This window comes from Albidovulum salinarum (assembly GCF_025673475.1).
GTDB classification, from domain to species: domain Bacteria; phylum Pseudomonadota; class Alphaproteobacteria; order Rhodobacterales; family Rhodobacteraceae; genus Albidovulum; species Albidovulum salinarum.
On sequence record NZ_JAOVQO010000009.1, the window covers coordinates 1 to 109372 of the forward strand.

General features: G+C 68.3%; 115 protein-coding genes (1 of these 115 cut by a window edge). 55 read left to right on the top strand and 60 right to left on the bottom strand.

The window, feature by feature from the left end:
- Both OEZ60_RS10535 and OEZ60_RS10540 read right to left on the bottom strand, forming a co-directional pair.
- Positions 1-127: GTP-binding protein (locus OEZ60_RS10535; protein ID WP_232825566.1), on the bottom strand; the 127-nt coding region annotated here is incomplete at its 3' end.
- A gap of 92 nt (positions 128-219) precedes the next feature.
- On the bottom strand, positions 220-816 hold the full coding sequence (locus OEZ60_RS10540; protein ID WP_263335775.1) for a hypothetical protein: 597 nt from the start codon (positions 814-816) through the stop codon (positions 220-222).
- Between the two features lie 117 nt (positions 817-933).
- Here OEZ60_RS10540 and OEZ60_RS10545 point away from each other — a divergent pair, with 117 nt between their 5' ends.
- From OEZ60_RS10545 to OEZ60_RS10555, 3 genes are all read left to right on the top strand, one after another.
- On the top strand, positions 934-2298 hold the full coding sequence (locus OEZ60_RS10545) for a cytochrome P450 (RefSeq protein ID WP_263335777.1): 1365 nt from the start codon (positions 934-936) through the stop codon (positions 2296-2298).
- A 93-nt stretch (positions 2299-2391) separates the two neighbouring features.
- Positions 2392-2694 carry a hypothetical protein gene (locus tag OEZ60_RS10550; protein WP_263335780.1) on the top strand — a complete coding sequence of 101 codons (303 nt, stop codon included), beginning with the start codon at positions 2392-2394 and terminating at the stop codon, positions 2692-2694.
- Positions 2695-2841: 147 nt separating this feature from the next.
- Complete coding sequence (locus tag OEZ60_RS10555) at positions 2842-3210, top strand: hypothetical protein (RefSeq protein ID WP_263335782.1); 369 nt, start codon at positions 2842-2844, stop codon at positions 3208-3210.
- A gap of 40 nt (positions 3211-3250) precedes the next feature.
- Here the strand turns inward: OEZ60_RS10555 and OEZ60_RS10560 are convergent, their stop codons facing one another.
- From OEZ60_RS10560 to OEZ60_RS10570, 3 genes are read right to left on the bottom strand one after another with little or no spacing between them, the layout of a single operon-like run.
- On the bottom strand, positions 3251-4378 hold the full coding sequence (locus OEZ60_RS10560; RefSeq protein ID WP_263335785.1) for a M48 family metallopeptidase: 1128 nt from the start codon (positions 4376-4378) through the stop codon (positions 3251-3253).
- Entirely contained in the window at positions 4375-5580 is a 1206-nt protein-coding gene (locus OEZ60_RS10565) for a YjgN family protein (RefSeq protein WP_263335787.1), read from the bottom strand. Before OEZ60_RS10565 ends, OEZ60_RS10560 begins: the two co-directional genes overlap by 4 nt.
- Before the next feature lie 23 nt (positions 5581-5603).
- On the bottom strand, positions 5604-7949 hold the full coding sequence (locus OEZ60_RS10570; protein ID WP_263335789.1) for a DNA topoisomerase IV subunit A: 2346 nt from the start codon (positions 7947-7949) through the stop codon (positions 5604-5606).
- A gap of 169 nt (positions 7950-8118) precedes the next feature.
- Between OEZ60_RS10570 and OEZ60_RS10575 the strand changes: the two genes are divergently transcribed.
- The 4 genes from OEZ60_RS10575 (at position 8119) to OEZ60_RS10590 (ending at position 10366) form a co-directional block, all read left to right on the top strand.
- Positions 8119-8601 (top strand): SH3 domain-containing protein, encoded by a 483-nt coding sequence (locus OEZ60_RS10575; protein WP_263335792.1) that lies wholly within the window; start codon positions 8119-8121, stop codon positions 8599-8601.
- 68 nt (positions 8602-8669) lie between these two features.
- Positions 8670-9497, top strand: a complete 828-nt coding sequence (locus tag OEZ60_RS10580) for an SDR family NAD(P)-dependent oxidoreductase (RefSeq protein WP_263335794.1) — start codon at positions 8670-8672, stop codon at positions 9495-9497.
- An 87-nt stretch (positions 9498-9584) separates the two neighbouring features.
- A complete protein-coding gene (locus OEZ60_RS10585) occupies positions 9585-9794 on the top strand; it encodes a twin transmembrane helix small protein (RefSeq protein WP_263335797.1) in 210 nt (69 codons plus the stop codon).
- Positions 9794-10366 carry a cob(I)yrinic acid a,c-diamide adenosyltransferase gene (locus tag OEZ60_RS10590; protein WP_263335800.1) on the top strand — a complete coding sequence of 191 codons (573 nt, stop codon included), beginning with the start codon at positions 9794-9796 and terminating at the stop codon, positions 10364-10366. The genes OEZ60_RS10585 and OEZ60_RS10590 overlap by 1 nt, the downstream gene beginning before the upstream one ends.
- 88 nt (positions 10367-10454) lie before the next feature.
- On the opposite strand, the gene OEZ60_RS10595 is transcribed toward OEZ60_RS10590, so the two are convergent.
- The gene (locus tag OEZ60_RS10595; RefSeq protein WP_263335803.1) at positions 10455-10814 is read right to left on the bottom strand and encodes a VOC family protein; all 360 of its coding nucleotides are present in this window, start codon (positions 10812-10814) and stop codon (positions 10455-10457) included.
- A gap of 191 nt (positions 10815-11005) precedes the next feature.
- Between OEZ60_RS10595 and OEZ60_RS10600 the strand changes: the two genes are divergently transcribed.
- Together OEZ60_RS10600 and OEZ60_RS10605 are read left to right on the top strand one after the other, a co-directional pair.
- A complete protein-coding gene (locus OEZ60_RS10600) occupies positions 11006-11767 on the top strand; it encodes an electron transfer flavoprotein subunit beta/FixA family protein (RefSeq protein ID WP_263335805.1) in 762 nt (253 codons plus the stop codon).
- Positions 11767-12693 (top strand): electron transfer flavoprotein subunit alpha/FixB family protein, encoded by a 927-nt coding sequence (locus OEZ60_RS10605; protein WP_263335806.1) that lies wholly within the window; start codon positions 11767-11769, stop codon positions 12691-12693. The genes OEZ60_RS10600 and OEZ60_RS10605 overlap by 1 nt, the downstream gene beginning before the upstream one ends.
- 56 nt (positions 12694-12749) lie before the next feature.
- On the opposite strand, the gene OEZ60_RS10610 is transcribed toward OEZ60_RS10605, so the two are convergent.
- The 3 genes from OEZ60_RS10610 to OEZ60_RS10620 all read right to left on the bottom strand — a co-directional run bounded on the left by OEZ60_RS10610 (position 12750) and on the right by OEZ60_RS10620 (position 15508).
- Positions 12750-13271: a c-type cytochrome gene (locus tag OEZ60_RS10610; protein ID WP_263335809.1), complete on the bottom strand. Its 522-nt coding sequence runs from the start codon at positions 13269-13271 to the stop codon at positions 12750-12752.
- Positions 13258-14550, bottom strand: coding sequence for a sulfite dehydrogenase (gene soxC, locus OEZ60_RS10615; RefSeq protein ID WP_263335811.1), 1293 nt, complete (start codon positions 14548-14550; stop codon positions 13258-13260). Before soxC ends, OEZ60_RS10610 begins: the two co-directional genes overlap by 14 nt.
- Positions 14551-14710: 160 nt before the next feature.
- Complete coding sequence (locus tag OEZ60_RS10620; protein WP_263335813.1) at positions 14711-15508, bottom strand: DUF6473 family protein; 798 nt, start codon at positions 15506-15508, stop codon at positions 14711-14713.
- Positions 15509-15670: 162 nt separating this feature from the next.
- Here OEZ60_RS10620 and OEZ60_RS10625 point away from each other — a divergent pair, with 162 nt between their 5' ends.
- Complete coding sequence (locus OEZ60_RS10625; protein WP_263335815.1) at positions 15671-16546, top strand: 3-hydroxybutyryl-CoA dehydrogenase; 876 nt, start codon at positions 15671-15673, stop codon at positions 16544-16546.
- A gap of 13 nt (positions 16547-16559) precedes the next feature.
- On the opposite strand, the gene OEZ60_RS10630 is transcribed toward OEZ60_RS10625, so the two are convergent.
- The 7 genes from OEZ60_RS10630 to OEZ60_RS10660 form a co-directional block, all read right to left on the bottom strand.
- Positions 16560-17366 (bottom strand): lysophospholipid acyltransferase family protein, encoded by an 807-nt coding sequence (locus OEZ60_RS10630; RefSeq protein WP_263336146.1) that lies wholly within the window; start codon positions 17364-17366, stop codon positions 16560-16562.
- A gap of 85 nt (positions 17367-17451) precedes the next feature.
- A complete protein-coding gene (locus OEZ60_RS10635; protein ID WP_263335817.1) occupies positions 17452-17736 on the bottom strand; it encodes an HPr family phosphocarrier protein in 285 nt (94 codons plus the stop codon).
- Positions 17733-18134, bottom strand: a complete 402-nt coding sequence (locus OEZ60_RS10640; protein ID WP_263335819.1) for a PTS sugar transporter subunit IIA — start codon at positions 18132-18134, stop codon at positions 17733-17735. Before OEZ60_RS10640 ends, OEZ60_RS10635 begins: the two co-directional genes overlap by 4 nt.
- The gene (gene rapZ / locus OEZ60_RS10645; protein ID WP_263335821.1) at positions 18131-19051 is read right to left on the bottom strand and encodes an RNase adapter RapZ; all 921 of its coding nucleotides are present in this window, start codon (positions 19049-19051) and stop codon (positions 18131-18133) included. Before rapZ ends, OEZ60_RS10640 begins: the two co-directional genes overlap by 4 nt.
- A gap of 11 nt (positions 19052-19062) precedes the next feature.
- Complete coding sequence (locus OEZ60_RS10650; protein WP_263335822.1) at positions 19063-19497, bottom strand: HPr kinase/phosphorylase; 435 nt, start codon at positions 19495-19497, stop codon at positions 19063-19065.
- Positions 19494-21224 (bottom strand): sensor histidine kinase, encoded by a 1731-nt coding sequence (locus OEZ60_RS10655; protein ID WP_263335824.1) that lies wholly within the window; start codon positions 21222-21224, stop codon positions 19494-19496. Before OEZ60_RS10655 ends, OEZ60_RS10650 begins: the two co-directional genes overlap by 4 nt.
- Positions 21221-21922, bottom strand: a complete 702-nt coding sequence (locus OEZ60_RS10660) for a response regulator transcription factor (protein WP_263335826.1) — start codon at positions 21920-21922, stop codon at positions 21221-21223. The genes OEZ60_RS10655 and OEZ60_RS10660 overlap by 4 nt, the downstream gene beginning before the upstream one ends.
- Positions 21923-22296: 374 nt before the next feature.
- Here OEZ60_RS10660 and OEZ60_RS10665 point away from each other — a divergent pair, with 374 nt between their 5' ends.
- Positions 22297-23895, top strand: a complete 1599-nt coding sequence (locus OEZ60_RS10665) for a phosphoenolpyruvate carboxykinase (RefSeq protein ID WP_263335827.1) — start codon at positions 22297-22299, stop codon at positions 23893-23895.
- Between the two features lie 96 nt (positions 23896-23991).
- Here OEZ60_RS10665 and OEZ60_RS10670 read toward each other — a convergent pair whose 3' ends face one another.
- Positions 23992-24750 carry a sulfite exporter TauE/SafE family protein gene (locus tag OEZ60_RS10670; protein ID WP_263335829.1) on the bottom strand — a complete coding sequence of 253 codons (759 nt, stop codon included), beginning with the start codon at positions 24748-24750 and terminating at the stop codon, positions 23992-23994.
- Positions 24751-24914: 164 nt separating this feature from the next.
- Between OEZ60_RS10670 and OEZ60_RS10675 the strand changes: the two genes are divergently transcribed.
- Entirely contained in the window at positions 24915-26579 is a 1665-nt protein-coding gene (locus OEZ60_RS10675; protein ID WP_263335831.1) for an acyl-CoA dehydrogenase family protein, read from the top strand.
- Positions 26580-26593: 14 nt separating this feature from the next.
- Here OEZ60_RS10675 and OEZ60_RS10680 read toward each other — a convergent pair whose 3' ends face one another.
- Positions 26594-27820, bottom strand: a complete 1227-nt coding sequence (locus OEZ60_RS10680) for an MFS transporter (protein ID WP_263335833.1) — start codon at positions 27818-27820, stop codon at positions 26594-26596.
- 133 nt (positions 27821-27953) lie between these two features.
- On the opposite strand from OEZ60_RS10680, the gene OEZ60_RS10685 reads away from it, so the two are divergent.
- A complete protein-coding gene (locus OEZ60_RS10685; protein ID WP_263335834.1) occupies positions 27954-28352 on the top strand; it encodes an META domain-containing protein in 399 nt (132 codons plus the stop codon).
- Here OEZ60_RS10685 and recO read toward each other — a convergent pair.
- The 12 genes from recO to folK form a co-directional block, all read right to left on the bottom strand.
- Positions 28343-29065 carry a DNA repair protein RecO gene (recO, locus tag OEZ60_RS10690; protein ID WP_263335837.1) on the bottom strand — a complete coding sequence of 241 codons (723 nt, stop codon included), beginning with the start codon at positions 29063-29065 and terminating at the stop codon, positions 28343-28345. The genes OEZ60_RS10685 and recO overlap by 10 nt on opposite strands.
- Before the next feature lie 135 nt (positions 29066-29200).
- On the bottom strand, positions 29201-29542 hold the full coding sequence (locus tag OEZ60_RS10695) for a DUF1491 family protein (RefSeq protein WP_263335838.1): 342 nt from the start codon (positions 29540-29542) through the stop codon (positions 29201-29203).
- Positions 29532-30455, bottom strand: a complete 924-nt coding sequence (era, locus tag OEZ60_RS10700) for a GTPase Era (protein WP_263335840.1) — start codon at positions 30453-30455, stop codon at positions 29532-29534. Before era ends, OEZ60_RS10695 begins: the two co-directional genes overlap by 11 nt.
- Positions 30448-31137, bottom strand: coding sequence for a ribonuclease III (rnc, locus tag OEZ60_RS10705; RefSeq protein ID WP_263335843.1), 690 nt, complete (start codon positions 31135-31137; stop codon positions 30448-30450). The genes era and rnc overlap by 8 nt, the downstream gene beginning before the upstream one ends.
- Entirely contained in the window at positions 31134-31916 is a 783-nt protein-coding gene (gene lepB, locus OEZ60_RS10710) for a signal peptidase I (RefSeq protein WP_263335845.1), read from the bottom strand. Before lepB ends, rnc begins: the two co-directional genes overlap by 4 nt.
- 56 nt (positions 31917-31972) lie before the next feature.
- Positions 31973-32383: a holo-ACP synthase gene (gene acpS / locus OEZ60_RS10715; RefSeq protein WP_263335847.1), complete on the bottom strand. Its 411-nt coding sequence runs from the start codon at positions 32381-32383 to the stop codon at positions 31973-31975.
- Positions 32380-33363: an NADPH:quinone reductase gene (locus OEZ60_RS10720; protein WP_263335849.1), complete on the bottom strand. Its 984-nt coding sequence runs from the start codon at positions 33361-33363 to the stop codon at positions 32380-32382. Before OEZ60_RS10720 ends, acpS begins: the two co-directional genes overlap by 4 nt.
- Positions 33360-34106: a pyridoxine 5'-phosphate synthase gene (locus OEZ60_RS10725; protein ID WP_263335851.1), complete on the bottom strand. Its 747-nt coding sequence runs from the start codon at positions 34104-34106 to the stop codon at positions 33360-33362. Before OEZ60_RS10725 ends, OEZ60_RS10720 begins: the two co-directional genes overlap by 4 nt.
- Positions 34107-34184: 78 nt before the next feature.
- Entirely contained in the window at positions 34185-34853 is a 669-nt protein-coding gene (locus OEZ60_RS10730) for a DUF2062 domain-containing protein (protein WP_263335853.1), read from the bottom strand.
- Positions 34854-34874: 21 nt separating this feature from the next.
- Complete coding sequence (locus tag OEZ60_RS10735) at positions 34875-36995, bottom strand: RelA/SpoT family protein (RefSeq protein ID WP_263335855.1); 2121 nt, start codon at positions 36993-36995, stop codon at positions 34875-34877.
- A gap of 30 nt (positions 36996-37025) precedes the next feature.
- Positions 37026-37379, bottom strand: a complete 354-nt coding sequence (rpoZ, locus tag OEZ60_RS10740) for a DNA-directed RNA polymerase subunit omega (RefSeq protein ID WP_263335858.1) — start codon at positions 37377-37379, stop codon at positions 37026-37028.
- 80 nt (positions 37380-37459) lie between these two features.
- Entirely contained in the window at positions 37460-38035 is a 576-nt protein-coding gene (gene folK / locus OEZ60_RS10745) for a 2-amino-4-hydroxy-6-hydroxymethyldihydropteridine diphosphokinase (protein WP_263335861.1), read from the bottom strand.
- A 115-nt stretch (positions 38036-38150) separates the two neighbouring features.
- On the opposite strand from folK, the gene OEZ60_RS10750 reads away from it, so the two are divergent.
- The 5 genes from OEZ60_RS10750 to OEZ60_RS10770 all read left to right on the top strand — a co-directional run bounded on the left by OEZ60_RS10750 (position 38151) and on the right by OEZ60_RS10770 (position 41444).
- Entirely contained in the window at positions 38151-38723 is a 573-nt protein-coding gene (locus OEZ60_RS10750; protein WP_263335864.1) for a LabA-like NYN domain-containing protein, read from the top strand.
- A 104-nt stretch (positions 38724-38827) separates the two neighbouring features.
- Entirely contained in the window at positions 38828-39775 is a 948-nt protein-coding gene (gene ispH, locus OEZ60_RS10755; RefSeq protein ID WP_263335866.1) for a 4-hydroxy-3-methylbut-2-enyl diphosphate reductase, read from the top strand.
- A complete protein-coding gene (locus OEZ60_RS10760; RefSeq protein ID WP_263335869.1) occupies positions 39772-40365 on the top strand; it encodes a class I SAM-dependent DNA methyltransferase in 594 nt (197 codons plus the stop codon). The genes ispH and OEZ60_RS10760 overlap by 4 nt, the downstream gene beginning before the upstream one ends.
- Complete coding sequence (gene rnhA / locus OEZ60_RS10765; protein ID WP_263335872.1) at positions 40358-40837, top strand: ribonuclease HI; 480 nt, start codon at positions 40358-40360, stop codon at positions 40835-40837. The genes OEZ60_RS10760 and rnhA overlap by 8 nt, the downstream gene beginning before the upstream one ends.
- Complete coding sequence (locus OEZ60_RS10770) at positions 40824-41444, top strand: trimeric intracellular cation channel family protein (protein WP_263335874.1); 621 nt, start codon at positions 40824-40826, stop codon at positions 41442-41444. Before rnhA ends, OEZ60_RS10770 begins: the two co-directional genes overlap by 14 nt.
- Here the strand turns inward: OEZ60_RS10770 and OEZ60_RS10775 are convergent.
- The 5 genes from OEZ60_RS10775 to def (OEZ60_RS10795) form a co-directional block, all read right to left on the bottom strand.
- Entirely contained in the window at positions 41441-41683 is a 243-nt protein-coding gene (locus OEZ60_RS10775; protein WP_263335876.1) for a GlsB/YeaQ/YmgE family stress response membrane protein, read from the bottom strand. The two genes, OEZ60_RS10770 and OEZ60_RS10775, sit on opposite strands and share 4 nt — an antisense overlap.
- A 75-nt stretch (positions 41684-41758) precedes the next feature.
- Entirely contained in the window at positions 41759-42208 is a 450-nt protein-coding gene (locus OEZ60_RS10780; RefSeq protein WP_263335879.1) for a YybH family protein, read from the bottom strand.
- Positions 42209-42313: 105 nt separating this feature from the next.
- A complete protein-coding gene (fmt, locus tag OEZ60_RS10785) occupies positions 42314-43210 on the bottom strand; it encodes a methionyl-tRNA formyltransferase (RefSeq protein ID WP_263335882.1) in 897 nt (298 codons plus the stop codon).
- Positions 43211-43277: 67 nt separating this feature from the next.
- Positions 43278-43781 (bottom strand): peptide deformylase, encoded by a 504-nt coding sequence (def, locus tag OEZ60_RS10790; RefSeq protein ID WP_263335883.1) that lies wholly within the window; start codon positions 43779-43781, stop codon positions 43278-43280.
- Positions 43778-44299: a peptide deformylase gene (gene def / locus OEZ60_RS10795; RefSeq protein WP_263335885.1), complete on the bottom strand. Its 522-nt coding sequence runs from the start codon at positions 44297-44299 to the stop codon at positions 43778-43780. The genes def (OEZ60_RS10790) and def (OEZ60_RS10795) overlap by 4 nt, the downstream gene beginning before the upstream one ends.
- 98 nt (positions 44300-44397) lie before the next feature.
- On the opposite strand from def (OEZ60_RS10795), the gene OEZ60_RS10800 reads away from it, so the two are divergent.
- Together OEZ60_RS10800 and OEZ60_RS10805 are read left to right on the top strand one after the other, a co-directional pair.
- On the top strand, positions 44398-45570 hold the full coding sequence (locus OEZ60_RS10800) for a MalY/PatB family protein (protein WP_263335887.1): 1173 nt from the start codon (positions 44398-44400) through the stop codon (positions 45568-45570).
- Positions 45567-46115, top strand: a complete 549-nt coding sequence (locus OEZ60_RS10805; RefSeq protein ID WP_263335889.1) for a L,D-transpeptidase family protein — start codon at positions 45567-45569, stop codon at positions 46113-46115. Before OEZ60_RS10800 ends, OEZ60_RS10805 begins: the two co-directional genes overlap by 4 nt.
- 68 nt (positions 46116-46183) lie before the next feature.
- Here the strand turns inward: OEZ60_RS10805 and OEZ60_RS10810 are convergent, their stop codons facing one another.
- Positions 46184-46534: a hypothetical protein gene (locus OEZ60_RS10810; protein ID WP_263335892.1), complete on the bottom strand. Its 351-nt coding sequence runs from the start codon at positions 46532-46534 to the stop codon at positions 46184-46186.
- 220 nt (positions 46535-46754) lie between these two features.
- Between OEZ60_RS10810 and OEZ60_RS10815 the strand changes: the two genes are divergently transcribed.
- Positions 46755-47726: a glutathione S-transferase family protein gene (locus OEZ60_RS10815; RefSeq protein WP_263335894.1), complete on the top strand. Its 972-nt coding sequence runs from the start codon at positions 46755-46757 to the stop codon at positions 47724-47726.
- A 6-nt stretch (positions 47727-47732) separates the two neighbouring features.
- On the opposite strand, the gene OEZ60_RS10820 is transcribed toward OEZ60_RS10815, so the two are convergent.
- Positions 47733-48095 (bottom strand): response regulator transcription factor, encoded by a 363-nt coding sequence (locus OEZ60_RS10820; protein WP_263335897.1) that lies wholly within the window; start codon positions 48093-48095, stop codon positions 47733-47735.
- A 159-nt stretch (positions 48096-48254) separates the two neighbouring features.
- Here OEZ60_RS10820 and OEZ60_RS10825 point away from each other — a divergent pair, with 159 nt between their 5' ends.
- Complete coding sequence (locus OEZ60_RS10825; protein WP_263335898.1) at positions 48255-49418, top strand: lytic murein transglycosylase; 1164 nt, start codon at positions 48255-48257, stop codon at positions 49416-49418.
- 66 nt (positions 49419-49484) lie between these two features.
- Here the strand turns inward: OEZ60_RS10825 and OEZ60_RS10830 are convergent, their stop codons facing one another.
- Both OEZ60_RS10830 and smc read right to left on the bottom strand, forming a co-directional pair.
- Entirely contained in the window at positions 49485-50555 is a 1071-nt protein-coding gene (locus OEZ60_RS10830) for a Hint domain-containing protein (RefSeq protein WP_263335901.1), read from the bottom strand.
- A gap of 235 nt (positions 50556-50790) precedes the next feature.
- The gene (smc, locus tag OEZ60_RS10835; protein ID WP_263335903.1) at positions 50791-54246 is read right to left on the bottom strand and encodes a chromosome segregation protein SMC; all 3456 of its coding nucleotides are present in this window, start codon (positions 54244-54246) and stop codon (positions 50791-50793) included.
- 192 nt (positions 54247-54438) lie between these two features.
- Between smc and OEZ60_RS22270 the strand changes: the two genes are divergently transcribed.
- Together OEZ60_RS22270 and OEZ60_RS10850 are read left to right on the top strand one after the other, a co-directional pair.
- On the top strand, positions 54439-55287 hold the full coding sequence (locus OEZ60_RS22270) for a GNAT family N-acetyltransferase (RefSeq protein WP_411709799.1): 849 nt from the start codon (positions 54439-54441) through the stop codon (positions 55285-55287).
- 83 nt (positions 55288-55370) lie between these two features.
- Positions 55371-55916, top strand: coding sequence for an NADPH-dependent FMN reductase (locus OEZ60_RS10850; protein ID WP_263335905.1), 546 nt, complete (start codon positions 55371-55373; stop codon positions 55914-55916).
- On the opposite strand, the gene OEZ60_RS10855 is transcribed toward OEZ60_RS10850, so the two are convergent.
- Entirely contained in the window at positions 55913-56953 is a 1041-nt protein-coding gene (locus tag OEZ60_RS10855; RefSeq protein WP_263335908.1) for an NAD(P)/FAD-dependent oxidoreductase, read from the bottom strand. The genes OEZ60_RS10850 and OEZ60_RS10855 overlap by 4 nt on opposite strands.
- Positions 56954-56997: 44 nt before the next feature.
- On the opposite strand from OEZ60_RS10855, the gene mnmD reads away from it, so the two are divergent.
- Positions 56998-57684, top strand: a complete 687-nt coding sequence (gene mnmD, locus OEZ60_RS10860) for a tRNA (5-methylaminomethyl-2-thiouridine)(34)-methyltransferase MnmD (protein WP_263335910.1) — start codon at positions 56998-57000, stop codon at positions 57682-57684.
- On the top strand, positions 57681-58553 hold the full coding sequence (locus OEZ60_RS10865) for a DMT family transporter (RefSeq protein ID WP_263335912.1): 873 nt from the start codon (positions 57681-57683) through the stop codon (positions 58551-58553). The genes mnmD and OEZ60_RS10865 overlap by 4 nt, the downstream gene beginning before the upstream one ends.
- A 2-nt stretch (positions 58554-58555) precedes the next feature.
- On the opposite strand, the gene OEZ60_RS10870 is transcribed toward OEZ60_RS10865, so the two are convergent.
- Complete coding sequence (locus OEZ60_RS10870; RefSeq protein WP_263335914.1) at positions 58556-59524, bottom strand: DMT family transporter; 969 nt, start codon at positions 59522-59524, stop codon at positions 58556-58558.
- 98 nt (positions 59525-59622) lie between these two features.
- Complete coding sequence (locus tag OEZ60_RS10875; protein WP_263335917.1) at positions 59623-61569, bottom strand: lytic transglycosylase domain-containing protein; 1947 nt, start codon at positions 61567-61569, stop codon at positions 59623-59625.
- 146 nt (positions 61570-61715) lie between these two features.
- On the opposite strand from OEZ60_RS10875, the gene dapA reads away from it, so the two are divergent.
- Positions 61716-62591, top strand: coding sequence for a 4-hydroxy-tetrahydrodipicolinate synthase (gene dapA, locus OEZ60_RS10880; protein WP_263335920.1), 876 nt, complete (start codon positions 61716-61718; stop codon positions 62589-62591).
- A 63-nt stretch (positions 62592-62654) separates the two neighbouring features.
- Here dapA and OEZ60_RS10885 read toward each other — a convergent pair whose 3' ends face one another.
- A complete protein-coding gene (locus tag OEZ60_RS10885; protein ID WP_263335923.1) occupies positions 62655-63368 on the bottom strand; it encodes a hypothetical protein in 714 nt (237 codons plus the stop codon).
- A 174-nt stretch (positions 63369-63542) separates the two neighbouring features.
- On the opposite strand from OEZ60_RS10885, the gene OEZ60_RS10890 reads away from it, so the two are divergent.
- From OEZ60_RS10890 to OEZ60_RS10900, 3 genes are all read left to right on the top strand, one after another.
- Positions 63543-63959, top strand: coding sequence for a RidA family protein (locus OEZ60_RS10890; protein ID WP_263335926.1), 417 nt, complete (start codon positions 63543-63545; stop codon positions 63957-63959).
- 69 nt (positions 63960-64028) lie between these two features.
- Positions 64029-65582 (top strand): AMP-binding protein, encoded by a 1554-nt coding sequence (locus OEZ60_RS10895; RefSeq protein ID WP_263335927.1) that lies wholly within the window; start codon positions 64029-64031, stop codon positions 65580-65582.
- Positions 65583-65673: 91 nt separating this feature from the next.
- Positions 65674-67332 carry an amidohydrolase gene (locus OEZ60_RS10900; RefSeq protein ID WP_263335929.1) on the top strand — a complete coding sequence of 553 codons (1659 nt, stop codon included), beginning with the start codon at positions 65674-65676 and terminating at the stop codon, positions 67330-67332.
- 6 nt (positions 67333-67338) lie between these two features.
- Here the strand turns inward: OEZ60_RS10900 and OEZ60_RS10905 are convergent, their stop codons facing one another.
- The 4 genes from OEZ60_RS10905 to rbfA all read right to left on the bottom strand — a co-directional run bounded on the left by OEZ60_RS10905 (position 67339) and on the right by rbfA (position 70116).
- Entirely contained in the window at positions 67339-67782 is a 444-nt protein-coding gene (locus tag OEZ60_RS10905; protein ID WP_263335931.1) for an ion channel, read from the bottom strand.
- A 223-nt stretch (positions 67783-68005) separates the two neighbouring features.
- Positions 68006-68908 carry a tRNA pseudouridine(55) synthase TruB gene (gene truB / locus OEZ60_RS10910; RefSeq protein ID WP_263335933.1) on the bottom strand — a complete coding sequence of 301 codons (903 nt, stop codon included), beginning with the start codon at positions 68906-68908 and terminating at the stop codon, positions 68006-68008.
- A gap of 52 nt (positions 68909-68960) precedes the next feature.
- The gene (locus OEZ60_RS10915; RefSeq protein WP_263335935.1) at positions 68961-69707 is read right to left on the bottom strand and encodes a phosphodiester glycosidase family protein; all 747 of its coding nucleotides are present in this window, start codon (positions 69705-69707) and stop codon (positions 68961-68963) included.
- Complete coding sequence (gene rbfA, locus OEZ60_RS10920; RefSeq protein ID WP_263335938.1) at positions 69685-70116, bottom strand: 30S ribosome-binding factor RbfA; 432 nt, start codon at positions 70114-70116, stop codon at positions 69685-69687. Before rbfA ends, OEZ60_RS10915 begins: the two co-directional genes overlap by 23 nt.
- Positions 70117-70212: 96 nt before the next feature.
- On the opposite strand from rbfA, the gene dapB reads away from it, so the two are divergent.
- Positions 70213-71031, top strand: a complete 819-nt coding sequence (gene dapB, locus OEZ60_RS10925) for a 4-hydroxy-tetrahydrodipicolinate reductase (RefSeq protein ID WP_263335941.1) — start codon at positions 70213-70215, stop codon at positions 71029-71031.
- 102 nt (positions 71032-71133) lie between these two features.
- Here dapB and OEZ60_RS10930 read toward each other — a convergent pair whose 3' ends face one another.
- A complete protein-coding gene (locus OEZ60_RS10930; protein ID WP_263335944.1) occupies positions 71134-71313 on the bottom strand; it encodes a DUF1674 domain-containing protein in 180 nt (59 codons plus the stop codon).
- Between the two features lie 68 nt (positions 71314-71381).
- On the opposite strand from OEZ60_RS10930, the gene OEZ60_RS10935 reads away from it, so the two are divergent.
- The 9 genes from OEZ60_RS10935 (at position 71382) to OEZ60_RS10975 (ending at position 83043) form a co-directional block, all read left to right on the top strand.
- Positions 71382-72662 carry an RsmB/NOP family class I SAM-dependent RNA methyltransferase gene (locus tag OEZ60_RS10935; protein WP_263335946.1) on the top strand — a complete coding sequence of 427 codons (1281 nt, stop codon included), beginning with the start codon at positions 71382-71384 and terminating at the stop codon, positions 72660-72662.
- A 111-nt stretch (positions 72663-72773) separates the two neighbouring features.
- On the top strand, positions 72774-74519 hold the full coding sequence (locus tag OEZ60_RS10940) for a heparinase II/III family protein (protein ID WP_263335948.1): 1746 nt from the start codon (positions 72774-72776) through the stop codon (positions 74517-74519).
- 15 nt (positions 74520-74534) lie between these two features.
- On the top strand, positions 74535-76136 hold the full coding sequence (purH, locus tag OEZ60_RS10945; protein ID WP_263335950.1) for a bifunctional phosphoribosylaminoimidazolecarboxamide formyltransferase/IMP cyclohydrolase: 1602 nt from the start codon (positions 74535-74537) through the stop codon (positions 76134-76136).
- 6 nt (positions 76137-76142) lie between these two features.
- Positions 76143-76613, top strand: a complete 471-nt coding sequence (lspA, locus tag OEZ60_RS10950; protein WP_263335952.1) for a signal peptidase II — start codon at positions 76143-76145, stop codon at positions 76611-76613.
- Positions 76614-76665: 52 nt separating this feature from the next.
- Positions 76666-77262: a DUF3035 domain-containing protein gene (locus OEZ60_RS10955; protein ID WP_263335954.1), complete on the top strand. Its 597-nt coding sequence runs from the start codon at positions 76666-76668 to the stop codon at positions 77260-77262.
- Between the two features lie 49 nt (positions 77263-77311).
- Positions 77312-78652 (top strand): M16 family metallopeptidase, encoded by a 1341-nt coding sequence (locus OEZ60_RS10960; RefSeq protein WP_263335956.1) that lies wholly within the window; start codon positions 77312-77314, stop codon positions 78650-78652.
- On the top strand, positions 78649-79959 hold the full coding sequence (locus OEZ60_RS10965; protein WP_263335957.1) for a M16 family metallopeptidase: 1311 nt from the start codon (positions 78649-78651) through the stop codon (positions 79957-79959). Before OEZ60_RS10960 ends, OEZ60_RS10965 begins: the two co-directional genes overlap by 4 nt.
- A gap of 67 nt (positions 79960-80026) precedes the next feature.
- Complete coding sequence (gene mutL, locus OEZ60_RS10970; RefSeq protein ID WP_263335959.1) at positions 80027-81868, top strand: DNA mismatch repair endonuclease MutL; 1842 nt, start codon at positions 80027-80029, stop codon at positions 81866-81868.
- On the top strand, positions 81865-83043 hold the full coding sequence (locus tag OEZ60_RS10975) for a DNA recombination protein RmuC (protein WP_263335960.1): 1179 nt from the start codon (positions 81865-81867) through the stop codon (positions 83041-83043). The genes mutL and OEZ60_RS10975 overlap by 4 nt, the downstream gene beginning before the upstream one ends.
- Positions 83044-83058: 15 nt before the next feature.
- Here the strand turns inward: OEZ60_RS10975 and OEZ60_RS10980 are convergent, their stop codons facing one another.
- A complete protein-coding gene (locus OEZ60_RS10980) occupies positions 83059-83658 on the bottom strand; it encodes a hypothetical protein (RefSeq protein WP_263335962.1) in 600 nt (199 codons plus the stop codon).
- A 183-nt stretch (positions 83659-83841) separates the two neighbouring features.
- Between OEZ60_RS10980 and OEZ60_RS10985 the strand changes: the two genes are divergently transcribed.
- Positions 83842-84234, top strand: a complete 393-nt coding sequence (locus OEZ60_RS10985) for a DUF3775 domain-containing protein (RefSeq protein WP_263335964.1) — start codon at positions 83842-83844, stop codon at positions 84232-84234.
- A 3-nt stretch (positions 84235-84237) separates the two neighbouring features.
- On the opposite strand, the gene OEZ60_RS10990 is transcribed toward OEZ60_RS10985, so the two are convergent.
- The 6 genes from OEZ60_RS10990 to OEZ60_RS11015 are packed head-to-tail and all read right to left on the bottom strand — an operon-like array spanning position 84238 to position 92368.
- Complete coding sequence (locus tag OEZ60_RS10990; protein ID WP_263335967.1) at positions 84238-85512, bottom strand: aspartate aminotransferase family protein; 1275 nt, start codon at positions 85510-85512, stop codon at positions 84238-84240.
- A gap of 10 nt (positions 85513-85522) precedes the next feature.
- Positions 85523-86626, bottom strand: a complete 1104-nt coding sequence (locus OEZ60_RS10995; RefSeq protein WP_263335969.1) for a mandelate racemase/muconate lactonizing enzyme family protein — start codon at positions 86624-86626, stop codon at positions 85523-85525.
- A 3-nt stretch (positions 86627-86629) separates the two neighbouring features.
- Positions 86630-87739, bottom strand: a complete 1110-nt coding sequence (locus OEZ60_RS11000) for a mandelate racemase/muconate lactonizing enzyme family protein (protein WP_263335970.1) — start codon at positions 87737-87739, stop codon at positions 86630-86632.
- Complete coding sequence (locus OEZ60_RS11005) at positions 87736-88842, bottom strand: mandelate racemase/muconate lactonizing enzyme family protein (RefSeq protein WP_263335972.1); 1107 nt, start codon at positions 88840-88842, stop codon at positions 87736-87738. Before OEZ60_RS11005 ends, OEZ60_RS11000 begins: the two co-directional genes overlap by 4 nt.
- Positions 88839-89903 (bottom strand): alcohol dehydrogenase family protein, encoded by a 1065-nt coding sequence (locus tag OEZ60_RS11010; protein WP_263336151.1) that lies wholly within the window; start codon positions 89901-89903, stop codon positions 88839-88841. Before OEZ60_RS11010 ends, OEZ60_RS11005 begins: the two co-directional genes overlap by 4 nt.
- 5 nt (positions 89904-89908) lie before the next feature.
- The gene (locus tag OEZ60_RS11015) at positions 89909-92368 is read right to left on the bottom strand and encodes an FAD-dependent oxidoreductase (RefSeq protein ID WP_263335973.1); all 2460 of its coding nucleotides are present in this window, start codon (positions 92366-92368) and stop codon (positions 89909-89911) included.
- 69 nt (positions 92369-92437) lie between these two features.
- On the opposite strand from OEZ60_RS11015, the gene OEZ60_RS11020 reads away from it, so the two are divergent.
- From OEZ60_RS11020 to OEZ60_RS11040, 5 genes are read left to right on the top strand one after another with little or no spacing between them, the layout of a single operon-like run.
- A complete protein-coding gene (locus tag OEZ60_RS11020; RefSeq protein ID WP_263335976.1) occupies positions 92438-93325 on the top strand; it encodes a MurR/RpiR family transcriptional regulator in 888 nt (295 codons plus the stop codon).
- Entirely contained in the window at positions 93322-94410 is a 1089-nt protein-coding gene (locus tag OEZ60_RS11025) for an aromatic ring-hydroxylating oxygenase subunit alpha (RefSeq protein ID WP_263335978.1), read from the top strand. Before OEZ60_RS11020 ends, OEZ60_RS11025 begins: the two co-directional genes overlap by 4 nt.
- Positions 94403-95851 (top strand): aldehyde dehydrogenase family protein, encoded by a 1449-nt coding sequence (locus OEZ60_RS11030; RefSeq protein WP_263335981.1) that lies wholly within the window; start codon positions 94403-94405, stop codon positions 95849-95851. Before OEZ60_RS11025 ends, OEZ60_RS11030 begins: the two co-directional genes overlap by 8 nt.
- Before the next feature lie 15 nt (positions 95852-95866).
- Positions 95867-96583 (top strand): glutathione S-transferase, encoded by a 717-nt coding sequence (locus OEZ60_RS11035; protein ID WP_263335984.1) that lies wholly within the window; start codon positions 95867-95869, stop codon positions 96581-96583.
- Between the two features lie 7 nt (positions 96584-96590).
- Positions 96591-96980, top strand: a complete 390-nt coding sequence (locus OEZ60_RS11040; RefSeq protein ID WP_263335986.1) for a carboxymuconolactone decarboxylase family protein — start codon at positions 96591-96593, stop codon at positions 96978-96980.
- A gap of 22 nt (positions 96981-97002) precedes the next feature.
- Here OEZ60_RS11040 and cuyA read toward each other — a convergent pair whose 3' ends face one another.
- A complete protein-coding gene (gene cuyA / locus OEZ60_RS11045) occupies positions 97003-98022 on the bottom strand; it encodes a D-cysteate sulfo-lyase (RefSeq protein ID WP_263335988.1) in 1020 nt (339 codons plus the stop codon).
- A gap of 125 nt (positions 98023-98147) precedes the next feature.
- Between cuyA and OEZ60_RS11050 the strand changes: the two genes are divergently transcribed.
- From OEZ60_RS11050 to uvrC, 5 genes are all read left to right on the top strand, one after another.
- Positions 98148-99032, top strand: coding sequence for a LysR family transcriptional regulator (locus tag OEZ60_RS11050; protein WP_263335990.1), 885 nt, complete (start codon positions 98148-98150; stop codon positions 99030-99032).
- Positions 99033-99158: 126 nt separating this feature from the next.
- Entirely contained in the window at positions 99159-99962 is an 804-nt protein-coding gene (locus OEZ60_RS11055) for a S49 family peptidase (protein ID WP_263335992.1), read from the top strand.
- Between the two features lies 1 nt (position 99963).
- The gene (locus tag OEZ60_RS11060; protein ID WP_263335994.1) at positions 99964-100128 is read left to right on the top strand and encodes a hypothetical protein; all 165 of its coding nucleotides are present in this window, start codon (positions 99964-99966) and stop codon (positions 100126-100128) included.
- Complete coding sequence (locus OEZ60_RS11065; protein ID WP_263335996.1) at positions 100125-100904, top strand: SDR family oxidoreductase; 780 nt, start codon at positions 100125-100127, stop codon at positions 100902-100904. Before OEZ60_RS11060 ends, OEZ60_RS11065 begins: the two co-directional genes overlap by 4 nt.
- Before the next feature lie 323 nt (positions 100905-101227).
- Entirely contained in the window at positions 101228-103093 is a 1866-nt protein-coding gene (gene uvrC / locus OEZ60_RS11070) for an excinuclease ABC subunit UvrC (RefSeq protein WP_263335998.1), read from the top strand.
- Between the two features lie 44 nt (positions 103094-103137).
- Here the strand turns inward: uvrC and OEZ60_RS11075 are convergent, their stop codons facing one another.
- Positions 103138-103722: a hypothetical protein gene (locus OEZ60_RS11075; protein ID WP_263336002.1), complete on the bottom strand. Its 585-nt coding sequence runs from the start codon at positions 103720-103722 to the stop codon at positions 103138-103140.
- A gap of 350 nt (positions 103723-104072) precedes the next feature.
- Here OEZ60_RS11075 and pgsA point away from each other — a divergent pair, with 350 nt between their 5' ends.
- The 3 genes from pgsA to OEZ60_RS11090 are packed head-to-tail and all read left to right on the top strand — an operon-like array spanning position 104073 to position 105426.
- Complete coding sequence (gene pgsA / locus OEZ60_RS11080) at positions 104073-104738, top strand: CDP-diacylglycerol--glycerol-3-phosphate 3-phosphatidyltransferase (protein ID WP_263336003.1); 666 nt, start codon at positions 104073-104075, stop codon at positions 104736-104738.
- Positions 104735-104983 (top strand): molybdopterin converting factor subunit 1, encoded by a 249-nt coding sequence (gene moaD / locus OEZ60_RS11085; RefSeq protein ID WP_263336005.1) that lies wholly within the window; start codon positions 104735-104737, stop codon positions 104981-104983. The genes pgsA and moaD overlap by 4 nt, the downstream gene beginning before the upstream one ends.
- 2 nt (positions 104984-104985) lie before the next feature.
- Positions 104986-105426, top strand: coding sequence for a molybdenum cofactor biosynthesis protein MoaE (locus OEZ60_RS11090; RefSeq protein ID WP_263336007.1), 441 nt, complete (start codon positions 104986-104988; stop codon positions 105424-105426).
- 25 nt (positions 105427-105451) lie between these two features.
- On the opposite strand, the gene OEZ60_RS11095 is transcribed toward OEZ60_RS11090, so the two are convergent.
- The 3 genes from OEZ60_RS11095 to ubiA form a co-directional block, all read right to left on the bottom strand.
- Positions 105452-105778, bottom strand: a complete 327-nt coding sequence (locus tag OEZ60_RS11095; RefSeq protein WP_263336008.1) for a hypothetical protein — start codon at positions 105776-105778, stop codon at positions 105452-105454.
- Positions 105779-105826: 48 nt separating this feature from the next.
- The gene (locus tag OEZ60_RS11100; protein WP_263336012.1) at positions 105827-107770 is read right to left on the bottom strand and encodes an OmpA family protein; all 1944 of its coding nucleotides are present in this window, start codon (positions 107768-107770) and stop codon (positions 105827-105829) included.
- A gap of 80 nt (positions 107771-107850) precedes the next feature.
- Positions 107851-108816: a 4-hydroxybenzoate octaprenyltransferase gene (gene ubiA, locus OEZ60_RS11105; RefSeq protein WP_263336013.1), complete on the bottom strand. Its 966-nt coding sequence runs from the start codon at positions 108814-108816 to the stop codon at positions 107851-107853.
- Positions 108817-108828: 12 nt separating this feature from the next.
- Here ubiA and OEZ60_RS11110 point away from each other — a divergent pair, with 12 nt between their 5' ends.
- Positions 108829-109372 carry the 5' portion of a 16S rRNA (uracil(1498)-N(3))-methyltransferase gene (locus tag OEZ60_RS11110; RefSeq protein WP_263336016.1) on the top strand. 182 nt of this gene lie beyond the right edge of the window, so 544 of the gene's 726 nt are visible here — the first part of the coding sequence; its start codon is at positions 108829-108831; the stop codon falls past the right edge of the window.

Here is a 109372-nt window from a genome sequence, read left to right on the forward strand (position 1 = left end):
CATAGGCCTTGAAGTCGCCGAAATACTTCGTGATCGCCGCCGTCAGCGTCGTCTTGCCGTGGTCAACGTGACCGATGGTCCCGATGTTCACGTGCGGTTTCGTCCGTTCGAATTTTGCCTTTGCCATATCGCGGGCGCCTCATGATCTGGGGGGGCCCGGTCGGGACCCCGTGTCAACATCGCCGGCTGCGTATCGGCTGGAGTTGGAAAAATCAAGCGTCAGTTGGTCGTCGCGGGGGGCTTCGGCGCGGTGCCCTCGGCTGCGGCGAGCGCGGCGCGTGCGGCCACCGCCTCGGGCGTGAACCAGGCCTTGTTCCGCAGGAGCCAGTCATTGATGTCGTCGGCCGCGTTGGCCGCGAGATCCTCCATCTGCTCCTTCCGGTTCTGGGTCAGGCCGGAGCCGATCACGGTCTCGCCCGAGAGGCTCTGGAACACGGTCAGCTGCTCCGGCTCGGCGTTGATCTTGCGACCGGCGGTGTCGTCCCAGACGTTGACGTTGATCGCGAGCACCGATTTCGGGTTGAGCACCACCGGCACGCCCGGAATCGCCAGCGCATAGGCGTCGACCGTGACGCCGATATGGTAGAGCTTGTCGCCGTCGTAGCGGCCGAAATGCTTGTCGAGCGCCGTCTTCAGCACATGTTCCCATTCCCTGGCCGTGGCCTGGCGCGACGGCCCCACGGACTGGGCGTTCTTGGCCACGACGATCGTATACCCGACCGCGAAATCGCCGAGCGGTTCCGGCGGCCGGCTCAGATCCTCGGCCGCGCAGGCGGTGAGGAGGAGGACCGAAAGGGCGGCAAAGAAACGGCGCATGGGCGGGGTATTCTCCTCTGGCATCTGCTCCTGCCTTATCCGAGCCGGCCCGCGCGGGCAATCCGCCGCGCTTGGCGCGGCGCCGGTGTGGTCTATATTGGCAACGGGAGGAGCGCGATGGATCAGGTGGCGCAGACCGAAGGGATACCGGTGCAGGTGCCGCTCGCGACGCGGCCGCTCGGGGTCTGGGCGAGCATGAAGACCGGCCAGCGCAACCTCCTCGAACTGATCCCCGAGATCGCGACCCGGCAGCCGATGGTCTCGGGCCGCACGGTCAAGCGCTGGCACATGGTGATGGATCCCGGCGCCAACCGGCGGATCCTCAAGGACGCGGTGGAGGATTACCCGAAATCCGACGTGACCAAGCTGATCCTCGGCCCGGCGATCGGCGAGAGCCTGTTCATCGCCGAGGGCGCGCACTGGCTCTGGCAGCGCCGCGCCGCCGCGCCGGCCTTCTCGGCACGGCATGTCCAGGCGCTGGCCCCGGTGATGACCGCTGCCGCCGAACGCTCGGCGGCGCGAGTCGCGGCGCAGGCGGGGCGCGCGGCCAACCTCTTCACCGAGACGATCGCGGCGACCTTCGAGGTCATCACCGATGTCACGCTCTCGGGCGGCCGGGCCTTCGACCGCAACGCGATCCATGCCGCCTTCGACGCCTATATCGCCTCGGCGGCACGGATCACGCTCCTCGACGTGATCGGCGCGCCGATGTGGGTGCCGCGGCCCTCGCGGCTCTTCTCCGCCCCGGCGATGCGTGAGATGAAGGCGATGGCCGACCGTGTGATCGACAAGCGGCGCGCGGAAGGCGCGCATGATGTGCCCGATCTTCTCGACCTTCTCCTCGACGGCGCCGATCCCGAGACCGGCCGCAAGATGAACACGGCGGAGCTGCGCGACAACCTTCTCACCTTCATCGTCGCCGGCCACGAGACGACGGCGCTGACGCTCGCCTGGGCGCTCTATCTCTGTGCCTTCGACCTGGCCGTGCAGGACCGCGCGCGGGCCGAGGCGAAAGCCGCGCTCGGCAATCGCGCCGCAACGGTGGCGGACCTCGCCGCTCTGCCCTACTGCCGCCAGATCGTCGACGAGGCACTCAGGCTCTATCCGCCGGCGGCCTTCCTGTCGCGCACCGCGCGCGCCCATGACACGCTTTGCGGCCGCGAGATCCGGCCCGGCGACACGGTGATGCTGCCGATCTACGCTCTCCACCGCAACCACGCGCTCTGGCCCGATCCGCACCGCTTCGACCCCGACCGCTTCGCCGATCCGAAGGCGATCGACCGCTTCGCGTATCTGCCCTTCGGCGGCGGGCCGCGGATCTGCATCGGCGCCTCGTTCGCGCTGCAGGAGGCGGTGATCATTCTGGCAACGCTCCTTGCCCGGTTCCGCTTTGCTCCGGTTCCGGGGCGCGACCCGAAACCGGTTCTGATCCTGACGCTGCGGCCAGATGGCGGGGTTTGGTTGAACGTCGAGGAAGCCTGAACCGGCTGCTCCAAAGATTCGGAGAACTATTCCGACAACAACAGTCGGAATACTCTTGGCCGAGCCGCGCCAAGGCCGCCAATCCCGGCGCGAATGACGGAGCAACTGGAGACGAACATGGTCGATTCTTCCCATTCCCCGCGCCGCGTCGCGCCCCGCAAATGGCCGGCACTGACGGCAGGCGCCGCGCAAGCGGCTGGCACGCAGGGCGTCGACACCACGGGGCCGGAGAAGCTCTGGCTCGCCCAGAGCCAGGGCGGTGAGTCCGGCCACGCCGACGAGACTGGCATGGCGGTGGAAATCCTCACCGATCTCGGCCTCGTCGAGGGCCATCTGCGCGCCGATGTCGCGCTCTATCAGGCCGGATTCGCCGATCAGGCCGCGCGCCACATGTAGCATCCTCAGGACGAGATCTATGCCGATCTCGCCGCACATCTCGAAGATGCCGGGATCGCGGGCTTCGCCGACGAGCTGACCGCGCTCGCCACGGCGGTTGAGGGCGGCGCGGAAGCGGACGACGTCGAAGCCGCTTTTGCCGCGGTGATGACGAAGGTCGAGGAGGCGCGCGGCGCGGCCCATGCCGGCACCGCGGGCGAGGCGCAGGCGCTCCTGACGCTCGTCCGGACGGCGGCCGAGCAATACCATGAAGGCGTCGCCGGTGGCGCGGTGACGGAGCTGCACGAATACCAGGATGCCTGGGGCTTCGCTCAGGTCGGCCGCGCGATGGCCGACCACATGGCGGCCGAATCCGACGACAGTGAGAAGGCGTTCGGCAAGAAGGCACTTGCCGCGCTCGACGAGATCGCAGCGGCCCTGCTCGGCGTCTCGCCCAAGGGCCAGAGCCTCGGCGATGCCGGCATGGTACTCGCCGCGGCGGCGAAGATCGAGCTTGCCGCCTACAGGCTCAAGTAAGCGATGCTCATTGCGACCGAAGGGGGGCTCCGCCGCCCCTTCAGTCCTTGCAGATACCGCGCAGCGCCTGCCACTCGGCGGCGTTGAGAACCGGCGCCGTCGCCGTCTGGGCGGCGGCATTCACCCGCGCGGCCTCGGCGCGGCCGGCACTCAGGGGGTGGGACGACAGGTACTCCGGCAGGAGATCCGTCATCTTCGCGATCCGGTCGAAGAAGCCCGCCATCGGCTCGCTGCTGATACCGGCCTCGTTCAAGAGCCTGTAGGCAAAGGCATCCGCCGCCGTCTCCGCCTCGCGGGTGTAGGAGGTCTGCAGCACATGCTCGCCCGCTGCCGCGATCACCGTGCCGCCGGTGACGTCGCCGAGGATCAGCGACAGGATCCCCGCCGAGCCTGCCGCCCGGAGCGTGAGCCGGATCGGGTCGCGCGCCACGACATGGCCGATCTCGTGGCCGAGGACCGCGGCGACCTCCTCGGCGCTTTCGGCCTCGTCGATCAGCCCGCGGAAGATCACGACCTGGCCGCCCGGCGCGGCGAAGGCATTGACCATCTCGTGGTCGAAGACCCTGAGTTCGATCTCGTAGCCAAGGTCTCGCTCGCCGACGAGCCGCGCCTTCATCGCATCAAGCGCGGCCAGCCCCTCGGCATCGGTGCAGGCAAGGTCGGCGCCGGACTCGTCGCTCACGATCCATTCGACCTGGCGCATCACCGAGCGGCCGAAGGCGACCTCGGTCTCGCGCGGCAGGCGCTCGGCGAGGTAGTCGGCGAGCCCCGGCAGGATGACGTAGAGCATCATCACGACCGCCGCCACCGCGCCGCCGAGCCAGAGTGCCACCTTGCGGAAGGTGCCCGCGCGCAGGTCGCGGCGCATCAGCCCCGGCCGCGTGCGCAGGAGCCAGGCGACGGCGGCCGGATCGGTGACGACGAGCCGCGCGGGATCGCGCGGCGCCTCGTCCTCGGTCTCGGCCAGCACCGTCAGCGTCAGCCGCGTTGCGTCGGACTGGTCGGCGAGCGCGCGGAGCCGGTCGAACCGCCAGCTAAGGGGTGCGGCGCCCTCACGCAGGATGACGAGCGAGAGCCCGTCCCGCGCCGGGGCGATCCGCGCGGCCCAGCGCCTCGCGGTCATCCCGTCGAAGAAGGCGGCCTCGACCGGCCCCTCGGGTCCCGTCACACCGCCGCACCGAGGTCAAGCGCGTCGGCAAAGCCCTCGGCATCGGCGCCCGCGTCATGGGCGCGCTGACGCACGGCGTCGAGCGCGGCGGGGTTGAGGACGGTCATCGTCTCGGTGAAATGGGCGATGACGGGCTGGATGATGAAGACCAGCGCCAGCGCGCCGAGCATCGCCAGCGCCACGAGATAGAGCGCGGCAATGATGACGATGGAACCCGCTCCGAGCGTTGCACCGTTCTCCGCCGCAGCCACGCTCACAGCGAAAACGCCGCCGATGACGCCGAAGATGACGGAAACGATGAGGCCGACGACCAGCGCGCCGACGATGTAGATGCCGAGAACCCGTCCGGTGCGCGGCAGGGCGAGAAAGCCGACCGCGCCGGCGAGCGTCTTCTGTGCCGTCAGGTAGCGGAAGCTGTGAACCCGGTAGTAGACAAAGCCAAACCCAAACACGGCCAAGAGTCCGAGAGGCAAAAACTGGGCGACAGCGATCCGATCGGCTGAACCCAGCCTCGACATGGCTATGTAAACGATGCTCGCGACGAGAAGAGCAAACCCAAGGAAATAGCCCCTCATCGCCGGATAGAGCGCCGTCCACCTGCCGCCCTGCGAAAAGCGCGTGTCGCCGTAATGGCTGCGGTCGGTCTTGTATTTCTCGAGCCAGAAGGTCTGGCGCGGCAGCAGCAGGCCGAGGCTCAGGACCGTCAGGATCCCGTGCCCGATCGCGCGCCAGACATAGCCCCAGGCGGCCTTGTCCATGCCGAAGCGGATGCCCCGGAACCGGGTCCGCGCCAGCATGTAGCGCCGCGCCCGGTAGCGCGCGAAGAGCATCAGCGGCACCAGCGCGAAGAACGAGAGGTAGAAGACCGACATCTGCATGAGGATCTCGGCCTCGGTCTGCGGCTCCATCACGAAATGCAGGCCGAAATAGAAAAGGACGAGCTGCACGAGGCCGAGATAGACCGCGAGCACCACCACCGCGACGAGGAAGCCGAGGAACTTCTCAAGCCCGGTGCCGGTATATTCCAGCGTGTCGCCCCCGAGCCGGATCGAGGACCAGATGTATTTGCGGATCCGCGTCTTGGCCCAGAACCGGTAGATGCCGAGGGTGAGAAGGGTCAGGAGGGCGGTCCTGAAGGCGAGGCCGAACAAGGGTCCCCGGCCGCCCGAATAACTTGCCGTCAATCGGTCGTTGAAACTCATCAAATGGTCCTTCTGGTTACGGGTCAGGTAAACCGGTTGTCGCGCGGAAAGCCGTGCGGCGGGGTCTTGCCGACCCCGGCGCGGCGGCCGATCCACTCGGAAATTCCCATCTCGCGCCGGGTCTGGCCGTTCGGCGTCGACCAGGTCAGCCCCTCGGCCAGCGTGAAGGTGGTGACGTCGGAAAGCCCGCCGTCAAGCTCCAGCACTCCCTGTCGGCCGCGCGCCATGTTGTACTTCTGGAGCCGCACACCCTTGCCGCGGGTCATCTCCGGCAGCTCGTCGAGCGGGAAGACCAGCAGCTTGCGGTTCTTCGAGACCACGGCGACATGATCGCCCGCGACCCGCTTGCAGACCGCCATCCGGTTGCCCTCGGAAAGGTTCATCACCTGCTTGCCCGCCCGGGTCTGCGCCACGACCTCGTCGGCCGGCACGGTGAAGCCTTCACCAGCCGTCGAGGCGACGATCAGCTTCTCGCCCGGCCGGTGGATCAGGAGATCGACGATCTCGGCCTCGTTCGGCAGGTCGACCATGAGGCGAACGGGTTCGCCCATGCCGCGCCCGCCGGGCAGGTTGGCGCCGAGAAGCGTGTAGAAGCGGCCATTGGCGGCGACGAGCAGGATCTTGTCGGTGGTCTCGGCGTGGAAAACGAAGCGGCCCTCGTCGCCATCCTTGAACTTGACCTCGGCATCCAAGGGCTGATGCCCCTTCATCGCCCGGATCCAGCCCATCTTCGAGCAGATGACCGTGATCGGCTCGCGCTCGATCATAGCCTCGAGCGGCACCTCCTCGACTTCCGCAGCATCGGCGAAGGTGGTGCGCCTCGCGCCGCCCGGCGCGCCCTGGCCGAAGGCCTTGCGGGTCTCGCGCAGCTCCTCGGCGATCCGCGCCCATTGCAGCGCCTCGGAGGCCAGAAGATCCTCGAGCCCGGCGCGTTCGAGCATCAGCGCGTCGCGCTCCTTGAGAAGCTCCATCTCCTCGAGCTTGCGCAGGCTCCTGAGGCGCATGTTGAGAATTGCCTCGACCTGCACCTCGCTGAGACCGTCCGCGGCATGCGGCAGCGTGAGCGGCGAGACGTAGTCCTGCTCGGTCGCGGCACGGCCCCGCTTCAGGCTCCAGTCCTCGGCCATCAGCGCGGCCTTGGGATCGGCATCATATCGGATGATGTCGATGACGCGGTCGAGGTTCAGGAAGGCGGTGATGAAGCCCTCGAGGACTTCCAGCCGGTGGTCGATCTTGTCCATCCGGTGCCGCGAGCGGCGGATGAGCACGTCGCGCCTGTGGTCGAGGAAGGCGCGCAGCACCTCCTTCAGCGAGCAGACCTTCGGCGTGCGGCCGTCGATCAGCACGTTCATGTTGAGCGAGAACCGAGTCTCGAGGTCGGAGTTGCGGAACAACATCCCCATCAGCATCTCGGGATCGACGTTCTTCGAACGCGGCTCCAGCACGATGCGGATGTCGTCGGCGCTCTCGTCGCGCACGTCCGCCAGGAGCGGCACCTTCTTGGTCTGGATCAGCTCGGCCAGGCGCTCGATCAGCTTCGACTTCTGCACCTGGTAGGGAATCTCGGTCACGACGATCTGCCAGGTGCCGCGGCCCTGGTCCTCGATCTCCCAGCGCGCGCGGAGCCGGAACGAGCCGCGACCCGTCCGGTAGGCGTCGAGGATCGACTCGCGCGGCTCGACGATCACGCCGCCGGTCGGGAAATCCGGGCCGGGGATCATGTTCACCAGCGTCTCGTCGCGCGCCTCCGGCGTCTTGATCAGGTGCAGGCAGGCCTCGATCAGCTCATGGAGGTTGTGCGGCGGGATGTTCGTCGCCATGCCGACCGCGATGCCCGAGGCGCCGTTCGCCAGAAGGTTCGGGAAGGCCGAGGGCAGCACCACCGGCTCTTCCAGCGTGCCGTCGTAGTTCGGGCGGAAGTCGACCGCGTTCTCGGCAAGGCCCTCCATCAGCGCCTCGGCCGCCGCGGTCAGCCGCGCCTCGGTGTAGCGCGAGGCCGCCGGGTTGTCGCCGTCGATGTTGCCGAAGTTGCCCTGCCCGTCGACAAGAGGATAACGGACGTTGAAATCCTGCGCGAGCCGCGCCATCGCGTCGTAGATCGCGGCATCGCCGTGCGGGTGATAATTCCCCATCACGTCGCCCGAGATCTTCGCCGACTTGCGGAACCCGCCGGTCGAGGAGAGCTTCAGCTCCCGCATCGCGTAGAGGATGCGGCGGTGGACCGGCTTCAGCCCGTCGCGCGCATCCGGCAGCGCCCGGTGCATGATCGTCGAGAGCGCATAGGTCAGGTAACGCTCGCCGATCGCACGGCTGAGCGGTTCGGACAGGGTTGCGGGCAGGATGTTGCGGTCGTCGGTATCGTCACTCATGTATGTGGTGTAAATCGCGGGCGCCATCCGGTCCAGCCGGAATTTCCCCGAAGCAAGCCCGCGACGCGCGAATCGCGTCCACTTTTCACCCGTTCCGGTGTAGACTGATTGTCATTGATTTGCGGGGGGAAGGCACATGCTCCGTTGGAGCCTATGCCTCTGCGCCGCCATGTATTTGACGATGCTAATTGGCGGCCAGAGAATGGACGCGGTGCGGGTTACTACACCGGCGGACCTTGACGAAACACCCGTTCCCGACGCCCCGGCCCCGGCCAATCTGGTCGTGCCGGTCGCGGTCGAAACCGGCGCGCCCGAGCCCGCGCCAGCCGACTCGCGCCCGGAGCCTGTCGAGCAGATCACGGTTACGGACACCTCCGCGACGCTGCCTGCCGCGCCCGGGCCGAGCGCCGCCACGCTCGAGGCGAGTCCGGTCGATCTGCCGACACTCTGGCGCGTTACCGCGCGGCGGCTCAACATCCGCGCGGGCCCGTCGGCCCGCCATCCCGTGTTCGGGGCGCTCGCGGGCGGCGACACGGTCTGGGTGCACGGCCCCACGGACGGCGCCTGGCTCGAAGTCCGGCTCGGCATCGGCGGGCGCACCGGCTTCGTCTCGCGCCGTTACATGGAGCCGGTCGAGATCGCCGCGAACTGATCTCCGACGATCGCGAATTGCCAGCGCCGCCGAAACCGCCTAGCCAGAGGCGGCGGCAGGGGACAGGCATGACCAGAAGCATTCTCATCACCGGCTGTTCCTCCGGGATCGGCTACGACGCGGCGCACGGGATGAAGCGCGCGGGCTGGCGAGTATTCGCGACCTGCCGCAAGGAGGCGGATTGCGAGCGGCTCCGCGCCGAGGGGCTGGAAAGCTTCCGGCTCGACTACACCGACGAGGCGAGCATCGGCGCGGCGGTGGACGAGGTTCTGGAGCGCACCGGCGGCACGCTCGACGCGGTCTTCAACAACGGCGCCTACGGCTGCCCCGGCGCGGTCGAGGACCTGCCCACGGGCGCCCTGCGCGAGATTTTCGAGACCAACCTCTTCGGCTATCACGAGCTGACCCGGCGCATCGTGCCGGTGATGCGCAAGCAGGGCCACGGGCGGATCGTCAACTGCTCCTCGGTGCTCGGCCTCGTTCCGATGCGCTGGCGCGGCGCCTATGTCGCGACCAAGTTCGCGATGGAAGGCCTGACCGAGACCTTCCGGATCGAGATGGCCGATACGCCGATCAAGGTGATCCTGATCCAGCCCGGTCCGATCACCAGCCGGATCCGCGTCAACTCGATCCCGCATTTCGAACGCTGGATCGACTGGGAGCACTCGCCCAGGGCCGAACAGTACCGGACGACGTTGCTCAAACGGCTCTACGAGGGCCGCGGCTCCGACAGGTTCGAGCTTCCGGCCGCGGCGGTGACGGCGAAGCTCCGGCAGGCGGTCGAGGCGCGCAATCCCGCGCCGCGCTATTTCGTGACGACACCGACCTACCTGATGAACGCGGCGCGCCGGCTCCTGCCGACGCGCGCGCTGCACTGGCTTATCGGCCGCGGCTGATCACGAGAAGATGCGCGCGGCCAGCCTGCGCGGCGCTGGCGTGCGCCGCGCGCCCGCGCTAGAACACTTTCGACCCAGGGAGGCAGCATGACCAAGGACCCGCTCTTTCTCATCGCGGCATTCGCCTGCCTCGCCGTGCTCGTCATCCTGATGATCGGGATCGGCGGCTTCGCGAAGGGCGGCGAGTTCAACCGCAAGCACGCCAACCGGATCATGCGCTACCGGATCATCGCCCAGGCGATCGCAGTCGCGCTGATCCTCGCCTTTGTCATCTTCGGCGGACGGGGAGGTCTTTGATGGTCGTTCTCAACAAGATCTACACCAGGACCGGCGACAAGGGCGAAACCGCCCTCGGTGACGGCAGCCGGGTCGCCAAGCATTCGGCCCGCGTGACCGCCTACGGCACCGTGGACGAGGTGAACTCGGTCCTCGGCCTCGCGCGGCTGCACGCGACGGGCGAAATGGACGCGGCACTTGCCCGGATCCAGAACGACCTCTTCGACCTCGGCGCCGATCTCTGCCGGCCCGAGATGGAGAAGGACGGCGAGGCGGGCTATCCGGTGCTGCGCATGGTCGACGCGCAGGTCGCCCGGCTCGAATCCGAGATCGACGCGATGAACGCGAAGCTCTCGCCGCTCAGGAGCTTCATCCTGCCCGGCGGCTCGGCCCTTGCCGCGCATCTGCACCTTGCGCGCACGGTGTCGCGCCGGGCCGAGCGGATGGCGGTGGAACTGGCGGGCGCGGAATCGGTGAACCCGGCGGCGGTGAAATACCTCAACCGCCTTTCGGACTGGTTCTTCGTTGCCGCGCGTATCGCCAATGACGACGGCCGCGCCGACGTGCTCTGGGTTCCGGGCGCGAACCGGTAGCGATGCGGACGGCGGGGCCGCCAGTGGCGGCACCGGCGCCCGGAAAGGCTGAGCCCCGGCCCGGAGGGCGGGCGCGAACCGGTAGCCGTCAGGCCGGCTCCCACAACTCGATCGGATTGTCCTCGGGGTCGTGGATGCGGGCGAACCTGCCGATTCCATCCATCGTCATCTCGTTGCTGACGGCGATTCCCGCCTGGCGGAGCTGCACCAGCATCGTGGCGAGGTCGGCGACGCGGAAATTCAGCATGAATGCACGGTCGGGCGGGAAATAGTCCGTGTCTTTCGGGAAGGGTGCGAAAACGACGACACCCTCGGAGCTTCGCCAAGGCGGCGCCTCCATGTCCGTCGGCGCGGGGGCGATCCCGAGGTAGGTCTCGTACCACGCCGCGAGCGCCGCCGGATCCTCGGCCCGAAAGAAGAAGCCGCCGAAGCCCAGAACCTTTTCCATCGTGCAGACCCTCCGCTTGCTGCCCCGAGACTACGACATTTCGCCGCGCCAAGGTATATCGTGGCGTCCCCGCGACCGTTCGTGTCGATTTTGCACTGTTTTCCTTGTCGCAGAATCGCTAAGGGGTCCTCCGAGAGCTTGTCTTGCCGCTCCCGACGGGGGCGGTGTCCGGTTAAGGGAGATTGCTGGCCATGAAGGTGCTCGTGCCTGTGAAGCGGGTGATCGATTACAACGTGAAGGTTCGCGTGAAAGCGGACGGATCGGGTGTCGATCTCGCCAACGTCAAGATGTCGATGAACCCGTTCGACGAGATCGCCGTGGAAGAGGCGATCCGCATCAAGGAACGCGGTGAGGCCGAAGAGATCGTCGTGGTCTCGATCGGAGTGAAGCAGGCGCAGGAAACGCTGCGCACCGCGCTCGCCATGGGTGCAGACCGCGCGATCCTGATCGAGGCGGCCGACGACGTCCACACCGACATCGAGCCGCTCGCGGTCGCGAAGCTCCTCAAGGCCGTCGTCGAAGCCGAAGGCCCGGGTCTGGTGATCTGCGGCAAGCAGGCGATCGACAACGACATGAACGCCACCGGCCAGATGCTGTCGGCGCTCCTCGGCTGGAGCCAGGCGGCCTTCGCTTCCGAGCTCAAGCTCGAGGGCGGCAATGCCGTCGTCACCCGCGAGGTCGATGGCGGCCTGCAGACGATCAAGGTCAAGATGCCCGCCATCGTGACCGTCGACCTGCGCCTCAACGAGCCGCGCTACGCCTCGCTGCCGAACATCATGAAGGCGAAGAAGAAGCCGCTCGAGGAAAAGACCGCCGCCGATTACGGCGTCGACGTCTCGCCGCGCCTCACCGTCGTCAAGACGGCGGAACCGGCCGGCCGCAAGGCGGGCGTGAAGGTGGGCTCGGTCGACGAGCTGATCGCGAAACTCAAAGACGAAGCGGGGGTGCTCTGATGGCTGTTCTTCTTCTGGGCGAAGTGACCGACGGCCAGCTCTCGGTCGATGCCACCGCGAAGGCGCTGACCGCGGCCAAGATGCTCGGCGACGTGACCGTGCTCTGCGCCGGCGCGAAGGCCGCCGATGCGGCCGCCGAGGCAGCGAAGCTCGACGGCGTGAAGAAGGTGCTCTGCGCCGAGGACCCGTCGCTCGGCCACCGTCTCGCCGAGCCAACCGCGGCGCTGATCGTCTCGCTCGCCGGTGACTACTCGCACATCGTCGCCCCGGCGACGACGGACGCGAAGAACGTGCTGCCGCGCGTGGCCGCGCTGCTCGACGTGATGGTGATTTCGGACGTCTCCGGCGTCGTCGACGCCGACACGTTCGAGCGCCCGATCTATGCCGGCAACGCGATCCAGACCGTGAAGTCCTCGGACGGCAAGAAAGTCGTCTCGATCCGCACCTCGACCTTCGATCCGGCCGCCGCTGGCGGTTCGGCTTCGGTCGAGACCATCTCGGCGGCCGCCAATCCGGGCCTCTCGGAATGGGTCGAGGACAAGGTCGCCGCGTCTGACCGTCCGGAGCTGACCTCGGCCGGCATCGTCGTCTCGGGCGGCCGCGGCGTCGGCTCTCAGGCCGACTTCGCGCTGATCGAGAAACTCGCCGACAAGCTCGGCGCGGCCGTGGGCGCGTCCCGCGCGGCGGTCGACTCGGGCTACGCCCCGAACGACTGGCAGGTCGGCCAGACCGGTAAGGTCGTGGCGCCGCAGCTTTATGTCGCCGTCGGCATCTCCGGCGCGATCCAGCACCTCGCCGGCATGAAGGACTCCAAAGTCATCGTCGCGATCAACAAGGACGAAGAGGCGCCGATCTTCCAGGTCGCCGATTACGGCCTCGTCGCCGACCTCTTCACCGCCGTGCCGGAACTGACCGAGAAGCTCTGAGCCCTCGGCCGCGCAGGCAAATGTTGGAAAGGCCCGCCCTCCGGCGGGCCTTTTCGTCACCAGGGCGTCGCGCCCTGCTTGGCCCAAACGTCGAGGAAGTTGTCGCGATTGGGCATCTCGACCTTCGGCAGGCTCTCTGCGTCCATCGTGTCGCCCTCGCCAATCACGCCATTGGCGGCAAGGATGAACGCCGCGAGCGCATAGGCCTCGTCGTCGCTCAAGGATTTCGGCGCGTCGAGCGGCATGGCCCGGCGGATATAATCGAACAGCGTCGTCGCATAGGGCCAGTAGCGCCCGGCCGGCTTGGCCCAGATATCGTTCGGACCGACCGGCGGCATGACCGGCCCCTCGATCCCCGTCGCGCCGTGGCAGGTGGCGCATTTCTCGGCATAGATCGCGGAGCCCGTCGCGGCGGTGCCGCCGCCTTCGGGCAGGCCGCGGCCGTCGGGCATGACATAGCGCGCGTAGAACGGGATCTCCTCGTCCGAAAGCGGCTGGCCGAGGCCGGGCCCCTCGGCGGAGGCGGCACCGGACATGACGGCGAGAAGGGCGGCAGCAAGGAGATTACGCGTAGACATTCTGCACCTCCCCGTTCGCTGTGATCTGCCAGGCCTGAATGGCGTTGTAGTGGAGGAAATTCGACGCATCGTAGCGCGCCTTCCACGCCTCACGCGTCGGCTGCACGGCGCCGGTCGCATCTTCCGCCCGGCTCATCAGCAGGGAAGGTGCCCCCTCCCAGGCCCAGGGCAAGCGGAACCGGGTCAGGGCGCGTGGCAGGACCGGCCCCTGAAGCTCCGCCTCGGCCCAGCTCGCCCCGCCATCGGCCGAGACCTCGACCTTGCGGATCGGCCCCGCGCCCGACCAGGCGATGCCGGAGAGCTCGTAAAGGCCCGAACCACTCATCGTCATCGTCGCCGAGGGATGGGTGATGACCGACTTCACCCCCATCGCGAAGGTGAACTTCACCGAGGAGCCATCGGCGAGGATCTCGGTATATTCGCCGGATTCATGCTTGGTATGGGCTGGCGCGTCGGTGGCCCAGAGGCTCGTCAGCCACTTGACGTTCATGTTGCCCTCGAAGCCCGGCAACAGGAGCCGCATCGGGTATCCCTGCTCGGGACGGATCCGCTCGCCGTTCTGGTAGAGCGCGAGCATCCCGTCCTCCATCAGCTTCTCGACGGGGATCGAGCGCGCGAGGCTCGGCCCGTCGCCGCCGGTCGCGACCAGCCAGCGCCCCTCCGGTTTCACCCCGGCCTCGTCGAGGAGCACGTTCATCGGGATGCCGGTCCATTCGGTGTTCGACAGAAGCCCATGCAGAAGGTCGCACCCCGCCTGCATCGGGTCCGGCATGATCGCGTTGAAGAGGCTGTTGCCAGAGCATTCGAGGAAATGCGTCGCCGTCACCATCGGATAACGTTCGAGCGCGCCGAGGTCGAACTGCAGGGGCCGCTCGACAAGGCCGTGGATCATCAGCCGGTGGCGCTCCGGGTCGATATTGGGCCGGCCACCGTGATGAACCTCGAAATGAAGGCCGTTCGGCGTGATCGTGCCGCGCAGCCGGTGATGCGGCGTGCCCGAGAGGCTGAACTGCGGCGCGACATCCGCGAAGGGTTCGAGAATCGCGCGCTGGACATGGGCTTCGGCCTCGGCGGGCATGCCGTAGCCGCGGGCCCGCTCCCCGGCGACGGTCGCCCATTCGGGGATCGCCCCCTGCGCCCGCGCGGCTCGCGGCATCGTGGCGCCGGCAAGGGCCGCGCCGCCACCGGCGACGGCGCCCTGAAGCAAGAGCCGCCGGTTGAGGAGCCCGCCGCCCGCGACATGGTCGAGGACCGAGGGATGGTCGGTTGCGCGTTTCATGAGATATCCCTCCCGCTGCTGATCGGATCTGCTCGGCGGGCCTCCGGCCGCGGTCTTGAAAGCCGCGTGGCCCGCAGGATAGCACAGACCTGCGTTATCGCGGAGGACGGGCCGGAACTGGCCTATTTGGCGCGGGGACTACGCCCCGCGGCAAGCCCGGTCAGAGCAGCCGCCGCAGGACCGGCCCCAGTACGTCGGCGACTTCGCGGTGGACCAGGGGACCGGGCATCGTCGCGGCGGCGGGTTCCTCCAGCGGAGCGAAATGCATCCCCTCGGTGCCGCTCATGCGCGCCGCGGCACTCGGCGTGACACGAAGGAAGTCGGTCGCGAAGGGCCGGATCGCCGCGATCATGGCGTCATTCAGCACTAACGGGTCAGCGGAGTTCCCGGCCTGCAGCCAGAGGATCACCGTCGGCGTGTCGATCTTCTGCAGGAGATGCCGCATCCGCGCGGTCCAGGCGGCTTTCAGCTCCTCTGCCACGAGCCGGAACCTGTCGGGCGCCGCCTCCTTGAGTGTGCCGAGCATGTGGCCGGTGAAGTTGAACTCGGTGAAGTCGATATCGGGGAAGATCGACTTCATCTGCGCAGAGGCGCGCAGGAACCGGTCGTTGCGGCGGGGGTGGACGGCGTAGAACCGATTCGTGATGTTCTGGGCACCCATGAGCTGGATCACGGTCACCCGTGCCCGGGCGCAGGCCGACAGGATCACCGGCTCTGCCAGGAAGGCGTCGGGGCCGGCGTTCATGCAGCCGAAATTCACCACCGGCAGGTCGAGCGCCTTTTCCATAAGCGCGGGATAGGGCTCCTCGATGAACTTGCCGTATGTCTCGGTCCCGCCGAGCACGGCGACGTAGCGGCCATCGAGCCTGCGGCGTGGCCCCCGGAACATCACTTTCGACTGTCCATAGCGGCAGGGGAAGTAATCCAGCGCCGTAGCGCGCACGAACTCGCAGGTCATCGGATCGCACCTTGATTTCGACTCATCCGGGTTCAATTTGCGCCACAGGCCTTACCAAAAGCCTAAGGCGCGTTTTTGAAGGCCGGGTGACGGCGGGATATGCCTTGCGCCCGGACGCCGGCGGTGCCTATGGTCTTGCGCAAATCGCAGCGAGGTTGGGCAATGGAAATCACATCGGTCGGAATCGTCGGCGCGGGCCAGATGGGCAACGGCATCGCCCATGTCTTCGCACTCGCAGGCTTCGACGTGCTGATGACCGATATCAGCCAGGACGCGCTCGACAAGGCGGTGGCGCTGATCGACCGCAACCTGGACCGGCAGTTGTCGCGCGGCAAGATCTCCGAAGAGGACAAGGCGGCGGCGCTGAAGCGGATCCGGACGACCCTGAAGCTCACCGACCTCGGCCAGACCGACCTCATTATCGAGGCCGCGACCGAGCGCGAGACCGTCAAGCAGGCGATCTTCGAGGACCTGCAGCCGCATCTAAAACCCACGACGATCCTGACCTCGAACACCTCCTCGATCTCGATCACGCGGCTTGCCTCGCGCACCGACCGACCGGAAAAGTTCATGGGCTTCCACTTCATGAACCCGGTGCCGGTGATGCAGCTCGTGGAACTCATCCGCGGCATCGCCACTGACGACGCGACGTACCAGGCGATGCTGAAGGTCGTGGAAAAGCTCGGAAAGACCGCGGCGAGCGCCGAGGATTTCCCGGCCTTCATCGTCAACCGCATCCTGATGCCGATGATCAACGAGGCGGTCTACACGCTCTACGAGGGCGTCGGCAACGTGCGCTCGATCGACGAGAGCCTCAAGCTCGGCGCCAATCATCCAATGGGGCCGCTGGAGCTGGCGGATTTCATCGGGCTCGACACCTGCCTGGCGATCATGAACGTTCTGCACGAGGGGCTGGCCGACACCAAGTACCGGCCCTGCCCGCTCCTGACGAAGTACGTCGAGGCCGGCTGGCTTGGCCGCAAGACGAGCCGCGGCTTCTACGATTATCGCGGCGAGGTACCGGTGCCGACGCGCTGACCCGGCGATCGGGTTAGTCCTTCAGCGCGAGGGTCGTCTCGCGCAGCCAGGCGAGCATCCCGCGGGTGTCGCCCGCCCAGTTTCTTACCACTTCGGGCGGGATCGGGTGGCCGATCACAGGCGACTGCGGCTTGTAGAGCGCGCGACGAATCTCGTGCAGCAGCAGCCCCTGTCGGAACGTCGCGGAGATCTTGTCGGCGACGTGGTAGAGCCGCGTGTTCTCGCCGGGAAAGTAGATTGGCAGAATGGTCGCGCCGGAACGCGTGGCCATCTTCGCGGTGAAGGGGTTCCATTCCGGCTCGATCGCGGGGCCGAAGAAGCCCTTTGTCGTCGCGACCTTGCCGGCCGGAAAGAGAACGATCACGCCGCCGGCCTTCAGATGCGCCATGCAGCGGTTGCGCATGTCGAGGCTCAGCTCGCGGGCATTGTCCTCGTGCGGGAACGGCACCGGGATCAGGAACTCCTCGATCTCCGGGATGCCGGTGAGGAGCGAGCGGGTGAGGATCTTGTAGTCGGTCCGCACCCGGCCGATCAGCTCGGCCATCACCATGCCGTCGACGAGCCCGTGCGGATGGTTGGCCACCACGATGACCGGGCCGGTCGGGGGGATCCGGGCGATCTGCTCGGCCGGGGTCCGGATCTCGATCCCCATCGCCGCCATCGCCTTGGGCCAGAACGGCTGGCCGAAGGGCACTCCGGAGCGTTCGAACGCGCGGATCTTGCGCAGGAGGTGGAGCTTGCCGGTCATCCATTCGATGGTGCGGATCGTGCCCGCCTTGACCGGGTTCTTGAAGGTGCCAGCATAGGACAGCCGCCGCATCTCGTAAGGCTTGGATTCGGGCGGGGTCGTCACTGTCTTGCGTCGGTCGTCCAAGATCCGCATGTCCTCCGGTGCCGATCCGGGCTCAGTAATCCTCGCCGAAGCGGTTGGCAACCAACGCCTCCAGCGCATCGGCGAGTTTCGCCGCCTCGTTGCCGGAGGTGGTGACCTCGATCGAAGTGCCCCTGGAGGCCGCGAGCATCAGGAGCCCCATGATCGAATCGCCCGAGACGCTCATCCCGTCGCGGCTCACCTCGGCCGAGGCGTCATGCGCCTCCACCACCTCGACGAACTTCGCCGAGGCGCGGGCGTGCAGGCCCTTCTCGTTGACGATCTTCAGGCTGCGCCCCGCCGCCGTGTCCGCGCTCATTTGCCGCCCTGCCCAGAACCCACGTAGGTATTGATGTATTTGCGTCCCGCATCGAGCGCGGAGGCAGCGGCCTGCGGCACGCTGAGATGGCGCGACTTGGCCAGCTTGATCAGCATCGGCAGGTTGGCGCCATAAAGGATCTGGCGGTCGTCCTGCAGGCAGGCGCCGAGGCTGAGATTGGAGGGCGAGCCGCCGAACATGTCGGTCACCACCACCACCCCGTCGCCGGTATCGACGGCGTCGGCGGCAGCGCGGATCTCGGCCTGCTTGGCGGCGCGGTCATGGTCGTCCTCGATCGCGATGGCGCGCATGCCGGGCTGCTTGCCCACGACATGCTCGACCGCGGAAAGATATTCCCGCGCCAGTCCGCCATGTGCGACGATCACGATCCCGATCACGCCCTCTCACCCTGCCAAGTTCCAGGCGACCCACCCGCCCGACGTTCCAATTCACGGTGCCTCTTAGACACCTGCCATCCGGAAGCCGCAAGCGCCTTGGCCATCTTTTCCGCCACGGCAACGGAGCGGTGTTGCCCTCCGGTACATCCGAACCCAATCACCAGGTGGCTCTTGCCCTCCTCGACATGGGCCGGCAGCACCAGGAGCAGGAAGTCGCGGATCCGCGCGAAGAACTCGGCGAATCGCGGATCGGCCTCGACGAAGGCGGCGACCGCGGCATCCTGGCCATCGCGGGTGCGCAGTTCGGGCTCCCAGTAGGGATTCCGCAGGAACCGGCAGTCGAACATCATGTCGAGCCCGCGCGGCACCCCGCGCTTGTAGGAGAAGGAGTGAACCGAGACCGAAAGCCGCGCATCGGCGCCGGGCGCGAACCAGCGGGTGATCTCCGCCTTGAGGTCATGCGGCGTGAGATCGCTGGTATCGACCAGGATCTCGGCCCGTGCCCGGATCGGGATCAGGAGGTCGATCTCGCTCCTGACACCTTCGGCGGGGCTCTCGGCGCCGGACAGGGGATGGCGCCGCCGGGTTTCACCGTAGCGGCGCACCAATTCCTCCTCCCGGCAATCGAGATAGAGCACCTCGGGCGCAAGCTCCGGCAACCGCGTCAGCCGGTCGATCAGTTCGATCAGCGCGTTGGCCGAGAAATCGCGGTTGCGCACGTCGATGCCGAGCGCAACGGGGCGGTTCAACGGCGGGCCGTCCATGAGGCGGGGGATGAGGCTGAGGGGCAGGTTGTCGATGACCTCGTACCCGAGATCCTCGAGCGCGTGAATCGCTGTCGAGCGCCCGGCGCCGGAGGGGCCGGTCACCAGCACCACGCGCTGGCCGGCCTGTGCGCTATGTCCGTCGGTCTTCACCCGTTACTCCGTTACGCAGCACGCCCTGCCTTAAGATATTGCAGGATCGCCGCAGGGAAATGGGGGCTCTCGACCCTGTGAAGAAGGGGCAGCTCGATTCCAAGCACCTCGTGCACATGCCATGGCGGCAGCCGTTCGGGCTCCAGATGCGCGAGATCGACGACGAGCGCAAGTTCGGCGTCCAACGCTGGCTCGGCAGCGAGCAGACCGACTCCGCGCGCCTCGATCCGGCCGCGGATCGGCTGCGGCGAGGTGGCGACGAGTGTGCCCTCGCGCACCGTGACCAAGGTGCGGTCATCACTGACGAGGTCGCAGCCAAAGGCCATGAGCTGCAGCGCCAGCGCCGACTTGCCGGAGCCAGAAGGGCCGAGGATCAGCGCACCCCGCCCGTTCAGCGCGACGCAACCGGCGTGAAGGATGACGCCCTCTGCCCCCTCGCCACTCATATCGGCAAGCCCACGACGAAGCGCGCGCCGAGCGGGTCGGAGGTGAGATCCGCATCGGTGGGCCGGATGTTCTCGGCCCAAATCACGCCGCCATGCGCCTCGACGATCTGCCTGGAGATCGCGAGGCCGAGGCCGGAATGCTCGCCGAACTGACCTTCAGGGCGCTCGGAATAGAAACGCTTGAAGATCTTGGTCAGCGCCTGGTCGGGAATGCCGGGCCCGGTGTCCTCGACCACCACGAGCACGCGGTTCTCGCGCTTGCGCGCCCAGACCCGGACCGCGTCGCCCTGCTGGCAGAACGAGATGGCGTTGGTGATGAGGTTGACGAAGACCTGCGCAAGCCGGCCTTCGAGGCCCTGGATGACGATCGGCTCGGCCGGCAGGTCGGAGATGAAATCGACACCCCTGGCCTTCGCCTCCTGCCCAAGGTACTCGGTGAGGTTCCCCAGCATCTTCAGCAGGTTGAAGGTCTCCTCCTCCTCCTTCACAAGCTCGCTGTCGAGCCGCGAGGCGTTGGAGATGTCACTGACCAGCCGGTCGAGCCGGCGGACATCATGGTCGATGACATGCAGAAGTTTCTCGCGCTGGTCGTCGCGCTTGGCGACGTGCAGCGTGCCTACCGCCGAGCGCAAGGATGCGAGCGGGTTCTTGATCTCGTGGGCGACGTCCGCGGCGAATTGCTCGTTCGCCTCGATGCGCTCGTAGAGCGCGGCGACCATGCCACGCATCGCGCCCGACAGCCGGCCGATCTCGTCGGGTCGCGCGGTGAGGTCGGGGATGCGCACCCGGTTCGGGCTCATCTTGCGGGCATTCTTGTCGCGGCCGAGCTCGGCGGCGGCGGCAAGATCGGAAAGCGGGTTGGCGATCGTCGAGGCAAGGACCAGCGAGAGGCCGATCGACACCAGAATCGCGATCACGAACATCTGCAGAACCTGTTCGCGCTCGACCCGGACGAGCTGGTCGATCTCACCGGCGACGGAAGTGAGCGCGACGACGCCGATCACGGTGTCGCCGTTGCGGATCGGCGTGGCTACGGTGAAGATCGCCGCGCCGGCGGAATCGCGGCCGGTGTGGATCTGGGTCTCGCCTGCAAGTGCGCCGGGGACGAGATCGCGTGCCTTGTCCTCGGTCGCGAATATTGTTTCCTCCGTGCCTTCCGGGGCGAGCAGTCCGGCGATCGCCTCCCAGACCGTGTTTAGGATGTCGGTGATCAGGGTCGAGCGGTGATCGCGGCTCAGCCCCGCGACCTCTTCGGGCACCGGACGCTCCATGCCGACGGTCGAGACGACGAGGTTCTCCATCGTGTCGAAGACGAAGATCTCGGCGCCCTCAGGCAGCTCGATCCCACTCACGGTGCGGTGCGCGTCGATGCCATCTCCGGAGGCAAGGTTGATCGGGCCGGTCTGCGGCAGCTGCGCCTCGAACACGTCGGCGAGCAACTGCGTCTCCGCGACGAGACCGCTTTCCCGCTGCAGCACGAGGCTGTCGCGAAACGGGTTGAGATAGAGTACGCCACCGACCAGGACGATCATCGCCATCAGGTTGAAGGTGATGATCTTGCGGGCAAGCGGCGAGCGATTGAGCGAGATCAGGCCGCGCCGCTCGCGACCGGCGCGGATCTCGGAATCGACGATTCCGTCGGGCGCGATCCAGTCCTCGCCAAGGACCACATCCGCGCGGCGAGGTTCAGCTTGGTCGCGCAAGATGTTCCCCGTGGCGGCGTTCATTCTTCGTTGTAACGATACCCGATCCCATAAAGAGTTTCGATCGCACTGAACTCGTCATCCACCGTCCGCATCTTCTTTCTCAGCCGCTTGATGTGGCTGTCGATCGTGCGGTCATCGACATAGACCTGGTCGTCATAGGCCACATCCATCAGCTGGTCGCGGCTCTTGACGAAGCCAGGCCGCTGGGCAAGCGCCTGCAGAAGCAGGAATTCGGTCACCGTCAGCGCCACGTCGCGGCCCTTCCAGCTCACCGAATGGCGCAGGGGGTCCATGACGAGGCTGCCGCGCGTCATGATCTTGGTTTCCTCGGTCGTCGCCACCTCGCCGGTCGCGATCGCCTCCTGCCGGCGCAAGAGCGCGCGGATCCGCTCGACGAGGAGCCGCTGCGAGAACGGCTTCTTGACGTAGTCGTCAGCCCCCATCCGAAGGCCCAGCACCTCGTCGATCTCGTCGTCCTTGGAGGTCAGGAAGATGACCGGCATCGACGTCCGCTGCCGGAGCCGCTGGAGAAGGTCCATCCCGTCCATCCGCGGCATCTTGATGTCCAGCACGGCCATGTCTGGCAGGCGCTTGTTGAAGGCGTCCAGCGCGGATTGTCCGTCATTGTAAGTTTCGACTTCGAAGCCCTCGGCTTCCAGCGTCATCGAGACCGACGTCAGGATATTCCTGTCGTCGTCGACCAGAGCGATCCTCGACATGTTCATTTCCTTATTCTGCTCTCAATTGCCTTGTTTTATGGTCCATAGTCCGATTTCCGGGCGCGCGACGCAACCGATATGTGCGAATCGGCGCGGCAAGGGCGAATCAGGCGCGACGGAAAAAGCACGAAACTGACCGATCTGCCGCAGTTTTCGACATATCCGCCGTTTCGCCGCCGCCGGGGCGCGCATGATTGCGCTAAACCCGAATTGGTGGCGCTAAACCGTACTATGCCTTCTGTTCCAAGCTTCTAGCGACATGATATAGGGGCCGCGTCGACCCCGCGCCGGGGTCTGGCCGGCGCCCCGACAGGCCGGGGCGCGTGCACATTCGAACCCAGTTATCGCCGCGCGACGGCATCGGGAGCATGCATATGACAAATGGACGGGTGAACCCCTCGCACCGCTTGGAAGACCAGGGCATCGCGGGGCTCGGTAACGTCTATTACAACTTCCTCGAGCCGGCGCTGGTCGAGGTGGCGTTGAAACGCGGCGAGGGCACGCTCGGCAAGGGCGGCTCGTTCCTCGTCACCACAGGAAAGCACACGGGCCGGTCGCCCAAGGACAAGTTCGTGGTGCGCACCGCCTCGGTCGAGGACTCGATCTGGTGGGAAAACAACAAGCCGATGGCGCCCGCGGCGTTTGACCAGCTCCACGCTGACATGATCGCCCACATGAAGGGCGGCGACTATTTCGTGCAGGACCTCTATGCCGGCGCCGATCCCGAGCACCGGCTCGACGTCCGGGTGGTGACGGAACTGGCCTGGCACGGGCTCTTCATCCGCCACCTGCTGCGCCGTCCCGAGCGCGCCGAGCTCGACACGTTCGTCCCCGAATTCACCATCATCAACTGCCCGTCGTTCAAGGCCGATCCCGAGCGCCATGGCTGCCGGTCGGAAACGGTGATCGCGCTCAACTTCGACAAGAAGGTGATCCTCATCGGCGGCACCGCCTATGCCGGCGAGAACAAGAAGTCGGTCTTCACGCTCCTGAACTACATCCTGCCCGGCAAGGGCGTGATGGCGATGCACTGCTCGGCCAACCACGCGATCGGCAGGCCCGAGGACACCGCGGTGTTCTTCGGCCTCTCCGGCACCGGCAAGACCACGCTCTCGGCCGATCCCTCGCGCACGCTCATCGGCGATGACGAGCATGGCTGGTCGGAGAAGGGCACCTTCAACTTCGAGGGCGGCTGCTACGCCAAGACGATCTCGCTTTCCCGCGAGGCGGAGCCCGAGATCTACGCCACCACCGAGAAGTTCGCGACCGTGATCGAGAACATGGTCTTCGATGCCGAGACCAAGGACCTCGACTTCGAGGACTCGAGCCTGACGGCGAACATGCGCTGCGCCTATCCGCTCGACTACATCTCGAACGCCTCGGCGACCGCACTCGGCGGGCATCCGAAGAACATCGTGATGCTGACCTGCGACGCCTTCGGCGTGCTGCCGCCGATCGCCCGGCTGACCCCGGCGCAGGCAATGTACCACTTCCTGTCCGGCTTCACCTCCAAGGTCGCGGGCACCGAGCGCGGCGTGACCGAGCCGGAGCCGACCTTCTCCACCTGCTTCGGCGCACCGTTCATGCCGCGCCGGCCGGAGGTCTACGGCAAGCTCCTGCAGGAGAAGATCGCGGGCCACGGCGCGACCTGCTGGCTGGTGAACACCGGCTGGACCGGCGGCGCCTATGGCAAGGGCTCGCGGATGCCGATCAAGGCGACCCGCGCGCTCCTCTCGGCGGCGCTCGACGGCTCGCTCGCCAAGGCGGAATTCCGCAAGGATCCGAATTTCGGCTTCGAAGTGCCCGTGAAGGTGGCCGGCGTGGCCGACATCCTGCTCGACCCGCGCCGCACCTGGGGCGACGGCGAGGCCTATGATGCGCAGGCGAAGAAACTCGTCGCGATGTTCGCCGAAAACTTCGCGCAGTATGTGCCGTTCATCGACGCCGACGTGAAGGCGGCGGCGATCGGCTGAGGCCTCGGCGTGGGGGCGCTGCCCGTCGCCATTGGTCGCTTGAACCAATGGCGCAACCAATGGCAACCCCCCGGGGTATTTCGGCAATGAAGAAGATCAGAGCGTCAACGCGCGGCGGACGAGGTTGAGCCCGGTCGCCGCGAGCACCACGAGTGTCCAGCGGCGGAACCGGCGCGCGTCGAGACGATCCTGGATGGCGAAGCCGAGCCAGAGCCCGGCAAGCGCCGGTGGCGTCAGCAGCGCCGAGAGCGACAGCGTCTCCGCGTCGGCGACGCCCGAGCCGAGATGCGCGGCCAGGAGCATCGCCGAGCCGATCAGGTAGACCACGCCCTGCACCCGCACATTCTCGCGCTTGTCGACGTCGAGCGAGATCAGAAGCGCGATCGTCGGCGGCCCCCAGACCCCGGAGATGCCGCCGAAGAAGCCGCCGACGAGGCCGGTCAGGATTTCGGCCCGGCCGCGGTTGTGGGCGTCGAAGCGGAGCTGCCAGCCGGCGAGCTGCGACAGGGCGAAGGCGGTGATCGGCAGGCCGAGCGTGGCGAGCAGGATCGCCTGCGGCATCACCGGGACAAGCTGTGCCGCGACGAGGATGACGAGGCAGAGCGCGACCAGCAGGCGGCGGTACTCGACCGTGGTCGCGATGGCGGCGCCGGGCCCCTGGCGCAAAGCCTGGGCGAGATTGGTCGCGAGCGTCGGCAGGATCAGCGCCGCGAGCGCGGTGTCGGCGGGCAGGAAGGAAGCGAGGCCGGAGATCATGATCATCGGCATCGCGAAGCCGACCGCGCCCTTCACCACAGCGGCGAAGAGCGTCACGGCGAGCGCCATGGCGAGTACGGTCAGGTCGTATCCGATCATGGCGCCGGAGCCCTCCTCCGCCTGCTATACCGTGTGGCGGCGGACCCCGCATCCGGATTTCTCCCGCGACACTTTCGTGCTGCACCTGCATCATTCACGAATTATTATTGCGCTGCGACTGCAAAATCCCTATGAGGGTGCGACTGCAGAAAAGGAGCCGCCCGATGGCGCATGACGGAGCCGAGATGCCGAACGCCGTGACCCTTCCCGACCTCCTCGCCCTGACCGAGGCGGCACTGCCGCCGGTCGAGGCGCTTCTTTCCGAGGCCACCGCCGGATTGCGCGCCCGCGTCAGCCGCGACGGCAAGATTTCCGGCGCGGCACTCGAGACCCACCAGTTCGCCGCCCACGCGCTTTCGTGGCTCGCGACTTACGTCGAATCGCTCCGGCAGATGCGGGCCTGGGCGGGGCGGATCTCGGCGGCGGGCGGCTTCGGCGAGATGGAAGGCCTGATCCTGCAGATCGGGTTCGGCGAGTACCTCGCGCAGATCGCCGGCGGCATCCCGATGAGCCAGGGCGAGACCGCGCGGCTCGCCGATCTCGGTCTGTCCTGGGCGCCGGAGGGCGCGGCGGCGACGCTGATCGCCGGCGGCAACACCGCGGCGGCGCGGGCGCGGCTCGTCCAGCTCATGCGCGACAATCACGGCCGGGCGACCTTCGGCGCGACCGGGCTCGACGAGGATCTGGAGATGATCCGCGACCAGTTCCGCCGCTACGCCGAGGAGCGGGTGGTGCCGAACGCGCATGACTGGCACCTGAAGGACGAACTGATCCCCATGGAGATCATCACCGAACTCGCCGATCTTGGCGTCTTCGGCCTGACGATCCCGGAGGAGTTCGGCGGGCTCGGGCTCTCCAAGGCGTCGATGGTGGTGGTGAGCGAGGAGCTCAGCCGCGGCTATATCGGCGTGGGCAGCCTTGGCACGCGATCCGAGATCGCGGCGGAACTGATCCTCTGCGGCGGCACCGACGCGCAGAAAGCGCAGTGGCTGCCGAAGCTCGCCTCCGGGGAGATCCTGCCGACCGCGGTCTTCACCGAGCCCAATACCGGCTCGGACCTCGGCTCGCTGCGGACCCGCGCGGTGAAGGAGGGCGACGACTGGGTCGTGACCGGCAACAAGACCTGGATCACCCATGCCGCGCGGACCCATGTGATGACGCTCCTGGCGCGCACCGATCCGGCGACGACCGACTATCGCGGCCTTTCCATGTTCCTTGCCGAGAAGACCCCGGGCACCGATGCCGAGCCGTTCCCCACGCCGGGCATGACCGGCGGCGAGATCGAGGTGCTGGGCTACCGCGGCATGAAGGAGTACGAGCTCGGCTTCGACGGCTTCAGGGTGAAGGGCGAGAACCTTCTCGGCGGCGTGCCGGGACAGGGCTTCAAGCAGCTCATGCAGACCTTCGAGAGCGCCCGGATCCAGACCGCCGCGCGCGCGATCGGCGTGGCGCAGTCCGCGCTCGAGATCGGGATGCAATATGCCGAGGACCGCAAGCAGTTCGGCAAGAGCCTGATCGAGTTCCCGCGGGTCGCCGGCAAGCTCGCGATGATGGCGGTCGAGATCATGATCGCGCGCCAGCTGACCTATCATTCGGCCTGGCAGAAGGACCACGACAAGCGCTGCGACCTCGAGGCGGGGATGGCCAAGCTCCTCGGCGCCCGCGTCGCCTGGGCGGCGGCGGACAACGCGCTGCAGATCCACGGCGGCAACGGCTTCGCGCTGGAATACCGGATCAGCCGGGTGCTCTGTGACGCGCGGATCCTCAACATCTTCGAGGGCGCGGCCGAGATCCAGGCCCAGGTGATCGCGCGGCGGCTGCTCGACTAGGGCGGCCGGACGGCTCAGGCGGGTTGCTCGGACTTCGCGCCGCGCGGCTCGCCGAGGCGCGGGTGGATCCGCCCGGCCAGCGCGATCATTGAGGCGAGCCCCCCGGCACAGGCGGCGAAGACGCCGGTGATCGGCAGCGCCAAGAGCACGAGCCAGGCGACGCCGGGCGAGAGAATGCCGGAGACGTCGCGGTAGCTCGAATACACCGCAGACATCTCCGTCCGCTCGGCCGGCCGCACCGCCATCAGGAACGGCAGGCTGCCGAAGGCGTCGAGCATGACGAGAAAGAGCGACGAGGTGAAGAGCGCGATCACCGCGAGTGGCGGCCAGACCTGGCCGAAGGCGGCGAGAAGGAAGCAGGCGGCGCAAGCGGCGAAGGTGATCCGGATCGCCCGCTTCAGTCCGCGCCGCTGCATCCAGCGCAGCATCCGCGGCGAAAGGAACAGGAAGGTGTTCGAGACCGAGAAGGCGGCGCTCGCCACCTGGTCGCCGAGGCCCGCCTCGATGCAGAAGATCGGCAGGTAGACGATATAGACCCACCAGCCCGAGGAGCGCAGCACCGCGAAGAGCCAGCCCGCGATCAGCCGCGGCTGGCGGAAGAACCGGGCGAGATAGGCGAGCGGGTTGGGGGCCGGCGCGCGGGCGCGTGTGATCAGTTTGCCGTTGCCGAGCCGCATGTACCAGAAGGTCGCAAGCAGCAGCGCGGCGAAGCCCATCGCGGCAAGGAACGGCAGCGGCTCCCAGTATTTCCAGAGCATCACGCCGATCACCGGCCCGGCGGCCCATGAAACCGCGGCATAGATCATCTTCAGCGACTCGCCGCGGCCGAGGTCGTGGCGGGCGATGTAGTCCATCACATAGGCATTGGTGCAGATGGAAACGGTCACGGTGGCGAGGCTCGTGAGCAGAAGCGCCAGCGGGGTCAGCACCGGTCCGCCGAGGATCGCGAGCGGGCAGCCGATCAGGTAGAACCCGACGCCCGCGGTATAGACCCAGCGCCGCGGTAGAAAGCGGCCGATCCAGGGCACCATCAGCCCGAAGAAGAGCGAACTCACCCCGATGCCGAAGTAATAGAGGCTCACCGCCGCCGCGTCGTCGGAGAGCGCCCGGTAGAGCACCAGCGGCCAGATCGAGACCAGCAGTCCGCGCAGCGAGGCCTCGATCCCGTTCAGAACGGCGAATCCCTTCACGCCGGGAATCCGGGCGTGGCGCAGGATGTCGGGAATATTGCGACTAAACATGGAAAGCCTCCGGGGTCAGAAGCCGCAGCCGGGGGCCTGTTGTCGCGACCGAATGCGACACCGATGTCGCTCCGCCACCGGTCGGGCCGGAAACCGCTTGCGGCGGCGCCGGGTTTGTCGGAACACTCGGGCCATGCGCCTTCCCCTCGCCTCCGCCGCCGCCCTTGCCGTCCTCGCCGCCTGCCAGGGCGACGAGACGATATCGGGCTATGCCGGGACCGACACGGCCTGGCGGCTGGTCGAGATCGACGGCGCGCCCTTCACGGCGCGAGCCGTGATCCGGTTCCCCGAAGCCGGGCAGGTCGCGGGCGAGGCGCCCTGCAACACCTTCTCGGGCCGGCAAAGCGCGCCCTATCCCTGGTTCAAGGCCGAGGCGCTTGCCGTGACGCGGCGCGCCTGCGACGCGCTCGCCGAGGAGACCCGGTTCTTCGCCGCCTTCGGCCGGGTGAGCCTCGCCGAGGTGCAGGGCGATATGCTGATCCTGTCCGATCCGGACGGGCCGGAAATGGTGTTCGAGAAGGTTCAGCCCTGACGGGCGAGCATCTGCACGAAACGCCGCCGCGCCTCGGGCAAGGGCCTTGTGCCGAGGTCGTGGGCGAGGTGGTGTTCAAGGAAGTGGCCGGTGAGCCGCAGCCCCTGCCCCAGCTCCACCGGCGTGGCCCCGCCCTGACCGAGCAGGCAGGCAGGCAGCGGCAAGAGCCGGTCGGCCCATTCCCCCGCCGCCGCCCGCGCCACGGCACGGCCCGATTTGGGGCTTACAAAGGCCAGGTCCTCGCGACTGCCTGTCACGGCGCAACGGCTGAGATCCAACCCGTAGCCGAGGTCCTCGAGCAGCAAGAGCTCCCAGCGCAGATAGGAGAGCACCCAGTCCGGCTCCGCGCCGAGCCGGTCGAGAAGCGCCACCGAGGCGGCGTAGAGGCCGGGATGCGCTTCGCGCTCGGGAAGCGCGAAGCGCAGGAGCGCGCAGACCGAATTGAGACCGGCCAACGCCAACCGGTCATCGAGGAGGCCGGTGCGCGACTGCAGCGGCTCCACGGTGAAGGTGCCGAGATGCTCCTCGAGCCGGCCGCGCCAGGTCACGTCGAGCTGGGCGCCGGGTTGCAGCACCGGCGCGAGCCGGCGCGAGGTGCCGCCTCGCACGACGCCCGCGTGGCGGCCGTGCGCGGCGGTGAAGACCTCGATGATCGCCGCGTTTTCGCCATGCGCGCGCACCGACAGAAGTGCGCCCTCGTCCCGCCAGTCCATCGGCCCTCCCGTCAGCGTGCGGGAACTATCCCCGGACGTCGCGCGATTGTCCATGTCGCGCCGGGGGCGCTGCCCCCGCCCCGGACCGGGTCCGGGGCTCCCCCGGGATACTTCCGGCAAGATGAAGGGACGGGATCAGTCTGCGAGCCCGTCCTCGTCCAGAAGCGTGCGGCCCTCGCGGCTTTCGATCTCGATCACCCAGAGATCGGGATCGGTGCGGCGCTGGCGGGCGATGGCGGCATCGACCTCGGTCTCGGGCCCCTCGGCCAGCACGACCCAGGCGCGGGCGCCCGTCATCAGGTCGAAGCTGCGCTGGTAGAGCCGGCCGTTGCCGTCGAGCGTGGCGAGCTTGACCAGCACCGCGCCCGCCGTGGGATCGCCCTTCGCGGTGACATAGGCCGGGATATGCGCCGCGCCGAGCCGCGCGAGATAGGCGCGGACCCAGAAATCCGCGGTCAGCCGCGGCTCAGTCACCATCCTTGAACTCGAGCCCCATCTCGGAATAGCGCTCCTTCTCCTCGAGCCAGTTCGGACGCACCTTGACCTGGAGGAAGAGGTGGACCGGCCGGCCGAGGAACTCCATGAGCTCGGCCCTGGCCGCCTGACCCACCGCCTTGATCGTCTCACCGTTGTGGCCGAGGATGATGCCCTTGTGGCCATCGCGGGCGACATAGACGATCTGGTCGATCCGCGCCGATCCGTCCTCGCGCTCCTCCCAGCGCTCGGTCTCGACGGTGAGCTGGTAGGGCAGTTCCTCGTGCAGCCGCAGTGTCAGCTTCTCGCGCGTGACCTCGGCGGCGATCATCCGCATCGGCAGGTCGGCGATCTGGTCCTCGGGGTAGAACCACGGGCCCTTCGGCAGCTCGGCGCCGAGCCAGGCCTTCAGGTCGTCGACGCCGTGGCCGCGCTCGGCCGAGATCATGAAGGTCTTCTCGAACGGATAGGCGTCGTTGAGCTTCTGCACCAGCGCCAGCAGCGCCTCGGCCTTGACCCGGTCGATCTTGTTGATCGCGAGCGCCACGCGCTGGCCCTCGCCCATCCGCTCGCGAAGCGTGTCGAGAATGGCTTGCACGCCCGGCGTCAGCCCGCGATGCGCCTCGATCAGGAGAACGACGATATCGGCATCCGCAGCCCCGCCCCAAGCGGCGGCGACCATCGCCCGGTCGAGCCGCCGGCGCGGCCGGAAGAGGCCCGGCGTGTCGACGAAGACGATCTGCGCGTCGCCCTCCATCGCGATGCCGCGGATCCGGGTGCGCGTGGTCTGCACCTTGTGGGTGACGATCGAGACCTTGGCCCCGACCATGCGATTGAGCAGCGTCGACTTGCCGGCATTCGGCTCTCCGATCAGCGCCACGAAGCCGGCGCGGGTTGTGGGTTCGGCCTCAGCCATTCGGGTTCTCCATCCGCGCCAGAAGCGCCTTTGCCGCCGCCTGTTCGGCCTGCCGTTTCGCTCCGGCCCGCGCCGTCTCGGCCTCGCCCGTCGCCAGCCGCACCTCGACGGTGAAGACGGGCTGGTGATCCGGCCCCTCGCGGCCGAGCTCGGTATAGGCGGGGGGCTGCAGGCCGCGCGCCTGGGCCCATTCCTGCAGCGCGGTCTTGGCGTCGCGGGCATCGGCCTCGACCGCGCCGATCCGGTTTCCCCAGAGCCTCAGGACCACGCCGCGCGCCGCCTCGAAGCCGGCATCGAGATAGACCGCGGCGATTACCGCCTCCATCGCGTCGCCGAGAAGCGCCTCCTTGCGCCGGCCGCCCGACATCATCTCCGACCGGCCGAGTTTCAGAACATCGCCGACGCCGACCTCACGCGCGACGGCGGCACAGGTCTCCTTGCGGACGAGCGTGTTGAAGCGGGGGGCAAGCTGGCCCTCGCTCGCCGACCTGTCGGCGGCGAGCAGCGCCTCGGCCATGACGAGGCCGAGCACCCGGTCGCCGAGAAACTCCAGCCGCTGGTTGTCCGGCCGGGTCGGCGTGGCGATCGAGGCGTGGGTGACGGCGCGTACCAAAAGGTCGGCGCGCGCGAAGTCGTGCCCGATCCGGGCCGCGAAGGCCTGAAGGTCGGCCCCGAGCCTCACTCCACCGCCTTGAAGAAGCGGTCGGACCGCCAGGTCCAGAAGTAGAAGAGCGAGCGGCCGGCGGAGGAGAACATGATCCGGTCGGCGCGGCCGATCAGGTATTCGGCGGGCAGGAAGCCCACCCCGTTCGGCAGCGCGAAACGGCTGTCCTGGCTGTTGTCGCGGTTGTCGCCCATGAAGAAGTAGTGGCCCTCGGGCACGGTGAAGATCGGCGTGTTGTCCGCCGCGCCGTTACGGATGTTCAGGACGTCGTGGCGCACGCCGTTCGGCAGCGTCTCGATCCGGCGCTCCTTGATGCAGGTGCCGCCCTGGCCGACCGGGTCGTTGGCGCATTGCGGCATATTGCCCTGCGAGCCCTGCGGCTGCTTGATCTCCTCGAAGGTGCCGGCATCCTCCTGCGGCACGGGCTGGCCGTTCAGCCACAGGACGCCGTCCTTCACCTGCACGGTGTCGCCGGGCAGGCCGATCAGGCGCTTGATGAAATCCGCGCCGTTCGCAGGATGGCGGAAGACCACGACGTCCCCGCGCTCGGGCTCGGAGCCGAAGAGGCGGCCGGAGATCGGGCAGGCCGAGAACGGGCAGGAATAGGCCGAGTAGCCATAGGCCATCTTGTTGACGAAGAGGAAGTCGCCGATCAGGAGCGTGTCCTTCATCGACCCGGAGGGGATCCAGAACGGCTGGTAGAACAGCGTGCGGAACACGCCCGCGATCACGAGCGCCCAGAATACCGTCTTGATCGTCTCGACGACCCCCTCGGTCGCCTTCGCCTTCGCCGCCATGATCCTGCCTGTCCCTGTTTTGGCCCCGCGCTACATGATCGCCCGCGCGGAAGGTGTCAAGTTACGCCCGCCTCCGGCCGGGCCTCGATCACCACGAAGGCCTGCGCCCAGGGGTGGTCGTCGGTCAGCGTGACGTGCACGATCGCCGCGTGGCCCGGCGGCGTCATCTCGGCGAGCCGCTCGGCGGCCCAGCCGGTCAGATGCATCACCGGCTGGCCGGTCGCGAGGTTCGAGACGGCCATATCCTTCCAGGAGATCCCCATCCGGAGCCCGGTGCCGAGCGCCTTCGAGCAGGCCTCCTTCGCGGCCCAGCGCTTGGCATAGGTGCCGGCGCGATCCTTGCGCCGCTCTGCCTTGCGCTGTTCGACCTCCGTGAAGACTCGGTTCAGGAACCGCTCGCCGAAGCGGTCGAGCGTGGCCTGGATGCGGTCGATATTGGCGAGGTCCGTGCCGATACCGAGGATCATCCTCCCCACTCCATCACCACGGTGCCGAGCTTCGTGCCGGCCTCGACCATTTCATGCGCGGCGGCGCAATCCGCGAGCCCGTCCCCGGGCACGACCGCGTGAGAGAGCGCACCGGCCTCAAGCCATTCCGTCAACTGCGCCTCGCCCCGGCGCCGCGTCGCGGGATCGAGGAGATAGACGAGGATCATGCGCAGGGTGACGTTCTTGAACATGAATGGATAGAAGTCGAGCACCGGCCGCATCTGGGAGGCCGAGGCATAGGTCGCGATCACGCCGCCGGGCTTCAGGAGCGCGAGCGACGCCGCCTGGTTGGCGGCGAAATCGATCTCGACGATGCGATCCACGCCTTCGCCGCCGGTCATCTCTATCACCGCTCCGGCGACATCGCTGTCGCGGTAGTTGACCCATTCGGCCGCGGTCGAATGCGCGGCCTTCTCGGCAGAGGAGACGGTCGCGATTACCCGCGCGCCGCCGAGCGCGGCCATCTGGCAGGCATAGCGCCCGACCGTGCCCGCGCCGCCGGTGACGAGCACCGTCTTGCCCGCGACCGGGCCGTCGGCAAAGACCGCGTGCCAGGCGGTCATGGCGGGGATGCCGAGGCAGGCGCCCTCGGCGAAACCCGCCGCCTCGGGCAGCCGCACCGCCTGCTCGGCCGGAAGCGCGATCAGTTCGGCCGCCGTACCGAACTGCCGCTGCCAACCGCCGTTCCAGATCCAGACCCGATCGCCGATCCGGGCGCTATCGACGCCCGCCCCCACGGCCTCGATCACGCCGGCGCCGTCGGAATGCGGCACGATCCTCGGCCAGGCCATGACCGCGCCCGCCCGCGCCCCGGCGCGGAGCTTGACGTCCGAGGGGTTCACGCCCGAGGCGCGGAGCCGCACCAGCACCTCGCCCGGCCCCGGCACGGGATCGGGCAGTGCGCCGACCGTCAGCACCTCGGCCGCGGGGCCGAACGCCTCGTACCAGACGGCCTTCATGCCTCGGGCCGCGCCGCGTCCATCAGGCGGCGCATCTCCGCGATCGCGGGCTGGAGGCCGGTGAAGATCGCCTCGCCGATGAGAAAATGACCGATGTTGAGTTCCCGCACCTCGGGAAAGGCCGCGACCGGACCCACGGTGTCATAGGTCAGCCCGTGGCCGGCATGGACCTCGAGCCCGAGCGAATGGGCGAAGGCCGACATCTCGCGCAGCCGCGCCAGTTCCGCATCGCGCTCGGCGACCTTCCCCTCGGCGTGGAAGTCGCAATAGGCGCCGGTGTGAAGCTCCACCACCGCCGCGCCGATCCGGTGGGCGGCCTCGATCTGGGCGGCGTCGGCGGCGATGAAGATCGAGACGCGGCATCCGGCCTCGGCCAGGGGCGCGATGAAATGCGCGAGCCGGTTCTCCTCGCGCGCGACCTCGAGCCCACCCTCGGTGGTCCGCTCCTCGCGCTTCTCGGGCACGATGCAGACCGCGTGCGGCCGGTGGCGGAGCGCGATCCGCTGCATTTCCTCGGTCGCGGCCATCTCGAAGTTCAAGGGCACCGACAGCGCCTCCATCAGCCGCTCGATGTCGGTGTCCGTGATGTGGCGGCGATCCTCCCTCAGATGCGCGGTGATACCGTCGGCCCCGGCCTCCTCGGCCAGTTTCGCGGCGCGCACCGGGTCAGGATAGGCCGATCCGCGCGCGTTGCGCACGGTCGCCACATGGTCGATGTTCACGCCAAGCCGCAGATGGTCCACGCGCCGTCCTCCCCTTCGTTGATCCTGCCCGAGACTAGACCGCCCGCCCCCGCGCTGTGAACGGCCGATATGTGACGGTTACGATTCCCGCTCCGCCTTCTCGTGCCGCTCCTCGACGCGGGCGTGGAGCTTGGCCTTGAGCTTCTCGAACCGGTCCTTGAGCCGCTTGCGGCGGTGCTTCTGATAGGCGGCGATCAGCGGCTCCGACAGGTAGTAGCAGGCCACGCCGGCCACGATACCGGGCAGCAGGCCGCCGACGAGATAGGGCAGGAACACTTCGTTCCAGAAATTGTAGAGCCCGTGCCAGCGCGTCGTCTCCGGCGTGAAGATGGCAATGAAGTTATGCTTCAGATCCTTGCCCGCATCGGCGAACTTGCCGAAGAGAGTCGCGTGCTGGGTCTCGTCGAAATCGGTGCCGAGGATCAGGTGACCGAGCTTCATCGAGGTGAAGGCGATAATCGGAAAGGTCAGCGGGTTGCCGAAGAAGGTACCGAGGAGCGCCGCGAGGATGTTGCCGCGAACCGCCTTGGCAACAAGCGCCGCGCCGATGAAGTGGAGACCAAAGAGCGGCGTGAAGCTGATGAAGACGCCCGCGCCCACGCCACGCGCGATCCGGTCGGCGCGGTCGGGCAGTCGGCGGACGCGGTGCTTGACGTAGTGGAAGGCGCGGGTCCAGCCGCCGCGCGGCCACAGGGCCTCGGCTAGGATCCTGAGGTAAGACCTCGGATTGCGGCGCTTGAAGACCAATTCCCGTTCCCCTTCCGCCCCTCAGGGCTTGCGACCGAGGTCGCGGTAACGCTCCACTTGCGCAACGTCGCTTTCCGCCTCCAGCGCGGTCAGCACCATGTGCAGATGCTCGGCATCCCTTAGATCGACTTCCACAATAAGACGGTAAAAATCCGGCTTTCTGTCGACGAAAGTCAGATCGGAGATATTGGCCTTCTGCTCGCCGATCAAGGTGCAGATGCGCCCCAGCACACCCGCGTCGTTGGCAATCGTGAGGTTGAGGCTGACGGAATGGACCGGGGCATGACGGCCCGAATGCCAGCGCAGGTCGACCCAGCGGGCCGGTTGCTCCTCGAACTCGGCAAGCGCGGGGCAGTCGATCGCATGGACGACGACGCCTTGGCCGCGATAGGTGATGCCGACGATGCGCTCGCCCGGCACCGGCTGGCAGCAGTTGGCGCGGCGGAAGGACTGGTCGGCCATCAGGCCCACGACCGGGCGGCGGGCGTCGACCTCCTCGACGGGCTGGGTCGCGAGCTCGGGATAGATCGCCTCGATCACCTCGCGCGCGGTCAGTTCTGCGCTGCCAAGGCGTGCCAGAACCTCGGTCTCGTCGGAGAGCCCGAGCGTCTTCGCCGCAGTCCTGAGCGCCTTTTCGGTGGCCTTGCGGCCGTGATGCTCGAAGGCGACGCGCGCGAGTTCCTGGCCGAGCTTGACGAACCGCTCGCGGTCCTCTTCGCGCAGGCTGCGGCGGATCGCCGACTTGGCGCGCCCGGTTACCACGATGTCGATCCAGGTCGCCTGCGGGCGCTGGCCGGTGGCGGTGATGATCTCGACCGACTGGCCGTTCTTGAGCCGGGTCCAGAGCGGCACCCTGATGCCGTCCACCTTGGCGCCGACCGTCGAATTGCCGATCCGCGTGTGGATCGAATAGGCGAAGTCGATCGGCGTCGCGCCCTTCGGCAGCTGCACCACGTCGCCCTTCGGCGTGAAGCAGAAGACCTGGTCGGAATACATCTCGAGCTTCACGTTCTCGAGGAACTCGTCGTGATCCTCGCCATTGTCGAAGCGTTCGGTCAGCGAAGCGATCCACTTCGCCGGATCGACCGCGAACGGGTTCCGCGCCCGCTCGCCGTCGCGGTAGGACCAGTGCGCGGCGACCCCGGCCTCGGCGACCTCGTGCATCTGGCGGGTGCGGATCTGCACTTCGACGCGCTTGCCGTCGCGGCCCGAGACGGTCGTGTGGATCGAGCGGTAGCCGTTCGATTTCGGTTGGCTGATGTAGTCCTTGAACCGTCCCGGCACCGCCCGCCAGCGGCGGTGGATCGCGCCGAGAATGCGGTAGCAGTCGGCCTCGTTGCGGCAGATCACCCGGAAGCCGTAGATGTCTGAGAGCCGCGAGAAGGCGAGCTGCTTCTCCTGCATCTTGCGCCAGATCGAATAGGGCTTTTTGGCCCGTCCGAAGACATCGGCCTCGACGCCCTCCTTCTCCATCTCTGCGCGAATGTCGGCGGTGATCTTGTGGATCACGTCGCCGGTTTCCTTCTGCAGCGTGATGAAGCGGCGGATGATCGAGGAGCGCGCCTCGAGGTTGACGACGCGGAACGAGAGATCCTCAAGCTCCTCGCGCATCCACTGCATGCCCATCCGGCCGGCGAGCGGCGCGAATATGTCCATCGTCTCGCGCGCCTTGCGAACCTGCTTCTCATGAGGCAGCGACTTGATCGTGCGCATGTTGTGCAGCCGGTCGGCGAGCTTGACGAGGATGACGCGCAGATCCTTCGACATCGCCATGAACAGCTTGCGGAAGTTCTCCGACTGCTTCGATGCCGTGGACGAAAGCTGCAGATTGGTCAGCTTGGTGACGCCGTCGACAAGCTCGGCGATATCGGTGCCGAACCGCTCCTCGATCTCGGCATAGGTCGACTTGGTGTCTTCGATCGTGTCGTGCAGGAGCGCGGTGACGATCGAGGCGTCGTCGAGCCGCTGCTCGGTCAGGATCGCCGCAACGGCGACGGGATGGGAGAAGTAATCCTCGCCGGAATGGCGCTTCTGCCCCTCATGCATTTCCCGGCCGTAGTCGTAGGCACGGCGAATCAGGTCGGCATTGGTACGGGGATTGTAATTGCGGACCAGCGCGATCAGGTCTTCGACATCGATCATTCCGGTCCGCGCGCCTCGGCTAGAGTGGGCTCAGCCCTGCCCCTGCGCTTCCATCAGCGCCCGGAGCAGTTTCTCCTCCGACATATCGTCGGCCTCGGGCCGGTCGACCTCGGCACCCATCAGGAGCGCCATCGAATCTTCCTCGGGCTCGTCGACCTCGATCTGGGTCTGGTTGCTTTCGATCATGCGCTCGCGCAGGTCGCCGGCGGTCTGGGTCTCGTCGGCGATCTCGCGCAACGAGACGACGGGGTTCTTGTCGTTGTCGCGGTCGATCGTGAGCGGGGCGCCGGCAGCGATCTCGCGCGCCCGATGCGCGGCGAGCATCACCAGCTCGAACCGGTTCGGAACCTTGTCAACGCAGTCTTCAACCGTCACGCGGGCCATTCGGAGCTCCAATCGGATTGGGAGATATGGAGCCCGCTATTTATGCGCTCCGCTCCCCCTTGACAAGCGAAGTTTCCCTGTCAAAGCGGGCAAATCTCCGCTTTCTCGGCCTCCGGCAGGGCATCTGCCATCTCTGCCACGCTTTGCCCCGTCGCCGGATGGCGCCAGCCGGGCGCGATCTCGGCGAGGGGAATCAGCACGAAACCGCGGTCCTGCAGCCGCGGATGCGGCAGGATCAGCCCGTCCGGCGCCTCGGCGCGCTGACGTTCGGGCGACAGCCCGACCCAGGCGGCCTGGGTCTCCGGATCGGGCGCGATCCGGTCGCCGAGCCACAGCAGGTCGAGGTCGAGCGTGCGCGCGCCCCAGCGCCGCAACCTCTCGCGACCGTGGCGCGCCTCGATCTCGTGCAGCACGGCGAGCACCTCCTCTGCCGCGAGGCCGGTTTCCACGATTGCCGCGGCGTTGACGAAGTCCGGACCCGAACCGGCAGGGAAGGCCGGAGTGCGGAAAAACCGCGACACGGCGGCGAGCGGTCCGATCCGCCCGGCGATCTCGCGGAGCGCCGAAACGAGCGTTTCGGACGGATCGCCGGACGGCGATGGCTCGTTGCCTCCGAGCGCGATTGCTGCTAGCCTATCCTTTTGGACAGATACCATTTTTTGTGTCACTCTGTCTAAGTCCTAAGCAAGGGGAAGAACGTCGTCGTAGGTCCAGTTTGCCCACCCAAACGTTTAATGGATCATCGGCGGCGATATTTGAGAGGACCCATTGATGTTCTACAAGGACGAACGGCTCGCGCTGTTCATTGACGGATCGAATCTATACGCGGCCGCCAAAGCACTCGGATTCGACATCGACTACAAGCTCCTTCGTCAGGAGTTCGAGCGCCGCGGAAAGTTGTTGCGCGCATTCTACTACACCGCACTGCTCGAGAACGACGACTACTCACCGATCCGGCCACTCGTCGACTGGCTCCACTACAACGGCTTCACCATGGTGACGAAGCCCGCGAAGGAATACACCGACAGCCAGGGCCGGCGGAAGGTCAAGGGCAACATGGACATCGAGCTCACGGTCGATGCGATGGAGCTTGCGCCGCGCGTCGACCATATCGTGCTGTTCTCGGGCGACGGCGACTTCCGCCCGCTGGTCGAGAGCTTGCAGCGCCAGGGGGTTCGGGTCTCGGTCGTCTCGACGATCCGCTCGCAGCCGCCGATGATCGCTGACGAGCTGCGCCGTCAGGCCGACAACTTCATCGAGCTCGACGCGCTCCGCGAGGTAATCGGTCGCCCCCCGCGCGAGACCCGCTTCGAGCGCGAGGAAGCGACCGCGAGCAACGGCTGACAACGGATCCGGGGCCTCCGTGCCCCGGTTTCATCTTTCCGGGGCTGGACGCGAGACGCCGGGCCGCATAGGTCTGTGGCGCACGTCGAGCCGCGGACCCTGCCATGCCCAAGCCCCTCACCCTTTATCTCGCCGCGCCGCGCGGCTTCTGCGCGGGCGTCGACCGCGCGATCAAGATCGTCGAGATGGCGCTCGAGAAATGGGGTGCGCCGGTCTATGTGCGCCACGAGATCGTGCACAACAAGTTCGTCGTCGACGGGCTCCGCGCCAAGGGCGCTGTCTTCGTCGAGGAGCTCGACGACTGCCCCGCCGACCGCCCGGTGATCTTCTCCGCCCACGGCGTGCCGAAATCGGTTCCGGCCGAGGCCGAGCGGCGCGCGATGACCTATGTCGATGCCACCTGCCCGCTGGTCTCCAAGGTCCATATCGAGGCCGAACGACATTTCCAGAACGGGCTCCAGATGGTGATGATCGGCCATGAGGGCCATCCCGAGACACTCGGCACGATGGGCCAGCTTCCCGAGGGCGAGGTGCTGCTGGTCGAGACGGTCGCGGATGTGGCGCGGATCGCGCCGCGCGATCCCGACAGGCTTGCGTTCATCACCCAGACGACGCTCTCGGTCGACGACACCGCCGGCATCGTCGCGGCGCTGAAGGCGCGGTTCCCCGCCATCGTCGGGCCGCACAAGGAAGACATCTGCTACGCCACGACCAACCGCCAGGAGGCGGTCAAGGCGATCGCGGCGAGGATCGACGCGCTTCTCGTGATCGGCGCGCCGAACTCCTCGAACTCGAAGCGCCTCGTGGAAGTTGGCCGAGCCGCGGGCTGCGCCTATGCCCAGCTCGTGCAGCGCGCCACGGATATCGACTGGCGCGCGCTCGACGGTATCCGCGCGGTCGGCGTGACCGCGGGCGCCTCGGCGCCGGAAGTGCTGGTGAACGAGGTGATCGACGCATTTCGCGACCATTTCGACGTGACCGTGGAACTCGTGGAAACCGCGCGCGAGCGCGTCGAGTTCAAGGTGCCGCGCGTGCTGCGGGAACCGGCATGAGCGCCGACGAACGTACCCTGGCCGTCTACGACGCGAAGGCCGCGGACTATGCCGCACGGTTCGCCGCGGAGCGCCCCGACCGGCACCTCGCAGGCTTCATCGCCGCACTGCCGAAGGGCGCGCGGGTGCTCGACCTCGGCTGCGGCCCGGCCGATGCCTCGGCCTTCATGCGCGCGGCCGGCCTCCTCCCCGATCCGGTCGACGCCGCCCCGGCAATGGTCGCGCTCGCCAACGCGCGCCACGCGATCGGCGCCCGGCTGGCGACCTTCGACGATATCGACGCGATCGCGGCCTATGACGGCATCTGGGCGAACTTCTCGCTGCTCCACGCGCCGCGCGCCGACCTGCCGCGCCACCTCGCCGCGCTGCACCGGGCGCTGACAGCGGGTGGCCTCCTCCATATCGGCATGAAGACCGGCACCGGCGAGGGGCGCGACACGCTCGACCGGTTCTACACCTATCTCGGCCGCGACGAGCTTCTCGGCCTGCTCGCGGCGGCGGGGTTCACCGTCACCGACACCGACGAGGGCGTCGAGGCCGGCCTCGCCGGAACGCCCGACCCCTGGATCATCGTCCGCGGCCATGCCTGAGCTCTTCGCCTATACCGACGGGGCCTGCTCCGGCAATCCCGGCCCCGGCGGCTGGGGCGTCCTGATGATCGCCAAGGACGGCGAGACCGTGCTCAGGACCCGCGAGCTGAACGGGGGCGAGCCGGAAACCACCAACAACCGGATGGAGCTGCTGGCCGCGATCTCGGCCTTGGAGGCGCTGACGCGCGCCTCTGTGATCACCGTCATCACCGACAGCGCCTATGTTAAGAACGGCGTGAGCCAATGGATCCACGGCTGGAAGCGCAACGGCTGGAAGACCGCCGACAGGAAGCCCGTGAAGAACGTCGATCTCTGGCAAAGGCTCGACGCGGCGCAGGCGCGGCACAAGGTGCGCTGGGAATGGATCAAGGGCCATGCCGGCCACCCCGAGAACGAGCGCGCCGACGAGCTCGCGCGGGCGGGGATGAAGCCCTTCAAGCCGAAGAAGAAGGCCGCCAATGACGGTGCTTGAGCTTCTCGACTACGCCTCGGTCTTCATCTTCGCGCTGACCGGCGCGCTGGTGGCGAGCCGGGCGCAGCTCGACATCGTCGGCTTCGGCTTCGTGGCGAGCCTGACAGCCGTCGGCGGCGGCACGCTGCGCGACGTGATCCTCGATCGCAACCCGATCTTCTGGGTCGCCGAGCCCGCCTTCGTCGCGGTCGCCATCGCCGCGGCGGTGCTCGTCTTCTTCACCGCCCATCTCTTCGAAAGCCGGCTGACGGTGCTGACCTGGCTCGACGCCTGCGCGCTCGCCGTCGCGGTCCCGGCGGGAACGGGCGTCGCGCTGGCGCTCGGGCAGCATTGGGGGATCGTGCTCCTGATGGGGGTCGCGACCGGCTGCTTCGGCGGTTTGATGCGCGACGTCGTGTGCAACGAGGTGCCGCTGGTCCTGAAGCAGGGCGAGCTTTACGTCACCGCCGCCTTTGCCGGCGCCTCGGCCGCGCTTCTCGCGACAGGATTCCTGCCGACCAGTTTCGCGCTCCTGGCCTGCGCCGGCGTGACCTTCACGCTCCGCGCCGGGAGCCTGGTCTTCGGCTGGAGCCTGCCCGTCTACAAGTCGCGCCCGCCGCGCCGCTAGCGGCCCTTCGGCCCGTAGCTCCGCCACAGCCAGATCAGCGCCATCGCGCCGAGCATGGCCCCGACGAAGCCGCCGAGCCAGCCCGAAACCATCAGGATGAACCGGATCACCAACCCGCCGGCCAGCGCACCGAGCACACCGATCGCCACGGTCGAGACCGGATCGGCCTCGATCCCCATCAGCCGGGTCGCGATGAAGCCCGCCGCCGCCCCGATGATGATCAAGCCGATAATCGCCATGCCGACCTCCGTCCCGCTACGCACTTCAATATGGGGCGCGGCCGGCCGGAAGTGAATGGCGCCGGCTTCCGACGCTCAACCGGCCGGATCGGCGTTCCAGATGTCCCAGTGAAGGTTCCAGGCCCCGGCCTCGTCGCGCTTCCAGATAACGATATACTTGCCGGCGACGGACTGCATGCCACCGTTTCCGTCCGGAACCGAGAGCGTGAACGTCCCGATCTCGTTGGCCATGTCGCCCGCGAGGTCGAGCGTCACCGTGGTCAGGTCGAGATCGGTGGCCCCCGCCTCGATGAAGCCCGCCCACAGGGCTTCGGCGCCCTCGCGCCCGTTCACCATGGCCATGTCGGGCGGCATGAGCACCGCATCGGCGGAGTAGAGCGCCGCGACCCCGGCCGCGTCGCCGCCGTTGAACGCGGCCTCGAAGGCGGCATTGCGTTCCCCGATGGCGGCACCGTCATCCGCCCAGGCCAGTGTCGGAACGAGGATTGCCCAAACGAGGGCAAGGTTGCGTGTGGTCGTCTTCATCGGCCCCTCCCATTATCGGTCTGCCCGGAACTCCGACTCGGAGCCCGGGCACATGACAGGCGGCAAGCATACAACAGACGACCCGAGGGTCCGAGCGCAACCGCCTCAGCCAAGCCGGTCGGGAAGCGTCAGCCCGCGCAGGATCTCCGCCGCCAGCATCGGCTTCTTGCCCTCGCGCTGAGCCTCGAGGATCTCGACCGCGCCGGTCCCGCAGGCCACGGTGAAGCCTGAAAGCACCGCGCCCGGCGCGCCCGCGCCAGTCGCCAGCCGCGACCGCAGAAGCTTCACCCGCTCGCCCGCGATCTCGCACCAGGCGCCAGGAAACGGCGAAAGCCCACGGATCTGCCGGTCGACGTCCTCTGCCGCGCGGCTCCAGTTCACCCGCGCCTCGGCCTTGTCGATCTTGGCGGCATAGGTCACGCCCGCCGCCGGCTGCGGCTCGGCCACGAGCGCATCGAGCCTCGCCAGCGCCTCGACGATGGCCCGCGCCCCCATCGCCGAAAGCCGGTCATGCAGTTCCGCCGTCGTCTCCTCCGGCCCGATCGCGGTGCGCTCGCAGAGCAGCACCGGCCCGGTGTCGAGCCCCGCCTCCATCCGCATGATGCAGACGCCGGTCTCGGCGTCGCCCGCCATGATCGCCCGGTGGATCGGCGCCGCCCCCCGCCAGCGCGGCAGCAGCGAGGCATGGATGTTGAGACAGCCCCTCGCCGGCGCGTCGAGCACCGCCTGCGGCAGGATCAACCCATAGGCCACGACCACCGCGACATCGGCCCGAAGTGCGGCGAACTCCGCCTGCGCGTCCGCCCCCTTCAGGTTCACCGGATGACGCAACGTCAGGCCCAGCGCCTCGGCCCGCGCCTGAACCGGGCTCGGCCGGTCCTTCTTGCCGCGACCGGCGGGGCGCGGCGGCTGCGTGTAAACGCAGACCACCTCATGCGCGGCATGCACCGCCTCCAGCGCGGCGACGGAAAACTCCGGCGTGCCCATGAATACGACGCGCATGCCCCGCCCCTTCTTCATTGCCCAAATACCCCGCGGGGGGTCCGGGGGGCGCGAAGCCCCCCGGCCGCTATCCGCGCTTTCTCAGCTTCTCGGCCTTGGCGACCAGCATCTTGCGGCGCATGGGCGAGAGGTGGTCGAGATACATCTTGCCATTCAGATGGTCGATCTGGTGCTGCACTGAGGTCGCCCAGAGCCCGACGAAATCGCGCTCCTCCAAGTCGCCAGCCGCGTTAAGGAATCGCACCGTCACCGCCCGCGGCCGCTCGATCGAGGCGAAGACGCCGGGCAGGTTCGGGCTCGCCTCGTCATGGCGGCGAAGCTGGATCGAAGCGTGGAGCACTTCCGGATTGGCCATCCGCACCGCCTGGCCGCGCTTGTCCGAGCAATCGACGACGGCGAGCCGCAGCATGATCCCGATCTGTGGCGCGGCGAGCCCGTAGCCCGGCATCGCATCCATCGTCTCGACCATGTCGTCCCAGATCATGCCGATCGTCTCGGTGACGGCGGCAACCGGCTCGGCCGGGGTCCGGAGCCGCTTGTCGGGATAGGGAACGAAGGCCCTGACCGTCACAGCCGCGCCTGCTCGCGCTTAAGCTTCTGCATCTTGCGGGTGATGAGCTGGCGCTTCAGCGGCGTCAGGTAGTCGATGAAGAGCTTGCCATCGAGATGGTCAATCTCATGCTGGACGCAAGTTGCCCAGAGCCCGTCGAACCGCTCCTCCTCAGCCGTGCCATCGAGCGTGAGCCACCGCACCGCGACCTCCGCCGGGCGCGTCACCTCGGCATATTGCTCGGGGATCGACAGGCAGCCCTCCTCGTAGGTGTTCACCGCCTCAGAGGACCAGGTGATCTCGGGGTTGATCAGCACCATCGGCTTCGGCGCCGCGTCGGGATCCTTCACGCAGTCCATCACCAGGATGCGCTTCATCAGCCCGACCTGCGGTCCGGCAAGGCCGACCCCCGGCGCGTCATACATGGTCTGGAGCATGTCATCGGCGGCCCTGCGCAACTCGTCCGTGATGTCGGTCACGAGGTCGCAGCGCTTCTTCAGGCGCGGGTCGGGATGGATCAGGATCGGGCGTATCGTCATGCGGCTGATTTAGGCCAAGCCCGGGCCGCGCGCAATGCCCGCCTCTTGCGCCCGGCGCGGCGATCACTAACCTCGCGCGCGGACCAGAGGGGCATTCCATGAAATTCGACGAGATCATCGACTTCCGCGGCAAGCACACTTCGAAATGGGACACGATGGAGAAGAACCTCGGCGTCGCGCCCAAGGACGGGCTCGCCATGTGGGTTGCCGACATGGAGTTCCGCCAGCCACAGGGCATGATCGACGCCGTCAAGCGCGCCGCCGACAACGCGCTCTTCACCTATTTCGGCGATGCCGGCGACTACAACGCCTCGATCCAGTGGTGGATGCGCGAGCGTCACGGCTGGGCGGTCGACGAGAAGGCGATCTTCACCACCCACGGCCTCGTCAACGCGGTGTCGATGTGCCTCGAGGCCTACACCAGCCCCGGCGACGGCGTGGTGATCTTCACCCCCGTCTACCACGCCTTCGCCCGCGTGATCCGCGCCAATGACCGGCGGCTCGTCGAATGCCCGCTCGCGATCCGGGACGGCGTCTACCAGATGGACTTCACCGCCTGGGACGCGCAGATGACCGGCACCGAGAAGATGGCGATCCTCTGCTCGCCACACAATCCCGGCGGCCGGGTCTGGACCCGGGCCGAACTGCAGGGCATGGCCGATTTCGCCAAACGCCACGACCTCATTCTGATCTCGGACGAGGTCCATCACGACCTCGTCTATCCCGGCCAGAAGCACATCGCGATGCCGCTCGTGGATTCCTCGATCGCGAACCGGCTGATCGTGCTCACCGCGACGTCGAAGACCTTCAACGTCGCGGGCATGCATTGCGGCAACGCGATCATCCATGACGAGGGCCTGCGCGCGGCCTATGCCAAGCGCATCCATCAGCTCTCGGTCTCGCCGAACTCGCTTTCGATGCACATGACCCCGGCGCTCTACTCGCCCGAGGGCGCGGCCTGGGTCGACGAGCTCACCGCCTATCTCGCCGGCAACCACCGGCTCTTCCTCGACGGGATCAACGCGATTCCGGGTCTCAGGATGATGCCGATGCAGGCCACCTACCTCGCCTGGGTCGATTTCTCTGGTACCGGCATGATGCGCGAGGAATTCGCGGCCCGCGTCGCCGGCGACGCGAAGATCGCGGCCAGCCCCGGCCCTGTCTTCGGGGCGGGCGGTGAAAGCTTTTTGCGCTTCAACATCGCCATGCCGCGGGTGCGGATCGCGGACGCCGTGGAGCGGATGCAAAGGGCGTTCGGCGACCTGCAATGAGCTGGCTCCGGCGGATCTTCCAGCTCACCCTCCTCATGATGGCGCTGGCGCTCGGGATGCTCGCACTCTACCAGCACCGCTTCCCGGCGCCACCAGCGCCGCCCCGGCCGCTGCCACCCCTCACCGGCACGATCGATCGCATCCTGATCGAGAAATCCGCCCGCCGCCTCACCGTCTTCCGCGACGGGGAGGCGCTGCGCAGCTACGGGATCGCGCTCGGCTTCGCGCCCGAGGGCGACAAGATCCGGCAGGGCGACGGCAAGACCCCTGAAGGCCGGTTCCGCATCAACCGGCGCAACGCCGCCAGCGCCTTCCACCTCTCGCTCGGCCTCGACTATCCCCAGCAGAACGACCTGATCCGCGCCGCGGCGGGCGGCTATTCCCCCGGCGGCGACATCTTCATCCACGGCCAGCCGAATGCGCTCTTCGGCAAGGCGACCCTGCGCCACGACTGGACCGAGGGGTGCATCGCACTCGCCGATACCGAGATCGAGGAACTCTGGCGCATCGCACCGATCGGCACCACGGTCGAGATCCGACCCTGACCGCTCCTTCATCTTGCCCGACATATCCCGACCGGCGGCATCCCAAGCGGAGCTGGGCGACCGGCCGATCACTCGCCCGGCAAATACCCCACCGGCGCGTTCTCGTCGCGCACATAGTCGAGCGCCGGACGGTCCCGGGCCACGGTCGAGCGCTTCATCGTGCAGATCAACTCGCCCTCCTCGACGCCCGAAGCGACGATCAGGCACTGGTACAGGTGGCGCGGACCGTCATAGATATCCACGAGCCCCCTCAGATGGACAACCTGATCGGCATCGAGCGCGAACCCGGTCTCCCAGAACCGCAGAATCGGGTAAACGTCGTCGCCCGCGAACACCCGCAGCCGCGCGCGTCTGCGCAGATCCCGCTTGCGGGCTTCGTCCAGCCCGGCCCGGACTTCCTTTGGCAGATAATCAGTCATCACACATCTTCCCCCTCGTGCCAGCATGACCCATCAGCGCCGAAAATCAAGTTAACCATTTGAGTTACAAGGAAAGGGTCACGAAGCGTCGCGTTGCGGTCACGATACCGCGGCGACGTAACGGGATTGTGCAGGCATGCAGACCGGGTTTGCGCGGGAGCCGGTTTCATCGCCGCGCGGCGGAACCTAAATCGGCATAAGCCGAAAGGAGGGCTGCCGCATGGGCATGCTGGTCGACGGGCAATGGACGACGGGGCGGGGTTACGCATCCGGGGACGGCACGTTCCGACGTCACGACGCGGTGTTCCGCAACTGGATCACGCCGGACGGCGCCGCAGGCCCGACCGGCACGGCCGGTTTCAAGGCCGAGGCCGGGCGCTACCATCTCTACGTCTCGCCCGCCTGTCCCTGGTCGCACCGCGCGATGATCTTCCGCGCCCTCAAGGGGCTCGAGGACCTGGTCCCGATGTCGGTCGTGCATCCCGACATGCTCGACGACGGCTGGAGCTTCGCCCGAGACTTTCCCGGCACCACCGGCGACCGGCTCCACGACCTTCCGTTCCTGCGCGACCTCTATCTCCGCGCCGACCCGCATCACACCGGCCGCGTCACCGTTCCGGTGCTCTGGGACCGCCAGCGTGACACCATCGTCTCGAACGAGAGCGCCGACATCATCCGCATGTTCGACACGGCCTTCGACGGGTTGACCGGAAACAGCGACGATCACCATCCCGCCAACCTGCGCACGGAGATCGGCGCGCTCAACGCCCGGATCTACGAAACCGTGAACAACGGTGTCTACCGCGCCGGTTTCGCGAGCCGCCAGGCGCCTTATGACGCCGCCGTGACCGCGCTTTTCGAAACGCTCGACTGGCTCGAAGACCGGCTCGCGCACAGGCGCTACCTCACGGGCAACCGGATCACCGAAGCGGACTGGCGGCTCTTCCCGACGCTGGTCCGCTTCGATCCCGTCTATCACCTGCACTTCAAGTGCAACCGCCGCAGGCTGATCGACTACCCGAACCTCTGGGCCTATACGCGCGCCCTCTACCAATGGCCGGGCGTGGCGGCGACGGTGCATTTCGACCATATCGTGCGCCACTACCATTACAGCCACGAGAGCATCAATCCGCACCGGATCATCCCGATCAACCCGGTCCTCGATTTCACCGCGCCGCATGGCCGCGGTTGAACCGCCTCAGCCGGTCGTCCCGTAATGCTCCACTACCGCCGCGAGATCCTCCGGCGGCGTAGCCGACGGCAGGAAGGCGCAGGCGTTGGGGATGTGCCGGAAGATCGAGCCGTCCGAGAAGAAGCTCGTGTTGGTGACGAAGACGATCCGCGATGCCGGGTGCCGGTAGCTCGCGTAATCGGCCACCGCGAGCGCGCTGCCCTCGGAGAGCACCAGGTCCAGCACGATCACATCGGCCGGTTCCCGGTCGAGGAACGAGACCGCCGCCGCCTGCCCATCGGCAAGATGCACGTCGGTCGCGAACCGTTCCAGGTGCCGCTTCCAGAGCCAGCCGAGATTCGGGTCGCTCTCGACGATCAGAACCCGCATGCTCCCTCCAGCGCCGCGAACGGGCGGTTCCCCGCTGCCTTCCTCGACTCTTGTTAGAAGTTCGTCAACACTTCCAATGCAATTGCTACACTGTCCCGGCGATGGGTGGCAAACGCCCGTTCCAACGCGGGTCCGATCCCGCCCCAGCAGGAGACCCCGATGCGCCCCGAACTCGCCGCCCTCGTCCTCGCTGTTCTCGCCGGCCCGGCCGCGGCCTGCGGCGGGAACTTCGGCGGCTTCGTCTCGGATCTGAAGTCCGAGGCGGTAGCGCGCGGCCATGCGCCCGCGACGGTCGACCGCTTCTTCGCCGGCGCCCGGCAGGATCCGAAGGTGCTGCGCGCGGACCGCGCCCAGGGCGTGTTCCAGAAGGACTTTATTACCTTCTCGCGCGCGCTGATCAGCAAGAACCGGATCGTCAACGGCCAGCGCAACGCGCAGAAATACGCCTCCACCTTCCAGCGCATCGCCCGCGCCTACGGCGTCTCTCCCGGTGTCCTTCTCGCCTTCTGGGCGCTCGAGACCGATTACGGCGCGGTGCAGGGCGATTTCAACACGCTGAACGCGCTCGTGACGCTCTCCCACGACTGCCGCCGGCCCGAACTTTTCCGACCGCAGGTCTTCGCCGCGCTGGAACTTTATGAGCGCGGCGATTTCGACCCGGCTGGCACCCGCGGCGCCTGGGCGGGCGAGATCGGCCAGGTGCAGATGCTGCCCGAGGACATCCTCAGGAACGGCGTCGATGGCGATGGCGACGGCCATGTCTCGCTCAAGACCTCCGCGCCGGATGCGCTGATGTCGGGGGCGAAGATGCTTCGTGGCCTCGGCTGGCGGCCAGGAGAGCCCTGGCTGCAGGAGGTGGTGGTGCCCGAGGGGGTCGACTGGTCGCGGACCGGGCTCAACCATCAGCTTTCGGTGGCAGAGTGGTCGCGGATGGGGGTGAAGGGCCGCTCGGCGCCGCTGGCGAAGGGATTGAACGGGTCGATCCTGCTGCCGATGGGGCGCAAGGGGCCGGCCTTCATTGCGTACCCCAATTTCCGCGTCTATTTCGAATGGAACAAGAGCTTCGTCTACGTCACCACGGCCGCCTATTTCGCCACCCGCCTCGAAGGCGCGCCGGTCTTCGACCCCGGCAATCCGGAGCCGGGCCTGTCGGGGGGCGAGATGAAGACGCTGCAGAAGAAGCTGCAGGCCCGCGGCCATGACGTGGGCGGTATCGACGGCATCCTCGGCGAGAAGACCCGCGAGGCGGTGCAGAAGGAGCAGATCCGCCTCGGCCTGCCGGCCGACGCCTGGCCGACACGGGCACTTCTCGGTCAGCTTTGATGGCGTCCCCGGAAACGGAGAAGGGCCGGCGATGCCGGCCCTGTCTCATTCACTGCGAAAGGTCGCTCAGGCGACGGCCTTGACCTCGCCCGCGCCCAGCGGCGCCATCTTCGTCCAGAGCGCCTCGGCCTCGCGCGCCGTCAGCGTGCGTCGCGCGGTGGGTCCGTAGAGCGTCCAGTCGCCGGCATAGTCGGGGAACACCCGCGCCATCTCGGCCCGGCCGTCCTCGGTCAGGCTGGCGATCGCGGTGTCGCCGGGGAAGAGGCTCTCGGTCTCGATCCCGTTCGACAGCACGATGTCGTGGCTGTCGAGCATCAGGTGGAAATATTCCACCGTCTCGGGACGCGCCGGACGGCGCAGGGTCGGCGCGAACTTCAGATGCTTCGCGGCGACCAGCACCTCGTCCTGGCCGAAGAGCATCTCCGGCTCCCAGCCGCGCACCAGCACCCGGTGCTGCGGCGAGACCCAGAGATCGGCGCGCGGCAGCCCCTCGCCCATCGCGCCCTGCGGGATGCAGACCGGCCGCATGTCGGGGTTGAGAAGAAGCTCCATCAGCGTCAGCTCGCGCGCGGCGGCGAACCGCACGGTGGCGGTGGCACCCGAGGCGGTCAGCACCTCGTCACCGGCCCGCAGCTCCTCGACCGGAACCTCACCCTTCGGCGCCGAGATCAGCGTGCCGCGCAGGAAGCAGACCGGTGGGGGAGGGTTGGTCGAAAAGTTATCAATCGACTCGGCACCGTTGCCGAACGCCTCGATCTCCGCCTTGGTGACCGTCGCGTCGGGCATGAACCAAAGCCGCAAATTCGATCCACCGGGCCCGGCACCGATCACGGTGATCACGTAAACCGGATCGCCTTCGAATTGATCAGGGACGGTGCCGCTATTGTTTCGCCACGTCCCGCTAAGTTCGTAGATGAAGTTGTATTCAGTTCCATTGATCCAGACCGTGGTGTCAGGATCAACCACACCAGGCGCAGTATCATCGAGAACCAAGTCACCGGTTGTATCGTCACCGAGCGTTCCGGATTCGAAGTACAACTGGACCGCAGGCTGCTGGCCCAGGTTCCTGATGTTGATCGACGCATTGGCGGCGGTAGCACTGTCGCCGCGTGCCCAGTAGGTATCAGAAGTAGCCATGCCTGTTCGCCTCCACAAAAAAACCAGCGGAACAATCCGCCCCGCGCCACGATTCCGGCAGTCTTTGCCCTACTACACCGTCAATTCGGACGAATTTGTGACCCGAAGCGTTCTTTCGGGTCGACTGCGCCTGTTGCGCCCCCAAAAAACGCGGGAATGTAGTTAAATTCAATCCGGTTGCTGAAGAAACAGCCGGGCTGTTCCGATTTGGCTACAGGTCCGCGGCCGGGCACCGTCACGCCACCAGCGCCTCGGCCTTCTTGAGGTCGACCGAGACGAGCTGGCTCACCCCCTGCTCCTGCATCGTCACGCCGAAGAGCCGGTCCATCCGCGCCATCGTCACCGCGTGGTGGGTGATGATCAGGAAGCGGGTGTCGGTGCGCCGGGTCATCTCGTCGAGGAGGTCGCAGAACCGGGTGACGTTGGCGTCGTCCAAGGGCGCGTCGACCTCGTCGAGGACGCAGATCGGCGCCGGGTTGGCAAGGAAGACCGCGAAGATCAGCGCCAAGGCCGTCAGCGTCTGCTCGCCGCCCGAAAGAAGCGACAAAGTCGCAAGCTTCTTGCCCGGCGGCTGGCACATGATCTCGAGCCCAGCTTCCAAGGGATCGTCGCTCTCGACCAGCACCAGATTGGCCTCGCCGCCGCCGAAGAGATGGGTGAAGAGCAGCCGGAAATTGGCGTTCACCTGCTCGAACGCGGTCAGCAGCCGCTCGCGGCCCTCGCGGTTGAGCCCGGCGATGCCACCGCGGAGCTTCTTGATCGCCTCCTCGAGGTCGGCCTTCTCCATGACCAGGTTGTCGTGCTCGGCCTGCACCTCCTTGGCATCCTCCTCGGCGCGCAGGTTGACCGCACCGAGCCCGTCGCGCTGGCGCCGCAGCCGCTGCACATCGGCGTCGAGCGCCTCGGCCGCCGGCATCCGGTCGGGATCGGCGTCGAGGCTCTGGAGGAGCGCTGCCGGCTCCTTCTCGGTCTCCTCGCGGATCCGCTCGGCGGCATGGGCGACGGTATCGCGCGCGGCCTCGGCACGGGCCTCGGCGCGGGCGCGGGCCTCGCGCGCCTCGGAGGCGGTGCGCTCGGCCTCGCGCTCGGCATCGGTGGCCTGGCGCAGGAGCGACTCGCCCTCGGCGAGCCGGTCGGCGGCGCCGATGCGGCGAGCCTCGGCGGCCTCGATCGCCTCGGACAGTTCCTCGCGCTTGGCCGCGATCTCGGCCGGCGCGGCGGAGGCGTCCTTCAGCTCGGCTTCAGACGCGACCTTGCGCTCGGCAAGCTCGGCCGACCGCTTCTCGGCGGTCTCGAGCCGGTGCTTCCAGCCCGAGATCTCCTTGGTGATCTCCTGCCGGCGCCTGGTCCGCGCCTCGCCCTCGCGGCGGATCTCGTCATGGGCCGAGCGCTTGGCCATCATCGTCATCCGCGCCGCCTCGACGGTCAGCTTGACGTCCTCGACCTCTTGGCGCGCGGCGTCGAGGTTCGGCAGCGACCGCACCGCGACTTCCGCCTCGCGGAGCCGCGTACGGGCGCCGAGCGCTTCCTCCTCATGCCGGGCGACGGCAAGGCGAGCACTTTCGAGTTTGCCGCCGGCGATCGAGCGGTCTGCCTCGGCCTTCGACAGCGCGCGCGAGGCCTCGGCCACGCGCCGGTCCGCCTCGCGGCGAGCGTCACGGGCGCGGCGGTCGGCCTCGGTCGCATCGGCAAGGCGACGGATCAGGAGGTCATGCGCCTGCCGCGCGCCCTCGGCACGGCCGTTGACCTCCTCGAGGTCGCGCTTGAGGTCGGTGAGCCGGTTGAGCTGCTGGAGCCGGAGCGCGGCCGCGGTCGGCGCGTCCTCGGCCCCGGCGCGGAACCCGTCCCAGCGCCAGAGATCGCCCTCGACCGTCACCAGCCGCTGGCCCGGCTTCAGGAGCGGCTGGAGCCGCGCGCCGTCGGCCTTGTTCACGAGCCCGATCTGGCCGATGCGGCGGGCCAGCACCTCGGGCACGGTGACGTGGTTCGAGAGCGCCGCCACGCCCTCGGGCAGGGTCTGGGGCTGGCCGTAACCCGGCAGCACCGCCCAGCCCGACGCGACTTCCGCAGCGATCTCGGGCGCGCGCAGATCGTCGGCGAGCGCGGCGCCCAGCGCCTTCTCGTAACCCTTCTTCACCTCGACCCGGTCGAGGAGCTGCTTGCCGGTCGCCGCCTCGCGCTCGACGAGCTTCTGCAGCGCCGCCGCCTCGGCCTTGAGCGCCCCGGCCTCGCCCTCGGCCTCCGACATCACCGCGCGGGCCTCGGTCTCGCGGGCCTGGGCGTCGCCCCGCGCCTCGTCAGCGGCGATCAGCGCCTCCTCGGCGGCCTCGGCGGCGGCGGCGGCCTCCTCCTGCGCCTCCTCGGCGGCCTCGTGATCGGCGGTGGCGCGGGTCAGCGCCGCCTCGGCCTCACCCGCGGCGGTCTTGGCGCGGGCCGCCTCGGCCTCGTTCTTCTCCAGCGTGGCACGGCTGTCGGCCAGAAGCCGGTGCGCCGACTGGTGCCGGGCCGAGAGCCGGGCCACGTCCTCGGTCAGTTCCGAATGCGTGGTCTCGCGGTCCGAGAGCACGCGCGCGGCATCCTGCGCCGCCTCGACCGCCTCGGCGAGCCTTGCATCCTGCCCCTCGGCCGCCTTGGCGATCTGCGCCTGCTCCCAGTCGAGCCGCTGGATCGTCTCGCCGGCGTCGCGGTTGAGCCCCGCCTCGCGCTCCATGTCGCGGGCAAGCTGCTCGATCCGGCCCTTCAGCGTCTCGATGGTCTGGAGCGCGCGCGCCTCCTGGTCCTTCAGCGTGTCGCGCTGGACCTGCAGGCGTTGCAGCACGGCGGCGGCGATCGCCTCCTCCTCGCGCAGGGGCGGAAGCGCGTCCTCGCGCGCCGCACGGGCCTTGGTCGCGGCGCGTGCCGCCGTCTCGCCCTGCGCGGCAAGCTTCGTGCGCTCGGTCAGGTCGGCCTCCGCGGTGGCGCGAGCCTGGTCGGCCTCGCGCCAGCGGCGGTAGAGGAGCATCCCCTCGGCGCGCCGCAGTTCCTCGCCGATCTCGCGGTAGCGCGCCGCCTGCCGCGCCTGCCGGGCAAGCTGGGCGAGCTGCGTCGCGAGGTTCTCGACCACGTCCTCGACCCTGAGAAGGTTCTGCTCGGTCGCGGCGAGCTTCAGCTCGGCCTCGTGGCGGCGCTGGTAGAGGCCGGAGATGCCCGCCGCCTCCTCGAGGATGCGGCGGCGGTTCTTCGGCTTGGCGTTGATCAGCTCCGAGATCTGGCCCTGCCGCACCAGCGCCGGCGAATGCGAGCCGGTCGAGGCGTCGGCGAACAGCATCTGCACGTCGCGCGCCCGCACGTCCTTGGTGTTGGCCTTGTAGGCCGAGCCTGCGTCGCGGGTGATGCGGCGGGTGATGTCGAGCTGGTCGAGATCGTTGAACCCCGCCGGCGCCAGCCGCTCGGAATTGTCGATCGTCAGCGAGACTTCGGCGAAATTGCGCGCGGGGCGCGTCGCGGCCCCAGCGAAGATCACGTCCTCCATCCCGCCGCCGCGCATCGCCGAGGGGCGGTTCTCGCCCATCACCCAGCGCAGCGCCTCGAGAAGGTTCGACTTGCCGCAGCCGTTCGGCCCGACGACCCCGGTCAGCCCCTCGTGGATCAGGAGATCCGTGGGATCCACGAAGCTCTTGAAGCCGTTCAGTCTGAGTCGGATGAAACGCAACGTCGGCGCCTTCGAATGATTCCTACGGGTCTGCCATCCTTGGGCCGACGGCGCTGCGAGTCAATGCCGGAGCCCCGCATATGGAGGACGCAGGCGGGTTTTCCACAAGATATCGAAAACGGCGCGCCGTTTCCGCGACCTTGACCGGCCATATCCCGGCGAGCAGACTGGCCGCCGGCCGGGGAGGACAGGATGGACGGCGGCTCGGGACATTGCCTCTGCGGCGCGGTGCGGTTCAGCTTCGAAGGCGCGCCGAACTGGCAGGCGCATTGCCACTGCGAAAGCTGTAGGCGCGCGACGGCCTCGCCGTTCACGAGCTTTCTCGGCGTTAGCCATTCCGGTTTTCGCTGGACCGGGACGCCTCCGGCCGAGCGTGAAAGCTCGCCCGGCGTGCGGCGCTTCTTCTGCGCCACTTGCGGTACGCCGATGGCCTATCAGAGCCCAACCCGGCGGCAAGAGATCGACCTCTATGCCGCGACACTCGACGATCCGTCGAGCTACGCGCCGACCCGCCACGTCCACTGGAACGAGCGCCTGCCCTGGGTCAAGCTTTGCGACGGGCTCCCGGTCCACCGTACGCCGCGGCGACTGACCGGAGACGAGGACATGGCGCCCGTCCTCAACCTGCTCCATGCCGCCTTCGCCTACATGGAGGGCGTGATCGATCCGCCCTCCTCGCTGCACCGCCTGACCGTCGAGGGCGTCGCCCGGCAGGCCCGAGCGGGTGAGATCTGGGTGCTCGACGATGCCGGCGCGCCGGTCGCCTGCCTCTTCCTCACGCCTGAGCCCGAGCGGCTCTATGTCGGCAAGCTCGCCGTGGCCGACGTTTTCCGCGGCGCGGGCCTCGCACGGCAGCTCATGTTGCTCGCCGAGGAGCGGGCGCGGGCACTCGGGCTTGGGCGGCTGGAGTTGCAAAGCCGGGTCGAGCTCGCCGCCAACCATGCCGCCTTCGAGGCGATGGGCTTCGAGAGGACAGGCGAGACCGCGCATGAGGGCTATGACCGCCCGACGTCGTTCACCTTCACCAGGCTGCTTGGCTGAGGTCACAGACCCTGTTCAGCCATGCGCATTGAGACGGATGCCGGCAGCGCCCATCTCTTCGGACGCATACTGACGGAGGCCCGATGACCCGCCCCACCCTGCTCGGAATCGCCGGCGCGCTGCGCTCAGGCTCGACCAACCGCAAGCTCGTGCGCGAGGCAGCGCGGCTCTTCGGACCCGGCGACTTCGCCGAGGCCGACCTCCGGCTGCCGCTATATGACGGCGATCTGGAGGCCGAGGGCACCCCTTCCGCCGTGACGCGGCTTGCGGGACAGATCAACGAAACCGACGCGGTGGTGATCTCGACACCGGAATACAACAGCGCCCTGTCGGGGGTTCTGAAGAACGCGCTCGACTGGGTCAGCCGCACCGAGGGCAATCCCTGGGAGGACAAGCCGGTGGCCATCGTTTCGGCGGCGGCAGGCCGCGCCGGGGGCGCGCGGGCGCAATCCTCGCTGCGCCTCGCGATGACGCCGTTCCGGCCCCGGCTTCTGACCGGCCCGGAAGTGATGATCGCCGATGCGCGGAACGCCTTCGACGAGGATGGACGGCTGACCAATGAACGGTCGCTCACGACACTCGGAAAGCTGATGACGGCGCTCAGGTCCGAGGCGCTGCGCGCCGCCTAGAGATTGTCCTCGACGCGGAAGCCTGCCGGGATCGCGTCGCGGCCGTCGAGCACGAGGTCGGCCATCACCTCGGCCACCTTCGGCGCCATGCCGAAGCCGATCTTGAAACCGCCATTGGCGATGTAGTGGCCCGGCCGGTCCGGCCAGCCCCCGAGCATCGGCGCCCGGCTTCTCGCGCGCGGCCGCACTCCGGCCCAGCGTTCGATCACCTTTGCGTGGCACAGGACCGGCAGCGCCGCCTCGGCCTTCGCGATCACCGCGTCAAGCTGCGCGTCGGTCGTCTCGGCGCGGTCGAACTCGCGCTCGGTGGTCGATCCGATGCCGATGGTGCCGTCGGCATGGGGCACGATATGGATGCCGTCGGCGAAGATCTGCGGCAGGTCGCGCGCATCGAGGGCCAGGAGCGCCGACTGGCCCTTCACGCCGGCTCCGACCGGGGCGCCAAGCTCGCGCGCAAGGTCGAGAAGGCCGCGATAGCCGGTGGCCCAGACCACGGCGCCCTCGGGCGGCGCGGGGTCGTGCAGGATCGCCGCCCCCCGAGCGGCAAGCGCGGCGGCGAGGCTTTCGACGGCCTGCCTTGGATGCAGCCGCGCGGTCAGCGTGTCGTGGACGAGATAGCCGCTCGGCGCGTCCGGCGCCCAGCGATCGGACCCGGCCGCGATCACCCGCCACTCGGCCCGACCCTGCCAGAGATCGCGCGCCGAGACCTCGCGCGCCCGCGCCAGCGTGATGGCCTCCGCATCGGCGAGGGGTTGCAGCCGCCCGGTGCGCCCGTAGCCCGAGGACCGGCCCGAGACCGCGTCGACCTCGGCCCAGAACGCCTCGGCCATGATCAGGCTCCCGAACTGGAAGGCTTTCTTGGCATTCCAGTTCTCCGGCGTATGCGGCGCGAGCGCGCCGACGGTGCCGCCGCTCGCCCCGGCGCCGGGCCGGTAGGGGTCGATCACCCGGACCTTCGCGCCGCGCTTGAGGCAGGCCCAGGCGACCGAAAGCCCGAAGATCCCCGCTCCCATCACCGTCACATCCGCGATTGCCATTGCCCCCGCCCTTCGCCTAACTGCCGGCGAAAGGGGTAAGCCAGATGACGGCAAAGGACCAGAGCGAGAGGGTAACCTGGAGGGACGGCGGCACGCCGGTCTCGACGCTCTTCGACGACCCCTACTTCTCGCTCGCCGACGGGCTGGCCGAGACGCGCCACGTCTTCCTTGCCGGCAATGACCTGCCGGAGCGGTTGCGGGACGGGTTCCACATCGCCGAGCTTGGCTTCGGCACCGGGCTGAATCTCATCGCCACCTGCCTTGCCTGGGAAGGCTCGGGAACGCCGGGACGGCTCCGTTTCACGAGCTTCGAGGCCTTCCCGATGCCGGCCGCCGACATGGCGCGCGCGCTCGCCGCCTTTCCCGAGGCAGAGGCGGTCGCCGGCCCGCTTCTGCCACATTGGAGCGCGGGCCGGCGGCGCTTCGCGCTTGGACCGGTAGATGTCGAGATCGTCGAAGGCGACGCGCGCGAGACACTGCCCCGCTGGCCGGGGCGCGCCGATGCCTGGTTTCTCGACGGTTTCTCGCCCGCGAAGAACCCCGAGCTCTGGTCCGAGGCGCTGATGCAGCAAGTCGCCCGCCACACCGCGCCGGGCGGCAGCTTCGCCACCTACACGGCGGCGGGCTTCGTGCGGCGGGGCTTGGCTTCGGCGGGGTTTCAGGTAGAGCGGGCCAAGGGCCACGGCCACAAGCGGCACATGAGCCGCGGTTTCCTTCGCGGGGCGACATGAACGAGCAGAACTTCCGCCTCGGCGCGATCCTGATGACCGCGACCGCCTTCGTCTTCGCGATGCAGGACGGGATCTCGCGCCACCTTGCCGGCGAATACAACGTCTACATGGTGGTGATGATCCGCTACTGGTTCTTCGCCGCCTTCGTCATCGCGGTGGCGGCGCGGCGAACCGGCGGCATCGCGGCGGCGCTGCGCCCGCGCTACCCGCTCCTGCAGATCTTCCGGGGCGTGCTCCTCGCCGCCGAGATCTGCGTGATGGTCACCGCCTTCACGATCCTCGGCCTCGTCGAGAGCCACGCGGTCTTCACCTGCTACCCTCTTCTCGTCGCCGCACTGTCCGGCCCGGTTCTCGGCGAAAAGGTCGGCTGGCGGCGCTGGACCGCGATCGGCATCGGCTTTCTCGGCGTGATCATCATCCTCGAGCCCGGCTTCCGGGTCTTCGCCCCGGCCGCGCTGATCCCGCTTCTCGCGGCCTTCATGTTCGCGCTCTACGGGCTTTTGACGCGCTATGTCGCGCGGGGTGACCGCGCCTCGGTCAGCTTCTTCTGGACCGGAATTTCCGGCGCCGTGGTGATGACCGCCGTCGGCCTCTTCCACTGGGAGCCGATGGTGCCCCGCGACTGGGCCTGGATGGCGCTTTTGTGCTGCACCGCGGCCTCCGCGCACTGGCTGATGATCAAGGCGCTCGAGGTTGCCGAGGCGAGCGCGATCCAGCCCTTCGCCTATCTCCAGCTCGTCTTCGCCACGGCGCTCGGCATGACCGTCTTCGGCGAGACGCTGGAGACCAATGTCGCCATCGGCGCGGTGATCGTCGTGGCGGCGGGTCTCTTCACGCTCTGGCGGGCAAGGGTCAAGGCCGCGGACTGAGGTCAGCGCCGGCCCGAGGCGCGCTTGGCCGAGGGCGGCAGCCGCCGCGCCCGCTCGCGCAGCGCGACGAAGACGCCCGAGCCGAGAATGAGCGCGATGCCCAAGCCCGAGACCGCTCCCGGCACCTCGCCCCAGATCGCGAAGCCCCAGAACGCCGCGAGCACCAGTGCGGTGTATTCGAACGGCGCGACCAGCCCGGCGGCGCTGCAGCGGTAGGCCTGGCCGATCAGGTAGCCCCCGGTCGCGCTCGCGGCCCCGGCCAGCGCGAAGAGGCCGAAGTCGACGGGGGTTGGCCAGACCCAGGCCCTGAGCAGGAACTCGGCCGCCGGATGGCCGGTGCCGGCCCAGTCGCCGCGGCCGAAAACCAGACCCATCACCGAGCAGAAGACGACGAAGGAGAGCTGGATGTAGATCGACAGGGTCAGCGCCGATTCCGAGAGCCCCATGTTGCGGGTCATCGTGTGCATCCCGGCATAGGCCAGCGCCGAGAGCGCCGGCAGCAGGACCGCCCACTGGAAGCTGATCGAGCCGGGCTTGATGATGAGGAGCACGCCCACCATGCCGACGGCAAGCGCCAACCAGCGCAAAGGGCCGACATGCTCGCGCAGGATCACCGCCGAAAGCGCCGTGATCAGAAGCGGCGCGACGAAGAAGATCGCCGAGGCCTCGGCCAAGGGCAGCGCCGCGAGGCCGGCGAAATAGGTGACGTTGGAGATCACGACGAAGAGCCCGCGCGCCGCATGGGCCAAGGGGCGCCGGGTGCGCAAAGCCGCGCCAAGGCCTTGGCCGCGCGCGAAGATCATGAGGATGAAGGCGAGGCCGAAGAAGGAACGGAACAGCACCACCTCCGCCAGCGGCAGGCTCGCGCTGAACGACCGCACGGTGATGTCGCTGATCGAAAAGGCGAGCGAGGCGCCGATGGCGCAGGCGATGCTGAAGGATGCCAGATCGGTCGTTTCGGTATGCGCCATTCGCTTCTCCCTTTCGGGGAGAGCGAATGCGACAATGCCGGTCCTGTCATGCCCGATTGCGACCGCGACGGCGCAAACGGAGCATGGCGGACCGCCGGTCAGCGCCCCTTCAGCTCCTCGCTGAACCGCAGGGGCCCGGTCTGGCCCGAGAGCCGGGCGCGGTAGACGGGCAGGCTTTCGGCCACGCGCATGATGTAGTTCTGGGTCTCGCGGTAGGGGATATGCTCGATCCAGTCGACGACATCGACCTTGTCGGAGCGTGGGTCGCCAAGCTCGGCGATCCAGCCGCGCGGCCGGCCGGGACCGGCATTGTAGCCCGCCGCGACCAGAACCGGCGAGGTGCCGAACTCGTCGATCAACTCGTCGAGATAGGCCGCGCCGAGCCGGGCGTTGTACTTCCAGTCCGAGGTCAGCTTGCCGCCGTCGTAGCCGAGCCCGATCTTCTTCGCCATCATCTTCGCGGTGTTCGGCATGACCTGCATCAGCCCCCGCGCCCCGGCATGGGAGACGACGGCGGGGTTGAACTCGCTCTCGCGCCGTGCGATCGACAGCGCCAGTTCCCGCGCGACCGGCAGGTCGACGCCTTCCATGCCATTCGTCGGGAAATAGGCCGAGGGCCAGACGACGCCCTTCTCCGCCGCCGCCTTGGCGAGGAGCAGCGCGGCATTGGCGTCCTTCCACTCGAGCGCGAGCCCGGCGAGCGCGCCGATCTCCTCGCCCGAGAGGCTTTCGCCGAGATGCAGCATGAAGCGCAGCGCGAGGTCGCGTTCGCCCGCCGCCTGCAGGAGCTGCGCCGCCTGCAGCACATCGGACCCCGCGAAGCGCGACTGGCGCCAGTCCGGGTAGGGCTCGCCGCCGGCCATCGAGGGGGCGAGCGGCAGGCCGACCTTCTCGGCGGAAAGAAGGCCGTAGAAGGCGGTCTGGTAGCGTGCGCCCTCGGCATAGGCGGCCTGCGCCTCGGCGGTCCGGCCCAGCGCCTCATAGGCGCGGCCGGTCCAGTAGCCGGCGCGGGCGCGGCTGATCGGACCGTTCACCGCCTTTCCGAAGCGATTGAAATGCACCAGAGCCGTGTCGGCATCGCCGAGCTTGCGCAGCGCGATGTAGCCGGCGAGCCATTCAAGATCGGCATAGTCCGCGCCGCTCGTCAGGTGATGCGAGGCCGCCATCCGGTAGGCTCTCTTGGCACTGCCCACCCGCATCTCGCGCCGCGCCAGCTTGCGCCGCCAGTCGGCCCATTGATCGGGATCGCCGAGGCTTTCGGCGCTCGCCGAGCGTTCGAGCATGAGCTCCGAGGCGCTGTCGTAGAGGTCCTTGCGGATCCGCCAGCGGAACCGGTCATAGGCGAGCCCGGTCGAACCCGCCATCGCCGCCGGCACCTTGGCGACCAGCCCGTCGACACCGGGCGCCACCGCCTGCAACGCGACCCGCGCCTCGGCCACCGCGCGGGTATTGGCACTGTTCAGGACCAGCATCCGCCGCACATCGGCAAGCCGGCCCGCGCGCAGCATCGCCGCGGTACGGCCGTCGTGGTGGTCGGCCAGGAGCTTGCCGTATCCGGCGAGGAAGCGCTTGTGCTCCTCATCCGTCAACGGAAGGCTGCGCCAGGCGCGGATCACTTCCTGTTCGGCGACATCCCCCTGCCCCGACGCACGGAACGTGGCAGCGAGCGCGAGGCTGCCCGATCCGGTCCGGGGCGGTTCGGCACCGAAATAGGCGATGACGGCGGAGGGGTCCTGATCGGCGGCGATCACCGTCTCGCCCTTGTCGCGCAGAAGCGGCAGGCCGGGCCAGTCGGGATGGCGGGCAAGGAAGTCGACGTAGTCGCCGAAGCTGCCCTCGCCGTCGCGGAGCCGCTGCCACTCGATCACCGTCGCGGCGACCGGCCCGGCGGCGCGCGCCTCGGCCGCGGCCTTCGCCCAGTCGCCGGACGCGCCGGAGGCAAGCGCGGCCTTCAGGCCCGCCGGATCGTCGGCACGGGCGGTCGTCGTCAGGGGAAGTAGCATCGCCAGCGCAAGGGGCGCGGCACGCACGAGATCGCGGATCATTTTTGTCACTGCTTCGATGTTTTGCCGGAAGGATAACGCGGCCGGTGCCGCCCGCAACAGGGAAACTTGGCAAGGCCCGCGCTTGGCTATAGGTTCCGCGCGATTCTCACGGGGCCGATCGGCCCTTCACACCATAGGAGCGTGTCATGTTCAAAGGGTCCTTCCCAGCCCTCGTCACGCCGTTCAAGGACGGCGCGCTGGATCTGGACACGCTCAAGAAACTCGTCGACTGGCACATCGCCGAGGGCTCGCACGGCCTCGTTCCCGTGGGCACCACGGGCGAAAGCCCGACGCTTTCGCACGAAGAGCATGTCCGGGTGATCGAAGAGGTGGTGAAGGCCGCCGCCGGCCGGGTGCCGGTGATCGCCGGCGCCGGGTCGAACTCGACCGAAGAGGGGATCGAGCTGATCCGCGCCGCCGAGGCCGTCGGCGCCGATGCCGCGCTCGTGGTCACGCCCTATTACAACAAGCCGACGCAGCGCGGAATGTACGCCCATTTCAAGGCGATGCACGACGCCTGCACGCTGCCGATCATCATCTACAACATCCCCGGCCGCTCGGTCGTCGACATGACGCCCGAGACGATGGGCGAGCTTGCCAAGCTGCCGCGCATCGTCGGCGTCAAGGACGCGACCGGCAAGATCGAGCGGGTGAGCCAGCAGCGCGCCTCCTGCGGCCGCGACTTCATCCAGCTTTCGGGCGAGGACGCGACCGCGCTCGGCTTCAACGCCCACGGCGGCGTCGGTTGCATCTCGGTGACCGCGAACGTGGCCCCGCGGCTCTGCGCCGAGTTCCAAGAGGCGACGCTTGCGGGCGACTACGCCCGCGCGCTCGAATACCAGGACCGGCTGATGCCGCTGCATGAGGCGATCTTCATCGAGCCCGGCCTCGCGGGCGCGAAATACGGCCTCTCGCAGCTCGGCCTCTGCGCCGAGGAGGTGCGGATGCCGCTGACGACGCTCCTGCCCGAGACCAAGGCCCGGATCGATTCGGCGATGCGCCACGCCGGGCTGATCAACTGACCCCCTGAGGGTTCGCATGACCCGCCGCCCTCCGGGAAGCGGGTCATGCATGGCGCCTCAGCGTCAGCGTTGCAGTTCCACCACGATCTCGGGCGAGTCGAGGCGGCGTGACAGCTCCTCGTCGGCGCGGATCAAACCGATCCCGGGCGCGTAGTACTTGAATTCGCGCAGGCCGGGCTCGGCGGTGCTGCTTTCGTAGACCTTCAGCACGCCCGAGAACGTGCCCGCCGGTCCCTCGATCGACAGGTCGCGCGCCGCGATCTCGAACCAGTCCATCGCGCCTTCGGCGGGGGCATGTTCCTGGAACAGCGACAGGCCGGGCGAGGTCGCCGCCGGCATCGTGATCCCCGGCTTGGCGCCGTTCACGCCCGCCCGCCAGGCCGAGTGATTGTCCTTTCCGACCAGCTTGCCGGTCTTGTCATAGCGGAAGTTCACGACATCCTCGCCGAAATACCAAACGTTGCCCTCGGCATCCGCGGCGAAATAATCCAGCGTCCGCTCCACCAGCCATTTCCCGACATAGGCCTCGTCGAGCTGGGTCGTCGTGGCCACGCCGAGGATCGTCGGCCCCGGCCCGACGATGCGCAGGACGAAGCTCTCCCGCTGGCCGGTCCTGCGATTGACACCCTCGAACCGCCGCTCGGGGCCGGGCTTGAGCGGCAGGTAGGGATTGGCCTTCGGCGTCGAAAAATCCGCGGCGTCGAACTTTGGCAGGCTCGGCTTGGCCTCGGCCGGGAGGGGATGCCACAGGGTAATGGCGAGTGCCAGGGACGCCATGACAACGGGTGTTCGGATCATTTCCTTGCTCCAGATCCAGCGGGATAACTGCGCCGAGCCTGCTCCTTCACCGGCTGTTGGCATATCCGACCGATGACGGATCGAGCCCGGATTCGTGTACTATTGCACCGACGAGTGGCGAAACCTTGCCGAGGGGCGCGACCGGGGGACAGCATGGCTGGATATGACCGCGAACTGATTTCGAACGGCAACCCGATGGAGGCGGTGGTGGGCTTTTCCCGCGCTGTCCGGGTCGGGCCCTACATCTCGGTCGGCGGCACCGCGCCGGTCGGGCCGGACGGCAAGACCGTCGGCATCGGCGATGTCGGCGCGCAGACACGGCGCTGCATCGAGATCATCGAGGACGCGCTGGTCCGCGCCGGGTCGGGTCTTCACGACGTGGTCCGCACCCGCGTGATCCTCACCGATATCGACCGCTGGCGCGAGGCGATCGACGTGCGCAAGGACTACTTCCGCGACGTCCGCCCGGTCGACACGATCATGGCGGTGACGCGGTTCGTGAACCCCGAATGGCTCGTCGAGCTCGAGGTCGACGCGGTGATCACGGACTGGCCGAAGAACCTCGGCTGACCGGCAGAAATCCCTTACCGATCAACGGCCCCGCCGTGGTATCCTCCTTTGCGGAAAGGGGGGCGCAGCATGACGGTATATCCAAGCCCGTTCGGCGGGATCGAACCCAGCGACATGACCATCACCCAGCGCGTGCTTTCCGGGATCGGCGCGCCCGAGCGCGTCGCGCTGATCGACGGCGCCTCGGGGCGCAAGATGACGGTGGCGGAATTGCGGAAGGGGATCGAGGCGCTGGCCGGCGGTCTCGCCTTGCGCGGCATCGGGCCGGGTCATACCGTTGCGATCATGCTGCCGAACCTGCCGGAATTCGTGATCGCCTTCCACGGCACCGCATGGGCAGGCGCGACGATCACCACGATCAACCCGGCCTACACGGCGCCCGAAGTGACCCATCAGCTGACCGATTCCGGAGCCGAGCTCCTGATCACCCTCGCGGCCCTCGCCGACATCGCGGCGGAGGCCGCAAAAGGTACCCGCCTGCGCGAGATCGTGACCCTCGACGGCGCGCCGGGCACGACGCCCCTCGCCGAACTGATGGGACCGCCCCTCGCCGGGCAGGTGCCCGTCGACGTGGCAAGCGACGTGCTCGTCATGCCCTATTCCTCGGGCTCGACCGGCCTGCCGAAAGGCGTGATGCTGACCCACCGAAACCTCGTCGCCAATATCGACCAGATCATGGCCTCGCGCCCGGTCGAACCGGGGGAATGGACAGTGGGCTTCCTGCCCTTCTTCCACATCTACGGCATGACCGTGCTCGCCAACCTTTATCTTGGCGCGGGGGGCGGCGTGATCACGATGCCGCGCTTCGATCTGGAACTGTTCCTCAGGCTCATCCAGGACCACCGCACCAGACAGGCCTTCTGCGTCCCGCCGGTCGTTCTCGCTCTCGCCAAGCATCCGCTGATCGACCAGTTCGATCTTTCGGCGCTGAAAAGCGTCTTTTCCGGTGCGGCCCCCCTTGGCGCGCCGCTGTCGGACGCCGTCAGCCATCGGCTCGGCGTCCTGTGCGAACAGGGCTACGGGATGACGGAGATGAGCCCGGTCAGCCATATCTCCGGCTTCGGCAGGGGCCGCGCCAGGTCCGCCGGCCAGACCGCACCTGGCACAGAATGCCGAATTGTCGACTCGGTATCGGGCGAGGACGCCGCGCCGGGCGAGCAGGGCGAGCTGTGGGTCAGGGGGCCGCAGGTGATGAAGGGCTACCTCAACAACCCGACGGCCACGGCCGAAACGCTTCTGCCGGACGGCTGGCTCCGCACCGGCGACATCGCCTCCTACGACGCGGACGGCTACCTCTACATCCACGACCGGCTGAAGGAACTCATCAAGGTCAAGGGCTTCCAGGTCGCGCCCGCCGAGGTCGAGGCGGAACTGCTCGCCTGTCCCGATGTCCTCGATGCCGCGGTGGTCGGGCAGCCGGACGCCGAGGCCGGCGAAGTTCCCGTCGCCTTCATCGTCCGCAAGGCCGGGTCCACGGCCGGCAAGGAAGACATCATCGCCTTCCTCGAAGGCCGGCTCGCCCATTACAAACAGGTGCGCGACGTGACCTTCGTCGAGACCATCCCGAAATCCGCCTCGGGCAAGATTCTGCGGCGCGTCCTCAAGGCCGGACTGACGGCCTGAGACGCGCCACCGTCCACCTCAGGCGGGCGGTATCTGTCGAACCCTGCCCCGGTGGGACAGCAAACCGATCACGAGCCCGAGGAGCTCCGCCATGACCCCCGAGACGATCCTCACCAGTGCCCGCGTCCTGACCATGAACCCCACCCATCCGCGCGGCGAGGCGGTGGCGCTCGGGCAGGGCCGCGTGCTCGCCGTCGGCCGGCGGCGGGAGATCGAGGCGCTCGCCGTGTCCGAGACCGAGGTGATCGACTGTGACGGCGCGACCCTCCTGCCCGGCTTCGTCGAGAGCCACATGCACCTGCTCCTCGGCGGCGCCGAGCTCGGCCACCTGCATGTCGGCGGCAGCGAGGGGCGCGAGGCGCTCGCCCGCGCCTTTCGCGGCTTCGCCGCGGCGCATCCCGACCGGCCCCTGCTGATGGCGCAGGGCGGCGACTACGCGATGCTCGGGGCGCCGATGACCCGCCACGACCTCGACGCGATCCTGCCGGACCGGCCGATCGCGATCACCGCGCACGACCTTCACACGGTCTGGGCCAACACCGCCGCGCTCACCGCTGCCGGGCTCCTGAAGGGCGCGGCAATGCCGCATGGCCACGAGGTGGTGGTGGGCGCCGACGGGCTCGCCACCGGCGAGCTGAGGGAGTTCGAGGCCTTCGCCGCGGTCATCGCGCTTTCGGGCGAGGCGCGGCTCAACCTCGGCATCGCCACCGGCGAGGAGCCCGATCCCTGGCCGGACGACGCCGCCCAGGCCTTCGACCGCGCCAAGGCCGCGGCCGGGCTCGCCCATGCCGCGCGGCATGGCGTCACATCGATCGTAAACATGGACGGCAATCGCTACACGCTCGACCTTCTCGCCGCCCTCCGGGCAGCGGGCGGGCTCACCGCACGGGTCAAGGTGCCGTTCCATTTCAAGCCCCACATGGACCTCGATGCGCTCGACCGCGCCGAGGCGATGGCGCGCGATTTCGCCGACGACTGGCTGTCGTCGGGCTTCGTCAAGCTCTTCATGGACGGTGTGATCGACAGCCGCACCGCGTTCCGGACCGACGCCTATCCCGACCGTCCCGGTCACCGCGGCACGCCGCTCTTCGCCGGTCCGCGCTTCAACGAAATCGCGACCGAGATCGACCGGCGCGGCTTGCAGATCGCCGTCCATGCGGTGGGCTGCGGCGCGGTGCGTTCCGTGATCGACGGCTACGCGGCGGCGCGGGCGGCCAATGGCGTCCGCGACAGCCGTCACCGGATCGAGCATATCGAGCTGATCGATCCTGCCGACATCGCGCGGCTGGGGCCGCTCGGCATCACCGCCTCGCTGCAGCCGCCGCATGTGCCGGGCGCGATGGATTTCGGCCTCGAGCCGACCCTCGGCATGATCGGCAGGGCGCGGCTAAGGGATGCGTTCCTCTGCCGGAGCCTTGCGACGGCCGGGGCGCCGCTGGCCTTCGCCTCGGACTGGCCGGTCGCCGACATCTCGGTCCTGCGCGGCATCGGCGCGGCGCTGACCCGCACGGCCTTCGACGCACCCGGCGCCCGCGACGAGCGGGTCGGGCTGACGGACGTCCTGCGCGCCTATACCGCCGGCGGCGCCTGGGCCGCGCACCGCGAGCGGGTGACGGGGATGCTCCGCCCCGGCCTCGCCGCCGATCTCGTCCTCCTGTCGGGCGACATCGAGGCGACCCCGCCCGAGGCGATCGCAGGGATTTCGATCGCGCTCACGATCTGTGGTGGCAAGGTCACCCACCGCGCCTGATGCGCTTCAGTGCTTCCGCCGCCGGTCCTCGATCTGGCTGAGCCGGACATGGCGCAGCACCTCGATCAGCATCGCGGTCAGAAGACCCATGCTCAGAAGCCCGTTCGCCGCGGCCATGCCACCGAGCAGCCGCCACTCCAGCGGCAGGAGGATGTCGCCGAACCCGAGCGTCGTGAAGGCGACGAGCGAGAAATAGACCGAGGCTTCCATCGTCGCGAAGATCCCGAGCGCACGGAGCGTGAAGGCCCAGATCCAGACCCCCGCCGTCACCACTATGAGTACCCAGACCACCGAGACCGACAGCATCAGCGCGAGCTTCGGCCGGTGCGGCTCGCGCAGGAGCCAGGGGCGCAGCCGTGCGAGCAGCACCTCCATCGCCCAGAAGGCGAGCCCCGCGACAAGGATCGACAAGAAGATGAGCGCGGTTCCGAGGACGATCTGGATCAGCAATGTACGGCTCCTCCCTGCCCCTAAACCTGGAGCGTGACCGGTTCAGACGGGACCTTGCGAGGCCGGGTGGTTCCCTCCCCACTTCGTGGGGGAGGGAGAGGGGCTGCCCCCATCCCCTTCCCACGAGGAGGGAGGGGAGGCGCCTGACCCCGGCGCGTCTCCTTCTGAACCGATCCCGTTCTAGCCCGTCCCGCCACGATGTACAGCCGCGCGGCACGGGGAATCAGAGGTTGAACACCCGGCTCGGATGCAGCTCGCCCGACTTGTAGGTGCCGACCGCGACCGGGCGCCCCTCATAGCTCGCCCAGGCCTCCTCGCCCCAGTCGACGTCAGAGGCGAGAACCATGCCCGGATTGCCGTTCCTCAGGCGCGCCGCGCCCTCCGCCGTCGCCTTGAGTTCCGGCAGTTCGGCCAGCCCGACCTCGAGCGGCAGGAGGAGCGCGTCAAGCTCCGGCGACTTCGCGAGCGCGTCGATCCTTTCGATCGTCACCCCGTCCGCGGCTTCGAACGGCCCCGACCATTCGCGCCGCAGCCAGGCGACATGGCCGAAGCAGCCGAGCGCGCGGCCGAGGTCGCGGGCGATCGAGCGCACATAGCCGCCCTTGCCGCAGACCATTTCCAGCTCGACCGTGTCGGCGTCGGGGCGGGCGACGATCTCCAGGCTCTCGACCCACAAGGGGCGTGCCGCCAGCTCCATCTCCTCGCCGGCCCGGGCGAGGTCATAGGCGCGTTCGCCCTCGACCTTGACGGCAGAGAACTGCGGCGGCACCTGCATGATCTCGCCCCGGAACTGCGCCAGAGCAGCGCCGATCTCGTCGTCCGTCGGGCGCCTGTCCGAGGACTCGATCACCGCGCCCTCGGCGTCGTCGGTCGTGGTCGCGGCACCGAGCCGCACGGCGAAGCGGTAGCATTTCAGCGCGTCGGTCACGAAAGGCACCGTCTTGGTCGCCTCGCCGAGCGCCACCGCCAGCACCCCGGTCGCGTCGGGATCGAGCGTGCCGGCATGGCCCGCCTTCCTGGCGTCGAGCGCCCAGCGCACCTTGTTGACGACCGATGTCGAGGTCATCCCCGCCGGCTTGTCCACCACGAGCCAGCCCGAGATGTCGCGACCCTTCTTGCGTGCCATGCATCGCCCCCAAAGACAGAAGGCCGCCTGCTATCGAATGCGGGCGCGCCCGTCAACGCCCGGGCGCCGCGAGCCCCACGATCGGCCCCATCGGAAAGCCGATGTCATCGCGCCCGATCTCGGGCGCATAAAGCCGCGAGACCTTGCCGTCGAAGTAAAGCGCGTTCGGCACCTTCAGCGCGTCGCGGAAGAGCCGGGCGAATTCGTCGAAATTGACCGGCTCGTCGGAGATCGCGAACCAGGCGGTCTTGCCGTCCGCACTCACCCCCACCCCGTTGCGGATGTAGCGAGAATCCGACTCTTTCAGGAATCTTGGATGCAGCGCGCCGTCGATCACCAGCATCGGCCCCGACTGGGTCGCATCGCGGCAGGCGGGCGGCGCCGCGGCGAAGGCCAGCGTCTCGACAACGGCGAAACCGTCCGTCTCGATGCAGAAGACGCCGTTCGGCTGCAGCCCGAAATTCCCCGGCCCGGCGGCGGTCACCAGCGACGCGACCTCCTGCCCGGCCTCGACATAAAGCCCGACCGGGCGGCGGTCGGGATGGTACATGCCGCCATTCATGGCGAAAACGAGCCGGTGCCCCTCGGCCTCGACGCTGGTCTGCAACCGGTCGAAGGTCGCGATCGGCTTGCCGTCCGCGCCGGTGAGGAATAGCCGCAGATCGGCACCGGCCGAGACCTCGCATACCGCGTAGGAAAGCCCCTCGTGCTCGGTGTTACGGCACGTCGCGCCCCAGCCGACCGCGGGCCAGACGAGCGTGACCGCGAGGCAGGCCCTAGCCCAGATCGTCGTCGCCATTCTCGTCGTCATCCCGCCGCGCGATGTCGCGCTGCACCCGCTCGTCGGCCAGAAGCCGCCGCGTCGCATCCATCCGGTCGAAGGTCTCGTCGAGCCGGAACCGGAGCTCGGGCGCGAACTTCAGCGTCAACGCCTGCGCCACATGATGGCGCAGCTCGCCCTGCGACCGCGCGAGCGCCTTCAGCGCCACCTCGGCATCCTTGCCGCCCAGGGGCAGCACATAGCAGGTCGCGACGCGCAGATCGGCCGAGACCCGCACCTCGCCCACCGTGATCGACATGCCGCGCAGCGCGTCGTTGTGTACCTCGCCGCGCGAGAGCACCTCCGACAGCGTGCGGCGGATCAGCTCGCCGACGCGAAGCTGGCGGTTCGAGGGGCCCGAGGCCTTGGAAAAGCGGTTCTGTGCCATGCCTCCGCTTTAGGCCAAGCGCACGCGCCCCGCAACGGGGCTTTGCCAAGGCCGCCGCCGCGGGCTAAAGGAAACGGCAGGACAAGGGAGGCCCCGATGAGCGACACGAACGACACACCCGGCATCGTCGTCACCGGCACCTCCGGCCGCATGGGCCAGATGCTGGTGCGGCTGATCCTCGCCTCCGACCGCGCCCGGCTCGTCGGCGCCGTCGAACGGCCGGGCCATGCCTGGATCGGCCGCGACCTCGGCGAGGCGATGGGCGGCGCGCCGGTCGGCGTCACCGTGACCGACGACGCACTCGCGGCCTTCGCCAGGGCGCAGGCGGTGATCGACTTCACCGCGCCTGCGGCAACGGTGGAGTTCGCCGCCCTCGCCGCCCAGGCCCGCGCGGTGCATGTGATTGGCACGACCGGGCTCGAGGCCGAGCATCTGGCAAAGATCAAGGCCGCTTCCCGCCATGCCGTGATCGTGCGCGCCGGCAACATGAGCCTCGGCGTGAACCTCCTGACCCGGATCACCCGCCAGGTCGCCCAAGCGCTCGACGCCGACTGGGACATCGAGATCGTCGAGGCCCATCACCGCATGAAAGTCGACGCGCCCTCGGGCACCGCGCTGATGCTCGGCGAAGCCGCCGCGGAGGGCCGCGGCATCGCGCTGGCCGACCACCGCGACAGTGGCCGCGACGGTATCACCGGCGCCCGCGAGCGCGGCGACATCGGGTTTTCGGCGATCCGCGGCGGCGACGTTGTGGGCGAACATGACGTGATCTTCGCCGCCGACGGCGAACGCATCGTGCTGCGCCACATCGCCACCGACCGCGCGATCTTCGCCCGCGGCGCGCTCCGCGCCGCGCTCTGGGGCCAGGACCAGAAGCCCGGCGAATACGACATGATCGACGTGCTCGGGCTCTGACCCACCTGCCCGTTCATCTTGCCCCAAGCATCCCGGAGGTCGTCCATTGGGGCGCCATTGGTTCGAGAACCAATGGACGACGAGCAGCGCCCCCGGCCGCTCTCAGAAATCGACCGCGATTCCCTTCTTTTCCCAGTCGCCGTAGCGCACCGGCTCCGGCCCGTCACGGCCGCCAAGCTCCGGCGGCAGATCGGATGCCAGCGCCTTGCGCCGGCGCTCCTCGGCCTCGGCCAGCGCTCGTTTCGCGGCCTCAGGCAGGTCGTCTCGGACATTCTCGCTCATGGCGGTTCCTTGTCTCGCTCCGGTCCATGATATACGGCGCCCCCAGCAGGACGGCAACCGGAGGCGAGATGGCGGAGGAGACGGCACGGGGCGGCGCGGCGCGGCTCGTCCTCGGCGTGACCGAAGATCGGCAGTCGCTCGGCGACCAGATCCAGTCCGGCGCGCTGTCGCACCTCGCGCCGCCGGACCGGGCGCGGGCGCAGCGCCTCGCGCTCGCAACCTTGCGCAACATCAACCGCGCCGACGCGGTGCTGAAGCCCTTCCTGCGCAAGGCCCCACCCCCCGCGATCCGCGCCACCTTGCGCGTCGCGGTGACCGAGATCTTCGCCGAGGGCGCGGCCCCCCACGGCGTGGTGAGCGAGGCGGTCGACCTCGCCCGCCGCTCCGGCCGCAAGACCGAAGCCTTTGCGCCGATGGTCAACGCGGTCCTGCGCCGCGCCGCCGAGACCCCGGCCGAGACCTGGGCCAAGCAGCCGCCCGCGCCGCTGCCCGGCTGGCTCTGCGGGCGCCTGATGTCGGCCTACGGCAAGGCCGCGACGCTGGCGATCGAGGCCGCCCATGCCCGGGGGGGCCCCCTCGACCTCACGCCGAAGGACGGCGACGCCGCGGCGCTCGCCGCCCGCCTTGGGGGCGAAGCGCTGCCCACGGGGTCGGTGCGGCTGACCGGCCCGGCGCAGGTCTCCGACCTGCCCGGCTACGTCGAGGGCGGCTGGTGGGTGCAGGACGCCGCAGCGGCGCTCGCCGCGAGGGCGCTCGCGCCCCGGCCCGGCGAGCGGGTGCTCGACCTCTGCGCCGCGCCCGGCGGCAAGACGCTGCAACTCGCCGCCGCCGGCGCCCGCGTCACCGCACTCGACCTCTCCGCCCCCCGCATGACGCGGCTCGAGGAGAACCTCGCCCGCTGCCGGCTCGCCGCCGAGACCGTGGTCGCCGATGCGCTGATCTGGGACGGCGCGGCCGGCTTCGACGCGGTGCTCCTCGACGCGCCCTGCTCGGCCACCGGCACGATCCGCCGCCATCCCGACCTGCCGCATCTCCGCGACGCCTCGGGGCTGAAGGAGATCGCCGCCCTGCAGGCCGCGCTTCTCGACCGCGCGCTGACGCTCGTCCGCCCCGGTGGACGGGTGGTCTTCGCGACCTGCTCGCTGCTGCCCGAGGAGGGCGAGCGGCAGGTTTCCGCCGCGATCGAGCGCCATTCCGGACTCGTGGCCGACCGCGACGCGCTCGCGCTGCCGGGGGTCGAACCCGGCTGGATCGGCGCCGGGGGCGGGCTGCGGCTCCGGCCGGACCACTGGTCCGACCGCGGCGGCATGGACGGCTTCTTCATCGCCTGCCTGCGCCGCCGGGACTGACCCGGCTTTAGCCGGGTGACACGGGCGGAGGCTGCCGGTAATCTCGGCCGGCGCAGATTCCCGGGACCCAACCCGGGGCAAGGCGCGGCAAGATCGTAAGGACGTCGAGGCGTGGCAGGAACGAAGAACGCAGGCAAGGCCGGGGTCGGGGCGGCGAACCGGCTCCATGCGCGGCTCGCGGCGCTCGCGCGGCCGGCGGGCGGATTCGTCAGCCAGCCGGAACCGAAAACGATCGGCTCCTTCGCCCGCGGCCGCCAGCTTACCGGCGGCAACTTCCTGTTCGCCGGTTTCCTGATCGAATCGAAGGCCGCCTCGATCTGGGACCTGCCGGTGCCCGACCCGCGCTTCGAGGAGGAGATCCACGGCTGCGCCTGGCTCGACGACCTCGCCGCGGTCGCGGACCTTCCGGCGCGCGAGCGGGCGCAGAAATGGGTGGTCGACTGGATCCGCCGCTACGGCCGCGGCGGCGGGCCGGGCTGGACCCCGGACCGCACCGGGCGGCGGCTGATCCGCTGGATCAACCACGCGATCCTGCTCCTCAACAACCAGGACCGCGCCGCCTCGGACGCCTATTTCCGCAGCCTTGGCCGCCAGACGATCTTCCTCTCCCGCCGCTGGCGCGCCGCCCGGCCCGGCCTGCCGCGGTTCGAGGCACTGACCGGTCTCATCTACGCCGGCCTCTCGCTGTCGGGCATGGAGCGTCACGTCGCCCGCGCCGCCGTCGCGCTTGGCCGCGAATGCGAGCGCGAGATCGACACCGAGGGCGGGATCCCGACCCGCAACCCCGAGGAACTGCTTGAGGTATTCACGCTCCTCACCTGGGCCGGGGCCGCGCTGAACGATGCCGGCCGCACCCCGCCGGCCGCCCATCTCGCGGCGATCGAGCGGATCGCGCCGACGCTCAGGGCGCTCCGCCATGCCGACGGCGGGCTCGCGCGGTTCCACGGTGGCGGCCGCGGGGCCGAAGGCCGGCTCGACCAGGCGCTTGCGACGGCGGGGGGGCGCGCGACGACCGCGCATGGCCTCGCGATGGGCTACGCGCGGATGAGCGCGGGCCGCACCACGATCATCGTCGATGCCGCGCCGCCGCCGACGGGCCGCGCCTCGGCCAATGCCCATGCCTCAACGCTCGCGATGGAGCTGACCTCCGGCCGCCGCCCGGTGATCGTCAATTGCGGCTCCGGCGCGAGCTTCGGCCCGGAATGGCGCCGCGCCGGCCGCGCCACGCCCTCGCATTCCACGCTCTGCGTGAAGGGCTATTCCTCGTCACGCTTCACGGCCAAGGGGCTCCTGACCGAGTCCGGCACCGGCCAATTCACCGACGTGCCCGACATGGTCTGGGCCCAGCCCGAGGACGACAGCGACGGCCACCGGCTGATCGCCGGGCACAACGGCTACGTGCCGACCCACGGGCTCAGCCACATCCGCCAGCTCATGCTCTCGCGCGATGGCCGCTCGCTCACCGGCGAGGACACGCTCGGCGCGATGACGGTGGCCGACCGGCGCCGCTTCGACACGGTGATGGAACGGGCGAAGTTTCACGGCGTTCCCTTCGAGTTGCGGTTCCACCTGCACCCGGATGTGGACGCCGCGCTCGACCTTGGCGGCACCGCGGTGTCGATGGCGCTGAAGTCGGGCGAGATCTGGATCTTCCGCCATGACGGCGTGGGCGAACTGACGCTCGAACCCTCGGTCTACCTCGAATCCGGGCGGCTGAAGCCGCGTGCGACCAAGCAGATCGTGCTTTCCGCGCATGTGATGGATTATGCCTGCCAGTTGGGCTGGACCTTGGCGAAGGCACAGGATACCCCAACGGCGATCCGCGACACGATGCGCGACGAAGACGTCACCGCCTAACAGAGGATGCCCCGCTTGACCGCCCAGACCGCCGACCTGGCCCCGCTTGCCCGCGCCCTGATCTCCGTCTCCGACAAGACCGGGCTTCTCGACTTCGCGAAGGGATTGGCCGAACGGGGGGTGGAGCTCCTGTCCACCGGCGGAACCGCGTCGATGCTGCGCGAGGCGGGGCTCAAGGTCCGTGACGTGGCCGAGGTGACGGGCTTCCCCGAGATGATGGATGGCCGCGTCAAGACGCTGCATCCGAAGGTGCACGGCGGGCTCCTGGCGCTCAGGGACAATGCCGACCATGTCGCGGCGATGGAGACCCACGGGATCGAGCCGATCGACCTCCTCGTCGTCAACCTCTACCCGTTCGAAGCGACCGTGGCGAAGGGCGCCGACTACGACACCTGCATCGAGAACATCGACATCGGCGGCCCGGCGATGATCCGCGCGGCTGCTAAGAACCACGCCCATGTCGCGGTCGTCGTCGATCCCGAGGACTATGCCAAGGTTCTTGGCGACATGGACCAGCACGAAGGCCGGACCTGCCCGAGGTTCCGCCGCAAGCTCGCCCAGCGCGCCTATGCCCGCACGGCGGCCTATGACGCCGCGGTCTCGACCTGGCTCGCCGCGGCCATCGGCGATGCGGCGCCGCGCCGCCGCGCCTTCGCGGGCACGCTGGCCCAGACGCTGCGCTACGGCGAAAACCCGCACCAGTCGGCGGCCTTCTACACCGACGGCTCGACCCGCGAGGGCGTCGCCACCGCCGCCCAGCACCAGGGCAAGTCCTTGTCCTACAACAACATCAACGACACCGACGCGGCGTTCGAGCTGGTCGCCGAGTTCGACCCCGCCGAAGCCCCGGCCTGCGCGATCATCAAGCACGCCAATCCCTGCGGCGTGGCGCGGGGTGCTACGCTCCTGGAGGCCTACAGGGCCGCCTATGACTGCGACCGCACCTCGGCCTTCGGCGGCATCGTCGCGCTGAACCGGCCGCTTGATGCGGCGACGGCCGAGGAGATCTGCCAGATCTTCACCGAGGTCGTGATCGCGCCGGGCGCCGACGACGCGGCCAAGGCGGTTTTCGCCGCCAAGAAGAACCTGCGGCTTCTGACCACCGCGGGCCTGCCCGATCCGAGATCGCCCGGCCTCGCCTTCCGCCAGGTCGCCGGCGGCTTCCTCGTCCAGGATCGCGACAACGGCGTGATCACCGCGGCCGACCTCAAGGTCGTGACCAGGCGCGCGCCGACCGAGGCGGAACTGAAGGACCTCCTTTTCGCCTGGAAGGTCGCCAAGCACGTCAAGTCGAACGCCATCGTCTACGTCAAGGCGGGCGCGACGGTCGGCGTCGGCGCGGGCCAGATGAGCCGGGTCGATTCGACCCGGATCGCCGCGCGCAAATCCGCCGACATGGCCGAGGCCCTCGGCCTCGCCGAGCCGACCGTGAAGGGCTCGGTCGTCGCCTCGGACGCGTTCTTCCCCTTCCCCGACGGGCTTCTGACCGCGGCCGAGGCCGGCGCCACGGCGGTGATCCAGCCCGGCGGCTCGATGCGCGACGACGAGGTGATCGCGGCCGCCGACGCGGCGGGGCTCGCGATGGTCTTCACCGGCCAGCGGCATTTCCGGCACTGAGGCATCATGCGGCAGGTCATCCAGGCGGCGGCAGCGACCTTCGCGCTCGATCAGGCGTCGAAGGTGCTCGTGGTCCATGTCCTCGATCTCTACGCGCGGCAGGAGATCGCGGTCCTCGCGCCCTGGCTCAACTTCCGCATGGCGTGGAACCGGGGCATCAACTTCGGCCTCTTCTCCAGCTCCGAGGACCTCGGCCGCTGGGTGCTGATCGGGCTCGCGCTGGCGATCGCCGCCTGGGTCTGGCTCTGGGTCCGGCGCGAGCGCCACAGCCGAATCGTCCAGCTTTCGGCGGGCCTGCTGATCGGCGGTGCGATGGGCAACGTGATCGACCGGCTGATCTACGGCGCGGTCGCGGATTTCCTCAACATGTCGGTGCCGGGGATCGACAATCCCTATTCGTTCAACGTCGCCGACATCGCGATCTTTGCCGGCGCCTTCGGGCTCGTCCTGTTCACCGGGCGGGAGAAGACCACGTGACGGGCGAAAAGACATGCGTTAAACCGGGCCCGGAACGGTGAAGGAGAGACCGATGGCGGCGAGACGTGGCATCTGCGGGATCGCATTGGCGAGCGTGGTCCTCGCGCTATCGGCCTGCGGCGGCAGTGAAGATCCGAAGCTCCTGAACATCCGTTCGCAAAGCCGCAGCCCCGACGAGTTCACCGTCCTGCCGTCGAAGCCGCTGCAGATGCCCGAGGACCTCGCGAGCCTGCCCGAGCCGACGCCCGGCGGCAGCAATATCACCGATCCGACGCCGGAGGCCGACGCGGTCGCGGCCCTTGGCGGCAATCCGGCGGCGCTGGCGCCCGGCGGCTCCGTGCCGGCCTCGAATGGGGCGCTGGTTTCCTACGCCGGGCGCTACGGCACGGCGTCCGACATCCGCCGGGTGCTGGCCGCCGAGGATCTCGACTACCGCCGGCGTCACGACGGACGGCTTCTCGAGCGTGCCTTCAACGTCAACGTCTATTTCAAGGCCTACAGGCCGATGTCGCTCGACCAGCACGCCGAGCTCGCGCGCTGGCGCGCCGCCGGCGCCCGCACCGAGACCGCGCCGCCGACGGCGTCGCCCTCGGGGAGCACCACGACCTACCAGTACCAGGACTCCCAGCCGCTCGGCCGGCACCCTTGACGCTGCCCCCCATGCGCTTACCTGTCAGAGGGTAACGAGGGAGACCAAGATGTTCCGCACCCTGCGCTGGACGATCCTTGCCGCGACATTCGCCGCGCCGGCCCTGGCCGACGAGGTCACGACCTTCACGCTGCCGAACGGGCTCGAAGCCGTCGTGATCGAGGATCACCGCGCCCCGGTCGTGGTGCAGATGGTCTGGTATCGCGCCGGCGCCGCCGATGAAGAGCCCGGCGTCTCGGGCATCGCGCATTATCTCGAACACCTGATGTTCAAGGGCACCGACACGCTCGCGCCCGGCGAGTTCTCCAAGATCGTCGAGGCCAATGGCGGTGCCGACAACGCCTTCACCTCCTGGGATTTCACCGGCTACTACCAGCGAGTCGCCGCCGACCGGCTCGAACTGATGATGCAGATGGAGGCGGATCGGATGCGCCACCTCAAGCTCACCGAGGACGACTGGCAGACCGAGCGCGAGGTGGTGATCGAGGAGCGCAACCAGCGCATCGACAGCGACCCCGGCGCGATCTTCGGTGAACAGCGCCGCGCCGCGCTCTACCTCAACCATCCCTACGGCCGGCCGGTGATCGGCTGGCGCCACGAGATGGAGAAGCTCACCCGCCAGGACGCGCTCGACTGGTACGGGCGTTATTACGCGCCCAACAATGCGGTTCTCGTCGTTGCCGGCGATGTCGACCCGGAGGCCGTGCGCGCGTTGGCCGAGACATATTACGGCCCGCTCGACCCGAGCCCCGACATCGCCCCGCGCGTCCGGCCGCAGGAGCCGCCGCAGCTCGCCGAGCGACGGCTCAGCTTCTCCGACCCGCGGGTCTCGCGGCCTTACGTGACGCGCAGCTACCTCGCGCCGGAACGTGATCCGGGCGCGCAGGAAAAGGCGGCCGCGCTCACCGTGCTGGCCGCGATGCTCGGCGGCGACGGCCAGACCTCGATCCTCGCCCGCAAGCTTCAGTTCGAGAGCCGCCAGGCGATCTACACCTCGGCCCGCTACGACGGCAGTTCCTACGACGACACGAGCTTTGACCTTGCCGTGATCCCCGCCGACGGCGTGACCCTCGCCGAGGCCGAGGCGGCGCTCGACGCGGTTCTGGCCGATGTGCAGGAGAACGGCGTCGACCCGGCCCAGTTCGAGCGCGTAAAGGCGCGGCTGCGGGCCGGCCTGATCTACGCCAAGGACGACGTGGGCGGCCTCGCCCGCCGCTACGGCGAGGCGCTCACGACCGGTCTCACCGTCGCCGATGTCGAGGCCTGGCCCGATATCGTTGATGCGGTCAGCGAGGCGGATGTGAAGGCCGCCGCCGCGGAGGTCTTCGACCGCCGCCGTTCGGTCACCGGCTGGATGATGAAGACCGGCGAAGAAGAGGTGATGCAATGATCAGGCTTCTCGCGGCGGCATTCGTCGCCCTTCTCGCCGCCCTGCCCGCCAGCGCGGTCGAGATCAAGGAAATCACCTCGCCTGGAGGCATCAGGGCCTGGCTGGTGGAGGAGCATTCGATCCCCTTCACCGCGCTCGAGATCCGCTTCCGTGGCGGGTCGAGCCTGGATCTGCCGGAAAAGCGCGGCGCGACGCTACTGATGATGGCGACGCTCGAGGAGGGGGCGGGCGATCTCGATTCCCAGGGCTTCGCCGAGGCGCGCGAGGCGCTGGCGGCCGGGTTCGAGTTCGACGCGAACGACGACAGCGTCTCGGTGTCGGTGCGGATGCTGAGCGAGAACCGCGACGCGGCGGTGGCGCTCCTGAAGACGGCGCTGACCGCGCCGCGCTTCGATCAGGACGCGATCGACCGGGTGCGGGCGCAGGTCGTCTCGATCATCCAGTCCGACGAGAAGGATCCGAACACCATCGCCTGGCGGGAATTCGACCAGCAGGCGTTCGGCGCGCATCCCTATGCGTCCTCGCGCAACGGCACGCTTCAGTCGGTGGCCGCGCTCACCCGCGACGACCTCATCGCCGCCAAGGCCAACGTCATGGCCCGCGACCGGCTCTACGTCTCGGCGGTGGGCGACATCACCGAAGCCGCGCTGGGCGCGCTTCTCGACGACCTCCTCGGGGATCTTCCGGAGACCGGCGCGCCCCTGCCACCGAAGGCGGAGTTCGGGCTCACAGGCGGGGTCACGGTGATCGACTTTGCCTCGCCGCAGTCGGTCGTGGCCTTCGGTCACGAGGGGATCGAGCGTCACGATCCCGATTTCTTTGCAGCCTACGTGCTGAACCAGGTCATCGGCGGCCACGGCTTCGGGGCACGGCTGATGGAGGAGGTGCGCGAGAAGCGCGGGCTGACCTACGGGATCTCGACCGATCTCGTGCCGATGGATCTCGGCTGGACCTGGAAGGGCGGCTTCGCCTCGGCCAACGAGAAGGTCTCAGAGGCGATCGGCGTGGTGCGCGACGAATGGGCGCGGATCGCCGCCGAGGGCGTGAGCGACGAGGAGCTGGAGGCGGCCAAGACCTATCTCACAGGCGCCTATCCCCTGCGCTTCGACGGCAACGGACGGATCGCCGGCATCCTCGTCGGGATGCAGATGGACGACCTGCCGACGACCTATCTGCGCGACCGCAACTCCTATATCGAGGCGGTGACCTCCGACGACATCAAGCGGGTCGCCAGGCGCCTGATGAAGCCCGACGCGCTGCGCTTCGTCGTGGTCGGCCAGCCGGCTGGTCTGGAGCCGTCGAACTAGCGTCCCGCAGGCATTCGCCCATCAGCCAACTGGTCGAATCGGCGCAAGCCATGCTAGTTCTGGTAGCATGACCGTCCCGAACCCCAAAATCCTGCCCGGACGCCCGGTAATCCGCCAGCTTGACGAGGCGGCAATCAACCGCATCGCGGCCGGCGAGGTGGTCGAGCGCCCGGCCTCGGCGGTCAAGGAACTGGTCGAGAACGCGCTCGACGCCGGGGCGCGGCGGATCGACATCGCCTATGGCGACGGCGGCAAGACCCTGATCCGCGTCGCCGACGACGGCTGCGGCATGACCGCCGATGAATTGCCGCTGGCGCTTTCCCGCCATGCCACCTCGAAGATCGACGGCTCGGACCTTCTGAACATCCGCAGCTTCGGTTTCCGTGGCGAGGCGCTGCCCTCGCTCGGCGCCGTCGGGCGGCTCAAGATCACCTCGCGCGCCGAGGGCGCCGAGGCGGCGGGCATCGCCGTCGCGGGCGGCCGCATCGCCCCGGTCCGGCCCGCCGCGCTGACCCGCGGCACGGTCGTGGAACTGCGCGACCTCTTCTACGCTACCCCGGCTCGGCTGAAGTTCCTGCGCTCCGACCGGGCCGAGGCGCAGGCGATCAGGGATGTCGTCCAGCGCCTCGCGATGGCCGAGCCGCATGTCGGCTTCACCCTGCGCGACGTGACCGGCGGCGGCGAGGGCAAGCTGATCCTGCGCGCCGATGCCGAGCAGGGCGAGCTTTTCGACGCGCTCGGCCAGCGGCTCCGCACCCTCATCGGCGCCGAGTTCGCCGACAACGCGCTTGCCATCGACGCCGAGCGCGAGGGCATCCGGCTCACGGGCTTCGCCGCGCTACCAACCTATTCGCGCGGCGCCGCGGTCGAGCAGTTCCTCTTCGTCAACGGCCGTCCGGTGCGCGACAAGCTCCTGATCGGTGCGCTCAGGGCCGCCTACATGGACGTGCTCTCGCGCGATCGCCATCCGGCGGCGGTCCTGAACCTCACCTGCGATCCCGAGCGGGTCGACGTCAACGTGCACCCCGCCAAGGCAGAGGTCCGCTTCCGCGAGCCGGGCGTGGCGCGCGGGCTCATCGTCTCGGGCCTGCGCCATGCGCTGGCCGAAGCCGGGCACCGCGCCTCCTCGACCGTCGCCGGTCTCACGCTCGGCGCGATGCGCGCCGAACCCTCCGCCACGCCGCGCATCTACCAGATGGACCGCCCCTCGCAGACCGCGCTGCGCATGGCCCACGCGGCGCAGGCGCCACTCGCCCCCGGGCTTGCCGAGGCCACCGCCCGGTTCGAACGCCCCGCCGCCCCGCTGCCGGTGGAAGAGCCCGCCGAGCACCACCCGCTCGGCGCCGCCCGCGCGCAGCTGCACGAGAACTACATCATCGCCCAGACCGCGACCGGCCTCGTCATCGTCGACCAGCACGCCGCGCACGAGCGGCTGGTCTACGAGCGCCTGAAACGCCAGCGCGCCGCGAACGGCGTCGCCGCGCAGGCGCTTCTCATCCCCGAGATCGTCGAGCTGTCGCCGGGTGATGCCCAGCTGCTTCTCGACCACGCCACGACGCTCGCCGGGCTCGGCCTCACGATCGAGCCCTTCGGCGGCGGCGCGGTCGCGGTGCGCGAGACCCCGGCCCTTCTCGGCGAGGTCAATGCCACGGCGCTCCTGAAGGACATCCTCGACGAGCTTCACGACGCAGGCGACAGCCAGCGCCTGCAGGGCCGGATCGACGCGGTTCTGAGCCGCATGGCCTGCCACGGCTCGATCCGCTCGGGCCGGCGGATGCAGGCCGACGAGATGAACGCGCTCCTGCGGGAAATGGAGCGGACGCCGCTTTCCGGCCAGTGCAACCACGGCCGGCCGACCTATGTCGAGCTGAAGCTGACCGATATCGAAAGGCTTTTCGGGCGCACATGATCACGCTGAACGGACAGGACTACATGCTTGACGATCCGATGGTGCTCGCCGTCCTCGGCGGCGCGGCGCTGGTCCTCGCGCTGTTCGTGCTCCTCATCGTCACGCTCCGCGCCGCCTCGCGCTCGGCCCGGATGGCGGAGCCGATGTTCTACTCGCTCGACCGGCTCGGCAACCGCGTCGACGCGCTGTCGGCCGGGCAGGAGCGGCTCTCGGGCGGGCTCACCCATGTGTCCGAGGCGCAGGCGGCCTCGCAGACCCGTGTGCTGCAGCTGATGGAGCGGCGGCTCGCCGAGGTCTCGCGCGGCATGACCGAGACGTTGCAGGGCAGCGCCACCCGCACCGCGCGCTCTCTCGGAGAATTGCAGCAGCGGCTCGAGACCATCGACAAGGCGCAATCCAATATCGAGAAGCTCTCGGGCGACGTGCTCTCGCTGCAGGACATTCTCTCGAACAAGCAGACCCGCGGCGCCTTCGGCGAGATCCAGCTCAACGACATCGTGCGCAAGGCCCTGCCCGCGGATTCCTTCTCGATGCAGGCGACGCTCTCGAACGGCAAGCGCGCCGACTGCCTGATCCACCTGCCGAATCCTCCCGGCCCGATCGTCATCGACTCGAAGTTCCCGCTCGAAGCCTACGAGGCGCTGCGCCGGGCCGAGAACCAGTCTCAGCTGATCGAGGCGCAGCGGATGCTTCGCATCGCGGTGCGCTCGCACATCAAGGCGATCGGCGAGAAATACATCCTCGACGGCGAGACCGCCGACGGCGCGCTGATGTTCCTGCCCTCCGAGGCAGTCTATGCCGAACTGCACGCGAATTTCCCCGAACTGGTGCGCGAGGGCTTCACGGCCAAGGTCTGGATCGTCTCGCCGACGACCTGCATGGCGACGCTGAACACGATGCGCGCGGTCCTGAAGGACGCGCGGATGCGTGAACAGGCGGGCGCGATCCGCACCACGCTGCGCCAGCTTCACCGCGACGTCGAACTGGTGGTGGAGCGGGTCGACAAGCTCTCGGTGCATTTCAACCAGGCGCGCAACGACCTCGACGGCATCTCGACGGCGGCCGAGCGCGCCGGCAAACGCGCCGCCCGGCTCGACAATTTCGACTTCGAGGAACTGGCGCCCGAGGCCGAGACGCCGCGGGTCGTGCCGCTTGCGAAGACCTCGGCCGACTGAGCGCCGCGGCGGCGGTCAGTGCACCGCGGGGACCGAGGCGGTGAAGCCGCAGTCTGGTTCGCTCAGGAAATGCACGTCCTTCGCGTGCCGCACCTGCCCGAAGCCGCCGATGGGCAGGCGCTCCAGCAGGTAGGTGGTGCGGACCCGGTCAACCCAGAATGACCCGTCGAACACCGCGCAGACGGCAAGGAACTGGACGCCGTTAAAGTCGCGGTAGCTGCTGTCGTCCAGAAGCAGTCCGACCAACGAGCTCCGCGCCGGGATCGTCATGGCCTTGGGCGCGAAATGGTGGTCGGCCAGATCGGCCTGATCCTCGGTTCCGTCACCGTTCTCGTCGAAGATGATCATCGCGCCGGACCGGTCGTAGAGCCGGAACGAGATGTCGGCATTCTCCATGACATGATCGGACTCGTTCAGCAGCGTGACCTCGAGCCCGTCGCCGTTCTCGAGCGAGGTCGGCATGACCGAGGGCGAGAACACCGCGTCGCGGCGCGCGAGGTCGACCGAGACGAAGGTGAATACGCCGGCGAGGGTGGCAGCGGCGGCGACCAGGCCGCGCAGGTAGCGCTGCCAGCGAAGACCGGACCGGCCCCCCAGCCCGAATGTGATCTGCATGATTGTTCTCGAAGAAACCGGATCGGGCACACAAGGCGCGCGCGGCGCGGCGGTGGCAAGAGCGGATCGCGCGAATGCGTCCTTCGGCCGCGCCGGTGTGCCGTACCCGCCACGGAGTGCCACTTTGCCCGATTGCCCCGAGACCCCGGTTTGGCGCACAATCGACGGCATCAAGGAGGAGCCATGCTTCAGATCGCCCCCGAGAAGGTCGCCCATGTCATCATCCGCGCGCGCGAGCTTGACGCAAAGGTCAGCCCCTGGGATTCCTCCGGCGACGTCCGCGATGCCGACACGATCCTCGAAGCCCGCGCCGGTGACGCCACAGAGGGCGAGTTGCGCGCCTTCATCTCCGCGCTCAACGAGGACGAGCAGACGAGCCTCGTCGCGCTGATGTGGGTCGGGCGCGAGACCTTCGGGCCGGACGAGCTTGAAGAGGCGATCGACACCGCCCGGCTCGAGGCGACCTCGCCGACCGCGACCTATCTTCTCGGCGAGCCCCTGCTCGCCGATTATCTCGAAGATGGGCTCGACGCGCTCGGCATCTCGGTCGAGGATGCCGAAGCGGGCATCCTCTGAGCCTCAGGCGATCGCGGCGGCGGCCTTTTCGATTGCGGCCTCGGTCAGCTCGAAATCGGCCTCGGTCAGCGCCAAGCTGGGATAGACCTTGCCGGGCGACTTGAAGACCCCGTTCGCGCGCAGGACCGCGTTGAAGGCGGCGTTCTTCTTCGCATCCGCCGCCAGCACGTCGCGGTAGGTCCGCACCTCCCGGTCGGTGAAGACCACGTCAAAGAGCGTCGGATGGCCGACGATCCGGTGCGCGATCCCGGCCGCGTCGAGATGGCGGGCGAGCATCGCCTGCAACCGCTCGCCATGAGCGCGGAGCGTGTCAAAGGCGCCGTCGCGGCGCAGGATCTCCATCGTCTTCAAGCCCGCCACGGCGGCCACCGGGTTGCCCGAGAGCGTGCCGAGCATCATCAGCCACTTGTCGGCACCGACGATGGCCTTGTCGAAATGGTCCATGATGTCCCTGCGGCCCGCCACCGCCGCCAGGGGGAAGCCGCCGCCGATGATCTTGCCGAGCGTGCAGAGGTCGGGCGCGACACCGTAAGCCTCCTGCGCACCGCCGTAGGCAAAGCGGAAACCGGTCACGACCTCGTCGAAGATGAGGACGATACCGTAACGGTCGCAAAGCTCGCGCACCGCCTGCAGGAACCCCGGCGCGGGCGGGATGATCCGCTGCAGCGGCTCGACGATGATGCCCGCCACGTCGCCCCCATGCTCCTTCAGCAGGCTTTCGAGATAGTCGGGATCGTTGAACGGCGCGATCAGCATCTCGGCCCGGACCGCCTCGGGGATCCCGGCGCTGTCGGGCACGGCTTGCGGGAAGTTCACCAGCCGCGTCGGCGCGAGGCTCATCTGCGCCTCGGCGGACATGCCGTGATAGCCGCCCTCGAACTTCAGGATCTTGTCGCGCCCCGTATGGGCGCGGGCGAGCCGCATCGCGTACATGTCCGCCTCGCCGCCCGAGGACAGAAACCGCACCTGCTCGGCGCAGGGCACCGCGCGGCAGATCTCCTCGGCCAGTTCGACGCCGGGGGCGTTGTTGGCGAAGAAGGTCATGCCCTTCGGCAGCTGCTCCGTCACCACTTCCAGCACCTCGGGATGGCCGTGACCGAGAAGCATCGGGCCGGAACCGATCAGGTAGTCGACATATTCGCGCCCGTCCTCGTCCCAGACGCGGGAACCCTTGCCCTCGCGGATGAAGACCGAGGGGTCGAAATTGCCGAAACCGCCGGCCGGCAACACCGCGCGGGCACGGTCGGCGAGAGCCTGCATGGGGGTCTTGTCGAGCATCGGGACTCTCCTAGTCGATGACGGCCATGGGCTGGCCGAGAATGTCACTGTCCGGCGCGACGCCGAGCCCCGGCCCTTCCGGCGGCGCGATACGCCCTGCCTTGCGCACCGGCGCCTCGCGGTCGAGGCGCGGGCCGACATAGCCCGAGAGATCGCAGGTGTTCAGAAGCATCCGCTCGGGCGTCGCGGCGGCAAGATGGAGGAGTGCCGAGGTGGTCACGTCCGAACCCCAGGTATCCTCGACGCACATCTTCGCGCCGAGATGCAGGCAGAGGTCGCGCGCCCGCCGCATCGGGCTGAGCCCGCCGAATTTCGAGAGCTTCAGCGCGACGGCGTCCATGCAGCCAAGCTCATAGGCCTTCAGGAGCGAGGCGGTGTCATGCCCGTTCTCGTCGATCTTCATCGGTAGACCCGTCGCGGCGCGTACAGCGGCGCATTCCTCCAGTGTCGCGCAGGGCTGCTCCAGCATCACGTCCGTCCCCGCCACCGCCTTGCCCACCCGCGTCGCGTCGAGCCGCGTCGCGCCACAGTTCAAGTCACCGTAAACGAGCGGCCCCTCGCCCACCGCCTCGCGCACCATCCTGAGGCGCGCCACATCGGCTTGCCAGTCGCCATCGGCGCCGAGCTTGACCTGGAACTGGGTGATCCCCTCCCGCTGCGCTTCCCTGGCGATCCGTGCCATCTCCTCGGGCGCGATGCAGGTGATCGAGTGATAAAGCGGCATGTCGGCCATCTGCCGCCCGCCGAGAAGCGCGTGAAGCGGCAGCCCGGCCACCTTGCCGGTGATGTCCCAGAGCGCGAGGTCGAGGGCCGACTTGGCATAGGGATGGCCCTGCAGCCAGGCATCGGCGCGGCTCATGACCGCCTCAGGGCCGACCGGATCGGCGCCAATCAGTACCGGCGCGAGGTATTCCAGCGCCGGGCGCACGCCCTCGGCATAGGCGGGCAGGTAGTGCGGGATCGGGCAGACCTCGCCCCAGCCCTCGACGCCGGCGTCGGTGTCGACGCGCAGCACGACCGAGGTGACGGTGTCGCAGGTCTTGCCGCCCGCCATGTGATAGGCGACGTGGCTCGTCAGCGGCACGTCCCAGAGTGTCAACCGGGTGATCTTCATGGTTCAGACCTCGTAAACCGCGACCGGGTCGCCCAGCCGCTCGACTTCGGGGGTGACGCCGAGCCCCGGCGCCGAAGGGGGTGTCGCGAAGCCGCCGTCGTTGCGCGCACCCTGCCCCGGCACCGGATCGACGGAGAGGTGATAGTGGCAAAGCCAGCTCGCGAGCCGGTTGGCCTCGGGCGTCGAGGCCGCCAGATGGATCGCGGCGGTGTCGGCCAAGGCCGAGCCGCCGAGGTCCTCGATATGCATCTGCCAGCCGACCGAGACCCCGAAATCGCGGATCTGCAGCGCCTTCGTCAGCCCGCCCACCCGGTTCGGCTTGACCTTCACGCCCTCGCAGGCGCCGCGCTTCCATGCCTCCAGATGGTCCTGGAACGTGTGCAGGCATTCGTCGAGCATGATCGGGTTGGCGACGCGGCCCGCCACATGGGCGCATTGGTCGAGCGTCTCGCAGGGCTGCTCCACCCAGTCGCGCGCGGTGACCGAGTTCAGCACCTGCACCGCGACGGCGGGCGTCCAGGCGCGGTTGATGTCGTAGGTGACCTTCTCAGCCCTCGGCAGGGCGGCGGAGATCGCCTCGATCCGGGCGATGTCGGCGCCGATGTCGTGGCCGCCAAGTTTGGCGGAATGGACCCGGTAGCCCTTCTGGCTGGCGCTGCGGATGAGCGCGATCATCTCTTCCGGTGTCCCTGTCGAGATCGATGAATTGACCGCGACCGGCTCGGCGCGATCGCCGCCGAAGAGCTGCCAGAGCGGCATTCCGGCGGTCTGTCCGAGAATGTCCCAGGCCGCCATGTCGATCGCCGACTTGACGTAGAGATGGCCGGGAAGCCGGGTGTCCATCGCCTCGTTGAGCGTGCGCAAGCTGCGCGGATCGCGGCCGAGGATCGCGGGGGCGAGCGTCGCGATGCCGGCGCGGATGCCGGGCCCATGCGCAGGCAGGTAGGTCGTGCCCCAGGGGCAGCCCTCGCCCCAGCCCGAAACGCCCTCGTCGGTGTCGAGTCGGACGAAGGTGGAATCGAGACGCTCGAACTTCAGCCGCCCGCCCGAGAGCCAGTAGGGCTGGACAAGCGGCAGGTCGAGCGACCAGACCATGATGCGCGTGATCTTCATCCCGCATACTCCGCGACCGGTGCGCCGAGGCTGGCGAAATCCGGCGTTACACCAAGCCCCGGCGCGTCCGGGGCGATCAGTCGGCCATCCCGCGTGGTCGGCCCGCCCCGCCCAGTCGAGCGGGTGTTGTAGTTCATCAGGTCGGTGGTGTTCTGGACGTACTCCTCCGGCGTGGAGGCGGCAAAATGGGCGACCACGGCGCTCGTGATCTCGCCGCCCCAGGTGTCCTCGCTCACCACCGGAATACGGTTGTCGATGAGGAAATCGCGCACCCGCTTGGCCTTCGACAGACCGCCGAGGTTGGAGACCTTGAGACAGCAGATCTCCGCCCCCCGGTCGGCGACAATGCGCTGCGCCGCCGCCATCCCGGTCACGCATTCGTCGAGCTTCATCGGCTGTTCGGCCACGCGGCGAACCTGCTGGCATTCCTCGTAGGTCCGGCAGGGCTGTTCGAGGATGAAGTCGAGATCGCGGGTCGCGCGCGCCACCCGGATCGCATTGTCGACGCGCCAGCCCTGGTTGGCATCGGCCATCGCCTTCTCGCCCGGTTTCAGAAGCGGCACGGTCGCGCGGATGCGGTCGATGTCGGTGACCCAGTCGGCGCCCACCTTGATCTGGAACTGCCGATACCCTTGGGCGCGGTAGACCTCCATCTCGGCGACGGTCTCGTCCACCGCCTTCTGGGGCGCCACCCGGTACATCGGCGCGGCTTCAGTCAGCTTGCCGCCCATCAGCATCCAGACCGGCTGGCCGGTGGCCTGGCCGAGGATATCCCAGCACGCCGCGTCGAAGGGCGCCTTGGCATAGCCGTGGTCCTGGATCACATGGTCCATGATCCGCTCGATCCGCGCGACCTGCCTCGGGTCCTCGCCAAGGAGCGCCGGGGCCATCAGCCGCGCCGCCGCCTCGACGCCCTCGGAATGGGCGACCATGTAGTTCTCGCCGCAGGGCGTGAACTCGCCTGAGCCCTGAAGCCCCGCATCGGTGTCGATCACCACGACCGAGGCCCTGGCCACGGTGATCGCGTTGCCCGCACCCCAGGCATACGTTCCGCCGACATAAGGCAGATCGGTCTTGTAGACGCGGATGCGGGTGATCTTCACGGGGTGACCACGATGTTGCCGGTGTGCTTCTTGTCGATGAAGGCCTGCTGCGCCTCGCGGAGGTTCTTCAAGGGATAGGTCGCGGCGAGGACCGGCCTGATCTCGCCGCGCTCGATGTAGCCCACGACGTCGCGGAAGACATGCGGCGGGGTCACGGTCGAGCCGGTGAAGGTCAGGTCGCGCAGGTAGAAGGTGCGGAGGTCCAAAGTCACCATCGGCCCGGCGATCGCGCCCGAACAGGTGTAGCGCCCGCCGCGTTCGAGGATGTCGATGAGCGTCGGCCAGTACGGCCCGCCGACGATATCGGCGACGACGGTAACCTTCTCGTCGCCCAAGGCCGCGCGCAGGTCCTCCGGTGCGCGGGGCAGGATCAGGTCGGGGCCGAGCTTCGCGACCTCTGCGTGCTTGGACTCCGAGGCCATCGCGATGACCCGCGCGCCGCGTCTCTTGGCGAGCTGGACCAGCGCGCCGCCGACCCCGCCCGAGGCGCCGGGGACGAGCACGGTATCACCTGCCGTCACATTGGCGCGAGCGAGCATCCCCTCGGCGGTGGTGTAGGAGCACGAGAAGGTCGCGAGTTCCGCATCGCTGAGGCCGCTATCGACGACAGCAACGTTGCGCATGTCCGTCACGGCGTACTCGGCGAAGCCGCCATCGCGTTCCGAACCGAAATACCCGGCCTTGTCCATGTTCATCGGCTCGGACCAGTCGCGGAGCCAGCCGTCGGTCATGACCCTCTTGCCCACCAGCGCCGGGTCCGCGCCCTCTCCCACGGCGACGACTTCGCCCACCGCGTCGGCGCCCTGGATGCGCGGGAAGGTGATCGGCGAACCGCCCCAGGTCGGGTCCGCCTCGCCGACCGCCGCATAGGCGCCGCCGGTCGTCGCCTCGCTCACCGCCTTGGAATACCAGCCCGAGCGGGTGTTGACGTCGGTATTGTTGAGGCCGCAGGCGCCGACCCTGATCAGCACCTCCATCGGCCCCGGCTCCGGCCGCGGCCAGTCCTCGTGCCATTCGTACTTGTCGAGCCCGCCATGGCCCGTCAGCACCATCGCCTTCATCTTCGTCATGCTTCCGCCACCTCCCGGGCTTCGGTTCGGGGTTTCAGGTTTTCGGGATCGTAGACCGGCGCGCCGAGGACTTTCGCCGCGCGCGGCTCGCCCATGATCACGACCTCGAGCTCGGTGCCCGGCTTGGCATGGTCCGCCTTCACATAGGCGAAGGCGAGGAGCTTGCCGGTGCCGTGGCCGAAGGCGATGGAGCTGACGGTGCCGACCTGGCGGCCCTCCGAGAGCACCGCCTCGCCGCCATTGCCGTCCGAGCGGCCGTCATCGGCGAGTTCCAGATAGGCGCAGACCCAGCGGAGCGGCTTCGCCGCCGCGGCCTCGGTCGCCGCCTTGCCGCGGAACTCCTTGTCGAGCCGCACGAAGCGCATCACGTCGGCCTCGGGCAGCGTCACCTCGTTCGTGAGTTCCCCAGCCCCCTTGAAGCCCTTCTCCATCCGCATTGCGTTCATCGCGAAGGAGCCGTAGTTGACCATCCCATGCGCCTTGCCCGCCGCCTTCAGCGCCCGGAACGCGCCGAGGATCGCAGCGCGCTCCCCATGGAACTCCCAGCCGAGCTCGCCCGCATAGGACATGCGGAAGGCCCAGAGCCTGTGGCCGCCGACCGCGATCTCCTGCGCCGTCATCCACTTGAAGCCGGCATTGGCGAGGTCCGCCCCGGTGCAAGCCCCGAGGATATCGCGCGCCCTCGGGCCGTTCAGCGCCAGCGCGCCCCAGTCGGTCGAGCGGTTGGTGATGGTGACGTTCTCTCCGGCCGTCGCGAAGGTCAGGTAATCGACCAGCCGCTGTTCGAAGAAAGCCGCACAGACGAGGTAAAGCCGGTCTTCGGCCAGCCGCACGACGGTCGTCTCCAGCTCGATCCGGCCGTTGTCGTTCAGAAGATGGGTGAGGCCGATCCGCCCCACGGCGGGCAGCTTGTTCGGCACCAGCCGGTCGAGGAAGGCCGCCGCGTCCGGGCCCGAGACCTCGACCTTCGAGAAGGCCGAGATGTCCATGATCCCCGCCTTCTCCCGCACCGCGCGGACCTCGGCGCCGACGATGTCATGGAGCTTCGTACGGCGGAAGCCGTAGATGTCCTTCGCCTCGGTGCCTTCCGGCGCGAACCAGCGCGGGCGTTCGTGGCCGTAGACTTCTTCGAAGACCGCGCCTTCGGCCTTCAGGTCGTCATAGAGTGCGGAAGGCTTCACCGGCCGCGCGTCGAGACGGTTGAAGAACGGGAACGGGATCTCGTGGCGCAGGAGATAGTCCTCCTTGGCCTTGGTGATCTGGTAGCCCTGGTCGGCATAGGGACCGAACCGGCGCGGGTCGAACTCGCGCATGTTGATGTCGGCGGCACCATGGACCATCCAGCGCGCCAGTTCCCGCGTCAGCCCCGGCCCCCAGCCGATGCCGATCTGGGTGCCGCAGCAGCACCAGTAGTTCTTCAGGCCCGGCGCCGGACCGATCAGCGGGTTGCCGTCGGGCGGATGCGAGATCGCGCCGTGAACTTCGCGGGTGATGCCAAGATCGGCGAGGATCGGCATCCGGTCCATCGCGTTCTCGAGCCACGGCATGATCCGGTCATAGTCCGGCTCGAAGAGCTCGTTCTCCGCCTCCCAGGGGCAGTGATCCTCCCAGACGGTGTTCGGATTGGCCTTCTCGTAGATGCCGATCAGGCCCTTCTTCTGCTCCATCCTTATATAGCCCGAGACGAGCCGGTCATCGCGAACAACGGGGAGCTCCTTGTCGAGCGCCTGGAACTCCGGCACCGTGTCGGTGATGAGGTAGTGGTGCGTCATCGAGGTCGCCGGCAGGTCGTAGCCCGACCAGAGCGCCACCTGCCGCGCATAGGTTCCGCCGGCGTTGACGACGTGCTCGCAGATGATGTTGCCCTCTTCGGTCTCGACCAGCCACTCGCCGTTTTCCTGCTTGGTCACGTTCGTCGCCCGGCAGCGGCGGATCACCTTCACGCCGAGCTGGCGCGCGCCCTTGGCGAGCGCGAAGGCGGCGCCTGCCGGGTCGACATGGCCGTCGTCGGGCGTGTGCAGCGCCGCCTTCACCCCGTCGAGATTGTAGAACGGATGCAGTTCGCGGATCCGCTCCGGCCCGACGATCTCCATCGGGAAGCCAAGCCCCTTGCCGACCGAGATCGTCTGGTGCAACCAGTCGAGCTCATCGTCGGTATAGGCAAGGCGCAGCGAGCCGCAGCCATGCCAGGTCACCGACTGCCCGGTCTCCGCCTCCAGAACCTTCGAATAGAGGTCGATGTTGTAGCCCACGCATTTGCCGAGTGCGAAGCTCGACGTCGAATGCGTGATCTGCCCCGCCGCATGCCAGGTGGAGCCCGAGGTCAGCTCCGCCTTTTCCAGGAGAACGACATCCGTCCAGCCCTCATGCGCGAGGTGATAGGCGAGGCCGCAGCCCATGATCCCGCCGCCAATGATGACGACGCGGGCAGTGGAGGGCAGAGCGCGTTCCGACATTGAAATTTTCCCGAGATGAGTCGCGTTTCCTCTCGACAGGCTAATGGGACAACTATACCATCGTCAATCATGAATGGCACAGATGTATCAACAATCGTCCTGAACCGCCTCTCCGAGGAGTTCGAGACGCTGACCCCCGAGGCGCAGAAGGCGGCGCGCTACGTCCTTGAGAACCCGCATTGCGTGGGCGTCTCGACCGTGCGCGAGATCGCCGAATTCGCCAATGTGAAGCCCAACACCTTCGTGCGCATGGCCCGCCAGGTCGGCTTCGACGGCTACGAGGATTTCCGCGCCGCCTTCCGCGAGGCGATTCGCAGCGGGCCGGCGGGCTTTCCCGACCGGGCACGCTGGCTGCAAGACGTCTCGAAACAGGGCGCGCTCGGTGGGCTCTATGCCGAGATGGTGGGCGCAGCGATCCGCAACATCGAGGAAACCTTCGCCAAGATCGACTCCGATGCGCTCAAAGCGGCTGCCGAGGCGATCTGGGCCTCGCGCCGGGTCTATACGCTCGGTGTCGGCGTCAACAACGCGAACGCGCGCAACTTCACTTACCTCGCCTCGACCGGCATGGTGGAGTTCCACGCGATCCCGCAGGCGGGCTCGGATGCCGCCGACGACATCGCCTGGGCGGACAGTCGTGACGTTCTGATCGCGATGACCTGCCATCCCTACCGCCGCGAGGTCGTGGAGACGGTGAAGATCGCCCGCGAACAAGGGATGACCGTGATCGCCATCTCCGACAGCCCGGCGAGCCCGATCATCATGGCCGCCCAGCACCGCTTCACCGTGTCGGTCGACACGCCGCAGTTCTTCCCCTCGTCGGTCTCCACGATCGCGCTATTGGAGACGCTCCTGAGTTTCGTGATCGCGGTGGCGAGCCCCGAGATCGTCGAGCGGGTCGAGAAGTTTCACAAACGCCGCCATCAACTCGGTCTCTATCTGGAGGATCCCGAATGAACGCTCCACTCGTCCATTCGCTCGACGCCCGTTACTATACCGACCCCGCGATCTTCGAGAACGAGATGCGCGGCCTTCTCGCCCGCACATGGCAGTTCGCCGGGCATGAAAGCCAGGTCCGCAATCCCGGCGACTACTTAACCTTCGAGATTGCGGGCGAAAGCCTCTTCTGCATCCGCGGCCGCAACGGTGAGCTTCGGACCTTCTACAATGTCTGCCAGCACCGGGCGCACCAGATGGTCGAGGGCTCCGGCACGACCCGCGTCGTCGTTTGCCCCTACCACGCCTGGACCTACGAGCTGTCGGGCGAGCTCCGCGCCGGGCCGAACGTCAATTCGGTGCCGGGCTTCGACCGCAAGAAGATCTGCCTGACCTCGGTCAGGACCGAGACCTTCCACGGCTTCATCTTCGTCAACCTCGACGACAATGCTGCACCGATGGACGAATGGTATCCCGGCGTGCGCGAGGAGCTTGGCGACTATGTTCCGAACATCGCCGAACTCGAACCCCTGGAATGGGTCGAGATCCCCGAGAAGTGCAACTGGAAGGTCTCGGTCGAGAACTATTCCGAGTGCTACCACTGCTCGCTGAACCACCCGACCTTCGCGACCGGCGTGATCCGGCCCGAGACCTACGACATCCAGCCGATGAACAAGGGTTATGTCCTCCGGCACACGACCGAGTGCCAGGACCTTTCCAAGATGACCTATGCGATCGACACCTCGGTGCCGCACGGCGGCGAGTACCGGTCGTTCTTCCTCTGGCCGATGTTCTCGTTCCAGGTCTATCCGGGCAACGTTCTGAATACCTACCACTGGCGGGCCCATGACGTGGACCACTGCACCGTCTGGCGCGGCTGGTACACGCCCGGCGGCGTCGACAGCGACGTGATCCGGCGGCTCGCGATCCAGGACCGGGCGACGACGGTCGAGGAGGATATCCGGCTCGTGGAGAGCGTTTCGAAGGGGCTCAAGAGCCGCGGCTACCGGCCGGGGCCGCTGGTGCTCGATCCCGATTGCGGTCTCAACTCGGAACACTCCATCCAGACCCTCCAGCAGTGGATGCGCGAGGCCGTCGATGCGTGACGTCGCGGCCTACTGGCAGAACTGGATCGACGGTGGCTGGGTGGACGGCGGCGCGGGACGCATCAGCGTCACCGACCCCGGCACCGGCGCGCCCCTCGCCGAACAGGCGCTGGCCGACGTCGCGGATGTCGACCGTGCCGTGGCGGCGGCGCGGGCCTGCCATGAGAGCGGCGCGCTCTCCGACCTCCGGCCCGTCGAACGCGGGCGGATGGTGCAGGCGATGGGGCGCTACCTCCTCGACCATATCAGCGAAATTGCCCGGCTCTTGACGCTCGAACAGGGCAAGCCGCTCTGGGAGGCGGAGATCGAGGTTCGCGGTGCGGCGCGCTACTTCGAGTATTACGGCAACCAGGCCGAGACGGTGGAGGGCCGCTCGGTCCCGCTCGGCGCGGGCTATTTCGACTTCACCACCCATGAGCCCTACGGCGTCTCGGCGCAGATCATCCCGTGGAACTATCCCCTGGAGATGACCGCGCGGTCGCTCTCGGCAGCACTGGCCACCGGTAATGCCTGCGTGATCAAGACGCCCGAACTTACGCCCCTGACGAACGCCTTTATCGCCCGCGCCGCCGAGGCGGCGGGCCTGCCGAAAGGCGCCGTCAACGTCCTCTGCGGCCTCGGGGCCGAGGCGGGCGCGGCACTTTCGGCCCATCCCGGCGTCAACCAGATCGTCTTCACCGGCTCGGTCCCGACCGGCATCGCCATCGCCACCGCCGCGGCGAAGAACGTCGTGCCTTGCGTTCTCGAGCTCGGCGGCAAGTCCGCCGCCATCGTCCATGACGACGCCGACCTCGATGCCTTCCTGTCGGATGTCCGCTGGGGCATCTTCTACAATGCCGGCCAGGTCTGCTCGGCGATGAGCCGGGTGATCGCCTCCGAGCGCATCCATGACGAACTCGTCGACCGCATCGCCGGGCTCGCGGCCTCGCTGAAGGTGGGCCCCGGCATCGACCAGCCCGAGTTCGGTCCGACGATGGGCGCGATGGTCTCCGAGGCCCAGCGTGACCGCGCCGAGGGCATGGTCCGCGCCGCCGAGGCCGAGGGCGCGACCGTCGTCACCGGCGGCCGCAAGCTCAACCGCCCCGGCGCCTTCCTCGAACCGACGGTGCTGCAGGTCACCCCCGACATGGCCATCGCACGGAACGAGGTCTTCGGCCCGGTTCTCTCGGTGCTGAAGTTCCGCAGCGATGAGGAAGCCATCCAGATCGCCAACTCGACCGACTACGGCCTTGTCGGCGGCGTCTTCACCCGCGATCTCGACCGTGCGACGAAGGCCGCGCGGAAGCTCCGCGCCGGCCAGGTCTTCGTCAACGAATGGTACGCGGGCGGCGTGGAAACCCCCTTCGGCGGCTACGGCAAGTCCGGCTACGGTCGCGAAAAGGGGCGCGAGGCCTTGTGGAACTACGTCCAGACCAAGAACATCGCGATCAGGCTGCGGTAACGCCGGGAGGCGGCGATGGACTACACGCTCTATTACTGGCCGCTCCCCTTTCGGGGCCATTTCGTGCGCTACGTGCTGACCCACGCCGGCGCGTCGTGGGACGAGGGCGACACGGCGGAGTTGATCCGGCTCAAGGCGCTCCCGGTCGGGGAGCAGCCGACGCCGTTTATGGCCCCGCCACTCCTCAACGATCATGCGGCCGGTCTCTGGCTGTCGCAGTTGCCGGCGATCCTCCTCTATCTCGGGCGCAAGCACGATCTTCTGCCCGAAGACTCCGCCCGCGCGGCCTTGGCCCACAAGCTCGTCTGCGACGCCAACGACGTGCTGGAGGAGATCACCTGCAACTGCGGCAGGACGATGTGGGCAAAGGCTGACTGGGACGACTTCGCCGCGACCCGCCTGCCGCGCTGGATGGCGATCTTCGAGGACACCGGCCGCCGCCACGGGCTGACCGCCGAGGCGGGCACGATGCTCGGAACCGGCGCGCCGGGCCTCGCGGACCTCGCAGCGGCCGCGCTTTGGCACACAATGGGCGCGAAGCTGCCCGTGCTGGGCGGGATGCTGCGCCGGAACGCGCCCCGCGTCGCCGCGCTGTCCGAGCGGATCGCGGCCTTGCCGGAGATCGCCGCGATGATCGCGCGCGAGGATGCTCGGACGGGCCGGGACTATTGCGGCGGACAGATCGAGCGGTCGCTGCGCGCCATGCTCGAAGAAACGGACCACAAGACATGAGGACGAGATGAGCACATTCGACGACGACCTGTTCGAAAAGGGCCTCGCCCAGCGCAAGGCGACGCTCGGCGCGGACTACGTCGAGAAAAACCTCGCCGCCGCCGACGACTTCACGCGGCCGTTCCAGGAGGCGATGACCGCATGGTGCTGGGGCTTCGGCTGGGGCGACGATGTGATCGAGCCGAAGACGCGCTCGATGATGAACCTCGCGATGATCGGCGCGCTCGGCAAGATGCACGAATGGGAAGTGCATTGCCGCGGCGCCATCAACAACGGCGTCACCAGGGACGAGATCCGCGCCATCATCCATGTCGTCGGCATCTATTGCGGCGTGCCGCAGGCGCTCGAATGCTTCCGCGTGGCGCGGAAGGTGCTGGAGGAAACGGGGGCGGCCTGAGGCCGCCCGCCCCAAGCGGTGATCAGGCGGCCTGCCAACGGTTCTTGAAATCGAAGGCGAAGTCGTAGCCGAAAAGCCCCGCCGCGCCGCCGGTGTGGAGGAAGACCACCCGCTCGCCCTTCTTGAAATGGCCCCTGCGGATCAGGTCGATGAAGCCCGCCGCGCCCTTCGAGGAATAGACCGGGTCAAGCAGGATCGCCTCCAGTTCGGCGAACATCCGGATCGCCTCGAGCCCGCTTTCGGTCGGGATGCCGTAGCCCGCGCCGACATAGTCGGTGTTCGCGACCACGTCCTCGCGCTTCACGACCCCGGCGCAGCCGAGCTTCTCGGCGGTGGCGCAGGCGAGGTTGAAGACATTTTCCTCCTGCTTCGGCTTCGGCGCGCGCACGCCGATCCCGAGAAGCGGGATCTGCGCGTTCATCGCCTTGAGGCCGGTGATGAGCCCGGCCTGCGTCCCGGCCGAGCCGGTGGCATGGACGATGTGGTCGATCTTCAGCCCGCCGGCATTGGCCTGTTGCAGGATCTCGAAGGCGCAGTTGACATAGCCGAGCGCGCCGGTCGCGTTCGAGCCGCCGCCGGGGATCGTGTAGACCTTCTTGCCTTCGGCGCGGAGCCGGTCGGCCACCGCCTCCATCTCGGCATTCATGTCGCCGCCGCCGGGCCGCTTCTCGGTCGTCGCACCGTGCAGGTGGTCGAGAAGCACGTTGCCGTTGTTGTTGTAGTTGGCATCGTTCGAGCCTGTCCGGTCCTCGAGCAGGATATGGCACTTCATCCCGAGCTTGGCCGCGAAGGCGGCGGTCTGGCGGGCGTGGTTCGACTGCGTCGCACCTTGCGTCATCACCAGTTCGGCGCCCTGCGCCTCGGCCTCGGCCATCAGGAATTCGAGCTTGCGGGTCTTGTTGCCGCCGGTCGAAAGCCCGGTGCAATCGTCGCGCTTGATCCAGATTTCGGGGCCGCCGAGTTCCTTCGTCAGCCGGTCGAGCCGTTCGAGCGGCGTCGGCAGATGGGCGAGGAAATGGCGCGGGAAGCGGGCGAGATGCATGGGCCGGGCTCCTTCAAATTGACCTGTTCGACACATACAGGGCGCATGATCCGCCATCAAATGCGTTATTCGCGTCACAACTTTCCTGAATTGCAAGTTACACCCGCAGCGCCTAGACTTGACCGATGCGGCTCGACTGGCTCGACGACATTCTCGCGGTGCTCGACACCGGCTCCTTCGCAAGGGCGGCGGAGGCGCGCCACCTCACGCAATCGGCCTTCACCCGGCGCATCCGCGCGATCGAGGACAGCATCGGCGCCGAGCTTTTCGACCGCAACCGCAAGCCGGTGGCGCTCTTGCCCTCGGTGCGGGCGCAGGAACCCGAGATGCGGGCGCTGGCCGCAGGCCTGAGGCGGCTCCGCGACACGCTCCGGCGCTCGGGCGCCGGCGGGGCCGGCGCGATCTCGCTCGCCTGCCAGCACGCGATCACCACCACCGTCTCGCCGCGGCTGGTGGCGCTTCTCACCGCACAAGGCGGCCATTCGGTGCGGGTCCGTTCGGGCAACCGCGACGAATGCCTCTTGAAGCTGCTCGCGGGCGAGGTCGATTTCGCGGTGATGTACGCACTGCCCGGAGAACCCGCCCTGCCCGAGGAACGCGGCTTCGACGCGGTGACGCTCGGCGCCGACACGTTCCTGCCGGTCGCGGCACCGGGCGTCGCCGGGGCCGCGGGCGACTGGCCGCTCATCGCCTATCCCGCCGACGTGTTCCTCGGCCAGATCATGGACCGCACGATCCTGCCACGGGTCCCGGAGCGGATCCGCTTCGCGCGCCGGGCCGAGACCGCGCTCACGCTCGCCGCCTGCGAATACGCGCTCGCCGGGATCGGCATCGCCTGGCTGCCGCGCTCGATGGTCTCCGGGGCGCTCACCGACGGAAGGCTCGTCGCGCTTGACGACCGGCTGCCGGACCAGCGGCTCGACATCCGCATGATCCGGCTCGCGGGCGCCGCCGCCCCGGCGCTCGACACCGCGTGGGAGCGGATCGCGAAAGGCTGGGGCGGCGCGTGACGCGTTGACAGGGTGGCACCGCGAGCGGTTTGCCGAAGCGCGGCGGCGACGCTCTCGGCCTCGGGGCAAGTACCGGGCGAGCATCCTCTATTGTTCCCCGGCCCCGCGCGGATTACATCGGAACCCATGAAACGCTTCCTCCCCTTCCTCAAGTCGCCGCCGAAGGTCGCGGTGATCCGCCTGCAGGGCATCATCGGCGGCGCCGGACGGATGGCAGCCGGGCTCAACGACGCCACGCTCGCGCCGGTGATCGAGAAAGCTTTCCGGCGCGGTAAGCCCGCCGCCGTGGCGCTGGCGATCAATTCGCCGGGCGGCTCGCCGGTGCAATCGGCGCTGATCGCCGCCCGCATCCGCCGGCTGGCGGAGGAGAAGAAGGTCCCGGTCCATGCCTTCGTCGAGGATGTGGCGGCCTCGGGCGGCTACTGGCTGGCGACGGCGGGGGACGACATCTGGGTCGATGCCAGCTCGGTCCTCGGCTCGATCGGCGTGATCTCGGCCAGCTTCGGCTTTCCGGAGTTCCTCGCCCGCCACGGGATCGAGCGGCGCGTCCACACTGCGGGCGAGTCGAAGAGCTTCCTCGACCCGTTCCGCCCGGAAAAGCCCGAGGACGTGGCGCGGCTGCACGCGATCCTCTCCCCGATCCACGATGCCTTCAAGGCCCAGGTCGGCGGCCGGCGCGGTGCGCGGCTGGCCGGAGAGAAGGACCTCTTCACCGGCGACGTTTGGGTCGGTCAGGCAGCGGTCGACGAGGGGCTCGCCGACGGCGTCGCCCATCTCGTGCCGAAGCTGAAGGCGCTTTACGGCGAGAAGGTGAAGCTCGTGCCCTACGGCATGAAGCGGTCGATCTTCCAGCGCATCGGCGGCCGGATCCTCGGCGAGGCGCTCGACCAGATCGAGGAGCGTGCGCTCTGGGCGCGCTACGGGCTCTGAGATGGTCAAGGTCGTCACGTTCTTCCTGATCGGCATGGCAATCCTCGCCATCTTCGGCCGGCTGCGGTTCCCCCGCATCGGCACGGGACGCGGCGCGGCGCGCTGCCCGTCCTGCGGCCGGCCGCTGATCGGCCGCGGCCCCTGCGACTGTGGAGGCAAGGCATGAAACGCGCACTCGTCACCGGCGCCGCGCACCGGCTTGGCCGGGCCATGGCGCTCTACCTCGCCGGACGCGGCCACGACCTGGCAATCCATTACGCAAGCTCGGCAGAGTCCGCCGAGGCGCTGGCGGACGAGGCCCGCGCCTTGGGCGTGAAGGCCGTCCCGCTCCGGGCCGATCTTCTCATCGAGGCCGAGACGCGGGCGCTTGTGGGCCGCGCCGCCGAGGCGCTCGGCGGGCCGCTCACCGTGCTCGTCAACAACGCCTCGATCTTCGAATACGACAACATCCGCACCGCGACCCGGCAAAGCTGGGACCGCCACATCGAGTCTAACCTGCGCGCGCCGGTGGCGCTGACCCAGGACTTCGCGGCCCAGGCGCCGAAGGCGCTGCGCGACGCCGACGGTGAGCTTCGCGCGCAGGCGATGGTGATCAACATGCTCGACCAGCGGGTGCGCAAGCTCACGCCCGAGTTCATGTCCTACACGATCGCCAAGATGGGGCTCTGGGCCTTCACCCAGACCGCCGCGCGGGCGCTTGGCCCCGATATCCGGGTCAATGCGATCGGCCCCGGCTCGACCCTGCAGGGCGCCAAGCAGACCGAGGCCCAGTTCCGCGCCCAGCGCGCCGGATCGATCCTCGCGCGGGGCGCGAACCCCGAGGATATCTGTGCCGCGCTTGGATATTTCCTCGACGCGCCCGCGGTCACCGGCCAGTTACTCTGCGCGGACGGCGGCCAGCATCTCGGTTGGAAGACGCCCGATATTCTGGGTGTAGACTAGCAACTCTCAGCAGAAAATCGTAGCGCGCGGGCTTGACTTGTCCACCTGTAACGGCCGGGTAACGGGGGCGTTACGATTCTCCTAATGCTATCAGCGATTTGCCGCGATCACGAAAAAATCTGTTTATTTTCAGTTTCTTGAAGAGCGCCTAAAAATTAGGCAATCCGATGAAGCCTGCCGAAAACAAGGAAAATTTCCGAGCGCCCAAAACTTTTCACCAGAGTTATCCACAAAATCAGTGGACAGGTTTTCTCTTGATCCCGCGCCGTTAAGATTGCAGCCCGGCGGAGGGAATCGGAGCCGGAAGGGAAAGGCGCACGCGCATGACTGAAGTGACGTTGGGGCAACTTTCAGGCCATGCCCTGATCCAGTCCCACCTCAAGTCCCTGACCGCCCAGCCGGGGGTCTACCGGATGCTCGATGCCGAGGGGCGGGTGCTCTATGTCGGCAAGGCGCGCAACCTGAAGGCGCGGGTTTCGAACTATGCCCGCCCCACGGGCCATTCCGCGCGGATCCAGCGCATGATCCACGCGACCCATGCGATGATGTTCCTGACCACACGTACCGAGACCGAGGCGCTGCTGCTCGAACAGAACCTGATCAAACAGCTCAAGCCCTATTTCAACGTGCTCCTGCGCGACGACAAGTCGTTCCCGAACATCCTCGTCTCGAAGGAACATCCCTTTCCCCAGATCAAGAAGCACCGCGGCGCGAAGAAGGAGAAGGGCGACTATTACGGCCCCTTCGCGAGCGCGGGCGCGGTGAACCGGACGCTGAACCAGCTGCAGAAGGTGTTCCTGCTCCGGAACTGCTCGGACGCGATGTTCTCCAGCCGCACCCGGCCCTGCCTCCTTTACCAGATCAAGCGCTGCGCCGCGCCCTGCGTAGGGTACGTCGACGAGGCCGAATACGGCGCGCTCGTCGCCGATGCCGAACGCTTCCTGCAGGGCCGCTCGACCCAGGTCCAGGCTAAGCTCGCCCAGGAGATGGCGGCGGCCTCCGAGGCGCTGGAGTTCGAGCGCGCCGCAGCTTTGCGCGACCGGATCAAGGCGCTGACCCAGGTCCAGCAGGTGCAGGGGATCAACCCGCGCGGCGTCACCGAGGCAGATGTGGTTGCGCTGCACATGGAAGGCGGCCAGGCCTGCGTGCAGGTCTTCTTCATCCGCGCCAACCAGAGCTGGGGCAACCGCGACTTCTACCCAAAGACCGGCTCGGGCGCCGAGGAGGCCGAGGTGCTGGAGGCCTTCCTCGGCCAGTTCTACGCCGACAAGGCGCCGCCGCGCCTCATCCTCCTCAGCCATCCGATCGAGGATGCCGACCTGATGACCGAGCTTCTCTCCGACCGCGCCGGCCGCAAGGTCGAGATCGCGGTGCCGCAGCGGGGCGAGAAGGCGGAGCTTGTGGAGAACGCCGCCCGCAATGCCCGCGAGAGCCTCGGCCGCCGGATGAGCGAGAGCGCGGCGCAGTCGAAGCTCCTTGAAGGCCTCGCCGAGGCCTTCGACCTCGACGCACCCCCGCGCCGGATCGAGGTCTACGACAACTCCCATATCCAGGGCACGAACGCGGTCGGCGGCATGATCGTGGCGGGGCCGGAAGGCTTCGTGAAGGGCCAGTATCGCAAGTTCAACATCAAGGGCACCGACCTCACCCCCGGCGACGATTTCGGCATGATGAAGGAGGTGCTGACTCGGCGCTTCGCCCGGCTCCTGAAAGAGGATCCGGACCGCGAGGGCGAGGCCTGGCCCGACCTCCTGCTGATCGACGGCGGTGCCGGGCAGGTCTCGGCCGTGGCCGGGATCATGGCGGAGATGGGGGTCGAGGACATCGCCATGATCGGCGTCGCCAAGGGCATCGACCGCGACGCCGGCAAGGAGGAGTTCCACCGCCCCGGCAAGCGCCCCTTCGCGCTGCCGCACAATTCGCCGGTGCTCTACTTCGTCCAGCGGCTGCGCGACGAGGCGCATCGCTGGGCGATCGGCGCCCACCGCGCGAAGCGCGCCAAATCGGTGGGCGCGACGCCTTTGGACGAAGTGCCGGGGATCGGCGCCGCGCGCAAACGCGCCCTGCTTCAGCATTTCGGCTCGGCGAAGGCGGTGAGCCGAGCCGGTTTGGAGGATCTGAAGGCCGTCGACGGCATTTCCGAGACCATCGCCCAGACGGTCTACGATTTCTTCCACGCGCAGGGATAGGGTGTGGCCGGGCGGTGCATCGCCGCCGCCCGGACGTCGCAATCTTACCCGGAATGATGCTCGCAAGTCACGTTCGGGTTGAACGGATTCAGCTCGCCGCTCGGGTTGTCGCGGAACAGCCAGACATGCTGGTCGAAATGCGGCATGAAGCCGTGGGCCTCGTCGCCCTCGGTCGCCGGATCATCGACCATGTGATCCCAGGGCCGGCCGTTCAGCACTGGCCCCTCGGTGTTGCCGGCTTCCATCCAGGACTTCTCGAACACGAGGTTCTCGATTCCGACGAGTTCCATCGACCCGTCGGCCTGCGGTTCGTAGAGCAGGACCGCGGGTTGATTGAAGTCGGTATGGGTGCCGGTGCCGTCCACGCGCTCGGTTCCCTGCACGATCCCGAGCAGGTCCGGACGCAGGTAATGGATCCCCATCGCGCCCCATTCCGCCGGCAGCCCCTCGTGCGCGGCCGAGACGCAATGGCCGCTCGGATCGGGAATGTAGCCCTCTCCGAGAGCGACGTTGACGTCCTTGTATTTCTCCGTCGCGGCACGGAGTGCGTCGAGGTCGTAATCGTCGCCGAAGGCGACTGACGGCAGGCTCACGGCCAGTGCGGCGGCGGCCAAAATCGTATGTTTCATACTGGTCCCTCCAAATCTGTCCGTCCCGGCCGTAACGACTCGGGGAACGGACTCCAGCAATCTACCACAGCACCATTCCGGGGAGCAGGGCGTTGTCGCGTTCCGCGACAGCGATGCCTGTGGCGCCGCGCCAGCCTCGGACCCGGTCACGGCGCGGATCGCGCGCTGTGACGCATATCCGTTCAATCCGCCCATAGGGCACGGCGCGGCAGGTGGCGAACCGATCCTTCAATCCCCGCACATATTCACTTATTTCAAATGGTTATGCACAACCTCGCGACTGACGCGCGAAAGCCATGGCCTGCGTTATCCCTCTTTTCCCCCGACGCGCCTGCGGCTAGGGTGCCGCCATGAATTTGACGATCCCGAACACCCTGACGGTGCTCCGTCTTCTCGCCGCGCCCGGCGTCGCGGTGATGTTCCTCTATTTCCATCGCCCCTGGGCGGATTGGTTTGCGCTTGCCCTGTTCATCACCGCCGCGATCACCGATTTCTTCGACGGCTACCTCGCCCGCGCCTGGGGCCAGGAATCGCGGCTCGGCGCGATGCTCGACCCAATTGCCGACAAGGCGATGGTTGTGATCGCGATCATGGTGCTCACCGGCTATTCGGGCATGAATCCCTGGCTGATCCTGCCCGCCGCGCTGATCCTTTTCCGCGAGGTCTTCGTCTCGGGCCTGCGCGAGTATCTCGGCTCCTCGGCCGGACTTCTCAAGGTCACCAAGCTCGCCAAGTGGAAGACGCTGGCGCAGATGGTGGCGATCGCGGTGCTGTTCCTCGGCACCGGGCTCGAGCATCTCGAGGGCATCGCCCGGCGCGGCCTGACACCGGAGGAATATGCCGAGCTGGTGACCGCCGGCCTCGCCGATCCGATCCGCTCCTGCGGGGTGCGCGGCTGTTCGTCCTATGCGACGATGGCGGGCCTGACCTTGATCTGGATCGCCGCGGTACTCACATTCCTCACCGGATGGGACTATTTCCGCAAGGCGCTGCCGTTCCTGAAGGACGACGCATGATCGACGTGCTCTATTTCGCCTGGGTCCGGGAACGGATCGGCTGCCCGCGCGAACGGGTCGACACCGATGCCGCGACCGTCGCCGAGCTCGTCGAGGAGCTGAAAGCGCGCGAGGACCGCTACGCGGCGGCCTTCGCCGATGTCTCGGCGCTCCGCGTCGCACTCGACCAGGAACTGTCGGAGTTCTCCGCGCCGCTCGACGGCGTGCGCGAGGTCGCGTTCTTCCCGCCGATGACCGGGGGCTGAGGGTGCGTGTCCGGGTCCAGGCCGAGCCCTTCGACTACGGCGCGGAATGCGCGGGCTTCGGACAGGGCGGGCGCGATGTCGGCGCCGTGGTCACCTTCCTCGGCGTCGTGCGCGACGACAAGGGCACGCTCGCGCGGATGGAGATCGAGCATTATCCGGGCATGACCGAGAAGGCGATCGCCGCGATCGCCGAAGAGGCGCGGACGCGCTGGAACCTCGCCGACGTCCTCGTGATCCACCGCCACGGCGCCCTCGTGCCGGGCGAGGCGATCATGATGGTCGCGACCGCGGCGCTCCACCGCGTCGCCGCGTTCGCCGCGGCGGAGTTCCTGATGGACTACCTGAAGTCCCGCGCCCCCTTCTGGAAGAAGGAGTTCGGCCCGGACGGAGCCGAATGGGTCGCCGCGAAGGACGACGACGAGGACGCGCTGCGGCGCTGGTGAAGCGCCGCGACCGCGGTCCGACCGGTTAGCCCGCGTTCAGCTTCTCGATATAGGTGCGCAGCTCCTCGGCTTCGTGGCGGGCGTCGCGCAGCCCGTCCATCGCCGCCTTCAACTCCGCCTGACTCTGGTGGAGCAGGTTGACTAGCTCGGCTTCCCGCTCCTCGAGCGTGACAACTGCGCTGTCGCGGGCTTCCTCGGCGTCGTGCAGGTCGCGCGCCATCTTCTCCAGTTCACCCATGTCGGCCTGCGTGACCCGGCTCAGCCGGTGCAGAAGCCAGCAGGCGAACCAGCCGAGCGCGAAGGCCACGAACAAGATGATGGCGGTCGCTATGATGAATTCGGTTCTGTTCATGTCTGCCCTTTGCCGCGCCCGAAACTGTCGGTCAAGTCTACGTCGTGCCTACTGCTCCGGCCGCGGCTTCGGCCGCACGGTCTTGTCGTCGGGGGTCTGGATCGCGACCGCGACCTCCTCCGCCGTCCCCTCGCCGGCTCCGTCGACGGCTGTATCCGCCGCGGCGCCGATCAGCCGGAACTCGATCCGCCGGTTCGCCTCGCGGCCCGCCTCGGTGCCGTTGTCGCCGATCGGCACCGTCTCGCCATAGCCCACCGCCGTCAGGTTGCCGGTCAGCACCCGGCGCGACTGCAGCGCCGCGACCACCGCCTGGGCGCGGTCCTGGCTGAGGTCGAGGTTCATCTCCTCACGCCCCTGGCTGTCGGTATGGCCGCCGATCTCGATCGGGAAATCGGCGCAGTCCTTCATCCGCTCGGCGATCTGGTCGAGCGTCTTGGCCGCGTCGGGCGCGAACTGAGCCGAGCCCGGCTCGAAGTTGATCTTGTGCGCGGCGAGCATCGCGTTGATCTCGGCCACGCATTCCTCGGCCGTGGGCAGGCCCAGAAGCGGGTCCAGCGCCTCGTCGTAGCGGATGTCGAGGTCGTATTGCTGGGTCTCGCCGAGCTTGTCCGACAGGATCCGCGCGACGGTATCGCTCGCCGTGGTGGAGCCGGTGACGCCGGTCAGGCGAATGATCTCGGGCCGGACCGTGACGCTGCCGCTGTCGAGCTCGCCCAGCGCCTCGAGCGCGGAGAGGGTGCGCAGCGGCCAGCCCGCGGGCACGCCCGGGTCGAGCCGGGTCGCGACATGCACATCCGCCGCGCCGAACCGGGCGTTGGCGTAGCTGACGACGGCGTCGCGGGCGCGCTGGTCGCCAAGCCGGCCCCGCAGCTCCAGCCGGCCCTCGGGCGAGAGCACTGCGCTGAACTCCATCGCGCCGCCGGCGGCCTCGGCCTGGGGTTTCGGCGTCAGCACCGCATGGAGCGAAAACACCTCGGGCAGGTTCGACTCGAGCTCGCCGAGGACGCGGTCGAAGGCCTCCGGGCTGACCGTTTCGGAGGCAATGAGCGAAACGTCGGCATCCGAATAGGTGATCGAACCGGCACCGAGCTGACCCAACGCGGCAATGCCCATCGTGACGGCATCGCCCCAAGCCGGCGTCGGCACGCCAAGGCCGATCGTGCAGGCGATCTTGCCGGTCGCCCCGGCCTCGGTCGCGGCGGCAAGGATACGGTCGCGCGTGTGCTCGCTGTCGGCCGAGCAGGCGTCGAACCGCGCGCCGTCGCCGTCGACGAGGAAGCGCAGCGTGAAGGGTGTGATCACCGGCCGTGGCGCCGAGATGTCGAGCACGAGCTTCACACCGCGCGGCGCCTTGCGGGCCAGTTCCGCCTCGAGCCGCGCCTTTTGTGCGGCGCTGTCGCCGATCGCGGTGATTGAAATGCGCTCGGCGCTGATAGAAACCTTGGCGCGCGGCAGCTTGGCGAGCGCCTCGATGCCGAAACGGACGGCCTCGTTCCAGCCCTCGGGCACCGGGTGATCGGCACTTTCGAGCATGTCGGTCACCGCCCCCGCCCCGGCCAGCTCGCCGAGATCGGTAACGATCGCCTCCCGGTCCTCGGTTTCGGGTACGAGACCAATGAGCGAGATCCCGTCGCCGTTGCGCAGGATCTCGATGGTGAAGTCGGGCGCCTCCAGCTCGGCGGCGAGGGTCACGTCCATCGCGTCGGTCAGGCGGTCCGCATCGACGATCGTGCCGGCGACCGAGAGCGCGCGGAACCGGGCGGCCTCGGTCGGCGCGGTGCCGGAGAGGATCACCTGCAACCCGTCGGTGGCGACGGCAGCCCAGTTGTGGCCCGCGGTGGTGAGCGCCTCGCCCACGCCCTCGGCCGAACGCCGCTCGATCACCGCGGCGGTCCAGCTCGCCGTCGCGATGCTCAGCGCGGCGGCCAAGAGGAAGGCCGATGCCGCGAGCGCGTTCGGCGTGGCTTCGGCCGGGTTCAGATGGCGCGTCAACGGCGAAAGGCGCATGGGATCGGACCAGGGTGACCGCGGAGGAACGCGCCTTCCTTAAGCGCCGCCTCCCGCGGGATCAATCACAGGAACGCGGCCACGGCAAGAAACAGCGCAGCGATCAGGCCGGTGTCGCGATTGGCGCGGAAAATCGTCAGGCAGTTCGCGGGATCGTCGATATCGAGCCGGCGCATCTGCCAGAGAAGATGCCAGCCCACCGCCCAGGGTCCGGCGAGCGCGACGGCAAGCTTCACCGGGCCGGCCGCCGGCAAGACCGCCGCGAGAATCGCTGTCGTCATCAGCGCCACGGTGGACATCAGGAACAGCCCGAGCCACTTCCCGGTCGCCGCGCCGAAGAGCCGCGCGGTGGACTTCACGCCGATCAGCACGTCGTCCTCCTTGTCCTGATGGGCGTAGATCGTGTCGTAGAAGAGCGTCCAGGCGATGCCCGAGGCATAGAGCAGGATCGAAGCCCAGGTGACCGAGCCGGAATGGGCGGCATAGGCGAGGACCGCGCCCCAGTTGAAGGCGAGACCGAGGAAGAGCTGCGGCCACCAGGTGAAGCGTTTCGCGAAAGGATAGATCCCGACGAGGCCGAGCGAGGAGAGGCCGAGCAGGATCGCGACCCAGTTGAAGGAAAAGAGCACGAGTGCCGAGAGCCCCATCTGCGCGACCATCCAGACCAGCGCCTGCTTCACGCTGACCTGCCCCGAGGGGATCGGCCGCGACCGGGTGCGCGCAACGGCGGCATCGAAGTCGCGGTCGGTGATGTCGTTCCAGGTGCAGCCCGCCCCGCGCATCAGCCAGGCGCCGAGCGCACAGCCGACGACGATCCAGAGATCCCAGAGCCGCCAGCCATCCTGCGCCGCCGCGAGCGCCACGCCCCACCAGCAGGGCAGCAGCAGGAGCCAGGTGCCGATCGGCCGGTCGGCGCGGGAGAGCCTCAGATAGGGGCGGGCGAATTCCGGCGCGTGGCGGTCGACCCAGTTGCCCTTCACCGCGTCTGCGACCTGTCCGGCGGGCTCTGGCGTTTCGTCGGGCGCACTCATAAGGTCGGCCTCATGGCATTGGCGAAGATCAGGCTCTGTGTAGACCAGCCGCTCGGGGCGGGGCAATCGGTTCTCCTGACCGAGGCGCAGGCGCATTACCTTTTCGGGGTGATGCGCGAGGGCGTCGGGACGCAGGTACTGCTCTTCAACGGGCAGGACGGCGAATGGCTGGCCGAGGTCAGCGAGGCGGCGAAGAAGCGCGGGGCGCTGCTCTGCCTTGCGGCGACGCGGGCACAGACCGTGCTTCCCGATCTCTGGCTCCTCTTCGCGCCGGTGAAAAAGGCGCGGACCGATTTCATCGTCGAGAAGGCGGTGGAGCTGGGCGTCGCGCGGCTCCAGCCGGTGCTGACCGAGTTCACCAGTTCCGAACGCTTCCGCCGCGACAAGGCCGAGGCGCATGTCCGCGAGGCGGCCGAGCAATGCGGCGCGCTCGCTCTGCCCGCGGTCGAGGACGCGGCACCGCTCTCCCGCGTGCTGGCCGGCTGGGATCCGGCGCGGCGCATCCTCTGGGCCGACGAATCCGAGGCCGGCGCCGCGACGACGTTCGCGGGCCTCG

Bases quoted from the DNA above. Each gene is read 5' to 3' on its own strand.
- OEZ60_RS10540 (WP_263335775.1), bottom strand. From the start codon at position 816: ATGCGCCGTTTCTTTGCCGCCCTTTCGGTCCTCCTCCTCACCGCCTGC.
- OEZ60_RS10545 (WP_263335777.1), top strand. From the start codon at position 934: ATGGATCAGGTGGCGCAGACCGAAGGGATACCGGTGCAGGTGCCGCTC.
- OEZ60_RS10550 (WP_263335780.1), top strand. From the start codon at position 2,392: ATGACGGAGCAACTGGAGACGAACATGGTCGATTCTTCCCATTCCCCG.
- OEZ60_RS10555 (WP_263335782.1), top strand. From the start codon at position 2,842: ATGACGAAGGTCGAGGAGGCGCGCGGCGCGGCCCATGCCGGCACCGCG.
- OEZ60_RS10565 (WP_263335787.1), bottom strand. From the start codon at position 5,580: ATGAGTTTCAACGACCGATTGACGGCAAGTTATTCGGGCGGCCGGGGA.
- OEZ60_RS10570 (WP_263335789.1), bottom strand. From the start codon at position 7,949: ATGAGTGACGATACCGACGACCGCAACATCCTGCCCGCAACCCTGTCC.
- OEZ60_RS10575 (WP_263335792.1), top strand. From the start codon at position 8,119: ATGTATTTGACGATGCTAATTGGCGGCCAGAGAATGGACGCGGTGCGG.
- OEZ60_RS10580 (WP_263335794.1), top strand. From the start codon at position 8,670: ATGACCAGAAGCATTCTCATCACCGGCTGTTCCTCCGGGATCGGCTAC.
- OEZ60_RS10585 (WP_263335797.1), top strand. From the start codon at position 9,585: ATGACCAAGGACCCGCTCTTTCTCATCGCGGCATTCGCCTGCCTCGCC.
- OEZ60_RS10590 (WP_263335800.1), top strand. From the start codon at position 9,794: ATGGTCGTTCTCAACAAGATCTACACCAGGACCGGCGACAAGGGCGAA.
- OEZ60_RS10595 (WP_263335803.1), bottom strand. From the start codon at position 10,814: ATGGAAAAGGTTCTGGGCTTCGGCGGCTTCTTCTTTCGGGCCGAGGAT.
- OEZ60_RS10600 (WP_263335805.1), top strand. From the start codon at position 11,006: ATGAAGGTGCTCGTGCCTGTGAAGCGGGTGATCGATTACAACGTGAAG.
- OEZ60_RS10605 (WP_263335806.1), top strand. From the start codon at position 11,767: ATGGCTGTTCTTCTTCTGGGCGAAGTGACCGACGGCCAGCTCTCGGTC.
- OEZ60_RS10610 (WP_263335809.1), bottom strand. From the start codon at position 13,271: ATGTCTACGCGTAATCTCCTTGCTGCCGCCCTTCTCGCCGTCATGTCC.
- soxC (WP_263335811.1), bottom strand. From the start codon at position 14,550: ATGAAACGCGCAACCGACCATCCCTCGGTCCTCGACCATGTCGCGGGC.
- OEZ60_RS10620 (WP_263335813.1), bottom strand. From the start codon at position 15,508: ATGACCTGCGAGTTCGTGCGCGCTACGGCGCTGGATTACTTCCCCTGC.
- OEZ60_RS10625 (WP_263335815.1), top strand. From the start codon at position 15,671: ATGGAAATCACATCGGTCGGAATCGTCGGCGCGGGCCAGATGGGCAAC.
- OEZ60_RS10630 (WP_263336146.1), bottom strand. From the start codon at position 17,366: ATGCGGCGGCTGTCCTATGCTGGCACCTTCAAGAACCCGGTCAAGGCG.
- OEZ60_RS10635 (WP_263335817.1), bottom strand. From the start codon at position 17,736: ATGAGCGCGGACACGGCGGCGGGGCGCAGCCTGAAGATCGTCAACGAG.
- OEZ60_RS10650 (WP_263335822.1), bottom strand. From the start codon at position 19,497: ATGAGTGGCGAGGGGGCAGAGGGCGTCATCCTTCACGCCGGTTGCGTC.
- OEZ60_RS10655 (WP_263335824.1), bottom strand. From the start codon at position 21,224: ATGAACGCCGCCACGGGGAACATCTTGCGCGACCAAGCTGAACCTCGC.
- OEZ60_RS10660 (WP_263335826.1), bottom strand. From the start codon at position 21,922: ATGTCGAGGATCGCTCTGGTCGACGACGACAGGAATATCCTGACGTCG.
- OEZ60_RS10665 (WP_263335827.1), top strand. From the start codon at position 22,297: ATGACAAATGGACGGGTGAACCCCTCGCACCGCTTGGAAGACCAGGGC.
- OEZ60_RS10670 (WP_263335829.1), bottom strand. From the start codon at position 24,750: ATGATCGGATACGACCTGACCGTACTCGCCATGGCGCTCGCCGTGACG.
- OEZ60_RS10675 (WP_263335831.1), top strand. From the start codon at position 24,915: ATGGCGCATGACGGAGCCGAGATGCCGAACGCCGTGACCCTTCCCGAC.
- OEZ60_RS10680 (WP_263335833.1), bottom strand. From the start codon at position 27,820: ATGTTTAGTCGCAATATTCCCGACATCCTGCGCCACGCCCGGATTCCC.
- OEZ60_RS10685 (WP_263335834.1), top strand. From the start codon at position 27,954: ATGCGCCTTCCCCTCGCCTCCGCCGCCGCCCTTGCCGTCCTCGCCGCC.
- recO (WP_263335837.1), bottom strand. From the start codon at position 29,065: ATGGACTGGCGGGACGAGGGCGCACTTCTGTCGGTGCGCGCGCATGGC.
- OEZ60_RS10695 (WP_263335838.1), bottom strand. From the start codon at position 29,542: ATGGTGACTGAGCCGCGGCTGACCGCGGATTTCTGGGTCCGCGCCTAT.
- era (WP_263335840.1), bottom strand. From the start codon at position 30,455: ATGGCTGAGGCCGAACCCACAACCCGCGCCGGCTTCGTGGCGCTGATC.
- lepB (WP_263335845.1), bottom strand. From the start codon at position 31,916: ATGGCGGCGAAGGCGAAGGCGACCGAGGGGGTCGTCGAGACGATCAAG.
- acpS (WP_263335847.1), bottom strand. From the start codon at position 32,383: ATGATCCTCGGTATCGGCACGGACCTCGCCAATATCGACCGCATCCAG.
- OEZ60_RS10720 (WP_263335849.1), bottom strand. From the start codon at position 33,363: ATGAAGGCCGTCTGGTACGAGGCGTTCGGCCCCGCGGCCGAGGTGCTG.
- OEZ60_RS10735 (WP_263335855.1), bottom strand. From the start codon at position 36,995: ATGATCGATGTCGAAGACCTGATCGCGCTGGTCCGCAATTACAATCCC.
- rpoZ (WP_263335858.1), bottom strand. From the start codon at position 37,379: ATGGCCCGCGTGACGGTTGAAGACTGCGTTGACAAGGTTCCGAACCGG.
- folK (WP_263335861.1), bottom strand. From the start codon at position 38,035: ATGGTATCTGTCCAAAAGGATAGGCTAGCAGCAATCGCGCTCGGAGGC.
- OEZ60_RS10750 (WP_263335864.1), top strand. From the start codon at position 38,151: ATGTTCTACAAGGACGAACGGCTCGCGCTGTTCATTGACGGATCGAAT.
- ispH (WP_263335866.1), top strand. From the start codon at position 38,828: ATGCCCAAGCCCCTCACCCTTTATCTCGCCGCGCCGCGCGGCTTCTGC.
- OEZ60_RS10760 (WP_263335869.1), top strand. From the start codon at position 39,772: ATGAGCGCCGACGAACGTACCCTGGCCGTCTACGACGCGAAGGCCGCG.
- rnhA (WP_263335872.1), top strand. From the start codon at position 40,358: ATGCCTGAGCTCTTCGCCTATACCGACGGGGCCTGCTCCGGCAATCCC.
- OEZ60_RS10770 (WP_263335874.1), top strand. From the start codon at position 40,824: ATGACGGTGCTTGAGCTTCTCGACTACGCCTCGGTCTTCATCTTCGCG.
- OEZ60_RS10775 (WP_263335876.1), bottom strand. From the start codon at position 41,683: ATGGCGATTATCGGCTTGATCATCATCGGGGCGGCGGCGGGCTTCATC.
- OEZ60_RS10780 (WP_263335879.1), bottom strand. From the start codon at position 42,208: ATGAAGACGACCACACGCAACCTTGCCCTCGTTTGGGCAATCCTCGTT.
- fmt (WP_263335882.1), bottom strand. From the start codon at position 43,210: ATGCGCGTCGTATTCATGGGCACGCCGGAGTTTTCCGTCGCCGCGCTG.
- def (WP_263335885.1), bottom strand. From the start codon at position 44,299: ATGACGATACGCCCGATCCTGATCCATCCCGACCCGCGCCTGAAGAAG.
- OEZ60_RS10800 (WP_263335887.1), top strand. From the start codon at position 44,398: ATGAAATTCGACGAGATCATCGACTTCCGCGGCAAGCACACTTCGAAA.
- OEZ60_RS10805 (WP_263335889.1), top strand. From the start codon at position 45,567: ATGAGCTGGCTCCGGCGGATCTTCCAGCTCACCCTCCTCATGATGGCG.
- OEZ60_RS10810 (WP_263335892.1), bottom strand. From the start codon at position 46,534: ATGACTGATTATCTGCCAAAGGAAGTCCGGGCCGGGCTGGACGAAGCC.
- OEZ60_RS10815 (WP_263335894.1), top strand. From the start codon at position 46,755: ATGGGCATGCTGGTCGACGGGCAATGGACGACGGGGCGGGGTTACGCA.
- OEZ60_RS10820 (WP_263335897.1), bottom strand. From the start codon at position 48,095: ATGCGGGTTCTGATCGTCGAGAGCGACCCGAATCTCGGCTGGCTCTGG.
- OEZ60_RS10825 (WP_263335898.1), top strand. From the start codon at position 48,255: ATGCGCCCCGAACTCGCCGCCCTCGTCCTCGCTGTTCTCGCCGGCCCG.
- OEZ60_RS10830 (WP_263335901.1), bottom strand. From the start codon at position 50,555: ATGGCTACTTCTGATACCTACTGGGCACGCGGCGACAGTGCTACCGCC.
- OEZ60_RS22270 (WP_411709799.1), top strand. From the start codon at position 54,439: ATGGACGGCGGCTCGGGACATTGCCTCTGCGGCGCGGTGCGGTTCAGC.
- OEZ60_RS10850 (WP_263335905.1), top strand. From the start codon at position 55,371: ATGACCCGCCCCACCCTGCTCGGAATCGCCGGCGCGCTGCGCTCAGGC.
- OEZ60_RS10855 (WP_263335908.1), bottom strand. From the start codon at position 56,953: ATGGCAATCGCGGATGTGACGGTGATGGGAGCGGGGATCTTCGGGCTT.
- mnmD (WP_263335910.1), top strand. From the start codon at position 56,998: ATGACGGCAAAGGACCAGAGCGAGAGGGTAACCTGGAGGGACGGCGGC.
- OEZ60_RS10865 (WP_263335912.1), top strand. From the start codon at position 57,681: ATGAACGAGCAGAACTTCCGCCTCGGCGCGATCCTGATGACCGCGACC.
- OEZ60_RS10870 (WP_263335914.1), bottom strand. From the start codon at position 59,524: ATGGCGCATACCGAAACGACCGATCTGGCATCCTTCAGCATCGCCTGC.
- OEZ60_RS10875 (WP_263335917.1), bottom strand. From the start codon at position 61,569: ATGATCCGCGATCTCGTGCGTGCCGCGCCCCTTGCGCTGGCGATGCTA.
- dapA (WP_263335920.1), top strand. From the start codon at position 61,716: ATGTTCAAAGGGTCCTTCCCAGCCCTCGTCACGCCGTTCAAGGACGGC.
- OEZ60_RS10885 (WP_263335923.1), bottom strand. From the start codon at position 63,368: ATGGCGTCCCTGGCACTCGCCATTACCCTGTGGCATCCCCTCCCGGCC.
- OEZ60_RS10890 (WP_263335926.1), top strand. From the start codon at position 63,543: ATGGCTGGATATGACCGCGAACTGATTTCGAACGGCAACCCGATGGAG.
- OEZ60_RS10895 (WP_263335927.1), top strand. From the start codon at position 64,029: ATGACGGTATATCCAAGCCCGTTCGGCGGGATCGAACCCAGCGACATG.
- OEZ60_RS10900 (WP_263335929.1), top strand. From the start codon at position 65,674: ATGACCCCCGAGACGATCCTCACCAGTGCCCGCGTCCTGACCATGAAC.
- truB (WP_263335933.1), bottom strand. From the start codon at position 68,908: ATGGCACGCAAGAAGGGTCGCGACATCTCGGGCTGGCTCGTGGTGGAC.
- OEZ60_RS10915 (WP_263335935.1), bottom strand. From the start codon at position 69,707: ATGGCGACGACGATCTGGGCTAGGGCCTGCCTCGCGGTCACGCTCGTC.
- rbfA (WP_263335938.1), bottom strand. From the start codon at position 70,116: ATGGCACAGAACCGCTTTTCCAAGGCCTCGGGCCCCTCGAACCGCCAG.
- dapB (WP_263335941.1), top strand. From the start codon at position 70,213: ATGAGCGACACGAACGACACACCCGGCATCGTCGTCACCGGCACCTCC.
- OEZ60_RS10930 (WP_263335944.1), bottom strand. From the start codon at position 71,313: ATGAGCGAGAATGTCCGAGACGACCTGCCTGAGGCCGCGAAACGAGCG.
- OEZ60_RS10935 (WP_263335946.1), top strand. From the start codon at position 71,382: ATGGCGGAGGAGACGGCACGGGGCGGCGCGGCGCGGCTCGTCCTCGGC.
- lspA (WP_263335952.1), top strand. From the start codon at position 76,143: ATGCGGCAGGTCATCCAGGCGGCGGCAGCGACCTTCGCGCTCGATCAG.
- OEZ60_RS10955 (WP_263335954.1), top strand. From the start codon at position 76,666: ATGGCGGCGAGACGTGGCATCTGCGGGATCGCATTGGCGAGCGTGGTC.
- OEZ60_RS10960 (WP_263335956.1), top strand. From the start codon at position 77,312: ATGTTCCGCACCCTGCGCTGGACGATCCTTGCCGCGACATTCGCCGCG.
- OEZ60_RS10965 (WP_263335957.1), top strand. From the start codon at position 78,649: ATGATCAGGCTTCTCGCGGCGGCATTCGTCGCCCTTCTCGCCGCCCTG.
- mutL (WP_263335959.1), top strand. From the start codon at position 80,027: ATGACCGTCCCGAACCCCAAAATCCTGCCCGGACGCCCGGTAATCCGC.
- OEZ60_RS10975 (WP_263335960.1), top strand. From the start codon at position 81,865: ATGATCACGCTGAACGGACAGGACTACATGCTTGACGATCCGATGGTG.
- OEZ60_RS10980 (WP_263335962.1), bottom strand. From the start codon at position 83,658: ATGCAGATCACATTCGGGCTGGGGGGCCGGTCCGGTCTTCGCTGGCAG.
- OEZ60_RS10985 (WP_263335964.1), top strand. From the start codon at position 83,842: ATGCTTCAGATCGCCCCCGAGAAGGTCGCCCATGTCATCATCCGCGCG.
- OEZ60_RS10990 (WP_263335967.1), bottom strand. From the start codon at position 85,512: ATGCTCGACAAGACCCCCATGCAGGCTCTCGCCGACCGTGCCCGCGCG.
- OEZ60_RS10995 (WP_263335969.1), bottom strand. From the start codon at position 86,626: ATGAAGATCACCCGGTTGACACTCTGGGACGTGCCGCTGACGAGCCAC.
- OEZ60_RS11000 (WP_263335970.1), bottom strand. From the start codon at position 87,739: ATGAAGATCACGCGCATCATGGTCTGGTCGCTCGACCTGCCGCTTGTC.
- OEZ60_RS11010 (WP_263336151.1), bottom strand. From the start codon at position 89,903: ATGAAGGCGATGGTGCTGACGGGCCATGGCGGGCTCGACAAGTACGAA.
- OEZ60_RS11015 (WP_263335973.1), bottom strand. From the start codon at position 92,368: ATGTCGGAACGCGCTCTGCCCTCCACTGCCCGCGTCGTCATCATTGGC.
- OEZ60_RS11020 (WP_263335976.1), top strand. From the start codon at position 92,438: ATGAATGGCACAGATGTATCAACAATCGTCCTGAACCGCCTCTCCGAG.
- OEZ60_RS11025 (WP_263335978.1), top strand. From the start codon at position 93,322: ATGAACGCTCCACTCGTCCATTCGCTCGACGCCCGTTACTATACCGAC.
- OEZ60_RS11030 (WP_263335981.1), top strand. From the start codon at position 94,403: ATGCGTGACGTCGCGGCCTACTGGCAGAACTGGATCGACGGTGGCTGG.
- OEZ60_RS11035 (WP_263335984.1), top strand. From the start codon at position 95,867: ATGGACTACACGCTCTATTACTGGCCGCTCCCCTTTCGGGGCCATTTC.
- OEZ60_RS11040 (WP_263335986.1), top strand. From the start codon at position 96,591: ATGAGCACATTCGACGACGACCTGTTCGAAAAGGGCCTCGCCCAGCGC.
- cuyA (WP_263335988.1), bottom strand. From the start codon at position 98,022: ATGCATCTCGCCCGCTTCCCGCGCCATTTCCTCGCCCATCTGCCGACG.
- OEZ60_RS11050 (WP_263335990.1), top strand. From the start codon at position 98,148: ATGCGGCTCGACTGGCTCGACGACATTCTCGCGGTGCTCGACACCGGC.
- OEZ60_RS11055 (WP_263335992.1), top strand. From the start codon at position 99,159: ATGAAACGCTTCCTCCCCTTCCTCAAGTCGCCGCCGAAGGTCGCGGTG.
- OEZ60_RS11060 (WP_263335994.1), top strand. From the start codon at position 99,964: ATGGTCAAGGTCGTCACGTTCTTCCTGATCGGCATGGCAATCCTCGCC.
- OEZ60_RS11065 (WP_263335996.1), top strand. From the start codon at position 100,125: ATGAAACGCGCACTCGTCACCGGCGCCGCGCACCGGCTTGGCCGGGCC.
- uvrC (WP_263335998.1), top strand. From the start codon at position 101,228: ATGACTGAAGTGACGTTGGGGCAACTTTCAGGCCATGCCCTGATCCAG.
- OEZ60_RS11075 (WP_263336002.1), bottom strand. From the start codon at position 103,722: ATGAAACATACGATTTTGGCCGCCGCCGCACTGGCCGTGAGCCTGCCG.
- pgsA (WP_263336003.1), top strand. From the start codon at position 104,073: ATGAATTTGACGATCCCGAACACCCTGACGGTGCTCCGTCTTCTCGCC.
- moaD (WP_263336005.1), top strand. From the start codon at position 104,735: ATGATCGACGTGCTCTATTTCGCCTGGGTCCGGGAACGGATCGGCTGC.
- OEZ60_RS11095 (WP_263336008.1), bottom strand. From the start codon at position 105,778: ATGAACAGAACCGAATTCATCATAGCGACCGCCATCATCTTGTTCGTG.
- ubiA (WP_263336013.1), bottom strand. From the start codon at position 108,816: ATGAGTGCGCCCGACGAAACGCCAGAGCCCGCCGGACAGGTCGCAGAC.